At 43.3% G+C, this 115,343-nt stretch carries 105 protein-coding genes, 6 tRNA genes, 5 rRNA genes, 7 pseudogenes and 1 riboswitch (2 of these 124 cut by a window edge); of the genes and pseudogenes, 21 read left to right on the forward strand and 102 right to left on the reverse strand.

Translation table 11 applies throughout. The annotated features are described in order from the left end of the window. The 6 genes from L0B17_RS01130 to L0B17_RS01155 all read right to left on the reverse strand — a co-directional run. A 16S ribosomal RNA gene (locus tag L0B17_RS01130) occupies positions 1-347 on the reverse strand; it reaches 1,197 nt to the left of the window's first position. A 520-nt stretch (positions 348-867) separates the two neighbouring features. Continuing rightward, positions 868-1,044, reverse strand: coding sequence for a hypothetical protein (locus L0B17_RS01135; protein WP_235087011.1), 177 nt, complete (start codon positions 1,042-1,044; stop codon positions 868-870). A gap of 44 nt (positions 1,045-1,088) precedes the next feature. Then, complete coding sequence (locus L0B17_RS01140) at positions 1,089-1,397, reverse strand: TlpA disulfide reductase family protein (RefSeq protein WP_235087012.1); 309 nt, start codon at positions 1,395-1,397, stop codon at positions 1,089-1,091. Positions 1,398-1,482: 85 nt separating this feature from the next. After that, complete coding sequence (gene nrfF, locus L0B17_RS01145; RefSeq protein WP_443019914.1) at positions 1,483-1,956, reverse strand: heme lyase NrfEFG subunit NrfF; 474 nt, start codon at positions 1,954-1,956, stop codon at positions 1,483-1,485. After that, on the reverse strand, positions 1,956-2,504 hold the full coding sequence (locus L0B17_RS01150; RefSeq protein ID WP_235087014.1) for a DsbE family thiol:disulfide interchange protein: 549 nt from the start codon (positions 2,502-2,504) through the stop codon (positions 1,956-1,958). Before L0B17_RS01150 ends, nrfF begins: the two co-directional genes overlap by 1 nt. A 13-nt stretch (positions 2,505-2,517) precedes the next feature. Beyond that, positions 2,518-4,494, reverse strand: coding sequence for a heme lyase CcmF/NrfE family subunit (locus L0B17_RS01155; protein WP_235087016.1), 1,977 nt, complete (start codon positions 4,492-4,494; stop codon positions 2,518-2,520). A 416-nt stretch (positions 4,495-4,910) separates the two neighbouring features. Here L0B17_RS01155 and ccmI point away from each other — a divergent pair, with 416 nt between their 5' ends. After that, positions 4,911-6,182 (forward strand): c-type cytochrome biogenesis protein CcmI, encoded by a 1,272-nt coding sequence (ccmI, locus tag L0B17_RS01160; protein WP_235089469.1) that lies wholly within the window; start codon positions 4,911-4,913, stop codon positions 6,180-6,182. A gap of 117 nt (positions 6,183-6,299) precedes the next feature. Here the strand turns inward: ccmI and L0B17_RS01165 are convergent, their stop codons facing one another. Then, the gene (locus L0B17_RS01165; RefSeq protein WP_235087018.1) at positions 6,300-6,593 is read right to left on the reverse strand and encodes a c-type cytochrome; all 294 of its coding nucleotides are present in this window, start codon (positions 6,591-6,593) and stop codon (positions 6,300-6,302) included. Positions 6,594-6,918: 325 nt separating this feature from the next. On the opposite strand from L0B17_RS01165, the gene ccmA reads away from it, so the two are divergent. From ccmA to ccmE, 5 genes and pseudogenes are all read left to right on the forward strand, one after another. Beyond that, positions 6,919-7,569, forward strand: a complete 651-nt coding sequence (gene ccmA / locus L0B17_RS01170) for a cytochrome c biogenesis heme-transporting ATPase CcmA (protein ID WP_235087019.1) — start codon at positions 6,919-6,921, stop codon at positions 7,567-7,569. A 9-nt stretch (positions 7,570-7,578) separates the two neighbouring features. Then, positions 7,579-8,265, forward strand: a complete 687-nt coding sequence (gene ccmB, locus L0B17_RS01175; RefSeq protein WP_235089471.1) for a heme exporter protein CcmB — start codon at positions 7,579-7,581, stop codon at positions 8,263-8,265. A gap of 13 nt (positions 8,266-8,278) precedes the next feature. Further along, entirely contained in the window at positions 8,279-9,025 is a 747-nt protein-coding gene (locus tag L0B17_RS01180) for a heme ABC transporter permease (RefSeq protein ID WP_235087021.1), read from the forward strand. Then, positions 9,025-9,224: pseudogene (gene ccmD / locus L0B17_RS01185) on the forward strand (heme exporter protein CcmD). Before L0B17_RS01180 ends, ccmD begins: the two are co-directional and overlap by 1 nt. After that, positions 9,221-9,718, forward strand: a complete 498-nt coding sequence (gene ccmE, locus L0B17_RS01190) for a cytochrome c maturation protein CcmE (RefSeq protein WP_235087023.1) — start codon at positions 9,221-9,223, stop codon at positions 9,716-9,718. Before ccmD ends, ccmE begins: the two are co-directional and overlap by 4 nt. A 662-nt stretch (positions 9,719-10,380) precedes the next feature. Here ccmE and rplQ read toward each other — a convergent pair. The 44 genes from rplQ to L0B17_RS01410 all read right to left on the reverse strand — a co-directional run bounded on the left by rplQ (position 10,381) and on the right by L0B17_RS01410 (position 42,787). Continuing rightward, positions 10,381-10,776, reverse strand: a complete 396-nt coding sequence (gene rplQ / locus L0B17_RS01195) for a 50S ribosomal protein L17 (RefSeq protein WP_226411972.1) — start codon at positions 10,774-10,776, stop codon at positions 10,381-10,383. A gap of 39 nt (positions 10,777-10,815) precedes the next feature. Beyond that, entirely contained in the window at positions 10,816-11,805 is a 990-nt protein-coding gene (locus L0B17_RS01200) for a DNA-directed RNA polymerase subunit alpha (protein WP_188843792.1), read from the reverse strand. A gap of 24 nt (positions 11,806-11,829) precedes the next feature. Further along, a complete protein-coding gene (gene rpsD, locus L0B17_RS01205) occupies positions 11,830-12,450 on the reverse strand; it encodes a 30S ribosomal protein S4 (RefSeq protein WP_226411974.1) in 621 nt (206 codons plus the stop codon). A gap of 31 nt (positions 12,451-12,481) precedes the next feature. Beyond that, positions 12,482-12,874, reverse strand: coding sequence for a 30S ribosomal protein S11 (gene rpsK, locus L0B17_RS01210; protein WP_011635661.1), 393 nt, complete (start codon positions 12,872-12,874; stop codon positions 12,482-12,484). A 17-nt stretch (positions 12,875-12,891) separates the two neighbouring features. After that, entirely contained in the window at positions 12,892-13,248 is a 357-nt protein-coding gene (gene rpsM, locus L0B17_RS01215) for a 30S ribosomal protein S13 (protein WP_226411976.1), read from the reverse strand. A 118-nt stretch (positions 13,249-13,366) separates the two neighbouring features. Then, positions 13,367-13,480 carry a 50S ribosomal protein L36 gene (gene rpmJ / locus L0B17_RS01220; protein ID WP_006083579.1) on the reverse strand — a complete coding sequence of 38 codons (114 nt, stop codon included), beginning with the start codon at positions 13,478-13,480 and terminating at the stop codon, positions 13,367-13,369. Positions 13,481-13,503: 23 nt separating this feature from the next. Further along, positions 13,504-14,844 carry a preprotein translocase subunit SecY gene (gene secY / locus L0B17_RS01225; protein WP_235087025.1) on the reverse strand — a complete coding sequence of 447 codons (1,341 nt, stop codon included), beginning with the start codon at positions 14,842-14,844 and terminating at the stop codon, positions 13,504-13,506. 7 nt (positions 14,845-14,851) lie between these two features. After that, positions 14,852-15,286: a 50S ribosomal protein L15 gene (rplO, locus tag L0B17_RS01230; protein ID WP_226411978.1), complete on the reverse strand. Its 435-nt coding sequence runs from the start codon at positions 15,284-15,286 to the stop codon at positions 14,852-14,854. 4 nt (positions 15,287-15,290) lie between these two features. Continuing rightward, complete coding sequence (gene rpmD, locus L0B17_RS01235) at positions 15,291-15,473, reverse strand: 50S ribosomal protein L30 (RefSeq protein WP_235087027.1); 183 nt, start codon at positions 15,471-15,473, stop codon at positions 15,291-15,293. A gap of 6 nt (positions 15,474-15,479) precedes the next feature. After that, complete coding sequence (gene rpsE, locus L0B17_RS01240) at positions 15,480-15,983, reverse strand: 30S ribosomal protein S5 (RefSeq protein ID WP_076502247.1); 504 nt, start codon at positions 15,981-15,983, stop codon at positions 15,480-15,482. A 10-nt stretch (positions 15,984-15,993) separates the two neighbouring features. Then, positions 15,994-16,344 carry a 50S ribosomal protein L18 gene (rplR, locus tag L0B17_RS01245; RefSeq protein ID WP_188843805.1) on the reverse strand — a complete coding sequence of 117 codons (351 nt, stop codon included), beginning with the start codon at positions 16,342-16,344 and terminating at the stop codon, positions 15,994-15,996. A gap of 10 nt (positions 16,345-16,354) precedes the next feature. Beyond that, positions 16,355-16,888, reverse strand: a complete 534-nt coding sequence (gene rplF / locus L0B17_RS01250) for a 50S ribosomal protein L6 (RefSeq protein WP_235087029.1) — start codon at positions 16,886-16,888, stop codon at positions 16,355-16,357. A 10-nt stretch (positions 16,889-16,898) separates the two neighbouring features. Further along, a complete protein-coding gene (rpsH, locus tag L0B17_RS01255; RefSeq protein WP_188959299.1) occupies positions 16,899-17,291 on the reverse strand; it encodes a 30S ribosomal protein S8 in 393 nt (130 codons plus the stop codon). A 24-nt stretch (positions 17,292-17,315) separates the two neighbouring features. Next, entirely contained in the window at positions 17,316-17,621 is a 306-nt protein-coding gene (rpsN, locus tag L0B17_RS01260; RefSeq protein WP_235087030.1) for a 30S ribosomal protein S14, read from the reverse strand. A 10-nt stretch (positions 17,622-17,631) separates the two neighbouring features. Then, positions 17,632-18,171 carry a 50S ribosomal protein L5 gene (rplE, locus tag L0B17_RS01265; protein WP_226411982.1) on the reverse strand — a complete coding sequence of 180 codons (540 nt, stop codon included), beginning with the start codon at positions 18,169-18,171 and terminating at the stop codon, positions 17,632-17,634. Positions 18,172-18,184: 13 nt separating this feature from the next. Further along, a complete protein-coding gene (rplX, locus tag L0B17_RS01270) occupies positions 18,185-18,499 on the reverse strand; it encodes a 50S ribosomal protein L24 (RefSeq protein WP_226411983.1) in 315 nt (104 codons plus the stop codon). 12 nt (positions 18,500-18,511) lie between these two features. Further along, positions 18,512-18,880: a 50S ribosomal protein L14 gene (gene rplN, locus L0B17_RS01275; RefSeq protein ID WP_011494644.1), complete on the reverse strand. Its 369-nt coding sequence runs from the start codon at positions 18,878-18,880 to the stop codon at positions 18,512-18,514. 179 nt (positions 18,881-19,059) lie between these two features. Then, positions 19,060-19,308, reverse strand: a complete 249-nt coding sequence (gene rpsQ / locus L0B17_RS01280; RefSeq protein ID WP_188922997.1) for a 30S ribosomal protein S17 — start codon at positions 19,306-19,308, stop codon at positions 19,060-19,062. Next, positions 19,308-19,499 (reverse strand): 50S ribosomal protein L29, encoded by a 192-nt coding sequence (gene rpmC, locus L0B17_RS01285; RefSeq protein WP_006083592.1) that lies wholly within the window; start codon positions 19,497-19,499, stop codon positions 19,308-19,310. The genes rpsQ and rpmC overlap by 1 nt, the downstream gene beginning before the upstream one ends. After that, positions 19,499-19,909 carry a 50S ribosomal protein L16 gene (gene rplP / locus L0B17_RS01290; protein ID WP_235087032.1) on the reverse strand — a complete coding sequence of 137 codons (411 nt, stop codon included), beginning with the start codon at positions 19,907-19,909 and terminating at the stop codon, positions 19,499-19,501. The genes rpmC and rplP overlap by 1 nt, the downstream gene beginning before the upstream one ends. Positions 19,910-19,920: 11 nt before the next feature. Further along, a complete protein-coding gene (gene rpsC / locus L0B17_RS01295) occupies positions 19,921-20,610 on the reverse strand; it encodes a 30S ribosomal protein S3 (RefSeq protein ID WP_226411984.1) in 690 nt (229 codons plus the stop codon). A gap of 12 nt (positions 20,611-20,622) precedes the next feature. Further along, entirely contained in the window at positions 20,623-20,955 is a 333-nt protein-coding gene (rplV, locus tag L0B17_RS01300; protein WP_160056441.1) for a 50S ribosomal protein L22, read from the reverse strand. A gap of 15 nt (positions 20,956-20,970) precedes the next feature. Further along, positions 20,971-21,249 carry a 30S ribosomal protein S19 gene (gene rpsS, locus L0B17_RS01305; RefSeq protein ID WP_006083596.1) on the reverse strand — a complete coding sequence of 93 codons (279 nt, stop codon included), beginning with the start codon at positions 21,247-21,249 and terminating at the stop codon, positions 20,971-20,973. A gap of 14 nt (positions 21,250-21,263) precedes the next feature. Next, entirely contained in the window at positions 21,264-22,088 is an 825-nt protein-coding gene (gene rplB / locus L0B17_RS01310; protein ID WP_226411985.1) for a 50S ribosomal protein L2, read from the reverse strand. 16 nt (positions 22,089-22,104) lie between these two features. Next, positions 22,105-22,407: a 50S ribosomal protein L23 gene (gene rplW, locus L0B17_RS01315; RefSeq protein WP_226411987.1), complete on the reverse strand. Its 303-nt coding sequence runs from the start codon at positions 22,405-22,407 to the stop codon at positions 22,105-22,107. Next, on the reverse strand, positions 22,404-23,009 hold the full coding sequence (gene rplD, locus L0B17_RS01320) for a 50S ribosomal protein L4 (protein WP_235087034.1): 606 nt from the start codon (positions 23,007-23,009) through the stop codon (positions 22,404-22,406). Before rplD ends, rplW begins: the two co-directional genes overlap by 4 nt. A 17-nt stretch (positions 23,010-23,026) precedes the next feature. Beyond that, positions 23,027-23,665 (reverse strand): 50S ribosomal protein L3, encoded by a 639-nt coding sequence (rplC, locus tag L0B17_RS01325; RefSeq protein ID WP_226411991.1) that lies wholly within the window; start codon positions 23,663-23,665, stop codon positions 23,027-23,029. A 27-nt stretch (positions 23,666-23,692) separates the two neighbouring features. After that, positions 23,693-24,004: a 30S ribosomal protein S10 gene (gene rpsJ, locus L0B17_RS01330; RefSeq protein WP_011635639.1), complete on the reverse strand. Its 312-nt coding sequence runs from the start codon at positions 24,002-24,004 to the stop codon at positions 23,693-23,695. A gap of 346 nt (positions 24,005-24,350) precedes the next feature. Then, entirely contained in the window at positions 24,351-25,535 is a 1,185-nt protein-coding gene (tuf, locus tag L0B17_RS01335) for an elongation factor Tu (protein WP_235087035.1), read from the reverse strand. Positions 25,536-25,604: 69 nt separating this feature from the next. Continuing rightward, positions 25,605-27,701 carry an elongation factor G gene (gene fusA, locus L0B17_RS01340; protein ID WP_235087037.1) on the reverse strand — a complete coding sequence of 699 codons (2,097 nt, stop codon included), beginning with the start codon at positions 27,699-27,701 and terminating at the stop codon, positions 25,605-25,607. A gap of 81 nt (positions 27,702-27,782) precedes the next feature. Next, on the reverse strand, positions 27,783-28,253 hold the full coding sequence (rpsG, locus tag L0B17_RS01345; protein ID WP_226411997.1) for a 30S ribosomal protein S7: 471 nt from the start codon (positions 28,251-28,253) through the stop codon (positions 27,783-27,785). Positions 28,254-28,336: 83 nt separating this feature from the next. Beyond that, the gene (gene rpsL / locus L0B17_RS01350; RefSeq protein ID WP_101033703.1) at positions 28,337-28,711 is read right to left on the reverse strand and encodes a 30S ribosomal protein S12; all 375 of its coding nucleotides are present in this window, start codon (positions 28,709-28,711) and stop codon (positions 28,337-28,339) included. A 181-nt stretch (positions 28,712-28,892) separates the two neighbouring features. Continuing rightward, positions 28,893-33,113, reverse strand: a complete 4,221-nt coding sequence (gene rpoC, locus L0B17_RS01355) for a DNA-directed RNA polymerase subunit beta' (protein WP_235087038.1) — start codon at positions 33,111-33,113, stop codon at positions 28,893-28,895. Positions 33,114-33,195: 82 nt separating this feature from the next. Continuing rightward, positions 33,196-37,227 carry a DNA-directed RNA polymerase subunit beta gene (rpoB, locus tag L0B17_RS01360; RefSeq protein WP_235087040.1) on the reverse strand — a complete coding sequence of 1,344 codons (4,032 nt, stop codon included), beginning with the start codon at positions 37,225-37,227 and terminating at the stop codon, positions 33,196-33,198. Between the two features lie 242 nt (positions 37,228-37,469). Continuing rightward, entirely contained in the window at positions 37,470-37,835 is a 366-nt protein-coding gene (gene rplL / locus L0B17_RS01365; protein WP_235087041.1) for a 50S ribosomal protein L7/L12, read from the reverse strand. A 54-nt stretch (positions 37,836-37,889) separates the two neighbouring features. Further along, entirely contained in the window at positions 37,890-38,390 is a 501-nt protein-coding gene (gene rplJ, locus L0B17_RS01370; protein WP_235087043.1) for a 50S ribosomal protein L10, read from the reverse strand. A 284-nt stretch (positions 38,391-38,674) separates the two neighbouring features. Further along, positions 38,675-39,376, reverse strand: a complete 702-nt coding sequence (gene rplA / locus L0B17_RS01375) for a 50S ribosomal protein L1 (RefSeq protein WP_226412007.1) — start codon at positions 39,374-39,376, stop codon at positions 38,675-38,677. Positions 39,377-39,380: 4 nt separating this feature from the next. Then, on the reverse strand, positions 39,381-39,809 hold the full coding sequence (gene rplK, locus L0B17_RS01380) for a 50S ribosomal protein L11 (protein ID WP_235087044.1): 429 nt from the start codon (positions 39,807-39,809) through the stop codon (positions 39,381-39,383). Positions 39,810-39,938: 129 nt separating this feature from the next. Continuing rightward, positions 39,939-40,490 (reverse strand): transcription termination/antitermination protein NusG, encoded by a 552-nt coding sequence (gene nusG, locus L0B17_RS01385; RefSeq protein WP_235087046.1) that lies wholly within the window; start codon positions 40,488-40,490, stop codon positions 39,939-39,941. A gap of 10 nt (positions 40,491-40,500) precedes the next feature. Beyond that, a complete protein-coding gene (secE, locus tag L0B17_RS01390; RefSeq protein WP_226412011.1) occupies positions 40,501-40,872 on the reverse strand; it encodes a preprotein translocase subunit SecE in 372 nt (123 codons plus the stop codon). Positions 40,873-41,130: 258 nt separating this feature from the next. Then, complete coding sequence (gene tuf, locus L0B17_RS01395) at positions 41,131-42,315, reverse strand: elongation factor Tu (RefSeq protein ID WP_235087048.1); 1,185 nt, start codon at positions 42,313-42,315, stop codon at positions 41,131-41,133. Positions 42,316-42,511: 196 nt separating this feature from the next. After that, a tRNA-Gly gene (locus L0B17_RS01400) sits at positions 42,512-42,585 on the reverse strand. 34 nt (positions 42,586-42,619) lie between these two features. Next, positions 42,620-42,704 (reverse strand) — tRNA-Tyr (locus L0B17_RS01405). A 7-nt stretch (positions 42,705-42,711) separates the two neighbouring features. Beyond that, positions 42,712-42,787: transfer RNA gene (locus L0B17_RS01410), tRNA-Thr, on the reverse strand. Between the two features lie 226 nt (positions 42,788-43,013). Between L0B17_RS01410 and coaA the strand changes: the two are divergent. After that, positions 43,014-43,959: pseudogene (gene coaA / locus L0B17_RS01415) on the forward strand (type I pantothenate kinase). A 21-nt stretch (positions 43,960-43,980) separates the two neighbouring features. On the opposite strand, the gene birA reads toward coaA, so the two are convergent. The 9 genes from birA to L0B17_RS01460 form a co-directional block, all read right to left on the reverse strand. Next, a complete protein-coding gene (birA, locus tag L0B17_RS01420; protein ID WP_235087050.1) occupies positions 43,981-44,940 on the reverse strand; it encodes a bifunctional biotin--[acetyl-CoA-carboxylase] ligase/biotin operon repressor BirA in 960 nt (319 codons plus the stop codon). Next, a complete protein-coding gene (murB, locus tag L0B17_RS01425; RefSeq protein ID WP_443019930.1) occupies positions 44,937-45,959 on the reverse strand; it encodes a UDP-N-acetylmuramate dehydrogenase in 1,023 nt (340 codons plus the stop codon). Before murB ends, birA begins: the two co-directional genes overlap by 4 nt. Positions 45,960-46,864: 905 nt before the next feature. After that, positions 46,865-46,980 (reverse strand): 5S ribosomal RNA (gene rrf / locus L0B17_RS01430). A 34-nt stretch (positions 46,981-47,014) separates the two neighbouring features. Continuing rightward, positions 47,015-47,090: transfer RNA gene (locus L0B17_RS01435), tRNA-Thr, on the reverse strand. 51 nt (positions 47,091-47,141) lie between these two features. Next, positions 47,142-47,257 (reverse strand): 5S ribosomal RNA (rrf, locus tag L0B17_RS01440). 159 nt (positions 47,258-47,416) lie between these two features. Then, positions 47,417-50,318, reverse strand: a 23S ribosomal RNA gene (locus L0B17_RS01445). Between the two features lie 345 nt (positions 50,319-50,663). Continuing rightward, positions 50,664-50,739, reverse strand: a tRNA-Ala gene (locus tag L0B17_RS01450). Positions 50,740-50,881: 142 nt separating this feature from the next. Beyond that, positions 50,882-50,958 (reverse strand) — tRNA-Ile (locus tag L0B17_RS01455). A gap of 88 nt (positions 50,959-51,046) precedes the next feature. Further along, positions 51,047-52,590: ribosomal RNA gene (locus L0B17_RS01460) — 16S ribosomal RNA — on the reverse strand. The 16S, 23S and 5S rRNA genes sit together here with 3 tRNA genes alongside, the layout of an rRNA operon. A 704-nt stretch (positions 52,591-53,294) precedes the next feature. Between L0B17_RS01460 and L0B17_RS01465 the strand changes: the two genes are divergently transcribed. Further along, entirely contained in the window at positions 53,295-53,750 is a 456-nt protein-coding gene (locus L0B17_RS01465; protein ID WP_235087054.1) for an RNA recognition motif domain-containing protein, read from the forward strand. Positions 53,751-53,769: 19 nt separating this feature from the next. Here the strand turns inward: L0B17_RS01465 and murI are convergent, their stop codons facing one another. Next, the gene (murI, locus tag L0B17_RS01470; RefSeq protein ID WP_235087055.1) at positions 53,770-54,543 is read right to left on the reverse strand and encodes a glutamate racemase; all 774 of its coding nucleotides are present in this window, start codon (positions 54,541-54,543) and stop codon (positions 53,770-53,772) included. An 85-nt stretch (positions 54,544-54,628) separates the two neighbouring features. Between murI and trmA the strand changes: the two genes are divergently transcribed. Then, positions 54,629-55,726, forward strand: coding sequence for a tRNA (uridine(54)-C5)-methyltransferase TrmA (trmA, locus tag L0B17_RS01475; protein WP_235087057.1), 1,098 nt, complete (start codon positions 54,629-54,631; stop codon positions 55,724-55,726). Between the two features lie 74 nt (positions 55,727-55,800). Here trmA and fabR read toward each other — a convergent pair whose 3' ends face one another. Next, the gene (gene fabR, locus L0B17_RS01480; protein WP_235087059.1) at positions 55,801-56,418 is read right to left on the reverse strand and encodes an HTH-type transcriptional repressor FabR; all 618 of its coding nucleotides are present in this window, start codon (positions 56,416-56,418) and stop codon (positions 55,801-55,803) included. 166 nt (positions 56,419-56,584) lie between these two features. On the opposite strand from fabR, the gene L0B17_RS01485 reads away from it, so the two are divergent. Continuing rightward, the gene (locus L0B17_RS01485) at positions 56,585-57,694 is read left to right on the forward strand and encodes an acyl-CoA desaturase (protein ID WP_235087060.1); all 1,110 of its coding nucleotides are present in this window, start codon (positions 56,585-56,587) and stop codon (positions 57,692-57,694) included. A gap of 74 nt (positions 57,695-57,768) precedes the next feature. Here L0B17_RS01485 and L0B17_RS01490 read toward each other — a convergent pair whose 3' ends face one another. Then, positions 57,769-59,625 (reverse strand): MFS transporter, encoded by a 1,857-nt coding sequence (locus tag L0B17_RS01490; protein WP_235087062.1) that lies wholly within the window; start codon positions 59,623-59,625, stop codon positions 57,769-57,771. Between the two features lie 442 nt (positions 59,626-60,067). Beyond that, positions 60,068-60,364: a hypothetical protein gene (locus L0B17_RS01495; protein WP_235087064.1), complete on the reverse strand. Its 297-nt coding sequence runs from the start codon at positions 60,362-60,364 to the stop codon at positions 60,068-60,070. A gap of 415 nt (positions 60,365-60,779) precedes the next feature. On the opposite strand from L0B17_RS01495, the gene selD reads away from it, so the two are divergent. Both selD and mnmH read left to right on the forward strand, forming a co-directional pair. Continuing rightward, positions 60,780-61,841 (forward strand): selenide, water dikinase SelD, encoded by a 1,062-nt coding sequence (gene selD, locus L0B17_RS01500; protein ID WP_235087066.1) that lies wholly within the window; start codon positions 60,780-60,782, stop codon positions 61,839-61,841. Continuing rightward, entirely contained in the window at positions 61,834-62,934 is a 1,101-nt protein-coding gene (gene mnmH / locus L0B17_RS01505; RefSeq protein WP_235087067.1) for a tRNA 2-selenouridine(34) synthase MnmH, read from the forward strand. The genes selD and mnmH overlap by 8 nt, the downstream gene beginning before the upstream one ends. Positions 62,935-62,994: 60 nt before the next feature. Here the strand turns inward: mnmH and L0B17_RS01510 are convergent, their stop codons facing one another. The 7 genes and pseudogenes from L0B17_RS01510 to L0B17_RS01540 all read right to left on the reverse strand — a co-directional run bounded on the left by L0B17_RS01510 (position 62,995) and on the right by L0B17_RS01540 (position 76,520). Then, positions 62,995-64,302, reverse strand: coding sequence for a hypothetical protein (locus L0B17_RS01510; RefSeq protein WP_235087069.1), 1,308 nt, complete (start codon positions 64,300-64,302; stop codon positions 62,995-62,997). 109 nt (positions 64,303-64,411) lie between these two features. Next, a pseudogene (cysQ, locus tag L0B17_RS01515) lies at positions 64,412-65,226 on the reverse strand (3'(2'),5'-bisphosphate nucleotidase CysQ). Positions 65,227-65,383: 157 nt separating this feature from the next. Then, positions 65,384-65,931, reverse strand: a pseudogene (gene nudE / locus L0B17_RS01520) (ADP compounds hydrolase NudE). Between the two features lie 197 nt (positions 65,932-66,128). After that, positions 66,129-74,081 (reverse strand): Ig-like domain-containing protein, encoded by a 7,953-nt coding sequence (locus L0B17_RS01525; protein ID WP_235087071.1) that lies wholly within the window; start codon positions 74,079-74,081, stop codon positions 66,129-66,131. Continuing rightward, on the reverse strand, positions 74,030-74,908 hold the full coding sequence (locus L0B17_RS01530) for a hypothetical protein (RefSeq protein WP_235087072.1): 879 nt from the start codon (positions 74,906-74,908) through the stop codon (positions 74,030-74,032). Before L0B17_RS01530 ends, L0B17_RS01525 begins: the two co-directional genes overlap by 52 nt. A gap of 20 nt (positions 74,909-74,928) precedes the next feature. Continuing rightward, positions 74,929-75,570, reverse strand: coding sequence for a hypothetical protein (locus L0B17_RS01535; RefSeq protein ID WP_235087074.1), 642 nt, complete (start codon positions 75,568-75,570; stop codon positions 74,929-74,931). Between the two features lie 302 nt (positions 75,571-75,872). After that, a complete protein-coding gene (locus L0B17_RS01540) occupies positions 75,873-76,520 on the reverse strand; it encodes a phage tail protein (protein WP_235087076.1) in 648 nt (215 codons plus the stop codon). 554 nt (positions 76,521-77,074) lie between these two features. On the opposite strand from L0B17_RS01540, the gene yrfG reads away from it, so the two are divergent. Further along, entirely contained in the window at positions 77,075-77,749 is a 675-nt protein-coding gene (gene yrfG, locus L0B17_RS01545; protein ID WP_235087078.1) for a GMP/IMP nucleotidase, read from the forward strand. Positions 77,750-77,847: 98 nt separating this feature from the next. Here the strand turns inward: yrfG and L0B17_RS01550 are convergent. The 12 genes and pseudogenes from L0B17_RS01550 to gspC all read right to left on the reverse strand — a co-directional run bounded on the left by L0B17_RS01550 (position 77,848) and on the right by gspC (position 89,468). Beyond that, positions 77,848-78,665, reverse strand: a pseudogene (locus L0B17_RS01550) (type II secretion system protein N). A 3-nt stretch (positions 78,666-78,668) separates the two neighbouring features. Next, entirely contained in the window at positions 78,669-79,145 is a 477-nt protein-coding gene (locus L0B17_RS01555) for a type II secretion system protein M (RefSeq protein ID WP_235087080.1), read from the reverse strand. 1 nt (position 79,146) lies between these two features. Then, positions 79,147-80,364, reverse strand: coding sequence for a type II secretion system protein GspL (gspL, locus tag L0B17_RS01560; RefSeq protein WP_235087081.1), 1,218 nt, complete (start codon positions 80,362-80,364; stop codon positions 79,147-79,149). A gap of 48 nt (positions 80,365-80,412) precedes the next feature. Next, a complete protein-coding gene (gene gspK / locus L0B17_RS01565) occupies positions 80,413-81,402 on the reverse strand; it encodes a type II secretion system minor pseudopilin GspK (RefSeq protein WP_235087083.1) in 990 nt (329 codons plus the stop codon). Further along, positions 81,402-82,151 (reverse strand): type II secretion system minor pseudopilin GspJ, encoded by a 750-nt coding sequence (gspJ, locus tag L0B17_RS01570; RefSeq protein ID WP_235087085.1) that lies wholly within the window; start codon positions 82,149-82,151, stop codon positions 81,402-81,404. Before gspJ ends, gspK begins: the two co-directional genes overlap by 1 nt. Then, positions 82,132-82,500: a type II secretion system minor pseudopilin GspI gene (gspI, locus tag L0B17_RS01575; protein WP_235087087.1), complete on the reverse strand. Its 369-nt coding sequence runs from the start codon at positions 82,498-82,500 to the stop codon at positions 82,132-82,134. Before gspI ends, gspJ begins: the two co-directional genes overlap by 20 nt. After that, complete coding sequence (gene gspH / locus L0B17_RS01580; protein WP_235087089.1) at positions 82,493-83,065, reverse strand: type II secretion system minor pseudopilin GspH; 573 nt, start codon at positions 83,063-83,065, stop codon at positions 82,493-82,495. Before gspH ends, gspI begins: the two co-directional genes overlap by 8 nt. 3 nt (positions 83,066-83,068) lie before the next feature. After that, positions 83,069-83,503: a type II secretion system major pseudopilin GspG gene (gene gspG / locus L0B17_RS01585; protein WP_235087091.1), complete on the reverse strand. Its 435-nt coding sequence runs from the start codon at positions 83,501-83,503 to the stop codon at positions 83,069-83,071. Positions 83,504-83,558: 55 nt separating this feature from the next. Further along, on the reverse strand, positions 83,559-84,791 hold the full coding sequence (gspF, locus tag L0B17_RS01590; RefSeq protein ID WP_235087092.1) for a type II secretion system inner membrane protein GspF: 1,233 nt from the start codon (positions 84,789-84,791) through the stop codon (positions 83,559-83,561). Between the two features lie 3 nt (positions 84,792-84,794). After that, on the reverse strand, positions 84,795-86,348 hold the full coding sequence (gene gspE / locus L0B17_RS01595) for a type II secretion system ATPase GspE (protein WP_235089473.1): 1,554 nt from the start codon (positions 86,346-86,348) through the stop codon (positions 84,795-84,797). Further along, the gene (gene gspD, locus L0B17_RS01600) at positions 86,341-88,515 is read right to left on the reverse strand and encodes a type II secretion system secretin GspD (protein WP_235087095.1); all 2,175 of its coding nucleotides are present in this window, start codon (positions 88,513-88,515) and stop codon (positions 86,341-86,343) included. Before gspD ends, gspE begins: the two co-directional genes overlap by 8 nt. Before the next feature lie 26 nt (positions 88,516-88,541). Then, positions 88,542-89,468, reverse strand: coding sequence for a type II secretion system protein GspC (gene gspC / locus L0B17_RS01605; protein WP_235087096.1), 927 nt, complete (start codon positions 89,466-89,468; stop codon positions 88,542-88,544). Positions 89,469-89,722: 254 nt separating this feature from the next. Between gspC and hslR the strand changes: the two genes are divergently transcribed. From hslR to L0B17_RS01625, 4 genes are all read left to right on the forward strand, one after another. Continuing rightward, positions 89,723-90,121: a ribosome-associated heat shock protein Hsp15 gene (hslR, locus tag L0B17_RS01610; RefSeq protein WP_235087098.1), complete on the forward strand. Its 399-nt coding sequence runs from the start codon at positions 89,723-89,725 to the stop codon at positions 90,119-90,121. Between the two features lie 48 nt (positions 90,122-90,169). Then, entirely contained in the window at positions 90,170-91,030 is an 861-nt protein-coding gene (gene hslO, locus L0B17_RS01615) for an Hsp33 family molecular chaperone HslO (RefSeq protein ID WP_235087100.1), read from the forward strand. A gap of 255 nt (positions 91,031-91,285) precedes the next feature. Further along, positions 91,286-92,827: a phosphoenolpyruvate carboxykinase gene (locus L0B17_RS01620; RefSeq protein WP_235087102.1), complete on the forward strand. Its 1,542-nt coding sequence runs from the start codon at positions 91,286-91,288 to the stop codon at positions 92,825-92,827. Positions 92,828-93,129: 302 nt separating this feature from the next. Further along, positions 93,130-94,950, forward strand: a complete 1,821-nt coding sequence (locus tag L0B17_RS01625) for a M14 family metallopeptidase (protein WP_235087103.1) — start codon at positions 93,130-93,132, stop codon at positions 94,948-94,950. 150 nt (positions 94,951-95,100) lie between these two features. Here L0B17_RS01625 and L0B17_RS01630 read toward each other — a convergent pair whose 3' ends face one another. Further along, entirely contained in the window at positions 95,101-95,376 is a 276-nt protein-coding gene (locus L0B17_RS01630) for a GIY-YIG nuclease family protein (RefSeq protein ID WP_235087105.1), read from the reverse strand. Between the two features lie 117 nt (positions 95,377-95,493). Here L0B17_RS01630 and moeA point away from each other — a divergent pair, with 117 nt between their 5' ends. Further along, complete coding sequence (moeA, locus tag L0B17_RS01635) at positions 95,494-96,747, forward strand: molybdopterin molybdotransferase MoeA (protein WP_235087107.1); 1,254 nt, start codon at positions 95,494-95,496, stop codon at positions 96,745-96,747. Positions 96,748-96,755: 8 nt separating this feature from the next. After that, positions 96,756-97,568 carry a molybdopterin-synthase adenylyltransferase MoeB gene (gene moeB / locus L0B17_RS01640; protein WP_235087109.1) on the forward strand — a complete coding sequence of 271 codons (813 nt, stop codon included), beginning with the start codon at positions 96,756-96,758 and terminating at the stop codon, positions 97,566-97,568. Positions 97,569-97,572: 4 nt separating this feature from the next. Here the strand turns inward: moeB and L0B17_RS01645 are convergent, their stop codons facing one another. From L0B17_RS01645 to moaA, 13 genes are all read right to left on the reverse strand, one after another. Beyond that, complete coding sequence (locus L0B17_RS01645; RefSeq protein WP_235087111.1) at positions 97,573-97,764, reverse strand: DUF2986 domain-containing protein; 192 nt, start codon at positions 97,762-97,764, stop codon at positions 97,573-97,575. A 194-nt stretch (positions 97,765-97,958) separates the two neighbouring features. Then, positions 97,959-98,126: a YqaE/Pmp3 family membrane protein gene (locus L0B17_RS01650; protein ID WP_235087112.1), complete on the reverse strand. Its 168-nt coding sequence runs from the start codon at positions 98,124-98,126 to the stop codon at positions 97,959-97,961. A gap of 170 nt (positions 98,127-98,296) precedes the next feature. Next, positions 98,297-98,974 (reverse strand): TIGR01621 family pseudouridine synthase, encoded by a 678-nt coding sequence (locus L0B17_RS01655; RefSeq protein WP_235089474.1) that lies wholly within the window; start codon positions 98,972-98,974, stop codon positions 98,297-98,299. A gap of 21 nt (positions 98,975-98,995) precedes the next feature. Then, a complete protein-coding gene (locus tag L0B17_RS01660) occupies positions 98,996-100,237 on the reverse strand; it encodes a sensor histidine kinase (RefSeq protein ID WP_443019931.1) in 1,242 nt (413 codons plus the stop codon). 67 nt (positions 100,238-100,304) lie between these two features. Further along, the gene (locus L0B17_RS01665; RefSeq protein ID WP_235089478.1) at positions 100,305-100,982 is read right to left on the reverse strand and encodes a response regulator transcription factor; all 678 of its coding nucleotides are present in this window, start codon (positions 100,980-100,982) and stop codon (positions 100,305-100,307) included. A 14-nt stretch (positions 100,983-100,996) separates the two neighbouring features. Further along, the gene (locus tag L0B17_RS01670) at positions 100,997-101,518 is read right to left on the reverse strand and encodes a hypothetical protein (protein ID WP_235087113.1); all 522 of its coding nucleotides are present in this window, start codon (positions 101,516-101,518) and stop codon (positions 100,997-100,999) included. 168 nt (positions 101,519-101,686) lie between these two features. Then, the gene (locus L0B17_RS01675; protein ID WP_235087115.1) at positions 101,687-102,793 is read right to left on the reverse strand and encodes an ABC transporter ATP-binding protein; all 1,107 of its coding nucleotides are present in this window, start codon (positions 102,791-102,793) and stop codon (positions 101,687-101,689) included. Next, positions 102,774-103,454, reverse strand: coding sequence for a molybdate ABC transporter permease subunit (gene modB / locus L0B17_RS01680; RefSeq protein WP_235087117.1), 681 nt, complete (start codon positions 103,452-103,454; stop codon positions 102,774-102,776). Before modB ends, L0B17_RS01675 begins: the two co-directional genes overlap by 20 nt. Before the next feature lies 1 nt (position 103,455). Then, positions 103,456-104,238, reverse strand: coding sequence for a molybdate ABC transporter substrate-binding protein (gene modA / locus L0B17_RS01685; RefSeq protein WP_235089480.1), 783 nt, complete (start codon positions 104,236-104,238; stop codon positions 103,456-103,458). Between the two features lie 131 nt (positions 104,239-104,369). Continuing rightward, positions 104,370-104,840 carry a molybdopterin synthase catalytic subunit MoaE gene (gene moaE, locus L0B17_RS01690; protein ID WP_235087119.1) on the reverse strand — a complete coding sequence of 157 codons (471 nt, stop codon included), beginning with the start codon at positions 104,838-104,840 and terminating at the stop codon, positions 104,370-104,372. A gap of 1 nt (position 104,841) precedes the next feature. Beyond that, positions 104,842-105,090, reverse strand: a complete 249-nt coding sequence (gene moaD, locus L0B17_RS01695; RefSeq protein ID WP_235087121.1) for a molybdopterin synthase sulfur carrier subunit — start codon at positions 105,088-105,090, stop codon at positions 104,842-104,844. A 91-nt stretch (positions 105,091-105,181) separates the two neighbouring features. Further along, complete coding sequence (gene moaC, locus L0B17_RS01700) at positions 105,182-105,613, reverse strand: cyclic pyranopterin monophosphate synthase MoaC (protein WP_443019915.1); 432 nt, start codon at positions 105,611-105,613, stop codon at positions 105,182-105,184. Positions 105,614-105,692: 79 nt separating this feature from the next. Then, on the reverse strand, positions 105,693-106,673 hold the full coding sequence (gene moaA, locus L0B17_RS01705) for a GTP 3',8-cyclase MoaA (RefSeq protein WP_235087124.1): 981 nt from the start codon (positions 106,671-106,673) through the stop codon (positions 105,693-105,695). After that, positions 106,661-106,794: riboswitch (molybdenum cofactor riboswitch) on the reverse strand. Its footprint overlaps the gene before it by 13 nt. Before the next feature lie 242 nt (positions 106,795-107,036). On the opposite strand from moaA, the pseudogene L0B17_RS01710 reads away from it, so the two are divergent. Continuing rightward, positions 107,037-108,685, forward strand: a pseudogene (locus tag L0B17_RS01710) (electron transfer flavoprotein-ubiquinone oxidoreductase). 136 nt (positions 108,686-108,821) lie between these two features. Beyond that, a pseudogene (locus L0B17_RS01715) lies at positions 108,822-110,740 on the forward strand (methyl-accepting chemotaxis protein). 76 nt (positions 110,741-110,816) lie between these two features. Here L0B17_RS01715 and L0B17_RS01720 read toward each other — a convergent pair. The 5 genes from L0B17_RS01720 to L0B17_RS01740 all read right to left on the reverse strand — a co-directional run. Continuing rightward, entirely contained in the window at positions 110,817-111,200 is a 384-nt protein-coding gene (locus L0B17_RS01720; RefSeq protein WP_235087125.1) for a DUF4870 domain-containing protein, read from the reverse strand. Positions 111,201-111,218: 18 nt separating this feature from the next. Next, a complete protein-coding gene (locus tag L0B17_RS01725; RefSeq protein WP_235087127.1) occupies positions 111,219-111,911 on the reverse strand; it encodes an MOSC domain-containing protein in 693 nt (230 codons plus the stop codon). Between the two features lie 281 nt (positions 111,912-112,192). Next, the gene (locus L0B17_RS01730) at positions 112,193-113,017 is read right to left on the reverse strand and encodes a PfkB family carbohydrate kinase (protein WP_235087129.1); all 825 of its coding nucleotides are present in this window, start codon (positions 113,015-113,017) and stop codon (positions 112,193-112,195) included. Between the two features lie 84 nt (positions 113,018-113,101). After that, positions 113,102-114,439 carry a coproporphyrinogen III oxidase family protein gene (locus L0B17_RS01735; protein ID WP_235087130.1) on the reverse strand — a complete coding sequence of 446 codons (1,338 nt, stop codon included), beginning with the start codon at positions 114,437-114,439 and terminating at the stop codon, positions 113,102-113,104. Between the two features lie 325 nt (positions 114,440-114,764). Continuing rightward, the gene (locus L0B17_RS01740) for an IS3 family transposase (RefSeq protein ID WP_235087132.1) occupies positions 114,765-115,343 on the reverse strand (it continues 590 nt past the right edge of the window). Within the gene, positions 114,765-115,343 belong to an annotated coding region that runs on past the window's edge; the region does not span the whole gene.

Genomic DNA, 115,343 nt, shown 5'->3' on the forward strand with positions numbered 1-115,343 from the left:
GTAGGAGTCTGGGCCGTGTCTCAGTCCCAGTGTGGCTGATCATCCTCTCAGAACAGCTAGGGATCGTCGCCTTGGTGAGCCATTACCTCACCAACTAGCTAATCCCACCTAGGTTCATCCAATCGCGAAAGGCCCGAAGGTCCCCTCCTTTCCCCCGTAGGGCGTATGCGGTATTAGCAGTCGTTTCCAACTGTTATCCCCCTCGACTGGGCAGATCCCTAGGCATTACTCACCCGTCCGCCGCTCGCCGGCAAAGATAGCAAGCTACCTTCCCGCTGCCGCTCGACTTGCATGTGTTAGGCCTGCCGCCAGCGTTCAATCTGAGCCATGATCAAACTCTTCAATTAAAGTTTTTTTGAATCTTACGATTCGGCTCAATGAATTCTGATTGCTTTATCAACCGAAGTTAACAAAGTCTTTTTGTACATATTGCTATGAACATTCATCGTTGCATTGAGTTTAAATTTTTTGATTGCCAACATTCCGAAGAACAGAAGACAATTTCGAATAACTCAATACCTGTGAATGTCCACACAGATTTCTTGTTTAAGTTGTTAAAGAGCGTTGATGTTAATTTTTCAAACATCGCCGTTAGACGCTAGGTCGTTGGCTTGGGCTGCGTATTCTACAGACCCTGCTGTCAGCGTCAAGTGTTTTTTCAAACTTTCTTGTCGCACTTGATTTGATGATGAAACCGAAGTTTTTATCCTTTCAAATCAACCTAACTCGCCGCGTTGCTTTCGCGCTGTGCCGTGTCAGTGGATGCGCATTATAGGGAGATTCTAAAACCACGCAACCCCTTTTTTAATCTTTTTACATAAAAAAAGATCGCTTGGCGATCTTTTAATCTAATACGATCTAAATCGCTTATTTAGACATCAGAAAGGATGCTAATTGAGCACCTTTATCTGTTTCAGTATAAAATTGCTTTAAGAAGGTAATGGCATTCTCATCATCCCAATCAACATAACTTAGTACATAAGCCACCAGCTCACTCTGTGGATTAAGAATAAATGTCGCTGGTATGGTTTCTAATGGAAGCACTTCACGCTGATTTTACTTGGGATCAAAATAAGACTCGAATTTAGCTAATCCAATAGATTCAGAAAGAGTTGTACTGTCTCTTTGCCATCGGCATCAATTGATATAGGCAACTGCATATATTGGGTTTGCTCTATTCTGTTGGCAAGCCTATCTAATGCAGGAAGCTCTCTTACACAAGGTGGACACCATGTTGCCCGCATATTGACAACTACGACTTTGCCTTTGAATACTTCAAAGTCTATTTCGTTACCATTGAGCTTACTGAAGTTAACTTGAGCGATAGGAATAGACTGCGGCAGGATAATAATTTTATCTAAACCTGTTTGTGAAACGGGCTTTTGATTAGGTTGCATTCCTGGGTAGGCTACACCGCTTTCTATTACCAGCAGGCTAACGCTAATAATAGAAACGGCGAGTACCAGTTTTTTAGCTATATCATTATTTATTACGTTTTAGTAATTCATCAAGCTGCTGTTTATCTTCAGCTGACATCTCTACGTGGGCATATTTTACATTTCTTTGCCGGCGAATAAGTATCGCACCAACAATGAAGCCTATAAATAGCAGCGCAAAAGGACCAATCCAAAGTACATATGTTTTTGGATCGAGTCTTGGATTATAGAGGACAAAATCACCATAACGACTTGTCATGAACTCTACAATTTGTTCGTCGGACTTACCATCATCAACCATCTTATAAACTTCTAAGCGCAAATCTTGCGCAACGGGCGAATTAGAATCGACTAAGTTTTGGTTTTGGCATTGCGGACAACGCAATTCATGCGCGAGTGACATTGCACGCTTTTGGTTGCTAGGTGTTTTAAATTCATAGGTATCTACAGGTGTTGCTTGAACCATGACACTAAACAGTAAGCAGATAACAAGCGTGATTGATAGGTTAACTAATTTCATTACGCCGCTCCATCCGCTTCAGCTTGTAGCTGCTGGACCATTGGGAATAAGGTGTCTTTCCAAATATTTTGATCAATTGGGCCTGCATAACGAAATCGTATAATACCATTATGATCAATAATAAATGTTTCTGGCGCACCATATACCCCGAGATCCAAACCTAAGCGACCATCTTTATCATAAAAGTTGATCGTATATGGGTCGCCTTCACGTTGTAGCTCTTTTATCGCTAATGCCCGCTCATCACGATAATTAATACCATAAATAGGCAAAATATTACGACGAGACAGCATAGTTAAAAAAGGATGCTCGTATTTACATGCAGGACACCAAGTGGCCCACACGTTCAATAGTGAAACTTGACCCTTTAAATCAGCCTCAGTTAACATTTCGCCTGCAGTTTCAAGTCTCTCAAGTTGGAAAGCCGGTACTGGCTTTCCTTCTAATGCTGAATCCAACTTTTGCGGATTAAGAAATAAACCTTGATATAAGAATACTCCCATCACCAAAAATAAGGCTAGTGGTATAAACAGCACCAACTTTTTCATAAGTTCTCCATTGTTAAGCTGTAGCAAGTTTATCTTTTGTTTTTTCTTCTGTAACTGTAGCCGTACTTTTTACACGGTAACGCTTATCAGATGCGGCAAGGAAACCACCCACCATCATAAAGATTGATCCGAACCATAACCAGCGCACAAAAGGTTTGTAGTTTAGACGCACAGCAAACTCAGTGGCACTTATTGGGTCGCCCATAGTCACATATAAGTCACGGAATAAACCCCAATCAATACCCGCTTCTGTCATGTCCATTGTGCGGACATTGTATTGACGACGATCCGGTTTTAATAAGGTAATGTACTTATCATCTTGATAGATTTCAATTTGACCTTGCTGTGCAGTGTAGTTTGGCCCAACGACATTCTTAGTTTCAAGATACTTGAATGTGTAACCCGCTAACTCTTGACTGATACCAGGCCCCATTCGAACACTTTTCTCTATTGAATAGTTCGACACCATAGTTGCACCAACAATTGACACCGCGATACCAAAATGAGCAAGGATCATCCCAAGCTGGCTACGTCCAATACGAGTTAAACTGATGCTACCATCGGTTCCTTTAACCATATTGTAGCCCGCGCGGAATGTCGATAATGTCACCCATGTTGCTGCAGCAATACCTAGTGCAACCCATATATCGAACTCGCCGCCCATTAGAAAAGGCACAGCTAAACCGACGACTGCAGCACTAATTGCAGGTACAAGCAATTGACGCTTAATCTCGCCTTGTTTTGATTTTTTCCAGCGAATAATTGGACCAATACCCATAAAGCCAAATAATACCAACACGATTGGAACAAATACCGCGTTAAAGTATGGCGGCCCAACAGAAATTTTACCCATACCCAGTGCGTCTATAAGCAATGGATATAAGGTTCCGAGTAAAACGGTACCTGCGGCTACAGTTAATAGCACGTTACAAACCAACAACATGGTTTCTTTCGACTTCAGTTCAAATCGTGCAGGACTGCTCATTTCACTGGCGCGGAAAGCAAATAGAGTTAAAGATCCCCCAACAGCGATAGCAAGCAGTAGCAAAATAAACATACCGCGACTTGGATCCGCTGCAAATGAATGCACCGATGTAAGTACACCTGAACGTACAATAAAGGTACCCAGCAAACTTAATGAGAAAGCAAAGATTGACAGTAAAACAGTCCAGTTACGAAATGCGCCACGCTTCTCCGTTACAACTAAAGAGTGAACTAATGCAGTACCAATTAGCCAAGGCATAAATGAAGCATTTTCAACTGGATCCCAGAACCACCAGCCACCCCAGCCTAATTCATAGTATGCCCACCAAGAACCTAGTGAAATACCACCGGTTAAAAATACCCAAGCTGCTAGCGTCCAAGGACGAGACCAACGAGCCCAAGCTGAATCTAAACTGCCACTCATTAGTGCCGCAATAGCAAAGGCAAAACTAACAGAGAAACCAACATAACCAAGATATAACATTGGCGGATGGAAGATTAACCCCACATCTTGCAACATTGGATTTAAGTCACGCCCTTCCATTGGTATTGGAAATAACCGTTCAAATGGACTGGAGGTTAGAACCATAAACAAGGTAAAGCCGACAATAACCATGGCGAGTACTGATAATACCCTCGCAGTAAAGACTTCTTCCAAGCCTTTACTGAACATGGCTACTGCTGTCGCCCAAACTGATAATGAGAATACCCAGAACAATAATGAACCTTCATGACCGCCCCATACTGCAGCAATTTTAAAGAATATGGGTAATTGTGAATTTGAATGATGTGCAACGTAGGCGACAGAGAAGTCATCAACCGCGAAACTGTAGCCCAATATGACCACTGAAACCAAAATGAAGAAAAACATACCGTATGCAAGAGGCCAAGCATATCTTACTAAATATGCATCTTTCTTGGCCGCACCGATTAATGGAACACTGGCTAATAGCATGGCAAATGCCAAACCTATTATCAGGGAAAAATGTCCAATTTCTGGAATCATGGGTATTCCTTAGTTAAATAAACATTGATTTGATATCAACAAATCACGTTAATGCAGGTAATGAGCATATGTCATTATACTCACATTAGCTTAAACGAATTTTAAATCATTTTAGTGCTTGCAACAGCACATGTCTGCCATTTTCGTGCAAAACTGGGTTACTTGTCTCATTATCGGTATCCAGTTGGATCAAAACGTCGGTTCACAATAGCAAAGCGATAGGACTAACAAAATAATCGAAAGTTTCTCATCATTTAATGCGATCAATATAAATTGTGAACCAGTACTCAACTCTCAAGATTGAGCTTTATATCTTCCTTATATTACTATTCAATTAATAATCTTTACGTATAATCGTGCAATCAAGCTCAGCGGAAACTCCGCTTTCCTATAAACTAAAAGTGAATATTGAAACGATGACCACATTTTGGATTCTTATCGCGCTTGTCCTCATTATCGGTTTAATGATGATTTGGGTACCTCATTTTCGTCAGACAAAGCTACTTCAAGCTGAAGAGTCTGGCGTCCGTAAACAAACAAACCTTGAACTGTTTAATGAACGTTTAGGCATTCTTGAGAAAGAATTAAAAAACGAGTTACATGATCAGAATGAATTTGATGCATTAAAGCAGGAATTAGAAATTAGTTTACTGCAGGATATGAAGCATAAAGGTGATGACTCACTTACTGCAGCAAAGCCTAAAGGCGTTTTATGGCCTTCGATGATGACTATAGTAGTATTGGGGCTAACCGGTTATTTCTATCAACAGCTTGGTGCATATAATGAACTGGCAAATCCTCCACAAGCAAATAACCCGCATGAAGGCATGAGTAATGAACAAATCATGGCTCAGCGTGTGCAAATAATGGAAGCACAAGTTCAACAAGCACCTGAAAACAGCCAAGCCTGGTTTAGTCTAGGCCATGCTTATATATCTGCAAACCAATATGGTAAAGCTATTGCTGCATTCGATAAAGTCATGGAATTAGTCGGAACCCATGCAGAATTACTTGGCCCTAAGGCTACGGCGATGTATTACCAGGCAGGTCAAAAGCTCACGCCTGAAATTCAAACTATTATTAAGCAGTCATTGGCTTTAGACGCACAAGACCCATCGACATTATTACTGGTAGGAATGGACGCATTTTTTAATGCTCAATATCAAGATGCAATTAATGCATGGCAAGCTATTTTAGATAGTGACCGTAGTGATGTTGACCGAACGGCATTAATGAATGCTATTCAATCAGCTAAAATGAGCATGCAATCCGATATGGGAGCTATGCCAAATGATGATGCTCACAATCCGATTAAAAATGCCACGACTACAACGGCCACAACAGTAGCGAAAACCGTTAGCGTTTTGGTTGAAGTTGCACCAGAACTGGCGTCTAAAGTAGGACCTAACGATCAAGTATTTATTTTTGCTCGCGCAACTCAAGGACCCAAAGTACCGTTAGCAGCAACTAAAATCAATGCGAGCGATTTACCATTCACCATTACCTTAGATGATAGTACTTCTATGGGCGGCGATATAAAACTAAGTGGTGCTAGCGAAGTGGAGATTATTGCAGTGCTGTCTAAACATGGCAGCGTAAAACCACAGGCGGGTGACATGAAAGGCAGTGTAGCTGCTGTTAAGGTCGGTGGTAAAACCACACTGGTACTGGATAAAATAGTTCAATAACTTAACTTGTAAGAAGGACTTATTATAGTTTTCCTTAATACAACATTTTATAACTCGCTATCATACACCCATAAAAAAACCGGCTATTAGGCCGGTTTTTATATTCTTAAAGAAGAATTACTTAGACATGAACTCAATAGCGTTCTTGTAATCTTCATCAGAACAGTCGGTACACATACCGCCAGGTGGCATTGCGTTTAAACCTGACTTAACAGAGCCAACTAAAGCATCAACACCTTTAGCTAAACGAGGTTCCCAAGCGGCAACATCATGAGATTTAGGCGCACCCGCAACTCCCATGCTGTGACATACTTGACATGCCTTGTTATATACAGCTTCACCTTCTTGAGCAAATACATTCGCAGACAAAGTTAATGCAGCTACTGCAGTCATTGCTAACAATTTTTTCATGTTCAACGTTCCTAATTGCAAATAAATACAAAGCTTAACGCTGCCTGTTATTTTTAGAAGGCAGACTATTTTTAGCTCTACTAGGTTACTACAAACTGCAAAAAATCTCACCTTTTTGTGATAACAATCTCACCTTGACGTTCAAATAACCCAATATTAACCAGTTCAAGTAATATATTAGCAAATGTTGAAAAAAATCCCATTTTATTAATTTTATTGGAACTACATCAAATTGCGAGCACTTAATCATACCTAAAGGTAACTGCATAATACTGTTTATGTTAATATCTTTTAGTGTTTCATAGTAGGCTAAATAGAGGGTTCAGTGACAAAAATAACACCATCCACTCCCTTGATCAGTGCAAACAAGCTGACATGTATTCGCGAAGAGCGTTTATTATTTGATGAGCTTAGCTTTGATATAATGGCTGGAGATATCGTTCAAATTGAAGGTCCCAATGGTTCCGGAAAAACAAGCTTACTGCGTATTTTAGCAGGTTTATCTCGCCCCTACTCTGGGGATGTATTGTATTTACAGCATAACATTATCCGTTCGCGAGATGAATTTAATGAAAACTTGCTTTATCTTGGCCACTTAGCAGGCGTTAAAAGTGAATTGACAACAGAAGAAAATCTTAATTTCAATTTAAGAATCAGTGGTTATGATGACCATAAAACGTCTGATATTTTAGCCAAAGTAAATTTAAGCGGGTTTGAAGAAGCATTAGCTGGCCACTTGTCTGCAGGCCAACAGCGCAGGACAGCGTTAGCAAGGTTATGGCATACCAATTGTAAAATATGGATATTGGATGAACCTTTTACCGCTATCGATAAAAAGGGTGTTGAAGAGCTTGAACAACTCTTTTTAGCGCATGCTAATAACGGTGGATGCGTAATTATTACAACTCATCAAGATATGAGTTTAATTAATGAAGCTAATCTTCGAAAAATCACTCTCGATTATCGTTTCATATAAGGCTAAATGATGAACAGAGGTATTAGCTACACCAGTGCGTTTATAACCTTACTAAAACGTGATTTGAAAATTGCAATTAGACATCGCGGAGACATATTTAATCCGCTGTTGTTTTTCATTATGGTTGTAACCCTCTTTCCGCTAGGGATTGGGCCAGAGCCCCAAGTATTAACGCGGGTGGCACCAGGAATAATATGGGTAGCCGCTCTTTTAGCCTCAATGCTATCACTAGAAAGGCTCTTTAAAGCCGATTACAGTGACGGTAGCTTAGAGCAAATGTTACTTAGCCCACAACCGCTAGCAATTATGGTATTGGCTAAAGTCTTAGCTCATTGGATTTTAACCGGTGTACCACTGATTCTCGTATCACCATTATTGGCTGTATTACTGCATTTAGAAAGCAATAGCTACATGGCATTAATGGCCACGTTAGCGCTTGGAACACCAGTACTGTCATTATTAGGGGCTATTGGTGTGGCTCTTACCGTAGGACTAAGTAAAGGAGGGGTATTACTCACCTTATTAATATTGCCTCTATATATACCTGTGTTGATTTTTGCTACTAGTGCAATCGATGCTGCTGGAATGAATTTACCCTATGATGGTCAGCTAGCTATTATTGGCGCTATGCTGGTTGGTTCGTTAATCATGGCACCATTTGCTATTGGTGCCTCCTTACGTGTGAGTACAAATTAATATGTGGAATAAGATGTGGAAATGGCTTAATTCATATGCAGATCCAGAGCGGTCTTACACTCTTGCTGGAAAAATGTTGCCTTGGTTTACATGTTTAGCAATTGTCATGATTGGCATTGGCACTACATGGGGCTTGTTATATGCTCCAATGGATTATCAGCAAGGTGATAGTTTCAGAATTATATATATACATGTTCCGGCCGCATCGATGTCAATGGCTGCCTACATGGGAATGGCGACAGCATCATTTATTGGCATAGTCTGGCAGATTAAAGCTGCCGATTGGGCTGCAGCGTCTATTGCCCCTATTGGTGCAGTCATTACCTTCATAGCATTGTTTACTGGCGCTGCATGGGGGAAACCTATGTGGGGAACATGGTGGGTTTGGGATGCACGATTAACGTCAGAGCTAGTGTTATTGTTCCTTTACCTTGGTGTTATCGCACTTTACGCCTCTTTTGAAGATAAGGTCTTGGCTGGACGAGCCGCTGGCATACTGGCCATTGTTGGAGTAATCAATATTCCAATTATTAAGTATTCAGTTGAATGGTGGAGCAGCTTACACCAACCAGCAACCATCAAAATTACTGAAAAATCTACAATGACTGGAGACATGCTCTATCCGCTGCTTATCAATATTGTCGGATTTGGCATGATGATTGGAGCATTAACCATAGTAAGATATAGAGCAGAAGTATTAGCACGTAACGGAATGCGTCCTTGGGTTCGTGATTTAGCTAACGCGGAGAGGGTAAAATAATGCAGTTCGATACAATCGCAGAATTTATAGATATGGGCGGCTATGCGTTTTTTGTATGGTTGGCTTACGGTGTAACATTTGGCAGTTTAGCTATGTTGATTATCCATAGCCTTCGCCAAAAGAAAAAGTCCTTATTGAGATCTCTAAAAAGATTATCAGAGAAGAACGATTAAAAGAATCAAGAGGTAAGAAATCGTGAACCCAAGACGTAAAAAAAGACTCACCCTAGCAGTAGCATTAATCTTAGGTGTAGCAGGCATAGCTTCTCTTTTATTATATGCGCTAAATACCAATTTAAACTTGTTTTATACCCCATACGAAATTGTACATGGTAAAAAAGACACTGGGGTTAAACCAGAGGTTGGACAGCGTATTCGCGTAGGAGGCATGGTTACTGTCGGCTCAATGATCCGTGACCCTGAAAGCTTGCATGTAGAATTTGCAGTGCATGACTCCGCAGGTGGGGAAGTGATTGTGACATTTGATGATCTTCTTCCCGATTTATTCCGCGAAGGCCAAGGAATCGTCGCTCAAGGGGTATTAGTTGGATCTGGTAAGCTAGAAGCTACTGAAGTACTTGCAAAGCATGATGAAAACTACATGCCGCCAGAAGTTGCTGAAGCAATGGGACAAACTCATCAAAAGCTTGATTATCCTGAAGGCGCTGAGCCTAAGGGTTATAAATACCAATAATCTATATGGTTAACCTGTAAATGCCAATTGTATTAAGTTAATGTCATCTAAATAAATACTAGTCCTTATACCTAGGCAAATATATGGCCTTAATAAAAAAGACTGAACGTGAAAACGTTCGGTCTTTTTTATCTTGGTAATTCAGCTGGCTTATATCCATTCTTATTAGAATGTAATTTATTTTAGGCTGCGTCACGCACCGGAACAGTGAATATAACTTTAGGTGTAGTCATTATATTAAAGGCATTTAAAACTGTAATAGGTTTGATGACACAGCCCTGAAAGTGAATTGTAAAGCGAATTACGACTACTAGACAAGTTTATAAACTACTGATTGAAAAGCGGACTAGTGAAAAACAGCGAGCGTTAATATGACAGGGAAATTAAAAGCCGTTTTTTACATACAAAGCATAATACCAATTCCATTAATTATCAGGTCATTGGGCGGGAACAACTCAGGCGTTTCATTTCTTTGTCACATTGTTCTACCTGGGAACAACCATTGTTTTAATAATGCGCCTCAAACTGAAAAACTGAGTAGCTCTGTTTGGTCACATAATTAATGAAATTGGTATAATCTTGAAATAAGAATATCTGTTCTAAAAATTAGCTATAAAAAAACCGAGCCTAAGCTCGGTTTTTAATAAGTAATTAAAAATTAATTACTCTGCAGCTTCAACTTCAACAGCTTCAGCAGCTTCAGGACGACCTACTAACTCGATGTAAGCCATTGGGGCTTTATCACCGGTACGAAGACCGCACTTAAGAATACGAGTGTAACCACCAGGACGTTCCTGGAAGCGTGGACCCAATTCAGTAAATAACTTACCTACAACTTCAGCGTCGCGGGTACGAGCGAAAGCTAAACGGCGATTTGCAACGCTGTCTACTTTAGCTAATGTTATTAGAGGTTCAACTACGCGACGCAATTCTTTCGCTTTTGCTACAGTTGTCTTGATTATCTCATGACGAACTAGTGAGCATGCCATGTTACGGAACATAGCTTGGCGATGACTGCTGTTACGATTTAGTTGACGACCACTCTTACGATGGCGCATGACTAATCCTTATAACCTTAATCTGTACTAACCTGAGACTTATAGGTCGTCTGCTAAACTGGCTGGAGGCCAATTTTCAAGACGCATACCTAACGACAGTCCGCGAGATGCTAAAACGTCCTTAATTTCAGTAAGAGATTTCTTACCTAAGTTAGGGGTTTTCAACAACTCAACTTCAGTGCGTTGTACCAGATCACCGATGTAATGAATCGCTTCGGCTTTCAAACAGTTAGCCGAACGTACAGTTAGCTCTAAATCGTCGACAGGACGCAACAATATCGGATCGAATTCCGGTTTATCATCTTCCTCAGGCTTAGCTGCAGGCTCACGTAAATCAACAAACGCATCTAGCTGTTCGGCTAAAATAGTTGCTGAGCGACGAATTGCCTCCTCAGGATCGATAGTACCGTTAGTGGTCATATCGATTACAAGCTTATCTAAGTCTGTGCGCTGTTCAACACGAGCTGCTTCTACATTGTATGCAATGCGAGCAACAGGTGAGAATGACGCATCAACCAACAGGCGACCAATTGGACGATCATCGTCTTCGGTTTGTGCACGAGCCGAAGCAGGTACATAACCACGACCACGTTCAACACGGATACGCATGCTGATGTCATTATTACCAGTCAAATGACAGATAATATGATCAGGATTCATGATGGTAACATCGCCATCATGCGTGATATCTGCTGCTGTAACAGGGCCTGTGCCGGACTTACTTAACGTAAGCATAGCCTCGTCTTTACCCTCGATAGTTACCGCTAAACCTTTAAGATTTAACAATATCTCAAGGATATCTTCTTGTACGCCTTCCTTACTGCTATATTCATGCAGTACGCCATCAATCTCGACTTCTGTAACAGCACAGCCAGGCATAGATGACAATAGGATGCGACGCAACGCGTTACCTAAGGTATGGCCAAAACCACGTTCTAGCGGTTCTAGTGTAACTTTGGCGCGAGTTGAATTAACCTGCTCAATTTCAACGAGACGCGGTTTAAGAAATTCTGTAACAGAACCCTGCATTGTGTCCTCTCTTGTTTGTTAGCTTTACTTAGAGTAAAGCTCGACGATCAGCTGTTCGTTAATATCCGCAGACAAATCGCTACGTTCTGGTAGACGCTTGAAAGCACCTTCCATTTTCGCATTGTCGACTTCTACCCATGTAGGCTTTTCGCGTTGACCAGCCACTTCTAAAGCCGCTTTAATACGAGCTTGAGTGCGTGATTTTTCACGGATGCTTACAACATCATTCGCAGACACTTTGAATGACGGAATGTTAACAACACGACCGTTAACCATAATTGATTTATGGCTTACTAGCTGACGTGATTCTGCACGAGTAGAACCGAAACCCATACGATAAACTACGTTATCTAGGCGGACTTCTAAAAGTTGTAACAAGTTCTCACCTGTGTTGCCTTTTAAACGTGCAGCTTCTTTGTAGTAGTTACGGAATTGTTTTTCTAACACACCGTAAATACGACGAACTTTTTGTTTCTCGCGTAACTGAGTACCATACTCAGACAAACGTGGCTTACGAGCGCCATGTTGTCCTGGTGCAGTTTCCAGCTTACACTTCGATTCGATTGCTCTCACACCGCTTTTTAAGAAAAGGTCTGTACCTTCTCGGCGGCTGAGCTTGAGCTTAGGACCCAAGTATCTTGCCATGATCTTTCTCCAACTATCCTATAACGTAGTGTTATACACGACGTTTTTTAGGTGGACGACAACCATTGTGAGGGATAGGTGTCACATCAGTAATATTGGTTATTTTGTAACCAACTGCGTTCAGTGCGCGAATCGCTGATTCACGCCCTGGACCTGGACCCTTCACAAAAACTTCAAGGTTTTTAACACCATAATCTTGCGCAGCAATACCTGCACGCTCCGCAGCAACCTGTGCAGCAAACGGGGTCGATTTACGTGAACCACGAAAACCAGAACCACCTGAGGTAGCCCAAGATAAAGCATTACCTTGACGATCGGTAATGGTTACGATTGTGTTGTTGAAAGACGCATGGATATGAGCCATGCCATCTGCAACCTGTTTACGTACGCGCTTACGCGGAGAACGTGACGGAACTTTAGCCATTTTGGTTTACCTTCCCGTTACTTTCTGATTGGTTTACGTGGACCTTTACGCGTACGCGCATTGGTCTTAGTACGTTGCCCACGAAGTGGCAGGCTACGACGATGGCGGAGACCACGATAACAACCAAGATCCATAAGACGCTTGATGTTCATTGAAATCTCACGACGTAAATCACCTTCTACAGCATATTTGGCGACTTCTTCGCGTAGGATATCTATTTGAGCTTCGCTCAATTCCTTGATCTTAGCATCTTCAGCAATTGAAGTAGCAGCACAGATTGCTCTTGCGCTTGTACGTCCAATACCAAAAATAGCAGTCAATGCGATGACTGTATGCTTTTGATCAGGAATGTTAATGCCAGCGATACGGGCCACTATGCACTCCTTAAATGTTAAAGGCTATCTGCGAAAAGCCCGAAAGGATACTCGACAGACAACAAATTTGCAAACAATATTTTTGGTCAGCCCATTATTGGGCTGACCAACTTCTTACTTAGCCTTGACGCTGTTTGTGTTTTGGTTCAACACATATCACGCGAACAACACCACTACGCTTGACGATCTTGCAATTACGGCAGATCTTCTTCACGGAAGCTCGAACTTTCATTTCATCACTCCGTAAAAGCTAACTTATTTTCCAAAGCGATCTAAATTCGCTTTGTTGACTAGATTAGCTTTCTTCATCACAGACTCATACTGATGAGACATCATATGGGTCTGAACCTGAGCCATGAAGTCCATGATCACGACTACTATAATTAGTAGCGAAGTACCGCCAAAATAGAACTGTACTTTCCACGCAATTAACATGAACTCCGGAATTAAGCAGATAAAGGTAATATACAACGCACCCGCTAAGGTTAAACGTGTCATTACTTTATCAATGTAACGCGAAGTCTGTTCACCGGGACGAATCCCAGGAATGAATGCACCACTCTTTTTCAAATTATCTGCTGTTTCGCGTGGATTAAAAACCAACGCAGTATAGAAGAAACAGAAAAAGATAATTGCTGTCGCGTACAATAATGAATACAGCGGTTGCCCTGGTGACACAGCTAAAGCGAAATCGCTTAACCATGACATAGACTCATTTTGTCCAAACCACTGAGCCAGTGTGCCTGGAAACAAAATAATGCTGGAAGCAAAAATTGGTGGAATTACACCTGCCATGTTCACTTTAAGTGGTAAATGAGTGCTTTGTGCAGCGAAGACCTTACGGCCTTGTTGGCGCTTAGCATAGTTAACAACGATACGACGTTGTCCACGTTCCACAAACACTACAAAGTAAGTTACAGCAAATACAATAACCGCGAGCAACAGTAGTACCAATACATTCAAGTCACCTTGACGCGCCTGCTCGGCTGTTGAGCCGATAGCCGATGGTAGTCCTGCAACAATACCTGCGAAAATTAATATCGAGATACCATTACCAATACCACGTTCGGTAATCTGTTCACCTAGCCACATTAGGAACATAGTTCCAGTGACTAGACTCACAACAGCAACAAAGTAAAATCCAAATCCAACATTTGCCACAAGGCCAGGGACTAAATTTGGTAAACCTGTCGCGATACCGATAGACTGCAATGTACCCAGTACAAGTGTGCCATATCTAGTATATTGACTAATCTTTTTACGCCCTGACTCGCCTTCTTTTTTCAATTCAGCAAGTGCAGGATGCACAACAGTCAATAACTGCATGATAATCGATGCCGAAATGTACGGCATGATACCTAATGCAAAGATAGAGGCACGCTCTAAAGCACCACCCGAGAACATGTTAAACATGCCAAGGATGGTATCTTTTTGCTGAGCAAAAAGCTCTGCTAATACAGCTGCGTCAATACCAGGAATTGGCACAAACGAACCGGCTCTAAAGACGATAATCGCACCAATCACGAACAGAAGACGAGTTTTCAGTTCAGATAAACCGCCTTTCGCGCTTTTTAAATCAAGTCCTGGTTTTGCCATCGACGTATTATTCCTCGATCTTGCCACCGGCAGCTTCAATAGCTGCACGTGCACCTTTGGTTACCTTTAGACCTTTAACAGTCACAGGGCGCTCAATGGTACCTGAAAGAACGATTTTCGCAAACTGGATATTGCGAGTAATAACGTTCGCAGCTTTCAGAGTGTTCAAATCGATGACATCACCGTTAACTTTTGCTAGTTCGAGTAAACGAACTTCAGCTGAAACCAAAGCTTTGCGAGAGGTAAAGCCGAACTTAGGTAAACGGATTTTAAGAGGCATTTGACCGCCTTCAAAACCTACACGCACACCGCCGCCAGAACGAGACTTTTGTCCCTTATGACCACGACCTGCGGTTTTACCTAAACCAGAACCAATACCACGGCCCACACGCTTAGGAGCAGATTTAGAACCTGCTGCTGGAGATAGAGTATTTAGACGCATTATCTTATTCCTCCACCGAAACCATGTAGTAAACCTTGTTGATCATACCGCGAACTGAAGGAGTATCTTCAAGCTCAACTGTATGACCAATACGGCGCAGACCTAAACCTGTTAGGGTAGCACGGTGTTTTGGTAAACGACCGATGCTGCTTTTAGTCTGTGTTACTTTAACTGTTTTAGTAGCCATGGTGCATTATCCCCGAATTTCGTCAACATTCAGGCCACGTTTAGCAGCGATTTGAGCAGGTGACTTCATGTGCACCAACGCATCGACTGTTGCGCGAACGATGTTGATCGGGTTAGTAGAACCGTATGCTTTTGACAGAACGTTATGAACGCCTGCTACTTCCAATACGGCACGCATTGCGCCACCGGCAATAATACCGGTACCTTGTGATGCAGGTTGCATGTACACAAGTGAGCCTGTATGGCGACCTTTAACTGGGTGATGCAGAGTACCTGCATTCAACTCAACGGTCACAATGTTACGACGCGCTTTTTCCATTGCTTTTTGAATTGCAGCTGGAACTTCACGCGCTTTACCATAGCCATAGCCAATCTTACCATTACCGTCACCCACTACTGTTAGTGCTGTGAAGCTAAAGATACGACCGCCCTTAACTACTTTAGAAACACGATTAACTGCAATCAATTTTTCTTGCAAATCGTCTTTTTGCTGAGCTTCTAATTTAGCCATTTATAACCCCTTAGAACTTCAGGCCAGCTTCACGAGCAGCGTCTGCTAATGCAGCCACACGTCCGTGATACTTGAAACCAGAACGGTCGAACGCAACTGTAGCTACGCCCTTCTCGATCGCACGCTCAGCAACTAGTTTACCAATTGCTTTAGCCGCATCTACGTTTCCGGTACTCTTTAGTTGCTCTTTAACTGTTTTTTCAACAGTTGAAGCGGCAGCTAACACCTGAGCTTCAGGACTAATAACCTGAGCATAAATGTGACGCGGTGTACGATGTACAACCAGACGATTCACGCCTAGCTCTTGGATCTTCTTACGTGCACGAGTAGCGCGACGTAAGCGAGATGTTTTCTTATCCATATCGCGTTACCTACTTCTTCTTAGCCTCTTTACGGCGTACAACTTCGTCGTCATAGCGAACACCTTTACCTTTATAAGGCTCTGGTGGACGGTAACCACGAATGTTTGCAGCAACCTGACCAACCAACTGTTTATCAACGCCTGTTAAGACGATCTCAGTTTGGCTAGGACATTCTACTGTCACGCCTGCGGGTAGCTTGTGTACTAATGGATGTGAGAAACCTAATGTTAAATCTAAGTCACTACCAGCGATTTTCGCACGGTAACCTACACCAACAAGTTTAAGTTTTTTCACAAAACCTTGAGATACACCAACAACCATATTGTTTACGAGTGCACGTGCCGTACCTGCCTGTGCCCAAGCTTTTTCAAAGCCTTCGACAGGTAGAAACTTAACTTGTGCATCTTCGATAACAACATTTACCGCATTGTTGATTACTCGAGTCAGACTACCTTTACCGCCTTTGACGGTAAGAGTCTGTTCGTTTAAAGTCACCTCTACGCCAGCAGGGATAGTGACTGGTGCTTTTGCAACACGAGACATTACTAACTCCTTACGCTACGTAGCAGATAACCTCGCCACCCGAGCCAAATTGGCGGGCGGCACGATCAGTCATCAAGCCTTTAGAAGTGGACACAATTGCGATACCCAGACCGCCCATAACCTTTGGTAGTTCGTCTTTACCTTTGTAAATACGAAGACCAGGACGGCTTACGCGCTGGATAGTCTCAACGACTGGTTTGCCTTGAAAGTACTTTAATGTAATTTCTAATTCAGGCTTAGCTTCATCTGCTACGGCGTAGTCAGTAATGAAACCTTCATCTTTAAGTAATTTCGCAATTGCTACTTTTAACTTAGCTGAAGGCATCTTTACAGATACGTGGTTAGCAGCTTGGCCGTTACGAATACGGGTTAACATATCCGCAATAGGATCTTGCATGCTCATATTAGCTTACTCCGTGACAAGTGCTTACCAGCTGGCCTTACGTAGGCCAGGAACTTCACCACGCATGGTTGCTTCACGTAATTTAATACGGCTTAAGCCGAATTTACGTAAGAAGCCATGTGGGCGACCAGTTTGATTACAGCGATTGCGTTGACGCGATGCGCTTGAATCACGTGGTAGTGCTTGCAACTTAAGTACCGCATCCCAACGATCTTCTTCAGAAGTCTCTGGGCTGCTGATAGCAGCTTTAAGTGCTAGACGCTTTTCAGCATACTTAGCTACGAGCTGTGCACGTTTTGCTTCACGTGCTTTCATAGATGTTTTAGCCATTATGCTACCCTTATTTCTTAAATGGGAAGTTAAAAGCGGTCAACAAAGCACGACCTTCTTCATCATTCTTCGCAGTAGTAGTGATAACAATATCCATACCACGAATTTTATCGATTTTATCGTAATCGATCTCAGGGAAGATGATCTGTTCTTTCACACCCATTGCGTAGTTACCACGGCCGTCAAACGCTTTAGCGCTTAAGCCACGGAAGTCACGAATACGTGGAATTGCAATGTCAACTAGACGCTCTAAAAATTCCCACATACGCTCACCGCGTAGGGTAACTTTACAGCCTATAGGGTAGCCTTCACGGATTTTAAAGCCAGCAACTGATTTACGAGCAACAGTTACAATTGGCTTTTGACCAGCGATTGCAGTCATGTCACGAAGCGCATGCTCCATAACTTTCTTATCTGCAACAGCTTCGCCAACACCCATATTAAGGGTGATTTTATCAATCCGAGGGACTTGCATGACACTGCTATAACCGAACTTTTTAGCTAGTTCAGCGATTACAGTCTCTTGATATTTATCATGCAGTTTCGCCATCGTTTACTCCAAATTACTTAACGAGTTCGCTGTTCGATTTATAAAAACGGACTTTTTTGTCGTTTTCAAATCGGAAACCAACACGATCCGCCTTGCCTGTGGCTTGGTTAAAGATCGCTACGTTTGATGTTTGCATCGGTGCTTCTTTCTCGATAACGCCGCCAGCTACGCCCAATTGTGGGTTTGGCTTTTGGTGTTTCTTAACGAGATTGATGCCTTCAACAATTAATTTACCAGTAGGTAGAACTTGAGAAACCTTACCGCGTTTACCCTTGTCTTTACCTGCTAATACAATCACTTCGTCTTCACGACGGATTTTTGCTGCCATTTTGAAAGCTCCTTACAGTACTTCAGGTGCCAGAGAGACAATCTTCATAAATTGCTCAGTACGCAATTCACGTGTCACTGGTCCAAAGATACGAGTACCAATCGGTGCAAGGTTTGCATTAAGCAATACCGCTGCATTCCGATCGAAGCGAATGACAGAACCGTCTGGACGACGTACGCCTTTCTTAGTACGGACTACCACCGCGTTATATACATCACCTTTCTTCGCTTTAGCGCGAGGAATCGCTTCTTTAACAGAAACTTTGATAATGTCGCCGATACCGGCATAACGACGATGAGAGCCACCCAAGACCTTAATACACTGAACTCTACGTGCGCCACTATTACATGCGACGTCTAGAGTCGATTGCATTTGGATCATTTTAAGTGCTCCGCTATCGTTACTACACAAATCCCAATATTGGGACAATATTTAGCCAAAATATGAGGATAGTTTTACTCAATTTTGGCGCGCAAGTATAACACCACAATATCGGATTGCATAGTAAAAAAACAAACGGCTCCAAAATAAGGAGCCGTTTAGATTAACCTAATACAAAATTAGGCTTTGGTTACTACTTCAGCTAGGGTCCAAGACTTAGTCTTAGATAGAGGACGACACTGACTAATAGTCACGATGTCACCTTCATTACACTGATTAGTTTCGTCATGTGCATGGATCTTAGTAGTACGCTTAATGTACTTCCCATAAATAGGATGTTTCACTTGGCGCTCAATAGCAACAGTAATAGATTTTTCCATTTTGTTACTAATTACTTTACCTTGCAAAGTACGGATTTTATCAGACATTACGCACCTGCCTTAGAAGTAATAATGGTCTTAACACGTGCAATGTTACGACGCACTAGTTTCAATTGATTCGTTTGAGTCAATTGACCAGTAGCGTGTTGCATACGCAGGTTAAACTGCTCACGCAGCAGACCAAGTAATTCAGCGTTAAGTTCTTCAACGCTCTTTTCTCTTAGTTCGCTCGCTTTCATTACATCACCGTCTTAGTTACGAAGGTAGTCTTTAGAGGTAGTTTTGCCGCTGCTAAAGCGAAGGCTTCACGAGCCAACGATTCAGGAACACCACCCATCTCATAAAGAACCTTACCAGGTTGAATCTGACATACCCAGTATTCAACGTTACCTTTACCTTTACCCATACGCACTTCAAGAGGCTTAGAGGTAATTGGCTTGTCAGGGAAAACTCGAATCCAAATTTGTCCTTGACGTTTAACATGACGTGTCATGGCACGACGTGCAGATTCAATTTGACGTGCAGTTAAACGGCCACGGCCGACTGCTTTCAAACCGAAAGTACCAAAGTTAACTTCAGTACCGTTCGCTAGACCACGGTTGCGGCCTTTGAACATCTTGCGAAACTTCATACGTTTAGGTTGCAGCATTAAAGTTTCTCCTATTTACCACGAGGCTTACGCTTAGGTTGCTGCTTTGGCTCTTCAATAGCAGGCATCATACCGTCTAGAACTTCGCCTTTGAAGATCCAAACTTTAATACCAATCACACCATATTGCGTGTGACTTTCAGCTGTTGAATAGTCGATATCAGCACGTAAAGTATGCAAAGGTACACGACCTTCACGATACCATTCTGCACGTGCGATTTCAGCACCACCTAAACGGCCGCTTACTTGAACCTTGATACCTTGGGCACCAATACGCATTGCGTTTTGAACTGCGCGCTTCATAGCACGACGGAACATAACACGGCGCTCTAACTGCTGAGCAATACTGTCAGCAACAAGCTTAGCGTCTAATTCAGGCTTACGGATTTCAGCGATGTTGATTTGAGCAGTAGTGCCTGTGATTTTAGACACATATGCACGTAGTACTTCAACGTCTTCACCTTTCTTACCAATCACAACACCTGGACGGGCAGTGTGAATAGTAACGCGGATGCTTTTCGCTGGGCGTTCAATGACAATCTTAGATACTGATGCGGCCTTTAACTTTTCAGTTAAATATTGACGCACTTCCCAGTCGCTGTTCAGATTATTTGCATAGTCTGATCCATCTGCGTACCAGGTAGAGATCCAAGGCTTAGTGATACCCAAACGGATACCATTAGGATGTACTTTCTGTCCCATTGCTCTCTTCTCCTAGCGATCTGATACAACCACAGTAATGTGGCTGGTACGCTTCATGATACGATCAGCGCGACCTTTGGCACGTGGCATGATACGCTTCATAGTTGGGCCTTCATCTACGAAGACGGCTCCAACTTTAAGCTCATCAATATCCGCACCTTCGTTGTGTTCGGCGTTTGCTATAGCTGAGTCAAGTACTTTTTTAACTAGTACGGCGGCTTTCTTGGGGCTGAATGTCAAAATCTCGAGTGCCTTAGAAACAGGCAATCCGCGAATTTGATCAGCAACTAGACGGGCCTTCTGCGCAGACGTACGAGCAAAACGATGTTTAGCTAAAACTTCCATCTTATTCCTCCCGTATTAACGCTTCTTCGCTTTCTTATCTGCAGCATGGCCGCGATAAGTGCGAGTTGGTGAAAATTCACCAAGCTTGTGGCCGATCATTTCGTCAGTTACGAACACAGGTACGTGCTGACGACCATTATGGACAGCGATGGTCAACCCAATCATATTAGGGATGATCATTGAGCGGCGAGACCAAGTTTTAATTGGCTTTTTATCTCCCGCTTCCATCGCTTTCTCTACCTTCTTCAGCAAGTGCAGGTCAATGAAGGGACCTTTCTTGAGAGAACGTGGCATGGCGAATCCTCTTACTATTTATTACGACGACGTACGATGTACTTGTCAGTGCGCTTATTACTACGAGTTTTATAACCCTTAGTTGGCACACCCCATGGACTCACTGGATGACGTCCACCAGAAGTACGGCCTTCACCACCACCATGTGGATGGTCTACTGGGTTCATTGCAACACCACGCACTGTTGGGCGTACGCCTCTCCAGCGCTTAGCACCTGCTTTACCTAACTGGCGTAGCATGTGTTCGGCATTTCCAACTTCACCAAATGTCGCGCGGCAATCAACTGGAACTTTACGCATTTCGCCAGAGCGAAGACGTAGAGTTGCATATGCGCCATCACGAGCAACAACTTGTACATAGGCACCAGCTGAACGAGCGATTTGAGCACCTTTACCAGGCTTCATTTCTACTGCGTGAACAACTGAACCAACAGGAATGTTGCGTAACGGTTTAGCGTTACCAGTTTTGATTTCAGCATCATTACCAGATTGGATTGGATCGCCAGACTTCATGCCTTTAGCAGCAAGAATATAACGACGCTCACCATCTGCGTATAATACTAAAGCAATGTGCGCAGTACGGTTTGGATCGTACTCAATGCGCTCAACTTTTCCTGGAATCCCATCTTTATCGCGTTTGAAGTCGATTAGACGGTAATGTTGCTTGTGACCACCACCAATGTGACGGACAGTGATACGGCCAGTATTGTTACGGCCACCACTTTTAGTTTTTCTCGCCAACAGGCCAGCAAAAGGTTTACCCTTATGCAGATCCGTATTCACCACTTTAACTACGTGGCGACGACCTGGAGAGGTTGGCTTACACTTAATAACTGCCATGATAATTCTCCTTTGCTTACTCAGCGCCGCCGACGAAATCGATGTCAGCACCAGCAGCTAAAGTAACATAAGCTTTTTTCCAATCGCTACGACGGCCTGTACGGGCGCCAGTACGTTTGGTTTTACCTTTGTTAACTAAAGTGCGAACTGTATCTACTTCAACTTCAAATAGCTTCGCTACTGCAGCTTTGATCTCTGCTTTAGTCGCATCGATTGCTACGCGGAAAACTACAGTGTTGTTTTTCTCTGCAACAACAGTACTCTTTTCAGAGATGTGCGGAGCAAGAATAACTTTTAGCAAACGTTCTTCGGTGATCATGCTAGCATCTCCTCAATTTGCTTCACTGCATCAGCAGTAACAAGAACAGTGTTAAACGCAATTAGACTTACTGGGTCTAGACCCGCAACGTCACGTACGTCAACTTTGTATAAGTTGCGAGCTGCTAAGAATAAATTCTCATCAACTTCTGCAGTAACAATTAGAACATCTTGTAAGTTCATTGCTGCTAATTTAGCTTTTAGCTCTTTAGTTTTAGGAGCTTCAACACTAAATGATTCAACAACAACTAGACGCTCTTGACGTACCAATTCCGAAAATATGCTTCTTAAAGCACCACGGTACATCTTTTTGTTAACTTTTTGGCTGTGATCTTGAGTTTTAGCAGCGAATGTTACGCCACCGCCACGCCAGATTGGGCCTTTAACACTACCGGCACGAGCACGGCCAGTGCCTTTTTGGCGCCAAGGCTTTTTGCCTGAGCCAATAACTTCCGCGCGCGTCTTTTGGCCACGAGTGCCTTGACGTGCGTTTGCAGCGTAAGCTACAACTACCTGATGAACCAATGCCTCGTTAAAGTCACGGCCGAAGGTAGTTTCGGAAACTTCAAGAGCGCTCTGCGCGTCTTTCAATACCAATTCCATTACTATCTCCTCAGACCTTAAGCTTTAACTGCTGGCTTGATAATCAAGTCACCATTTGTAGCGCCTGGAACAGCGCCGCGTACTAATATCAAGTTACGCTCTGCATCAACACGTACAACGTGTAGATTTTGAGTAGTTACTTGTTCAGCACCCATATGGCCTGACATCTTCTTGCCTTTGAATACACGACCGGGCGTTTGGTTCTGACCGATAGAACCATTCGAGCGGTGAGCCAAAGAGTTACCGTGAGTCATATCTTGGGTACGGAAGTTCCAACGCTTAACGCCGCCTTGGAAACCTTTACCTTTTGATTGACCGGTAACGTCTACTTTCGCCACTTCTGCGAAAATATCAACATTAAGCTCAGCACCAACTTCAATGCCTTCGCCTTCACCATCTGCTAGACGCACTTCCCATAAACCACGACCGGCAACTACGCCGCCCTTGGCAAAATGACCTGCTTCTGCTTTAGTGATGCGATTGGCTTTTTTGGTACCTGTAGTTAACTGTAGTGCACGGTAACCGTCAGTTTCTAAAGTTTTCACTTGAGTTACGCGGTTGCCAGCTACTTCAATCACTGTTACTGGGATTGACGTACCATCTTCAGTGAAGATGCGAGTCATACCCACTTTACGACCAATAAGACCGATAGCCATCTCTCAAACCTCTTCTAAGGATCTCAATTAACCTAAGCTAATCTGAACGTCGACACCAGCCGCAAGATCTAAACGCATTAACGCGTCTACTGTCTTTTCTGTTGGCTCTACGATGTCAACTAAGCGCTTGTGCGTACGAATTTCATACTGATCACGAGCATCTTTGTTAACGTGCGGAGAGATCAAAACGGTATAACGCTCTTTGCGTGTAGGTAGTGGAATAGGACCACGGACCTGCGCGCCTGTACGCTTAGCAGTTTCAACGATTTCCGCTGTAGACTGATCAATTAAACGATGATCAAAGCCTTTCAAGCGGATACGGATTCTTTGGTTCTGCATTGACCAGAGCTCCTAAAATGGACACATAAAAAATCACCCTCTTGCTACTTCCTGATCGGAAATGCAGAGCGAGATGATTTAACCGTTCGACTCCCAATCGGAGTCGCTATGAATATGAAAAGCCAAATCGACTTTTCTTTCGCTCACTACACTAATGCAGCTGCAGCGAGTGGGCAATTATACAGATCTAATTTATAAGATCAAGGCCCTTTGTGCGATATATCTAAATAAGTCTACACAATTCGTTGCGCAGCATTTTACACAATTATTATCAAAATACTAGTAAATTTTTTGCAATAAAAAAGGAAGCCTAGGCTTCCTTTTTCAATGTTAACTAAATTCGCAATTAAGCAATAATTTTAGCTACAACACCAGCACCAACTGTACGGCCACCTTCACGGATAGCGAAACGTAAACCGTCGTCCATCGCGATTGGGTAAATCAAAGTAACTACCATCTTGATGTTATCACCAGGCATTACCATTTCTACGCCTTCTGGTAATTCGATAGTTCCAGTTACGTCCGTTGTACGGAAGTAAAACTGTGGACGGTATCCTTTGAAGAATGGAGTGTGACGTCCGCCTTCTTCTTTTGATAACACGTATACTTCTGATTCGAAAGTAGTGTGTGGGTTGATTGAACCTGGCTTAGCTAGTACTTGACCACGTTCTACGTCATCACGCTTAGTACCACGTAATAACACACCACAGTTCTCGCCAGCACGACCTTCGTCAAGTAGCTTACGGAACATTTCTACGCCAGTACAAGTTGTTTTAGTTGTGTCTTTAACACCAACAATTTCAACTTCGTCTGATACGCGTACAATACCACGCTCAACACGACCAGTTACCACTGTACCACGACCAGAAATCGAGAATACGTCTTCGATTGGTAGTAGGAATGGCTTATCGATGTCACGCTCTGGCTCTGGAATATAAGTATCTAGTGCTTCTGCAAGCTCAAGAATTTTAGCTTCCCACTCTGGTTGGCCTTCTAGTGCCTTAAGAGCTGAACCTTGAATTACTGGTAAATCATCACCTGGGAAGTCGTATTCTGACAGAAGTTCACGTACTTCCATCTCTACTAATTCTAGTAATTCTTCGTCATCTACCATGTCACATTTGTTCATGAATACGATGATGAAAGGTACACCTACTTGACGAGAAAGTAGGATGTGCTCACGTGTTTGTGGCATTGGGCCGTCTGTAGCAGCAACTACTAAGATTGCGCCATCCATCTGTGCAGCACCAGTGATCATGTTTTTAACATAATCCGCGTGACCTGGACAGTCGACGTGTGCATAGTGACGAATTGGTGTGTCATATTCGATGTGAGAAGTATTAATTGTAATACCGCGCTCACGCTCTTCAGGAGCGTTATCGATTTGAGCGAAGTTACGCACTTCACCACCATAAGTCTTAGATAACACAGCAGAAATAGCTGCAGTTAAAGTTGTTTTACCATGGTCAACGTGACCGATGGTGCCTACGTTTACGTGAGGCTTCTTACGTTCAAATTTAGCTTTTGCCACGATATATTCCTTTCTTTTCAGAAGTGCTCGTTTAATTCGAGCAATATAACATTTATGCCGTAACCAATATTAGTTACGAGATTCTATAATCGCTTTTGCAATGTTTTGCGGTGCATCTGCGTACTTCAAGAATTCCATAGAGTATGAAGCACGACCCTGAGATGCTGAACGCAAATCAGTTGCATAACCAAACATTTCAGATAGAGGGACTACGGCTTGGATAAGTTTAACACCAGCGATGCCATCTTCCATACCTTCAATTATGCCACGACGGCGGTTTAAGTCACCTACTACGTCGCCCATATAATTTTCAGGTGTAGTCACTTCTACTTTCATACAAGGTTCGAGCAACACAGGGGTAGCTTCTAGCGCACCCTTTTTGAAGCCCATAGAACCCGCAATCTTAAACGCCATTTCATTTGAATCCACATCATGATATGAACCATCGAATAAAGTGACCTTTACGTCAAGTACAGGGTAGCCAGCTAACACGCCGTTCTTCATCTGTTCTTGAATACCTTTGTCAACAGCAGGAATAAATTCACGAGGAACTGTACCACCTACAATTTCATTGACAAATTCATAGCCTTCACCTTCTTCACGCGGGTCAATTCTTAGCCATACATGACCAAATTGACCTCGTCCACCGGATTGGCGTATAAACTTACCTTCTACTTCAACACTTGAACGAATAGTTTCACGATAGGCAACCTGTGGTTTACCTACGTTACACTCAACACCAAATTCGCGACGCATACGGTCAACGATAATGTCTAAGTGTAGCTCACCCATTCCAGATATCAGTATTTGAGCTGAATCTTCATCAGTTTCGACTTTGAATGATGGGTCTTCCGCTGCTAATTTTTGCAACGCAATCGCCATTTTATCTTGGTCGGCCTGTGAACGAGGCTCAACAGCAATGGTAATTACTGGTTCTGGGAACTCCATGCGTTCTAGAATCACTTTGTGATCTATATCGCAAAGAGTATCACCCGTTGTTACATCTTTTAAACCAATGGCCGCAGCGATATCACCCGCGCGCACTTCTTTTAATTCAGAGCGATCATTTGCGTGCATTTGCACCATACGACCAATTCGTTCACGTTTCTGTTTAACAGAATTGTAAACGGCAGCACCTGATTGAAGTACACCGGAATATACGCGGATAAAAGTAAGTGTTCCAACAAATGGATCAGTCGCTATCTTAAATGCTAATGCCGCAAAAGGGGCATTATCATCAGATGGACGTTCTACTTCTTGCTCGTCTTCATCAATACCTTTAATTGCAGGTACATCAACTGGCGCAGGTAAGAAGTCGACCACCGCATCTAACACTGCCTGAACACCTTTGTTCTTAAATGCTGAACCACAGGTTGCTAAGACAATTTCATTATTGATAGTGCGCTGACGCAATGCATGCTTAATCTCAATTTCTGACAGTTCACCTGTTTCCAAGTATTTATCCATCAGTTCATCAGAGGCTTCAGCAGCAGCTTCCACTAGGTACTCACGCATATCTGCTGCTTTGGCAGCAAGATGTGCTGGAATTTCTTCATAAGTGAATGACATCCCTTGATCTTCTTCAGACCAATTGATGGCTTTCATCTTAATCAAATCAATAACCCCTTTGAAATCCTCTTCTGTACCTATATTCAATTGAATAGGCACACAAGTGGCTCCAAGACGATTACGAATTTGGCTGATAACACGGTCAAAGTCAGCACCTGTACGGTCCATCTTATTAACAAATACCAAACGCGGAACGTGGTACTTGTCAGCTTGACGCCAAACGGTTTCTGATTGAGGTTCAACGCCTGATGAGCCGCAGAAAACAACCACTGCACCATCTAACACGCGTAATGATCGCTCAACTTCAATAGTGAAATCAACGTGACCTGGAGTATCGATGATATTAATACGGTGTTCAGTGAACTGAGCATCCATACCACGCCAGAAAGTGGTAACAGCAGCCGAGGTAATAGTAATACCCCGCTCTTGCTCTTGTACCATCCAGTCCGTAGTAGCAGCGCCGTCATGCACCTCACCAATTTTATGAGACAGACCGGTATAGAACAAAACACGTTCAGTTGTGGTAGTTTTACCTGCATCCACATGAGCTACAATACCGATATTACGATAACGCTCAATTGGGGTTGTACGAGCCACGATTATACCCTCTCAACTAAAGCAAATTTTGCTTTAGACAATATCAACAATATGGAGCGGGCTAATGCCCGCTCCATTATATTACCAACGGTAATGAGCAAACGCTTTGTTAGCTTCTGCCATGCGGTGAACGTCTTCACGTTTCTTAACCGCAGTACCTTTGTTTTCAGACGCATCTAGCATTTCACCTGCTAGACGTAAAGCCATAGATTTTTCACCACGTTTGCGAGCAGCTTCAACTAACCAGCGCATCGCTAGTGCATTACGACGCACTGGACGAACTTCACATGGTACTTGATACGTAGAACCACCAACGCGGCGAGATTTAACTTCGACTGATGGGCGTACGTTATCAAGAGCTGCTTCAAGGATTGATAAATGATCTTCGCTTTTCTTTTCAGCGACGACATCTAATGCCTTGTAGATAATTTTTTCAGCAGTCGACTTTTTGCCGTCCTGCATAATGACGTTGATGAACTTAGCCAACAACTCACTGTGAAACTTTGGATCTGGTAGGATTTTACGTTGTCCTACAACGCGACGTCTTGGCATATTAATTCTCCGTATGCTTCAGGTATTTCCAAAACTGGAATGTCAAATAAATACTAGCTTGGCCTTACTTTTAACGGGATACGTTAAGACTTAGGACGCTTAGCACCGTACTTAGAACGGCCTTGGCGACGTGAAGTCACGCCTGCACAATCTAATGCGCCACGAACAGTGTGGTAACGCACACCTGGTAAGTCTTTAACACGACCACCACGGATTAAGATTACACTATGCTCTTGCAAGTTATGGCCTTCACCACCGATATACGAAGTTACTTCGAAACCGTTAGTTAGACGCACACGGGCTACTTTACGTAGTGCAGAGTTAGGTTTTTTTGGTGTTGTAGTGTACACACGAGTACAAACACCACGTTTTTGTGGGCACGCATTCAACGCAGGCACATTAGTCTTTTCGACTTTTGGCGCACGTGGCTTACGTACCAACTGGTTTACAGTTGCCATGTATAGCTCCGACAGTTGAATAACTCAACAATTAGGTGTGAAAAATCTATATCCCACAATGGTGGGACGCGGAATTTTAGAAAGGTAATGCCAATCTGTCAAGAAATAGCCAACTTTTGATCGAAATTCGAATAAAAAAGGCGCCTAAGGCGCCTTTTTTTAACATTACCGCAACTTAATCTTAGCTTCCTGCCAAATTAAGTAAGTCTGCTAAGTTCTGTTCAGCTTCGCTTGCCGTCACTTTTGATGCTTCAACCTTGCCACCAGAAGCGGCTGCTTTAGCACGTTCTTCGTTACGAGTCTTGTGATAAGCATAACCCGTACCCGCTGGGATCAAACGGCCCACAATTACGTTTTCTTTCAGACCACGTAATGGATCGCTCTTACCACCAACAGCTGCTTCAGTTAGTACACGAGTCGTTTCTTGGAACGATGCTGCTGAGATGAATGATTCGGTAGCCAAAGAAGCTTTGGTAATACCTAATAAATCACGTTCAAACAGTGCAGGCATCTTGCCTTGTGCTTCAAGTTCGCGGTTAGCGATCTTAACGCGAGCCACTTCAGCTTGCTCACCTTCTAAGAAGTCTGTGTCGCCTGATGAAGTAATAATACACTTACGTAGCATCTGACGAATGATCACTTCGATATGCTTATCGTTGATCTTAACACCCTGGAGGCGGTAAACGTCCTGTACTTCGTTAACTATGTAGTTTGCTACATGATGTATACCACGAAGACGTAAGATGTCGTGTGCCGCTTCAGGGCCGTCTGCAATAACTTCACCACGTTCGACTTTTTCACCTTCGAACACGTTTAAGTTACGCCACTTAGGGATCATCTCTTCATAATGATCGCCGCCATCTGCAGGAGTAATAACTAGACGACGCTTACCTTTAGTTTCTTTACCGAACGAGATAGTACCAGAGATTTCTGCAAGAATTGCAGGCTCTTTTGGCTTACGCGCTTCGAATAAGTCTGCAACACGTGGAAGACCACCGGTGATGTCGCGTGTTTTAGACGATTCCTGAGGAATACGTGCTAATGCGTCACCAACGTTAATTTTCGCGTTATCATCTTTTGCTACAATCGCATTACCAGGTAAGAAGTATTGAGCTGGTACTTCAGTACCAGGGATCATTAAGTCATTACCATCAGCATCCACTAAGCGGATTGCTGGGCGCATTTCTTTACCCGCTGAAGTACGTGCACCTACGTCAAGTACAACAACAGAAGAAAGACCTGTTAACTCGTCTGTTTGACGTGTCATGGTGACGCCGTCGATCATATCAACAAACTTAACTGTACCGGCAACTTCAGAAATAATTGGATGCGTATGTGGATCCCAGTTAGCGATAATATCGCCTGCTGCAACTTCACTGTCTTCCAGTTTTTCTAATACGGTACCGTAAGGCACTTTATAACGCTCTTTCTCACGACCTAGTTCATCAATGATGGCTATTTCAGAAGAACGAGACACAATTACCAGCTTACCGTCGATATTAGAAACATGCTTAGCATTATGTAACTTCAAAGAACCCGCGTTCTTAACTTGAACGTTGTTTTCTGCAGAAGCTCGAGATGCCGCACCACCAATATGGAACGTACGCATGGTTAACTGTGTACCTGGCTCACCAATTGATTGTGCTGCAACAACACCAATGGCTTCACCGTGGTTAATGATATGACCACGCGCTAAGTCACGGCCATAACATGCCGCACAAACACCAAAGTCTGTATCACAAGTAATTACCGAGCGAACGATAACTTCATCGATGCTGTGCTCTTCTAATGTGTCACACCATGCTTCGTCTAATAATGTATTACGTGGCGCTAATACTTCTTCAGTACCAGGCTTCAATACATCAATAGCAACCACACGACCCAATACGCGTTCACGTAATGGCTCAACAACATCACCACCTTCAATAAGCGGCTTCATTGTTAGACCGTGTTCAACACCACAATCATCTTCAATAACCACTAAATCTTGTGCAACGTCAACAAGACGACGAGTTAGATAACCCGAGTTAGCTGTTTTAAGCGCTGTATCAGCAAGACCTTTACGCGCACCGTGAGTAGAAATAAAGTACTGAAGTACGTTTAGGCCTTCACGGAAGTTAGCAGTAATTGGCGTTTCGATGATTGAGCCATCAGGCTTAGCCATCAAACCACGCATACCCGCTAGCTGACGGATCTGTGCAGCACTACCACGAGCACCGGAGTCAGCCATCATATAGATGCTGTTAAACGAAGCTTGTTGCTCTGGCACGCCATCACGGTTAATCACTGTCTCAATTGACAGGTTTTCCATCATCGCTTTCGATACTTTTTCGTTGGCAGATGCCCAAATATCGATAACTTTGTTGTAACGTTCACCCGCAGTAACAAGACCCGACTGGAACTGCTCTTGAATTTCAAGCACTTCAGCTTCAGCGTCTGCAACTAAGGTATATTTCTCGTCAGGAATAACCATGTCATCGATACCTACAGAGGCACCTGAAATGGTTGCAAAACGGAAACCGGTATACATCAATTGGTCAGCAAAGATAACAGTATCTTTAAGACCTAGTTGACGGTAACAGGTGTTCAACAATTTAGAAATCTGCTTCTTACCCATGTTTTGGTTAACCAAATCATATGATAAGCCTTCTGGCAGAATTAACGATAAAAGTGCACGACCCACTGTAGTGTCTACGATACGAGTCGCTTTAGTTCTTTCGCCATCTTCAGCAATTGTCGTTTCAGTAACACGAACTTTAACGCGTGCATGTATCTCAACAGCGCCAGTAGCGTAAGCTTTTTCAACTTCTGAAACGTCAGAGAATGCCATACCTTCACCGCGGCCATTAATACATTCGCGGCTAGTGTAGTACAAACCTAATACAACGTCTTGAGACGGAGTAATTACAGGTTCGCCGTTAGCAGGTGACAAAATGTTGTTAGTCGACATCATTAGCGCACGAGCTTCTAATTGAGCTTCAAGCGTTAATGGTACGTGTACCGCCATTTGGTCACCGTCGAAGTCGGCGTTGTATGCCGCACAAACTAACGGATGCAATTGAATTGCTTTACCTTCAATTAGAACAGGTTCAAATGCTTGAATACCTAGTCTGTGAAGTGTTGGTGCACGGTTAAGCATCACTGGATGTTCACGAATGACTTCGTCTAGTACATCCCATACTTCTGCCTGTTCACGCTCAACCATTTTCTTAGCAGCTTTAATAGTCGTTGCTAAGCCACGAGCTTCTAACTTACCGTAAATGAATGGTTTGAATAGCTCAAGCGCCATCTTCTTAGGAAGACCACACTGGTGCAAACGTAAAGTAGGACCTACGGTAATTACCGAACGGCCTGAATAGTCAACACGCTTACCAAGTAAGTTTTGACGGAAACGACCTTGCTTACCCTTGATCATATCAGCCAAAGATTTTAAAGGACGTTTGTTAGAACCGGTAATAGCACGACCGCGACGACCGTTATCTAATAGCGCATCAACTGACTCTTGTAACATACGTTTTTCGTTACGTACGATAATGTCAGGCGCAGCTAAATCTAACAGACGCTTCAAACGGTTGTTACGGTTAATCACACGACGGTATAGATCGTTAAGATCAGATGTCGCGAAACGACCACCATCTAACGGCACTAATGGGCGTAGATCAGGTGGAAGAACCGGTAACACTTTTAAGATCATCCACTCTGGCTTGTTGCCAGATGTGAAGAATGCTTCCATCAATTTCAAACGCTTGGTCACTTTCTTGCGACGAGTTTCTGAATTGATTGATGGTAGTTCTTCGCGCATTTGCTCGATTTGTTGCTCAAGATCGATAGCACGTAGCAATTCTAAAACTGCCTCTGCACCCATCTTAGCTTCGAACTCATCGCCATACTCTTCTAACGCATCTAAATACGTTTCTTCGGTCAGCATTTGGCCGCGCTCAAGCGTGGTCATGCCAGGCTCGATCACAACAAATGATTCAAAGTACAGTACGCGTTCAATATCACGTAACGTCATATCTAGCATTAAGCCGATACGAGACGGTAATGATTTTAAGAACCAAATATGGGCAACTGGGCTAGCCAGTTCAATGTGACCCATGCGCTCACGACGCACTTTAGTCTGGGTAACTTCTACGCCACACTTTTCACAAATTACACCACGGTGCTTAAGACGTTTGTATTTACCACACAAACATTCGTAATCTTTAACTGGACCAAAGATACGCGCACAGAACAAACCTTCACGTTCAGGTTTGAATGTACGGTAGTTAATGGTTTCTGGCTTTTTAACTTCACCAAATGACCAAGAGCGGATTAGATCAGGCGAAGCCAATCCAATTTTAATTCCGCTAAATTCTTCAGTCTTACTTTGCTGCTTAAGAAACTTTAATAAGTCTTTCACGTTTCTCTCCTGAAGGAGTTAAACCAGGTGCTTTGCTGATGCAAAGCACCCTTGGTTACCAAACATTGCTTAAGTGCGATGCTTACTCTTGATCCAGCTCGATATTAATACCAAGTGAACGAATTTCCTTCAACAATACGTTGAAAGATTCAGGCATGCCTGGTTGCATCTGATGGTTACCGTCGACGATGTTTTTATACATCTGAGTACGACCGTTAACGTCATCTGACTTAACTGTTAGCATTTCCTGTAGAGTATAAGCAGCACCGTATGCTTCAAGTGCCCACACTTCCATCTCACCGAAACGCTGACCACCGAATTGAGCTTTACCGCCCAATGGTTGTTGAGTCACTAAGCTGTACGAACCGGTTGAACGGGCGTGCATCTTGTCATCAACTAAATGGTTCAGTTTAAGCATATACATGTAACCAACGGTTACTTTACGCTCAAATTCGTTACCGGTACGGCCGTCACATAATGTCAACTGACCAGACTCAGGTAAGCCTGCAAGAGCAAGCATTTGCTTGATCTCTTTCTCTTTAGCACCATCGAATGCTGGTGTAGCGATTGGAATACCACCTTTAAGGTGAGTCGCCAAACGTACAACTTCATCATCAGTGAATGAATCGATATCAACGCGTTGTAACACGTCATCACCTAACTCATAAACTTGCTTGATGTAATCACGAAGTACGGCAATTTCACGTTGCTCTTCAAGCATAGCGGTAATCTTATTACCAATGCCTTTCGCAGCAGCGCCCATGTGGACTTCTAGTACCTGACCGATGTTCATACGCGATGGTACGCCCAATGGGTTAAGTACGATGTCTACTGGATTACCTTCTTCATCATATGGCATATCTTCGACTGGACAAATCTTCGAGATAACACCTTTGTTACCATGACGACCGGCCATTTTATCACCAGGCTGGATAGTACGTTTAACGGCTAAGTAAACCTTAACAATTTTCAGTACGCCAGGTGCTAAATCATCACCTTGGGTGATCTTACGACGTTTAGTTTCAAACTTCTTATCAAAGTCAGCGCGCAGCTCTTCGTGCTGTTCAGCTAACTGTTCAAGTTCAGTTTGTTTTGCTTCATCGTCAATCACTTGGATTAGCAAGTCTTTGCGTGGTAACTCAGCTAATTTAGCTTCAGAGAAACCTGCAGCCAATAATAAGTTACGCGCACGGCCTAATACGCCGTCTTCAAGGATCTTGAACTCTTCGCCTAAGTCTTTACGAGCTTGACGAACATGCATGTCTTCAATTTCAAGCGCACGCTTGTCTTTTTCAACGCCGTCACGGGTAAATACCTGAACGTCGATGATGGTGCCTTTCACTGAGTTAGGTACACGTAATGAGCTGTCCTTAACGTCAGACGCTTTCTCACCAAAAATAGCTCGGAGTAGTTTCTCTTCTGGAGTTAACTGTGTTTCACCCTTAGGTGTCACTTTACCCACAAGAATATCGCCGCCCTTCACTTCTGCACCAATATAAACGATACCTGATTCATCTAATTTAGATAAAGCAGACTCACCTACGTTTGGAATATCAGCGGTAATTTCTTCACTACCCAATTTAGTATCACGAGCAATACAAGAAAGCTCTTGGATATGGATAGTAGTGAAACGATCTTCTTGCGCTACGCGCTCAGAAATTAAGATCGAATCTTCGAAGTTATAACCGTTCCAAGGCATGAACGCGATACGCATGTTCTGGCCAAGAGCCAATTCGCCAAGATCCGTTGAAGGACCATCAGCTAACACATCACCACGAACTACTGGATCACCAGCAAAACAACAAGGACGTTGGTTAATACAAGTATTTTGGTTTGAACGGGTATATTTTGTTAGGTTATAAATGTCGATACCGGCTTCGCCTGGGCGTAGCTCATCTTCATTTACTTTAACAACGATACGGCTAGCGTCAACATAGCTAACTGCACCACCACGTTTAGCGACAACCACAACACCAGAGTCAACAGCAAGCGTACGTTCAATACCTGTACCCACTAACGGCTTATCAGCACGCAGTGTAGGAACGGCTTGACGTTGCATGTTTGCACCCATCAATGCACGGTTAGCATCATCGTGTTCTAGGAACGGAATTAATGACGCTGCTACAGAAATAATCTGTTGTGGCGAAACGTCCATGTACTGAACGTCAGCCGCACGCATAAAGGTAGATTCACCTTTATGACGACAAGCAATTTGGTCTTCAACCATACGACCAGCCGCATCAACTTCGATGTTAGCCTGTGCAATAACGTAACGACCTTCTTCAATTGCTGATAAGTATTCAACTTCATCAGTAATCACACCATCGACCACTTTACGGTATGGTGTTTCTAGGAAGCCGTACGAGTTTGTACGAGCAAAACTGGCTAGCGAGTTAATTAGACCAATGTTTGGACCCTCAGGGGTCTCAATTGGACATAAACGACCATAGTGAGTTGGATGTACGTCACGAACTTCGAAACCAGCACGCTCACGAGTCAAACCACCAGGGCCAAGCGCAGAAATACGACGTTTATGCGTTACTTCTGATAGCGGGTTGTTTTGGTCCATAAACTGTGACAACTGTGAAGAACCAAAGAATTCTTTCACTGCCGCAGAAATTGGCTTAGCGTTAATTAAGTCTTGTGGCATTAATTCGTTTAAGTCGCCTAAAGATAGACGTTCACGAACAGCACGCTCAACACGGACTAAACCAACACGGAATTGGTTTTCAGCCATCTCACCTACGCTACGAATACGACGGTTACCTAAGTGGTCAATATCGTCGACTTCATCGTAACCATTACGGATTTCGATGATTTTCTTCATAACACAAACGATGTCTTCTTTAGACAGAACGCCTGAACCTTCATCTTCAGCAATCTCAAGACGACGGTTAAACTTCATGCGACCTACTTTTGATAAGTCGTAACGTTCTTCACTAAAGAATAGGTTTTGGAATAAACCTTCAGCAGCATCTTTGGTTGGTGGCTCGCCAGGACGCATCATACGATAGATTTCAACTAAGGCTTCTAAGCGGTTAGTTGTTGAATCTATACGTAATGTATCAGCGATATAAGCACCGTGATCAAGATCATTGATAAATAGTGTATCAATTTCTTTAATGCCGGCTAATGACAAATTAGCTAAATCTTCTAAAGAGATTTCGCTGTTTGCTGTCACTAATACTTCACCAGTATCTTCATCGATATAATCTTGTGCAGCATACTTACCAACAATGTAATCTACTGGCACTTCAAGCTCAGTAGTGTTGGTTTTTTCTAACTGCTTAATATGACGAGCTGTAATACGACGACCGGCTTCTACTAGCAGACTGCCTTCAGCATCTTTAATGTCATAGCTAGCTGTCTCACCGCGTAAACGATCAGGTACTAATGCCATCACTAAAGAGTCTTTCTTAATCTTGAACTGAATACGCTCAAAGAATAAGTCTAAGATGTCTTGTGTAGAGAAGTCTAACGCACGTAGCATGATAGTCGCAGGTAACTTACGACGACGGTCTATACGGACGAATAATGCGTCTTTAGGATCGAATTCAAAGTCAAGCCATGAACCACGGTAAGGAATAATACGTGCGTTATAAAGCACTTTACCGGAAGAGTGGGTTTTACCACGGTCATGATCAAAGAATACGCCAGGACTACGGTGTAACTGAGACACGATAACACGCTCAGTACCGTTAATAACGAATGTACCGTTATCAGTCATCAATGGGATATCACCCATATAGACTTCTTGTTCTTTAATATCTTTTACTGTGCCAGCTGCAGCTTCACGATCAAACAACACCATGCGTAATTTAACGCGTAGTGGAGCTGAATAAGTGACACCACGGATCTGACATTCTTTCACATCAAAAACTGGCTCGCCTAGTTTATAGCTGACATATTGCAGCTCAGAATAACCAGAAAAGCTCTTGATAGGAAAAACGCTACGAAATGCCGCTTCAAAACCGCGTTCACCCGTAGGATCTTGATCGGTGAATTTCTTAAAAGAGTCTAACTGGATAGACAATAGATAAGGGATGTCCAAAACCTTTGGACGCTTACCAAAATCTTTGCGAATACGCTTCTTTTCAGAATAGGAGTAAACCATGGGTTTCCTCTACTTACTAGTGTGACCAAGACTGAAATACATTAATTTTTTAATATAAATCAGCGCGTTTGCCCGTCACCGTTGTCGCAAGAACCTAACCAGTAATCTCTGCTAGGAACTGCTAAAACTGGCGATAAACGGTGAATAAAAAATCGCCTGCGCATAAAGCGCAAAAAAGGCCGACGGTTAAAAAACCGCCAGCCTTCACCCAATTACTTGGGTGAGAGTAAGTTAATTAAAACTTACTTGATTTCAACTTCTGCACCAGCTGCTACTAACTCAGCTTTAAGCGCTTCAGCTTCTTCTTTAGAAACTGCTTCTTTAACAGCAATCGGTGAAGATTCTGACATAGTTTTAGCTTCTTTCAGGCCAAGACCTGTAGCGCCACGAAGTGCTTTAATTACAGCAACTTTGTTAGCACCGTGAGAAGTAAGAATTACGTCGAATTCTGTTTGCTCTTCAGCAACTGCACCAGCATCGCCAGCAGCTACAGTAGCAGCAGCAGCAGAAACGCCGAATTTTTCTTCCATTGCTTCGATTAGTTCAACAACTTCCATTACAGACATTGCTGCGAAAGCTTCTAAGATTTGGTCTTTAGTGATAGACATTAGAAATATTTCCTATTGTTCTGAATTCAATTTTATTAAGCAGCCAACTTATAATTAAGCGGCTTCTTGTTTTTGATCGCGAAGGGCGGCCAATGTACGTACGAACTTGCCAGCAGATGCTTCTTTCATAGTCATCATTAACTGAGCTAGTGCTTCGTCGTATGTTGGTAGTTTCGCTAAACGATCAATATCAACTGCAGGGATAAATATCCCTTCGAAAGCTGCACCTTTAACTTCAAACTTTGCTTGCTCTTTAGCGAAATCTTTTAAAAGACGCGCTGCAGCACCTGGGTGCTCTAGAGAGAAGGCGATTAAAGTTGGGCCAGTGAACGTTTCTGCAAGGCACTCAAAAGCTGTACCTTCAACAGCACGCTTAGCTAAAGTGTTACGTACTACACGTACATAAACACCATTAGCGCGAGCGGCTTTACGCAGACCGGTCATGGCACTTACAGTTACACCGCGTGAATCGGCAACAACTGCAGAAAGTGCACCTTTGGCAGCTTCGTTGACTTCAGCAACAATTGCCTTTTTGTCTTCGAGTCTTAATGCCATTAGGCTTTACTCCTGGATTCTACCTAGGGAAACCCCTAGTATTTACCAAACCAAATACAATATGTAGATGGCTACTTACGGTGCAGATTTTCCAGTAAAAAAATTTAGCTGGGGCCTGACACCGTCTACGCAGGAAATTAAGTTAACCTTACGATAAACACCTGCGGTCTTGGACGGAAACTCAATTTAATCAAATATACCTAAATACTTAAGTGATATTAAATAAAATGAGCTTCAACCCACAATTTGCGCGCATTATAGACTAATATACGCAAATTGTAAAATTACTTGATGTCTTCCAAGCTAGCTTGGTCAACTGCAACACCTGCACCCATAGTGGTAGAGATGCTGACTTTTTTCACGTAAATGCCTTTAGCAACTGCAGGCTTAGCCTTTTTCAGTGCTGACACTAACGCTTCTAAGTTTTCTTTTAACTGTTCAGTAGTGAAATCCACTTTACCAATAGTAGTGTGGATAATACCATTCTTGTCGTTGCGGTAACGAACTTGACCAGCTTTAGCATTCTTAACTGCTTCTGCAACGTTAGGCGTTACTGTACCCGTTTTAGGGTTAGGCATTAAACCGCGTGGGCCTAATATTTGACCTAACATACCCACAACGCGCATAGCGTCTGGTGATGCGATAACAACATCAAAGTTCATTTCGCCAGCTTTAATTTGAGCAGCTAGGTCATCCATACCCACAAGTTCCGCACCCGCAGCTTTAGCAGCTTCAGCGTTTGCACCTTGAGTGAATACAGCAACACGAACGTCACGACCAGTACCGTGTGGAAGTACAGTAGCACCACGCACGTTTTGATCTGATTTACGAGGATCGATACCAAGGTTAACAGCTACGTCAACACTTTCTACGAATTTAGCTGTGGCTAATTCTTTTAAAAGTGCTACTGCTTCATTGATGTCATACTGCTTAGTACCATCAACTTTTTCGCGAATTACGCGAGCGCGTTTACTTAGCTTTGCCATTATATTAGTCCTCTACTACCAAACCCATTGAACGTGCAGTACCTTCAATTGAACGAGTCATCGCTTCAATATCAGCACCAGTCATATCAGCCGCTTTAGATTCAGCAATTTCCTGAACAGCGCTACGCTTGATAGTTCCTACTTTTTCTGTATTAGGACGGCCTGAACCTGATTTTAAACCAGCTGCTTTAAGCAGTAGGAAAGATGCAGGTGGAGTCTTAGTTTCAAAAGTGAAAGAACGGTCACTGTATACAGTGATAACAACAGGAATCGGCATACCTTTTTCGAACTTTTCAGTACGAGCATTGAATGCTTTACAGAATTCCATGATGTTCACACCTTTTTGACCTAAAGCAGGACCAACTGGTGGAGACGGGTTTGCAGCACCGGCTGCTACTTGTAGCTTAATATAAGCTTCAATTTTCTTTGCCATGTCGACATTTCCTCTATTTGGGTTCAAACGCACCTTGGCGACATGCCAATTTGCTCCCCCTGAAACAACGGGTGCGAATTATACAAAAATCCTCACCCGCAAACAATCAATATTTTGTGGTTATTTTAATCAGCTTTTTTCAACTTGATGAAAATCAAGTTCAACAGGTGTTGAGCGACCAAAAATCATCACAGAAACTTTAACGCGATTCTTCTCATAATCGACTTCTTCGATTGTACCGTTAAAGTCTGCAAATGGTCCGTCACACACTCGAACCACTTCACCTGGCTCATAAATAACACGGTGTGTAGGCGAAGTAACAGTGTCTTGTAAACGCTGTAATATGCTATTTGCTTCTTTTTCAGAAATCGGTGCTGGACGATCTGATGTGCCACCAATAAAGCCCATTACACGTGGAATGCTCTTTACTAAATGCCAGCTATCATCATTCATTTCCATTTGAACTAACACATAGCCTGGAAAGAATTTACGCTCGCTTTTACGACGTTGACCTGCACGCATTTCAACGACTTCTTCAGTTGGAACTAAAATCTCACCGAAGTAATCTTCCATACTGTGCATCTTGATATGTTCAAGCAGTGTTTTTAGTACACGACCTTCGTAGCCTGAAAAGGCTTGAATGACATACCATTTTTTCTTCGCTTCTGTAGCTTCAGTCATGTTTAAATGCCTATACGCCTGTAATTAAATTTACAACTCGCAATAAGATTGCGTCTAATCCCCAAAGGATTAATGCAACAACACCTGTTGCAGCAAGAACAATAAACGTTGTGGTAAGTGCTTCTTGGCGAGTTGGCCAAATCACTTTACGCACCTCGATATGTGCTTCACGAGCAAATGAAAGTGCTTGCTTACCTTTTACGGTTTGGAATGCAATGAAGCCAGCAATTGCAAAAGTAACAATTACGCCAGCAACACGAGCCACCACACTGGCTTCTGCAAAAAATTGGTTAGCAATAACTGCAGCTAAAACTAGCAATACAGCCACGCTCCACTTAACGATATCCAGAGAATTACCCTGGCTTTCAGTACTTGTTGTCATCAGTTAATTCCGTTACTCATTACGACCTGAGCTTAGCAACAGTGATCTGCCACTACATTCCCGAGTTACCCCAGAAACCATCACAGCACAGGGTCAAAAATCGGCCATAGATTGTATTCTGATTCAGCTTTATTCGCAACATGGCAGGCAGTCTTATCCGAATAAATCAGTAAAAAACTTGTGTTTTATCTTATCGCAAGCCGTAAAAACAAAAAAGGAAGCCTAGGCTTCCTTTTTCAGTGTTAACTAAATTCGCAATTAAGCAATAATTTTAGCTACAACACCAGCACCAACTGTACGGCCACCTTCACGGATAGCGAAACGTAAACCGTCGTCCATCGCGATTGGGTAAATCAAAGTAACTACCATCTTGATGTTATCACCAGGCATTACCATTTCTACGCCTTCTGGTAATTCGATAGTTCCAGTTACGTCCGTTGTACGGAAGTAGAACTGTGGACGGTATCCTTTGAAGAATGGAGTGTGACGTCCGCCTTCTTCTTTTGATAACACGTATACTTCTGATTCGAAAGTAGTGTGTGGGTTGATTGAACCTGGCTTAGCTAGTACTTGACCACGTTCTACGTCATCACGCTTAGTACCACGTAATAACACACCACAGTTCTCGCCAGCACGACCTTCGTCAAGTAGCTTACGGAACATTTCTACGCCAGTACAAGTTGTTTTAGTTGTGTCTTTAACACCAACAATTTCAACTTCGTCTGATACGCGTACAATACCACGCTCAACACGACCAGTTACCACTGTACCACGACCAGAAATCGAGAATACGTCTTCGATTGGCAGTAGGAATGGCTTATCGATGTCACGCTCTGGCTCTGGAATATAAGTATCTAGTGCTTCTGCAAGCTCAAGAATTTTAGCTTCCCACTCTGGTTGGCCTTCTAGTGCCTTAAGAGCTGAACCTTGAATTACTGGTAAATCATCACCTGGGAAGTCGTATTCTGACAGAAGTTCACGCACTTCCATCTCTACTAATTCTAGTAATTCTTCGTCATCTACCATGTCACATTTGTTCATGAATACGATGATGAAAGGTACACCTACTTGACGAGAAAGTAGGATGTGCTCACGTGTTTGTGGCATTGGGCCGTCTGTAGCAGCAACTACTAAGATTGCGCCATCCATCTGTGCAGCACCAGTGATCATGTTTTTAACATAATCCGCGTGACCTGGACAGTCGACGTGTGCATAGTGACGAATTGGTGTGTCATATTCGATGTGAGAAGTATTAATTGTAATACCGCGCTCACGCTCTTCTGGAGCGTTATCGATTTGAGCGAAGTTACGCACTTCACCACCATAAGTCTTAGCTAACACAGCAGAAATAGCTGCAGTTAAAGTTGTTTTACCATGGTCAACGTGACCGATGGTGCCTACGTTTACGTGGGGCTTCTTACGTTCAAATTTAGCTTTTGCCATGGTATAGCCTCAATCCAATAGTTTGGTGATGAAAACACACACATAATAAAAATCCGATGCATAGATATGACATCGAATCAATTTTTAGTCAGGCGATTATTTATTGTAGGATTGTGCTGATAAGCATGGTAGAAATACCGACTTAACCTTGACCTAAGGCTTGCTCAATTACTTGAGCTGTATCAGCAAACAAACTTGGAGCGGATGGCGGGAATCGAACCCGCGTTATCAGCTTGGAAGGCTGGAGTAATACCATTATACGACATCCGCGCAACCTACATAGGCTACCTAACTACCTAAAAAATGGTGGAGGGAGAAGGATTCGAACCTTCGAAGGCTGAGCCGTCAGATTTACAGTCTGATCCCTTTGGCCACTCGGGAACCCCTCCAGAAAAATGGTGCCGGCACCAAGAGTCGAACTCGGGACCTACTGATTACAAGTCAGTTGCTCTACCAACTGAGCTATGCCGGCGCATCATTTCGGGAACGGATATTAGGTAAATGTGACGCTAAGTGCAATAGAAAAATTATAAAAAAGCTAAATAAAGTCTTAATCGTTGTTTTTTTATTCGTGAATCGGTAAATATAGCCAAAATTTAACCATTATTCTTATTCGGTCAGATAATTGAATCTTAAAGTATTGTTCCAGTAATACGGATCGTGTAATGTGCCAGACCCAGTATAAAATTGGTTTATTAATGAAAAATAGCATTCAGCAAGCGCTATACCTCTCCTTCGAACGTCATAAATGGGCGGAGCTGCGCAATTCTGTTCCTTTAACTTTAAGCCAAGAAGAGCTTGAAAGCCTAAGAGGCATGAATGAGAAGTTATCATTAGATGAGGTAACTGATATTTACCTGCCACTAAGCCGATTACTGAACCTTATTGTAGGAGCAAAACAACAACGGGGAATGATTGTAGATAAGTTCTTAGAACAGAGCGCTTCGCGATCGCCGTACATTATCAGCATAGCAGGTAGTGTTGCTGTTGGAAAAAGCACTACTGCACGTATCCTGCAAACTTTACTACAACGTTGGCCTGAACACCCAAAAGTTGATCTAGTGACGACCGATGGTTTTTTATACCCTCTAGCTGATTTAAAGCGCAAGGGACTACTCCAGCGTAAAGGCTTTCCAGAAAGTTATGACATGAAAATGTTAGTCGACTTCATCTCTGCGGTGAAAACTGGTGAGACGCGTGTTTTGGCACCTTTATATTCACACGTCACCTATGATCGATGTCATGACCAGCACCAAGTGATAGAGCAACCTGACATTCTTATCCTTGAAGGGTTAAATGTTTTACAAACAGGTTTAGATTCTCCTATTGATATAAGACGCCCCTTTGTGTCTGACTTTGTCGACTTTTCAATATATGTCGATGCAGAAGAACATTTATTAAAAGAATGGTATCAGCAGCGTTTCTTACAGTTTAGAAAAGGTGCATTTAGCGACCCATTATCATTTTTTTCATCATTACGCTGCATTATCGGATAATGAAGCAAATGACATTTCAGCTACTATTTGGGACACGATTAATGGTCCTAATTTGAACCTTAACATTCAGCCAACCAGAGAACGTGCAAATCTTATTCTCAAAAAAGGTGAAAACCATTTAATGGATAATGTGTTACTGAGAAAGTAAGCTTTAGTTAAGGCGCGCTAACTAGGCGCGTCGTAAACTTATTTCACCACCAATAAACGTTCTCAGGCCTTCATTAGTCTCTATTACAATCCCTCCTTGCTGATCTATTCCCTTGTAAATACCCTCAACTTCGTTGGGCGCCATTAGCAACTTAATAGGCTTATTCGTAAATAAGTCATACTTCTGCCAAAAATTAGCAAATGGAGCCAAGCCCTGCTTATCAAAAAGTTGAATGTCACTTTTCAAATGTTGATGTAGTTTTACCAATAACAGGGTTTTATCAGGTAATTCCTTTTGGCTAGTTAAATCGCTCCATGGCTGATCAATAAGCTCGCCCTGTACAGCCGACATACTCATATTGATACCAAAACCAATCACTAATTCTGTTTGCTGTGTATTGGTTTGCGCAACTTCAATTAAAATACCAGCCAGCTTTTTACCCTCTAAATAAATGTCATTAGGCCATTTAAGCCCAAGACCATTGACTCCCATATCAGTTAATGCTTTAACGATTGAGCAGGCGATAACCAAGCTTAGCCCCATAGTTTTGGTCGCATCACTATCAAAACGCCAGAATAAAGATGCGTATAAATGATTACCGTAGGGAGATTGCCACTGTCTTCCGCGTCTTCCTCGCCCGACTGATTGATATTCAGCAACACAGATATCACCAGACTTCAAATCTTCATGATGAGTTAACAGAAAGCTATTAGTGCTATTTATTTCATCAAAATAAAAGCATCTGTTATCTATTTGGTTAATCAACCTATTCTCATCAACTAATGCTATTTGATTTGCTAGCTTATACCCTTTGCCTTTGACGCTAAAAACCTCAACACCATATTCAGACAATGAGTCAATATGCTGATTGACAGCCATTCTGGTTAAGCCAATTTGACTTGCTATTTTCTCGCCAGATGTAAAATGTTCTGCGCTCAGCAACGACAGTATTGAACGTTTACGCGACCAATGTTCATTCATGATAAAACGACCTCTCCAAATTGCGCCATAATTCTAGGTTCCGTTTCTAGGGATACTTCAAATCGCTGTTCAATAACATCAATAACATGTAATGCGAGTTGACAGATATCATTGCCGGTTGCATTAGCAGAGTTAACTAACACTAGCGCCTGCAATTGATGTACCGATGCGCCACCAACACTAAAACCTTTAAGTCCTGCATTATCGATTAACCAACCTGCGGCTAGTTTCACTAGGCTATCTTCTAAGCTGTAGCCGATTAACTCTGGAAATTTCTCTTTTAAAGCTTTAAATTTATCGGCGTTAACAATAGGGTTTTTAAAAAAGCTGCCAACATTTCCTAATACAGCAGGGTCAGGTAATTTCGACTGTCTTATCTGGCAAACCAAGTCAAAAACCTGTTTGGCACTTACTGTCGTAGCATCGAGTGTGTTTAACGGCGCGTAATCAAGTTGTGGTTCCCACACTTGAGTTAACTTAATTTTGACCGCTGTAATAACAGCTTTATGTTTAAGTTGTTGCTTAAAAATTGACTCTCTATAATCAAATTGACAATCTTCAGCGCTAATTTCAAACAGTTGTGATGAATCAAGATCGAGAAACTCAACAGAATGGCAAACCTGACTAAACTCTGCACCGTAAGCACCGATATTTTGAATCGGCGCAGCACCAACCGTACCTGGTATTAAGGCTAAATTTTCTATACCGTAAAAATTATTTTCAACACAATACGTCACCAGCTCGTGCCAACTCTCACCAGCCTCAACAATAAGCAGTACCTCATTCCCTTCTTGTTCTACAGTAATCCCTTTAGTCGCAATTTTAACTACGGCACCGGCAAAATCTTCAGTGAAGACCACATTGCTGCCACTACCTAGTATCATTAAGGCTTTATCTGAGTGATATAAAGATAGGCATGTCTCGATAAGCGATTCTTTTGAATCTACAACAAATAGTTCATCACAGGACTGTTCTAGTCCAAGAGTATTGTGTTTAAGCAGAGATACTGACATATAGATAACATGGTAAATAGAAGATTATTTATTGTAACAGGTATCGAGCTAATCAAAAAAACCAAAATATGAAAACCAGATAGAACAAGCATATTATTTATAATACCAATCCGATTAAATATACGATCTTTCTTCGAGAGTGCAACGTGCTGCAGGCAAGACTGATAAATGAAGCGAATAGTTACCCTCGGCAACTAACTCCTGTGCAGCACTATCTTATGCATCCATGCTGTCGTATTTTGAAAGCAAGCTAACTAAACAACAAGTTCTTTGAAAACCACCAAAATGTTGTTTTTCAGGTGTTTAATGGGACTAGTATGATTCATCCATGGGCATATGGCCATACTCTCTATGTCATATATTCTAACAATATTTCTAGCAAAAACGCAGAAAGGTCATACTACTTTTATGCTCAAATGTTATCCTCAAATCGCAGACGTAAAAAAGCCCGTTACATTAGCAACGGGTTTATCACTCTCTTTTCAAAGAAATTTGGCGCCTGGAAATGACCTACTCTCACATGGGCATGTCGGCCACACTACTTTTATGCTCAAATGTTATCCTCAAATCGCAGACGTAAAAAAGCCCGTTACATTAGCAACGGGTTTATCACTCTCTTTTCAAAGAAATTTGGCGCCTGGAAATGACCTACCCTCACATGGGCATATCGGCCACACTACTTTTATGCTCAAATGTTATCCTCAAATCGCGGATGTAAAAAAGCCCATTACATTAGTAACGGGTTTATCACTCTCTTTTCAGAGAAATTTAGCGCCTGGAAATGACCTACTCTCACATGGGCATGTCGGCCACACTACTTTTATGCTCAAATGTTATCCTCAAATCGCAGACGTAAAAAAGCCCGTTGCGTTAGCAACGGGCTTATCACTACTCTTTCGAGTTAATTTGGCGCCTGGAAATGACCTACTCTCACATGGGGAGACCCCACACTACCATCGGCGATACTGTGTTTCACTTCTGAGTTCGGAATGGGATCAGGTGGTACCACAGCTCTATGGTTTCCAGACAAATTCTACTAGGACAATACACTAGAATATTCGTGGTGCTGATACCCAGAATCGAACTGGGGACCTCATCCTTACCAAGGATGCGCTCTACCGGCTGAGCCATATCAGCAAAACTTGCTTTTACTTAACTACTAGTTTGTTACTAATAATTTAATTTGGCGCCTGGAAATGACCTACTCTCACATGGGGAGACCCCACACTACCATCGGCGATACTGTGTTTCACTTCTGAGTTCGGAATGGGATCAGGTGGTGCCACAGCTCTATGGTTTCCAGACAAATTTGGTTTATCTAACACACTCATTGTGCATTAAATAATAATTCGGAAAGCTGATTTGCTTACGCCCTTATCAGAGCTTCGCTTATTTGAGTTTTCGCACTGCTTAAGTGTCACATTCTAATACTAAGTCGTATCAGTAAAACCCATCTGGGTTGTATGGTTAAGCCTCACGGGTCATTAGTACAAGTTAGCTCAACGCCTCACAACGCTTACACACCTTGCCTATCAACGTAGTAGTCTCCTACGGCCCTTTAGAGAGCTTAAAGCTCTAGGGATGACTCATCTTGGGGCTCGCTTCCCGCTTAGATGCTTTCAGCGGTTATCGATTCCGAACGTAGCTACTGGGCAATGCCATTGGCATGACAACCCAAACACCAGCGGTTCGTCCACTCCGGTCCTCTCGTACTAGGAGCAGCTCCCCTCAATCATCCAACGCCCACGGCAGATAGGGACCGAACTGTCTCACGACGTTCTGAACCCAGCTCGCGTACCACTTTAAATGGCGAACAGCCATACCCTTGGGACCGACTTCAGCCCCAGGATGTGATGAGCCGACATCGAGGTGCCAAACACCGCCGTCGATATGAACTCTTGGGCGGTATCAGCCTGTTATCCCCGGAGTACCTTTTATCCGTTGAGCGATGGCCCTTCCATTCAGAACCACCGGATCACTATGACCTACTTTCGTACCTGCTCGACGTGTATGTCTCGCAGTTAAGCTGGCTTATGCCATTGCACTAACCGTACGATGTCCGACCGTACTTAGCCAACCTTCGTGCTCCTCCGTTACTCTTTGGGAGGAGACCGCCCCAGTCAAACTACCCACCAGGCACTGTCCTCAACCCCGATAAGGGGCCAGAGTTAGAACATCAAAACTACAAGGGTGGTATTTCAAGATTGACTCCACTCCATCTAGCGACGAAGCTTCAAAGTCTCCCACCTATCCTACACATGTAGGTTCAATGTTCAGTGCCAAGCTATAGTAAAGGTTCACGGGGTCTTTCCGTCTAGCCGCGGGTATACGGCATCTTCACCGCAATTTCAACTTCACTGAGTCTCGGCTGGAGACAGCGTGGCCATCATTACGCCATTCGTGCAGGTCGGAACTTACCCGACAAGGAATTTCGCTACCTTAGGACCGTTATAGTTACGGCCGCCGTTTACTTGGGCTTCGATCATGAGCTTCTCTTGCGATAACCCAATCAATTAACCTTCAAGCACCGGGCAGGCGTCACACCGTATACGTCATCTTGCGATTTTGCACAGTGCTGTGTTTTTGATAAACAGTTGCAGCCACCTGGTATCTGCGACTGCCGTCAGCTTAGGGAGCAAGTCCCATCACCAACAGCAGCGTACCTTCTCCCGAAGTTACGGTACCATTTTGCCTAGTTCCTTCAGCCGAGTTCTCTCAAGCGCCTTGGTATTCTCTACCCGACCACCTGTGTCGGTTTGGGGTACGATCCCTACTAACCTGAAGCTTAGAAGATTTTCCTGGAAGCATGGCATCAACTACTTCATCACCTTAGTGACTCGTCATCAGCTCTCAACGTGTACATTTAAGTACGTGTTCCCGGATTTGCCTAAGAACACCGCCTACTACCTTAAACGCGGACTACCAACGCCGCGCTAGCCTAGCCTTCTCCGTCTCTCCATCGCAGTTAGCAGAGGTACAGAAATATTAATCTGTTTTCCATCGATTACGCCTTTCGGCCTCACCTTAGGGGTCGACTCACCCTGCCCCGATTAACGTTGGACAGGAACCCTTGGTCTTTCGGCGAGGGAGTTTTTCACTCCCTTTATCGTTACTCATGTCAGCATTCGCACTTCTGATACGTCCAGTGTGGGTTACCCCTTCACCTTCAACCGCTTACAGAACGCTCCTCTACCGCTTGCAGTAAACTGCAAACCCGTAGCTTCGGTGGTATGTTTAGCCCCGTTAAATCTTCCGCGCAGGCCGACTCGACTAGTGAGCTATTACGCTTTCTTTAAATGATGGCTGCTTCTAAGCCAACATCCTAGCTGTCTAAGCCTTCCCACATCGTTTCCCACTTAACATACACTTTGGGACCTTAGCTGACGGTCTGGGTTGTTTCCCTTTTGACAACGGACGTTAGCACCCGCTGTCTGTCTCCCGAGTAGTACTCATTGGTATTCGGAGTTTGCAAAGGGTTGGTAAGTCGGGATGACCCCCTAGCCTTAACAGTGCTCTACCCCCAATGGTATTCGCTCGAGGCGCTACCTAAATAGCTTTCGAGGAGAACCAGATATCTCCGAGTTTGATTGGCCTTTCACCCCCAGCCACAAGTCATCCGCTCATTTTTCAACATAAGTCGGTTCGGTCCTCCAGTTGATGTTACTCAACCTTCAACCTGCCCATGGCTAGATCACTCGGTTTCGGGTCTACGCCTTGCAACTAAACGCGCAGTTAACACTCGGTTTCCCTACGGCTCCGCTATTCGCTTAACCTCGCTACAAAACGTAAGTCGCTGACCCATTATACAAAAGGTACGCAGTCACGGTCTCAAGAACCGCTCCCACTGCTTGTACGTATACGGTTTCAGGTTCTATTTCACTCCCCTCACAGGGGTTCTTTTCGCCTTTCCCTCACGGTACTGGTTCACTATCGGTCAGTCAGGAGTATTTAGCCTTGGAGGATGGTCCCCCCATATTCAAACAGGATGTCACGTGTCCCGCCTTACTCGTTTTCATCTATGGTTAGTTTTCATGTACGGGGCTATCACCCTGTGCCGCTGTGCTTTCCAACACATTCCACTAACACCCCATAGACTTAAGGGCTAATCCCCGTTCGCTCGCCGCTACTAGGGGAATCTCGGTTGATTTCTTTTCCTCTGGGTACTTAGATGTTTCAGTTCCCCAGGTTCGCCTCATGCAACTATGTATTCACTGCATGATGACCACTTATGTGGCGGGTTTCCCCATTCGGATATCGTTAGCTCAAATGCTTATTACTAGCTCGCCAACGCTTTTCGCAAGTTATTACGTCCTTCATCGCCTCTGACTGCCAAGGCATCCACCGTATACGCTTAGTCACTTAACCATACAACCCAAATGAGTTTCACTTGCGTGAACTAATTAGACTGTATCGCAACTAGCTGGTTTTTACTTGTCTCACTCCCGACCAGGAAGTGTGACTCGCCTTAGTTTTTAGAATATTCAAGACACTTAAACAGTGTTTTGAGAACTCAAGTGTTAATACTTTCGTATTAACGTTTTTCGCACTAACATAATCACACAAACAACAACGAATCATCATCTATGCGCCTTTAGTTAGTACTATCAGCTTTCCAAATTGTTAAAGAGCGGGCTTAAAAAAGCCAAAGATAAATTTTTCACTTATCTTTGGCATCTCTGACCAATGTGTATGTATTTCATCTAAGATGAATGGTGGAGCTATGCGGGATCGAACCGCAGACCTCCTGCGTGCAAGGCAGGCGCTCTCCCAGCTGAGCTATAACCCCTTTACATACAGCGAGAATTTATGTTCACCTTCTAAGAAGGTCAGCCAATTTATTTGGCTTGCCAATCATTTCTAATCAAGGCGGATGATGACGACGTTTAGTTCACTAAACGAGTTATCTTCCAACGCAGAGTAGGAAAAATTGGTGGGTCAGAGTGGACTTGAACCACCGACCTCACCCTTATCAGGGGTGCGCTCTAACCAGCTGAGCTACAGACCCAACATAATTTCTCTTTCTTTCTATCAAGTAATCTGTGTGAACACTCACATGCATTGCTGCACTTTAGGTATTGAGTTAGTCGTATAGGTAAGGAGGTGATCCAGCCCCAGGTTCCCCTAGGGCTACCTTGTTACGACTTCACCCCAGTCATGAACCACAAAGTGGTGAGCGTTCTCCCGAAGGTTAAACTACCCACTTCTTTTGCAGCCCACTCCCATGGTGTGACGGGCGGTGTGTACAAGGCCAGGAACGTATTCACCGTGACATTCTGATTCACGATTACTAGCGATTCCGACTTCATGGAGTCGAGTTGCAGACTCCAATCCGGACTACGACGTACTTTGTGAGATTAGCTCCACCTCGCGGCTTTGCAACCCTCTGTATACGCCATTGTAGCACGTGTGTAGCCCTACTCGTAAGGGCCATGATGACTTGACGTCGTCCCCACCTTCCTCCGGTTTATCACCGGCAGTCTCCCTAAAGTTCCCGACATAACTCGCTGGCAAATAAGGATAGGGGTTGCGCTCGTTGCGGGACTTAACCCAACATTTCACAACACGAGCTGACGACAGCCATGCAGCACCTGTCTCACAGTTCCCGAAGGCACAATCGCATCTCTGCAATCTTCTGTGGATGTCAAGAGTAGGTAAGGTTCTTCGCGTTGCATCGAATTAAACCACATGCTCCACCGCTTGTGCGGGCCCCCGTCAATTCATTTGAGTTTTAACCTTGCGGCCGTACTCCCCAGGCGGTCTACTTAATGCGTTAGCTTGGGAGCCCAGTGACTAAGTCACCAAACTCCGAGTAGACATCGTTTACGGCGTGGACTACCAGGGTATCTAATCCTGTTTGCTCCCCACGCTTTCGTGCATGAGCGTCAGTCTTTGTCCAGGAGGCCGCCTTCGCCACCGGTATTCCTTCAGATATCTACGCATTTCACCGCTACACCTGAAATTCTACCTCCCTCTACAAGACTCTAGTTCCCCAGTTCCAAATGCTATTCCTAGGTTGAGCCCAGGGCTTTCACATCTGGCTTAAAAAACCGCCTGCGCACGCTTTACGCCCAGTAATTCCGATTAACGCTCGGACCCTCCGTATTACCGCGGCTGCTGGCACGGAGTTAGCCGGTCCTTCTTCTGTAGGTAACGTCACAGTAACCGTTTATTAAACGTCTACCTTTCCTCCCTACTGAAAGTGCTTTACAACCCGAAGGCCTTCTTCACACACGCGGCATGGCTGCATCAGGCTTTCGCCCATTGTGCAATATTCCCCACTGCTGCCTCCCGTAGGAGTCTGGGCCGTGTCTCAGTCCCAGTGTGGCTGATCATCCTCTCAGAACAGCTAGGGATCGTCGCCTTGGTGAGCCATTACCTCACCAACTAGCTAATCCCACCTAGGTTCATCCAATCGCGAAAGGCCCGAAGGTCCCCTCCTTTCCCCCGTAGGGCGTATGCGGTATTAGCAGTCGTTTCCAACTGTTATCCCCCTCGACTGGGCAGATCCCTAGGCATTACTCACCCGTCCGCCGCTCGCCGGCAAAGATAGCAAGCTATCTTCCCGCTGCCGCTCGACTTGCATGTGTTAGGCCTGCCGCCAGCGTTCAATCTGAGCCATGATCAAACTCTTCAATTAAAGTTTTTTTGAATCTTGCGATTCGGCTCAATGAATTCTGATTGCTTTATCAACCGAAGTTAACAAAGTCTTTTTGTACATATTGCTATGAACATTCATCGTTGCATTGAGTTTAAATTTTTTGATTGCCAACATTCCGAAGAACAGAAGACAATTTCGAATAACTCAATACCTGTGAATGTCCACACAGATTACTTGATAAATTGTTAAAGAGCGTTGATGTTAATTTTTCAAACATCGCCGTTAGACGCTAGGTCGTTGGCTTGGGCTGCGTATTCTACAGACCCTGTTGTCAGCGTCAAGTGTTTTTTCAAACTTTCTTTTCGCTGTTGATTTGATGATGAAACCGAAGTTTTTATCCTTTCAAATCAACCTGAACTTCCTCAGTGATTAACCTTGGATGCCACTTTGCTTTCGCGCTGTGCCGTGTCAGTGGTTGCGCATTATAGGGAGATTCTGAAGCGACGCAAGGGGGGATCGCGATCTTTTTTACTGACCGATGATCTTTTACTCAGATCGTTGTTATTTTCACTTTTACGCTCACAAAACAGACAACTTTTAACGCGAAAGCTGTATTTATGATCTTTAAGTTAATTTTAAGCTCATTTTTTCTACAATGGACTGGTTAATCTTCGGATTATTCATTAATATATAGCGGTTTTTTAACAGTTATTTTTCATTTCATTATTATTAGAGATTATTTTATGCAGAAATCATTCGTGATTGTTCTTATTGCAGCACTTGTTGGTGCTTTTGTTTTTTTTCAAGTTCAAGGCAGTGTAGCTTCCTCTGTAGCATTTATTGCAGGGATAGTAACAGCAACACTTATCTTTACCTTTGTTCCATCTAACCAAGCTCGCGCATCTGATGAACCTTATGTAGGTCCAACAATGACGTTATATGTTGGTAACTTACCTTACCGTGTTCATGAAGGTGAAGTTAAAGAGTTATTTGGTGAGTATGGGCCGGTTAATTCAGTCCGCTTAGTGCGTGATCGCAAAACAGGTCGTCGTAAGGGCTTTGGCTTTGTTGAAATGTCGGAAGCGGGGGCTCAAAAAGCTATGGGTAAGTTGAACGACTATACTTTCCAGGAACGTACTTTAAAGGTAAGGGAAGCTAAGTCTCAAGAATCTGATTCTTCCGATTCTTCTGATGCTTAATCTAACTTAGTTAGATAGTTTAGTCGGTTATTTGCTTCACACTGGTGAACCCATAACCGACTAATGCTTTATGGAGTCCTGTTGAAATTTGTTTTGTATAACTGACCGTTAATTCACTTCCCTGCTTATTACTTGTCGCCACCAATGTTTTTACTCTATTTGCTATTGCCAATCCAGAATCTAATAATTTGACGTGATTACCCAGTATCTGGTTAATTTCAGCTGCAATAATAGGGAAGTGTGTACAGCCTAATACCAACACATCAATATCAGCATCTTTAATCGGTTGTAAAATTGACTCCAGCTTTATTCGATCAATCATTTCGCCTGCTACATATTTCTCTGCCATCATTACCAATTCCGATGAACCAAATAACTCTACTTTGCAGTCGTCAGCAAATTCATTGATCAACTCTTGGGTATAGTCACGCTTTACTGTGCCTGGTGTAGCGAGTAGCCCAATATGCTTCTTAGTAGATAATGCAGCGGCAGGTTTAATCGCTGGTACAACACCAACAACAGGGATAGATAAGCTCGCTCTTAACCTAGGTAATACAAGCGTACTAGCGGTATTGCACGCAACAACCACAATAGTGGCATTAATTTGCTTTACCTGTTGCAGAATTAACTTAACACAGCCTTCAATTAAGTCAGCTTCAGTTAAGTTGCCATAAGGCAAACGAGCATTATCAAATAAGTAGTGATAATCTCTATTTGGCAATAGCTTACGGATTTCAGATAGTACTGATAAACCACCTATTCCGGAGTCGAATACTAAAATTGGCTCTGACAACGTGGTCTCCTGTTTTATATACATTGGATATCGACGCTATTTGTTATAAAATTTGCGCCCTTTTTTATTGCCTTTGGTGGAGAAAATGAATTTAGCAGCCATGGACCCAAATAACTATGCTACGCAACTGGAACAGAAGCGTATCAAGCTTGAGCAAGCCTTCGCTGATTTTACCCCACCTGCATTAGAAGTATTCGCTTCTGAACCTGCACATTATCGGATGCGTGCCGAATTTAGAATGTGGCACGAAGGCGAAGACTTATATTACTACATGTTCGACAAAGCGCTGAATGCTAAAGTGCGCTGCGATCAATATTTACCTGCTGGTAGGTTGATTAATCAAGTGATGGCGGCCTTAATTGAAGAACTAAAACCAAGTCCTTCTTTGCGGTATCGTTTATTTCAGGTCGACTTTTTGTCTACTCTAAGCGGTGAGATTTTAGTGTCTTTGCTATATCACCGTCAATTAGATGATCAATGGCTTGAAGATGCCAAGGCGCTGAAGGCCAAACTAGCTGCACAATTTAATATTAATTTGATTGGTCGAGCCAGAAAACAGAAAATAGATCTAGATAAAGACTTCGTGACTGAAGAACTGACGATTAACGGTCAAACATTACTGTACAAACAGATTGAAAATAGTTTCACTCAACCTAATGCGAAAGTATCAGTAAAAATGCTCGAGTGGGCTATTGATGCCACCAAGCAAAGCCAAGGTGATTTATTAGAGCTGTATTGCGGCAATGGTAATTTTACTATTGCATTAGCACAAAATTTTAACCGTGTGCTGGCTACTGAGCTGGCTAAACCGTCAGTTGATGCTGCGCAATACAATATTGAAATTAATAAAGTCGATAATGTGCAGATTATACGTATGTCTGCAGAGGATTTTAGCGATGCGATGGCCAAGAAACGTAATTTTAGACGTTTAGAAGGTATCGATTTAGATAGCTATGATTGCAATACCATATTTGTTGACCCACCAAGAGCCGGTATTGATGACGAAACATTAAAGTTAGTTCAAGGCTATGAGCGTATTTTATATATCTCGTGTAACCCTACTACGTTAAAAGATAACTTAACGGTATTAGGCGCTACCCATAAAATTACTCGTTTTGCGTTATTTGATCAATTCCCATACACCGACCATATGGAATCTGGCGTATTGCTTGAACGTAAATAACGCCGGATTATCGCTTTCAGTAAAAAGGGCAGATTCACTATCTGCTCTTTTTATTCCAAAATACGAAGCAATGATCAATTACGGTTGTCCATTTTCAGCTGTAACGCTTCAGCCCCCATAGCCACCATTCGCAAATGTAATACCAATTGATCAGCTAATAGCTTACGATCACTTCGTTTTAAATCTAACGCACTCGCCCCTGCATTAAAAACTAAAGTCACTAAAGCCTCAGCTTGTGCTCGGGCAAGTGTGGGGTGCCTATTAGCATGCGCTTCGGTGTAATGGGCTAACTCTGAAATAAAATGTTCCACCTCACGCTCAACTGCCGCACGAAAAGCTGCTGATGTACCTGAACGTTCATGTAATAAAATACGGAACACATTGGGATTTGACTCCATCACTTCCATAAAGGTATCAACAGATATCCGAATAACACTTCCACCCGCTTCGGCACGTTGACGTCCTTTGCGCATCATTTGTCTGAGCGTTAAGCCGCCTTCATCAACCATAGTCAGACCAAGCTCATTCATATCTTTAAAATGACGATAAAATGATGTTGGTGCAATACCAGCTTCTCGAGCAACTTCACGTAAGCTTAAACTAGAAAAGCTGCGTTCAGCACTTAATTGATTAAACGCTGCATCCACTAATGCACGACGAGTTTTCTCTTTTTGTTGTGCTCTTACACCCATTTCACAAATCGCTCAGTCAAGATTAATTAACGGATAATACCCCTTTTATCATATAAACACAGCCCTATTGAGCTTGACCCAAAACGGATCACAGGATAAATTAGCTTACATATGTACGCTCAATTAGTTTAGACTCACATTTCAAAGTTAGCAGGAAAACGATTAGATGAAAAAACCTCCTATTATTTGGCTTAACACTTTGTTGTTTGCTATTACCTTTATTGGTGCTGTGGTGTTAGTGCCTTGGCGCGGTATAGCACACGGTTTTGATGGTGTTGAATGGCTTGCCTTCATTGTTTTAGCCTATGCCAGTGGCTTGTCGATCACCGCTGGTTACCATCGTCTTTGGTCCCATAAGGCCTATAAAGCACATCCAGTTATGCGAGTATTATTTGCATTAGGCGGCGCATTAGCATTACAAAATAGTGCGATACATTGGTGTAGTGATCATCGTGTACATCATAAACATGTCGATAATAATGACAAAGATCCCTATTCAGCGAAAATGGGCTTTTGGTACAGCCATATCGGTTGGATGCTACGTGAATATCAAGCAAGTCGTTATAGTGATTACAATAATGTCCGTGATTTACAAAATGACCCAATCCTGGTCTGGCAGCACAAACATTATTTAGCCTTAGTTATTTTAATGAATATTGGTTTACCCGCCTTTCTAGGTTGGTTAAATGGTGACGTAATATCAATGGTATTAATGGCTGGCTTATTGCGTTTAGTGGTAGTACATCACTGTACCTTCTTCATTAACTCACTAGCTCACATTTGGGGTAAACAGCCCTACACAGATAAAAACTCAGCCCGTGACAACGCCTTTTTAGCCTTATTGACTTATGGTGAGGGTTATCACAACTTCCATCATATATTTGAAAATGACTATCGTAACGGCATTAAGTGGTGGGATTACGATCCAACTAAATGGCTGATCAGGTTAATGAGTTGGGTTGGTTTAGCCAGTGACTTGCGCAAAGTACCACAAGAGAAAATTGAAAGCGCACGCTTACAAATGCAGCTTTTAAAAGCGCAAAACCAAGTGGCTCACTTACCTAATTGCGATGAGATTATTGAGAAGTTTCAAGCCGAATATGACTTGATGAAACAACACTTACTTGAATACTACCAAGCAAAGAAGATTTTGATTGAAGCTAAACGAAAGCAATTGGTTGACCATAACCTCAAACAGCAGGTACAACAGCTACGTAGTCAATTCCTCGAAAGACAACGTCACTGGAAAAGCCTCACAGCTGCTTATACGTCATAAGTTTAAACAAATATAGAAAAGGTCACGTACGCACGTGACCTTTTTTGTTTTGAGCAACTCCACTACATCGTGTGTTAATTAAATTGCTGTGTCACCTGTTGCTGCAATGCTTTGCAATTTGTCGTAGCACCGTCAACTGCAGGCGCAATAGTCACCGATACTTTAGACCAGAAACGTTTAGGCAAAGTGGTCAGTGCATGTCCTCCTTTATGGCTAAAGTAAGATCCCCACAATCCTGTTAACGCTAACGGTATTACTGTTACAGGATCCCGTTGTAAAATTTTATCAATACCAGGCCTAAACTCACCAATTTCACCGTCTGGGGTTAACTTCCCTTCCGGAAAAATACACACTAACTCATCGTTCGCTAATGCTTGATGTATCTGTTCGAATGCATTTAGATACGTCGACTCACACTTCTTCGGTGAACATATTGGGATAACGCCAGCGTGCCGAAACAAATACTTTAATAATGGAATTTCGCTAATCGACTTATCCATTACAAACCGAATAGGTCGAGTCGATGCGCCCATAATGACTAACGCATCAACGTAACTCACATGATTACTGACAATAATTCCTGCCCCTTGTGTCGGAATATGTTCTCTACCACGTACATTCACCCGATACATAACATGGCTCAGCAAATAACTGATAAAGCGTTGGGTAAACTCTGGCACTTGCGAGTAAACATATAACAGCACAACCAAATTAAGCACGCCGACAAGCATAAATAATTCAGGGATACTCCACTGAAATACCCCAAGCAACACTATCGATAATACTGCAGAGCCCACCATAAAGAAGGCATTAATGATGTTATTTGCCGCAATAGCTTGAGCACATTCTTGTTTTTCTGCACGAGTTTGAATAAACGCATACAGTGGCACAATGAATATCCCACCACTTAGGCCGACAAGAAACAAATCGATCATCACACGATAATGCTGCGCGTTAGCGATAAATGACTCGAAACTATACACAAAACCTGGATCAACAACCTCTAGCGGAATAGCCGCTATCATGTCAAAACTAAATACGCTTAAGCCCAAGACCCCAAATGGTAATAAGCCTAACTCAACATGTCCAAATGAAAAACGCTCACACACATACGACCCAACCGCAATACCGACAGAAAATAACGCCAGTAACAATGACACTACCGTAGCATCGGCATGTAAATGTAATTTGGCAAAATTTGGAAATTGAGTTAAATAGGTGGCCCCTAAGAACCAAAACCAGCTAATGGCAAGAATGGCCATCCAAATAGTCTTGGTTTGTCGCGCTTTATTAATACAACGCCAAGTACCAGAAAATAACGAAAACTGGCTAGGGTTTAAATCACCTTGGGCAGGCAATGAAGGAATCGCACGGCTGGCAAGATAACCACAAATAGCCAACACACAGACAATGATTGCAGCCCACGTTAAACCATTTTCATTAGACACCACCAAACCGGCGCTTAGGGTACCGACAAGAATCGACAAAAAAGTGCCCATTTCAACCAGAGCATTCCCTTTCACTAACTCAGCTTCGCTTAGGGCTTGAGGTAATAGTGAGTATTTTACTGGACCAAAGTATGCAGACTGACTACCGGTTAAAAATAGCAGCAGCAACATCACCAAATAACTCTGACTGATAATCGCGATAGCCGCTGTCGACATGATAATCAATTCTAACAACTTTAGTCGTCTAATCAATTTTGCCTTATTCATATTGTCTGCCACGATACCTGCATGAGCAGAAAACAAGAAAAAAGGTAAAATGAATACGCCAGCAGCTAAATTAACAAACAAGTTAACGTCAATCGGTAATGCATTTAATTGGCTGTACGTCACTAACAAGAGCAACACGTTTTTATAAAAGTTGTCATTAAGCGCCCCTAGGCATAAGGTCGCAAAATAGGGAAAAAATCGTTTAGTTAATAGCATTTGAATTCCTTTTTATGCTCATTCCATCAATATAACTGCTTACATGACTCGTCAACATGTCTTGTAAACAGGATTGTGTCTCAAATAGTTTCCATCCAATGACAAACAGGTTAATACATGTATCCCGCCCCAAATACGCGGCTCATCATTTTAACCTCTTGCTCGCATGCAAGTGGAAAGTATTGACTTAGTTGAGACTCAACATCAGAAAACAATGACTTAATCAGGTTCAGATGTGTGCTGGGTAAAGATTAATTGTCAGCCATTGTTAATTCAAATACCAATCTAAAACTACGGCAATGAGCTAAGGCAAACTGACTATAGGTTAACGCCATGTGTACAAAGCAGAGACAATGAAAACACCTGACGGCTGCCTACGCGTAGTTAAACGAAATAAAAATAGGTGCCTTAGGCACCTATTTTTATTTCGACTGAATAGAGATTATTCGCTTTGTGGTGGAGGCGCACCATTCACCACATCTGCAACCATTTTTTGTGCATCTTGCTGACGAGTTTCTCTTTGTTGTTGAGTCTCACAAACTTTTGTCGGTATGCGCGTACCAGTTAGTTTTACTTTCTTACACTTATATCCAGACTCTGCAAGCACAGCTTCATTTTTCTCTTTTAATGCTTGCTGCTCATCAGTTAATGGCTCTTTAGTCGCAGAGCAAGCTATAAGAAAGGTACACATGGCTACTGAGAGGATAATTTTGATTTTACTATGACGTTTCTTCTGCATCTTGATTCCCTTAGTACAATAAAATTCATTCCATGAACGAATAAAGTCATTTCTATAATAACGAACATGTTTAACAACGTTAAGGTTACATAATTGCAACACAATATCAATGCTGGTCAGTTGATTTAATTATAATAATATAAAAATGGCTTGCATAATAAGCTCTCTATTATACCGCATAAAATACTTATTAATGCCGATATGATACACGTAGTAATGTTACTTTTAATCACTCAATCCCCTTCCCCAAAAAACTAAGCTGCTAACATAAGCTGGATTTAAATCAAAAATACACACAAAGCTGAATAAAGTTGCACTAACAATCCTCATCATTTAATACTTTCCAAGCATCAAATTATCTTACACAATGACCTCATGCTGACATTATTATCTATACAAGATTAAGTTATTCATTATGAAGCCAAATTATCACCACATACGCCTAACAGAATACAGCCATGGAGCTGGATGTGGTTGCAAAATATCACCCCAAGTACTCAGTACTATACTGTCGTCACAATTACCACTATTCACTGACCCCAATATATTAGTCGGCAATGACACCCGTGATGACGCTGCGGTATATAAACTGAATGATGAGACTGGGATTATTAGCACCACCGACTTCTTTATGCCCATAGTGGATGACCCTTTTACCTTTGGCCGCATTGCCGCAACCAATGCAATAAGTGATATTTACGCCATGGGTGGTACCCCCATGATGGCGATAGCGATTTTAGGCTGGCCAGTGAATAAATTGCCTGCTGAAGTGGCTCAACAAGTGGTTGATGGTGGACGACAAGCCTGCAAAGATGCCGGGATAATGCTAGCGGGAGGCCACAGTATTGATGCGCCGGAACCTATTTTTGGGTTAGCCGTGACAGGCCAGGTGCAGCTGAATAATTTAAAGCAAAACAGCACAGCTAAATCGGGTGACAAGCTGTATCTGACCAAGCCTATCGGTATTGGTGTACTAACAACAGCACAGAAACAGAAAAAACTAAAACCTGAGCATAATCACATTGCAATTGATGCAATGTGTCAGCTGAATAAAGTTGGCCAAGACATAGCTAAAATTAACGGCGTCAACGCCTTAACAGATGTGACAGGGTTTGGTTTGGCAGGTCACTTAATCGAACTTTGCCAAGGGGCTAATCTCACGGCGACGCTTAACTTTGCTGCGATTCCTAGATTACCTGAAGTCGATAACTATATTGCCCAAGGCTGTATTCCGGGAGGGACTAATCGTAACTATCAAAGTTATGCACTGTATTTACCTCAATTGACCGATTACCAGCAGGCCATATTATGCGATCCTCAAACCAGTGGTGGCTTATTGGTCGCGGTAAATGAATCTGCTGAGGCAGAGTTGCAAGCAGTATTAGCTGAGCATCAAATTGTACTTAATTGTATTGGAACATTAAGTCACAATGGCTTGAACACCACTGAACAGTTAGTGGCTTTACTCAATGAGTAATACCATTGCCGCTAGCGAGTATGGCCGTCTGTTATTAGCAGAGCGACCTCTGATTGACGTTCGTGCACCCATTGAATTCAATAAAGGCGCCTTTCCCAAGTCGGTTAATTTCCCCTTGATGAATGACAGAGAGCGTCAACTAGTGGGTACCTGTTATAAGCAGGATGGCCAACAAGCCGCCATTACCTTAGGCCATCAATTAGTCAGCGGTAATGTTAAGCAAAGCCGTATTGATGCCTGGTGCGAACAGCTAAATCAGCATAATGATAGCTATTTATATTGTTTTCGGGGCGGTCTTCGCTCTCAACTTAGTCAGCAATGGCTTAAACACGCAGGTATTGATGTTCCCTATATATATGGAGGATATAAGGCGCTGCGCAGCTTTTTGATTAAAACGATTGACCAAGCTGAATTAAATCACCATTTGCTGATCTTAAGCGGCAGTACAGGTAGTGGCAAAACTGAGTTTATTCGTCAACGTAAAGAAACTATCAACTTAGAAGGATTAGCGAATCATCGCGGTTCCAGTTTTGGCAAACAAATTACCTCACAACCTAGCCAAATCAACTTTGAAAATAACCTCGGTGTCGCGTTACTAAAATATCAACAGATAAAATCCTCGTCCATGCTGTTATTAGAGGATGAGAGTTTCTTAATTGGTCGCACTGCTATTCCGCAGTCATTCTTTAAACTCATGCAGCAAGCACCAATAGTGTTACTTGAAGAAACCTTTAATGCCCGAGTCGATAGGCTTCATGCTGAATATGTCACTAATATGCACCGGCAATATTGCACGCTATTCGGAGAAGTTGAGGGGTTTAACGCATTTTCATTATATTTGGTCGACAGCATTAACAAAATCCGTAAACGCCTAGGTGGTAAACAGCATGACGAGTTACAAGGACTTATTCAGCAAGCATTAAAGCAGCAGCAAAGTCACTATAACCTTGATGGTCATTTCGCTTGGATAAGTCAATTACTCAGCAAATACTATGATCCCATGTACCAATATCAACTTGATAAAAAACTCGCCAAGGTGATTTTTAAAGGTAATGCCACTGAAATACACCAATGGCTTGATGAGCAAGAATAACAGCAAATAAAAATGCCTGATTATTCAGGCATTTTTATTTGTGAACAATAGACGACTAAATCAATTAAGATTAAGATTTATATCAATTAATTGATAAGTATACTTATCAAAAAAGCTTGAACGAACAGCCGAGTTCTCACGAATTTTCCCCGCCCGCTGTTGACGAAACTCTTGATACTGATTTGACGCATGATTTTGATAACCATAAATAGATACCGTCATTCTCGGCTGCGTCAGTTGTTCAAAGCGTGACTCGATATTCGCTGGTAAACTCAGTTCTGGCATCATGCCACTTAATGGCGCTTCTATATACCAACGAGCCGCACCATATTCAAACAGATCAACCGCCAAAAGAATATTGCCTGACCCTATATTGGTAAAGTTATAGCTAGCACCACCACCGTTTAGCATCCCATCTAAAATAGCTTGAGTTTCAGCTAACATTTGATACTGATCCTGCGGTAAATTGAGATCTTGTTGCACATTCGCATTGATCACTTTTTTACGAATACCTGATTGATAATGCAAATCACCAAACTCATTGCCTCCCAATGACTCGCTTGCACTCACTGAGATAAAGTTATTATCTAAAAGCGCCGGAAAAACCTGCGGCCCCTTTGTCCAAGTAAGCCAATTAACCCTACCTGATTCAGTTTCTGAAAACGTAGTGTATCGAGTAACGTTTGGTTCATAAGGGTTAACAATAACGCTGAGAAGGGTTCCTTCATTCTTAGCACTGTCAAACTGGCTACTTAACACAGTAAAAGGTTGGCTTGAATCATGTCCATTGATATCTAAAATAGCAGAGTACGCAATAACACCTGGCTGTTGTGGCATTAAGGTCACGTGAACAGGCGCAAATTTGCCATCATTCTTACATAATAATCTAGATGTGTTTTCGCTTCTTTCAAACAATGCGGTATAACCTGAGTACACTGTATTTACATCACTAAGATCAAAATTGAATGTCTCACATTCACACTGTGAATCTAAGCTACTTTGCCAGAAAGTGTTAATGCCTAAATCCCCTCCGGTCATTTCAGTATGAGTATTAACCTGCATTTCGCCATCTATATCAACCGCAATACTAATGTGCTTAGCATCCGCTGGCCATAGGATATCGACTTTACCGTTGGAAGGACTTTTTGACTGACTTAAGATACTACCATCTTGACGATGAACAATAATATCGGCACCTGCTAAGGGTTGTGTGAAGTTACACTGGGTTGCTTCTGACATTAAATCAACAGTTAATCGCTTCCCTATCGATGCACCTGTATCACCACCATCACTGTTACCACCACAGGCTGAAAGCATCACAATCGCTGATACCGAAAGCACACTCGTTAATATTGCATACTGTGTCATTTAATTTGCTAACTCCCTGAGTAATTATTCACAATAAAATTGCGACTGCATTATTCAGGAATACATAAAAAAACAACATAAATTTAACAAATAACAGTGACTAGCACTGTTATTCACCATTAAGATGCATGACATGCCACGGAAGATTTTCTGTGCCAACAACAATAAAATTGGGATTTTCTAACGTATCCCGCTCATTGTAAGTCATTGGGTGTAAGTTGATATCAACCAAGGCGCCACCGGCCTCTTCAACAATAATTTGTGCGGCGCCGGTGTCCCACTCACCGGTTGGTCCTAAGCGGACATAACAATCAGCTTGTCCTTCGGCAACCAAACAACTTTTCAGTGCAGCCCCCCTAGCACCACTAACTCGCAATCTTTGGGGTGGTTAAATAAACTAAGGACTTTTTGGGGGTCTTGCCGGCGGCTCACTGCAATTCGTAAACTATTTTGTTCTGTAAGGGCTAATTGAGTACTAGTAATACGCACTTCTCCTTCAGCGCTACGTTTATAAGCACCTAGCCCAGCGATAGCGTAATAACAGACTTCGGTCATTGGTGCATAAACAATTCCCATTACTGGCCGATTATGTTCAACAAGGGCGATAATCACAGAAAAATCACCACTACCTGCAATAAACTCACCTGTACCATCAAGCGGATCCACTAACCAATATGTTGACCAGTTTTGTCTCACTGACAATGGAATATCTGCATCCTCTTCACTGAGAATAGGAATGTTCGGGGTTAGCTTAGCGAGGCGTGAGCAGATAATGTCATGGGCGGCCAAATCGGCAGACGTTACAGGGGTATTATCAGACTTGATTTCTCGTTTAAAATTACCTGACTGGTAAATTTCACGAATAGCATTCCCTGCTTCGATAGCAATTTCAATTACTTGTTCGATTATGGCTTCAGGCTTCATTACAACTCCAGTTGCTGGAAATAAGCATGTATTACTGATTTAAACTAACTTTAGCTAACTCTAGCCAAAGTGCGAAAATAATACTTTATTGGGTAAGTGAATGACACTTACCTCTATATGCCTCATACGTCGAGACTAGCAATGACTTAGTTAAAGATTATTTAGCTAAAAACTGTTTGGCTAAAAACAGTGCACTCACACTTCGAGATTCAGAAAAGTCGGGGTTATCTAGCAAGGCTTGCCAATCATCCAGCGCCCAAGGCACCACAATAATAGGTTCAGGCTCATCACCTTCAAGTTCACTGACATATAACTGTTCCGCGACAAAAATATGCATCTTACTAGAGAAGTATCCGGTGCAAGTGATAGTGTTTTTAGATGCGTTAATTTCTTACTGGCGAAACCGATTTCTTCTTGTAATTCTCGATTAGCAGCCTCTATCGCCTCTTCACCAGGATCAATAAGCCCCTTAGGAAAGCCTAATTCATAATTATCAGTTCCAGCTGCATACTCTTTGGCGAGCAGCAACTGGCCTTGATGAACAGGCACAACCATAACAGCGCCCTGGCTTCCGCCCTTCATTCGCTCATATTGGCGCTCAACACCATTTGAAAACTTAAGATGAACTTGCTCAATTTGAAATAGCCGACTTTTGGCTACAACTTCTATGTGCAAGATTTCCGGCTTAATATGCCGCTGTGTCATTGCAACCTCATGTGACGAATAGAATAGGACAAGCGACAATCTTACTACCCTAAACATAATCTACAACCGGAATTTACCATCTGCTTAAAACAAGTTTTTATGCCTTAAGCATTAGAGCGGCTCCATATCGCGATTATTGGTCTTTATACTCAATAAAAAAAGGAGCTCATTAGCTCCTTTTTCACTTCATTTATCGATTAAAAACGATAACGCAAACTAAACTGACCCGTTATAATATCATTTGGGTCCAAATCTATATATTGATACCCGATACCTAAAGACCAAGATTTTGTCATTTGATAACTAAATTGCATCCCTGCATACCAATCTGTACCGCTCATGCCTGTTGTTAGGCGACTATTATTCATGTCACTGACAATATCGGCATCCCATCGAAATAGCCCCACCGGCACTTCAATACGCCAATCTTCACGTTCCATTAGTGTGATACGCATCCCTAAGGTTATACCGTCAGCTAATATCGGGGTAACCGATTTCAACTCTTGATGATATGCCTCAGGGGTTAAGGTGCTTCCTTTAAGTTGCGCACTGCCGTTGCCAAAGTCTGAATAACCTAACTCAACAGCAAGATACGTGTTCCATTGATAACCCGCACTCACACCAAATGCAGTATCACTATCATCAACATCTATGACGGCTACATCGTTTGGAGATTGCCAATGGTGTATCTTGCTATCAGCATAGGCCTGACCTACAAATCCATCGACATACCATGTATTGGCTTCTGCTGCATTGGCTTGTGTTATCACGCTGGCCAATAACACGCTGCTTACCGTTAACCATTTCGCTCGACGGAGTAAACCACCAAACACAAGCAGGACTAATCCATATAAAGATAAGCTACCACCACCGGATTGGTTATCAATAACAACATCTTGATAGGCTTTAATTGTCACTAAGACTTGCCCTGTGGCTTCGCCACCGGCGCCATCATTAATCACATAACTCACACTATCCACTCCATCAAAGCCAGGCTTTGGCGTGTAACGCAGTTGGTTAGACTCAACCGATACCGCTCCTTGTAAGGCTGTGCCACTGACTAAAGTTAAATTATCACCGTCTATATCTGTGTCGTTAGCCAATACATTTAACAATATGCTGGTTCTATCATCCGTGTTAGCAATATCATCCACAGCAACTGGAGCACGATTGGCCACCACTGTTACCGTAAGTTCACTGCTGGCGGTACCACCTTTGCCATCACTGATACTGTACACCAACACATCGGTGCCGATAAAATCAACCGCAGGGGTATAGCTTATGTGCTGACTACCCAGTATCGTCGTATCGCCAAACTGACTACTGACTTGGCTTACCGTTAGTTCATCACCATCAGCATCACTGTCGTTCGCCAGTACATCGATATCGATACTCTGGTTCACAGACACAGTAGCCGTATCGATAACAGCCAGAGGGAGTGTATTGCCGCTTAGCGCAACCGCCACTCCGCCTGGGTCAACAATGCTGCCGTTGGCTATGCCATCGTCATCATTAGGACCGCCGTCTTGAATAGTTAACTGCACACACCAATGGCCCTCGTTTAAACCAGACTGCCATAACGTGCTGCCTGGTGGTGGACATAAACCTAGCTCGCCAGCACTCGATGCAATGCTGTTTTTGTCATCAAGAACAAAGGCTTTCCAACCGTTTGCCTTATCGAACTTGCGGTACACTGCGTTAGCCGGTACAGGCAAGGCTTGTGGCAAGCTAAAGCGATAGCTGTCACCCACTTTAGATAAGTTAATGGCTTCAAAGTCATAAATACCACCAATGTTGGCCGCCATGGTATCTAAAGTTAATATGGAGGTGGGCACCTTTATACCCTCACTACCATTACGTTGCGCTGTGGTACCTAAGCGTAAACACACGCCTGATTGACTCTCTGCAAGGAAGCGTGACTGCTCATTACCTTGCTGTTGCAGCACGTTACACTCACTAATGGCATCCAGGTAATCGGCAATACCATCACCATCGGTGTCGACAAAACCTTCTTGGTTATCTGGGATTAAATCGCCATCAGAATCGCTCCCCGTCAGTGTGGGTAAGCTTGCTTTAACTAACAAGGTTAACTGCACCTGAGTTGATAAGTTAGGCGTACCATCGTCTGTCACCGTTAGGCTGATAGGGTAGCTGCCTGCATCCACTAAGCTTGGGTCAAAGTACATGCCCTGTGCATCTGTGTTTAACACTAAGTCACCGGTTGACCAGACTTCAGTCAGGCTATCTTGTACATTCACATCTTGGCTTTTGGCCTTGATGTAGACCTTACCTTCAGCCTTGCTCACTTGGGTGCGCAGCTCATTAGATTGAGTCACCTTAATGCTCGCCTGAGGCGCAATATTGGCCTCACTGATAAGCAGTTGACTCACGCGCTGGGCACTGAGGTTCACACTTGGGTCTAAGGTGATAATTAATGTTTCATCTGCCTCAGTTTCACCATCATCAAATACCTCGATGTTAACGCTCGCACTTAAGCCTGAGGTAATGTCAACAACGCCATCAACTAAGTCGTGGTCATTACCATCGCTGCTACCAGAGACAGTGTAAGGCACACGCACTGGGTACTGAGGTGAAGGGCCGTTTAAGAACACAGTCACTTTCGCTTGATTGCCTTCAGCCACCACTTGGTCACGGCTAATGGAGATTAATGGCTTCACGGTCACTTTTTGTGACTTAATCGCGCTGCGACCTAGGCTGTCGGTGGCTTGCCAGTAAGCTAAGTGCTCGCCCGGTGCAAACAACTGCTTAGTGTTCACCAAGGACACCGCAAGCTTATTGCCATCCTTATCAACCGCTGTTGCTACGCCAAGCTTAAGCTTAGTGAATAAGCCCGTCGCGTTAGCTGTGATGTCGGCTGGCACACTAATCACAGGTGCATCCGCTGAACTGTCGCCACTAATCATCAAGGACACCTTGGCATTACTGCGACCTTTTTGACCATCAGAGAGGGTGTAGCGCAAGGTTACTGGGCCAACAAAGCCCGTTGGTGCTTGATACTGAAGTTGTGAATTGACAATTTGCACGCTACCCACGTCTGCTGCAGCGCCATCGATAACTAAGATGTCTCCATCGACGTCGGTGTCGTTGTCCAATACCGCTAAGGTATAGCTGTCATTAGCAGCAAGGCTGAGGCTGTAACTGTCATCAACAGCTACAGGCTCATCATTTACCGCAGTCACTGTAATACTCACCACAGCAGGCTCTGAACTTAACGCCGCATCTTTGGCAATAAAGCGCACACTGTCATTACCATTAAAGTCGGCATTGGGGGTGTATAACCACACGCTGCCATTTTTCTCTAATGTGCCCGATGTCGGCTGAGTAACCACTTCAAAAGTGAGCGTATCATTTTCAGCATCCGTGCCGCTGAAGGTAATTCCCTTGGAACTGTCTTCATCTAAGGTGACACTGGCACTGTTAGCTACTGGTGCGCTGTTGACCTCATTCACCACTAAGGTAAAGGATTGCGTCTCAAACAGACCTGCAGCGTCGGTGACAGTTAAGCTGATGGCGTGATCACCAACATTATCTCGACTTGCGACACCCGTTAACGTGCCGGTTGCAGTATTAAAACTTAACCAAACGGGTAACGTTGGTGCACTGAAGGTGAGTACATCGCCAACACTGTCCGTTGCTGTGAGTGTGTAACTGTAGTTCACCCCTTCATCTACGCTCAGCAGTGGAGTTGAAGTGATAACTGGCGCGCCATTAGGTGTCACGCTGTTAGAAGCGGCCGATGCAGAGCTTGTACCTGCTGCACTTGTGGCCGTTACAGTAAAGGTGTACGCGGTGCCGTTAGTTAGGCCAGTCACCACTATGGGTGAGCCTGCACCGCTGACAGTCAAACCACCAGGACTTGAGGTCACGGTATAACCAGTAATCGCCGATCCGCCATTATTGGCAGAAGCCGCGAAGCTGATTGTAGCCTCTGTATCACCCGCCGTTGCCGGGCCTATCATAGGCGCATCAGCTGCGACCGCATTAACAGCAAACGTCTGACTCACTTGCGTAGCTGGTGAGAATGCCGCGTTACCTGCTTGGTCTACGTTAATGGTACAAGTACCTGTGCTGGCAAAGGTCAGTGCGCCGCCCGTAGTCACTGTACACACTGCCGTGGTGGCAGCGGTAAAGCTTGGCACTAGGCCAGAGCTTGCTGTTGCCGTTAAGGTCGGCGAGGCACCAAAGCTTTGCGCACCAGGGTTAGTAAAGGTAATAGTTTGCGGTGCAATAGGTGTCACACTATTGGAAGCACTCGATGCACCACTTGTGCCCGCGGCAGATATCGCCGTAACACTGAACGTGTAGGCAGTGCCGTTTGTTAGGCCAGTCACCACTATGGGTGAGCCTGCACCGCTGACAGTCAAACCACCAGGACTTGAGGTCACGGTATAACCAGTAATCGCCGCGCCGCCATTGCTTACTGGCGCGCTGAAGCTTACCGTCGCCTGCGTGTCACCTGCCGTAGCCGTGCCTATCATAGGCGCATCAGCTGCGACCGCATTAACAGCAAACGTCTGACTCACTTGCGCTGCTGGTGAGAATGCCGCATTACCCGCTTGGTTAGCGTTAATGGTACAGCTACCCGTTGTCACAAAGGTTAAGGCGCCGCCCGTTGTGATAGTACACACAGCTGTGGTGGATGAGATAAAGCTTGGCACTAGGCCAGAGCTTGCTGTTGCCGTTAAGGTCGGCGAGGCACCAAAGCTTTGCGTACCAGGGTTAGTAAAGGTAATAGTTTGCGGTGCAATAGGTGTCACACTATTGGAAGCACTCGATGCACCACTTGTGCCCGCGGCAGATATCGCCGTAACACTGAACGTGTAGGCAGTGCCGTTTGTTAAGCCTGTTACCACTATGGGTGAGCCTGCACCGCTGGCAGTCAAACCACCAGGACTTGATGTCACTGTATAACCGGTAATCGCCGCGCCGCCATTGCTGGCTGGCGCACTAAAGCTCACGCTTGCCTGAGTGTCTCCCGCGGTTGCCGTACCAATGCTTGGTGCATCTGCAACCACAACATTAACAGAGAAGCTCCTACTCACCTGAGGCGCAGGCAAATAACTGCCATTGCCTGCCTGATCGGCATTAATGGTACAAGTACCTGTGCTGACAAACGTTAAGGCGCCGCCCGATGTGATAGTACACACAGCCGTGGTGGATGAGGTAAAGCTTGGCGTTAAGCCTGAATCTGATGTCGCACTTAAGGTCGGACTGGTGCCAAAGCTTTGTGCGCCAGGATTGGCAAAAGTAATGATCTGGGCTGCTTTAGGTGTAATTGAATTTGAAGCGCTAGAAGCCGCCCCCGTACCTACCGAGTTAGTGGCAGTCACGCTAAAGCTATAAGCAACGCCATTTGTCAGCCCAGTCACTGTGATGGGTGAACCTGCCCCCGTACCCGTTAACCCACCAGGGCTTGCCGTGACTGTATAGCCAGTTATCGCCGAACCGCCATTACTTGCTGGCGCGCTAAAGCTCACGCTTGCCTGAACATCGCCCGCCGTTGCCGTGCCAATGCTTGGTGCATCTGCAACCACGGCATTGACAGAGAAGCTCCGACTCACCTGAGACGCTGGCAAATAACTGCCATTACCCGCCTGATCGGCATTAATGGTACAAGTACCTGTGCTAGCGAACGTCAGCGCGCCGCCCGATGTGATAGTACACACAGCCGTGGTGGATGAGGTAAATGCCACTATCAGCGCGGAATCAGCCGTTGCCGAAAGGGTCGGCGTGGTGCCAAAGTTTTGCGCACCAGGATTGCTAAACGTAATGCTTTGAGCGGCTTTAGGCGTAATTGAATTTGAAGCGCTAGAAGCCGACCCCGTACCTACCGAGTTAGTGGCAGTCACGCTAAAGCTATAAGCAACGCCATTTGTCAGCCCAGTCACTGTGATGGGTGAACCTGCACCCGTACCCGTTAACCCACCAGGGCTTGCCGTGACTGTATAGCCGGTAATCGCCGCACCGCCATTGCTGGCTGGCGCACTAAAACTCACGCTTGCCTGAGTGTCTCCCGCCGTTGCCGTACCAATGCTTGGTGCATCTGCAACCACGGCATTGACAGAGAAGCTCCGACTCACCTGAGGCGCAGGCAAATAACTGCCATTACCCGCCTGATCGGCATTAATGGTACAGGTTCCTGTGCTAGCGAACGTCAGCGCGCCGCCCGTTGTGATAGTACACACAGCCGTGGTGGATGAGGTAAAAGTGGGTGACAGGCCAGAGTCTGAGGAGGCTGTTAGCGTTGGACTAGTACCAAAGTTTTGCGCACCGGGATTCGCAAAAGTAATGATTTGGGCTGTTCTTCCATCCACCAGTACAGAAACCGTTGAACCCACTGAGTTCAAGGTCAAGTTTGCATTATTACCGGCACCGTCTCTCAGCGTAGCCCCATTGCTGGCTAAGCTGCCGACAGCAATACCGTCACTGTCTGCATCACCGCTCTGTATTGTGTAGCGAAATAGCAGACTCGAGGAACCTGAGCCACTCTGATAGGTAGCTTGACGAGTCGTCGCCCCTATGGTTAACGCCAGCTGCGGCGTACCACCAGCAGTGTTGACTGTGATGTTTTCATCAAGATTAATACTGAAATCCAGGTTCTGCCCGCTTACATAAGTCGCATTGGCAGGTACGCTAACTGAAGATACTGTCGGCGGAGTGATGTCGGCGGGCGCAACTAGCATAAACTCGTTACCGCCACTGTAACTACCGCCATCCGTCGCCGCATAATAAGCGGTAAGCACTGTGCTATTGCCAGCTGCTGTCACAGTTCCGCCCTGAGGCAGGCCAGAGAAGTTCCCCGTTATACTATCCACGCCATCGTTAACCAGTAGGCGGTAGCTATCACCTAATCCCGCTGTATAACTGTGATTAACATTCAAGGTGGCGGATGACACATCCACAGTGCCGTTTACTGCCACAGAGTCATAACCTGAGCCTAACGCTGTCCCTGTAATTTGTGCCGTCAAAGCACCACCTGAGGCGATGGTCAGGTTGCCATTAATCGTGATACTGCCAGGGCCTGAGATCCCAGGAGACAACGTACCGCCACTTTGCACAGTCAAGGTATTGGTTGAACTTGTGCCAAAGATACTGCCCGTGCCTTCTAAGATGCCTCCTGAGCCAATCGTAGCGCCAGTTGTACCATTCAAGGCGCCAGTTAGGCTCAGGCTACCATTGCTGATAATGGTAACGCCTGTGTAAGTGTTAGTACCCGAAAGGGTCAACTTACTCGAACCAGACTTAGTTAAATTACTGCCACTACCTGTGATATTTCCGGAAAAACTGCTATCGCTGGTTTGATTCACCGTTAAACTAGCACTATTCATGGCCAGGGTTCCTGCTCCAGCAAGAGGCCCTATGGTTTCACTGGCATCCAGTCGCAACGTTGCCCCAGACGCTATATTTACCTCAGAGCCGTTAGCTATGGCGGCACCATTGTCCAACACTAGGGTGCCTTCAGAGACAGATGTGCTAGCTGTAAAAGTATTACCCCCCGCTAAGGTTACGCTACCCATATCGGTTTTAGTCAAGGTCGCAGTGCCACTGACCACACCGCTTAAAATCAAATTACTGCCACTGACGGCGCTAATATTGGTGCCAGTAGATAACACTATATTGCCGGAAACTATGCTGGTACCTAAGCTGTAGGCATCTGCCCCTAGTGCACCGTATTCTGTAGCGTCAATATTCCTGCCTGTGCCATTGAGAAACAGTGACTCAGGACTAACCACACCGGCGCCAATTCGCAGCGCCGAACCCGCATTAACTGTAGTGCTGCCAGATGTTGAACCTAAACCATTATTGTGGTTTAACAGCACCCCACCATTAGTGATTAAGGTCTGACCCGAATAACTATTATTGCCGCTGAGCATTAACACTGAAGCGCCAATTTTAGTCAGTGTGCCGCTACCGGAAATCACTCCAGACATTTGAATAATATTGCGACCACCACCGCCCGTTGGATTGAATAACCCGCCAGCGGCGCCAAGGGTGATCGGATTATTAATCGTTTTAATATTAGGATTGCCAGTTGAGCCGCCAGTCACCGACATGGCCAAGGTGCCGCCATCTAAAATCAAGGCGCCAGTATTGGCACCATCCAGGTTATTATCATCGGCAATATCCAATACCCCCCCAGCACAGAGGTGCTACCGCTACGGCTACTGTTGGTCCCGGTCAAGCGCAAGGAACCCGCCCCTGCTTTAGACAAGTTACCGGCACCATTAATATTACTTGAAATCTGCAATTCATTAGCGTGGGTTAAAGACAGGGTAAAACCTGAACCTAAGGTTATGGTGCTACCGGCAATAACAAAACTTGAGCCTGCAGCATTAGCATCAATCGCTAAATTTTCTGCGATAGTTAAATTTCCAGCCAATGTCATGCTACTAGTGAACGCGTTGGATAAAATCAGCGTCTGGCTACCACTAGTGTCTGCTAATGCAATCGCCACCGCCTCGCTGAAACTCACGCCATTGTTGATATTGATCGTAGCGGTATCGGTGGTGTTGGTGACATAGACGTTGTCGCTGGTGACGGTAACATCTGCCGTTGTGCTGGCAGTACCGTCACTAAGACTAAAGCGCAAGGCCGCATCGGCGGCGGGCGTATCGTTGCGGTACTGAATGCGCTGCAGCACATCTTGCACCAACAACTTGGTGGCTGTGGTTGCGCTACTGTTAAAGCTGATGTTCAGCACGCCGCTAGCATTAGTAAAGCTCGCGAAGGTTAAACCGCCACTCTGCAGATTAGCACCGCTGACGCTGAACTGTGCGCCGCTGGTATCGAAACCGAAAACATCAGCTGTAACAGCAGAGCCTACTCGTTGCACGGTTAAGCTCGCGCCCGCATAGTTGCCGTTGCCACCGTTAAGTGCATCGAGCTCAGCATCGCTAACATTGGCATTGCTGCCAGAATCCAAATTAACCGTATTTCCCACCCCAGCCCAGGCCACTGAGTCACCATTGAGATTTGTCAGTGCCAGGGGGTGTTAGATACAGCAGCAGTAGCGACAATATCATCAATTTCCATACCCGCTATATTATTAGCAGTCATACGAATTTCATCAACATTGTCGTAAGCCGATTGGAAGGTAATTACGCCATAACTCCCCCCTGCCGTTGTGGCGGTAAAGCTATAGTGCACATTACCGCTAATGTCTGATATCGTTAAATTTACAGTTTCACTGGAAACCACTGAAACGCCATCTCTGAAACCCTCAAATGCGACGCTGGTTGCTGAGCTTACTTGCGTGAGACCAAATGTCATGGAGGCAATATCAAACTCTGAACCATCGGTTGACGCCATGGCAAACACACGTATTGAGGGATTTGAGTTGTTGAGGAGTAAAGAACGATCACCACCGCCACCATCGTTATTCAGGTTCTGACTTTGGTCGGCAGCACTGGGTGTGGCGATTAAATCAGCAGCATCCATGCTAAAGGTCCAATCACCAATGGCTTGGGAGGTTACCAGGTTGGAATTGATTAACCCCACACCATCAAAGTTTTGATTGGAGATAGCTGCATGGCTCGCAGCAGTTATGCACGAGAGCGAAATAAAAAGGCTGATCCGCCCAAAGAAACTCGAACAGAAAGGGGTTATAAATTGGAGCATGAGGTGATCATCCTAAAGTTATTATGGCGATTTTGTTAATGATTGAGGCAGCCTCGAATGTCTTCCCTAGATCCAAGCGAGCGACTTACATCAGTGTGTTACAATCCCTTAACACTTAATTATTCAACTCGTTGCTATTGAATGAGCCACCTTCTTCGCGGGTTTACATTAAGCAACAACATGCTTTTTCCTTCAAAAGTACACGGAATTTTACTTTTTTTTCAATTCCATGACTTATATTAAGTCTTTTATATTTAGTAACCTAAAATAAAAAGGCAACCTAAAGATCGCCTTTCCATATTCTAAGGTCTACTGGGGTAAATACCAATGGTTGCTATGATAAAATTTATTCCTAAATAAGGGTTCCTAATCGGTACAGCTTGACTGCCACCAGCATTTGACACAGTAATACTACCCGCAGCTGTAGTTTCACCACTTACCCCGCCTAAGCTTGCTTTATCTGAGTTAGGCGCAGTGTCGTTAAATAAACCATTGAAGGTCACTGCAGAAAGGCCAGCTTTAGCCGTCGTCGCCGAAAGATACGTGGTTGCGCCCGATGTCGGCGGCACCATAGTATCATCGCTTGTTGTGGCAACATCGGCACGCACGTTCACAGCTGATGCCGTACCATTAAATACCGCTTGGTGGGTGTGAATTGGCAGCTGGCTGGTGTTAAGGTTAACTACTTCATAGCCATTTTTTTGTCCCAGAGGAATTGGCGATAAACCAGGGCCAGTATTCCCGTCTATCCCCACACCCACAGGTGCCCTACCGCGTAAATCTGGCAGACCAAAGGTATCTCTGCCATTACCACCATAGATGGTACCTAAAAGTGAAAACAGGGCTGCGTTTGATGCTACGGGTAACAGTTGCCCATCACAAAAAGCCCAACCTTGGGGAGCAAAATTCCCCGCGAACATACGGATTTCACCGAGTATTGCGTCTGACATAGTTTCTCTCCTTAGATAGTTTATAATTAAACCTAGCCCAGTTTGCGTTAAATACTATGACGCGCTAGATAGTATGACTTTTGGCACAAGCCTAACTGCGTTTCCTAGGTTTATTAATAATAAATCCTTTACTGTGTACTTCCGACCAACGAAAATAATTAACATAGTCAAACAAAATTAAGTCTAAAAAAATATCGTATCTGTTATGAAAAAAATCAACATGCTTAGCATAAAATAGACCGACCTTAAAAACCTTCTTTTAAACTTCTATATTTAAATTTTAACGGTATATCAATCACATAAATAAATTTCATACTTTCACAAATATCTGACACGCCAACCAGAATAAAACGCTTACTGAAGATAGAGTATTTTTGCTTCTCGATTGCCTAGCTTGATAGACAGGTCAGTAGTGACCTATAAACCTTAGTGTCATACTTAAGCACTTCTAGAGCGACTGACACATAAATGTGGCAAACAACTCATTAAGGCTAGTATATAAATATATAACCACAAGTCGCGATTGGCATTTAGCAGCAACAAAGGAGTAATTAATGTTTGACTGGAACACCATAGACACAGTGCTATTAGATATGGATGGCACGCTGTTAGATTTACACTTTGACAATCACTTTTGGCTGACTTTAGTGCCACAACAACTCAGTGACCAAAGACAAATTAGTCTTGATGCGGCAAAGGAGTTGGTCGAAGCGGCCTACCATGACGTGGTAGGGACATTGGATTGGTATTGTTTAGATTATTGGCAGCAGCAACTTGATCTAGATATTCTGACCTTACATTACTCGATGGTGGCACGTATTCAAATGCGCCAGGACAGCATGCCGTTTCTAAAAGCTTTAGGTGTGATGAAGAAACAACGCATCTTATTTACCAATGCCCACCCTAAAAGCTTAGCGTTAAAGCTTGAGCATACTGAATTGGCCAATGGCTTAGATGCTATGTTGTCGAGCCATGAAACAGGTTATCCTAAAGAGCATCCGCAGTTTTGGCTAACGGCGATTGAAAAATATCAGTTAAATCCCGCAAGATGTTTATTTATTGATGACAGTGAAGCTATATTAGCTGCATCGAAACAAGCTGGTATAGGCTTTCAACTAGGGATAAAAAATCCTGATAGCCAAAAACAACATAACCAATTTAATGATTTTCCGGCAATTGATGACTACCATTATTTATTAGAAGAACTGCTGACAAGCAAATGCCTATAATCTAGCAATGAAATAATATCCATCCACTGCCAAATAGCCTGATTGCTAATAATCCGCTTATTACTCATAAAAAAGGGCGCAAGTGCGCCCTAAAATAATCAACCATTGTTAATCGTCATACAGTAAACATGCACATTCAAGGCTCGACGCTTATAATCCGGAATAATACCTTGATAGTTAATTGGATAATATCCTTGGCTATCTTGCCTGCCCAAAAATGATAATGCTTCGGTTAAATCTTTTGGCTGCGCTGCAGTAGGTTTTATTTTAGCACTGACTTTAACCAAATTATTTTCCGCCAAAGTAATCGTGCCCACCAAACCTAATTGATTCTGTTGCTCGTCGGTTGCTAATTGCACTTGCCCATCAAGACAATTCAGACCTAAGGCTATATTACCCAAAGGATATTCGCCAAATTGATTGGTGAGATGAGTACTGTTTAAAAACAACTTACCGGCAAGTTGCTCGCACCAAGGTAAGCCTCGTTCAAGTTTTTCTACCAGCAAACTGACATCACCACTTAATTGCGCTCTAAACGGTAGTCTAGCTCCTGCGACAATAAAACTATTGGGCGCATCAAAGCGAAAGTTTTCAACCTTTAGGCCTGAAAAAGAGTAACTAATACTGCCCTTGCTGCTAACAGCCGTTGCCCAGTGCCAATGTTAAAATCAATATCCGCCCGACCAATAAACAATGCCCACGGGCTTAACTCCCAACTGACATGCTCAAGTTGACGTTGATCAATGCGCACTAGGTCGGCTTTGCCGCGCCATAACGTACCATCTACACCCGCAAACTGAACATGATTCGGTAATGGTGCTAGGCTCACCAGTAAACTGGCAGGTAAATAGACAATCAAAAAAATCAAATACACCACTACAGCAATGCCAATTTTGACAAATAATTTCACAAACATTCCTTACTGAGACAACTGAATACGTCTGACATTAACAAAGCCGGCCGTATCTGAATCTGATAAATCGACGCTATCTAACGTTAAGCCTTTTTGATCAACCAAATGATGTAAATAGTCTAACAGCGAATCAAATGGCACTTCGTCCATCCACAGTTGAATTTTATTATCCTGTGGCTGCATTCGCGTTATTTCTAAATTATATTGGCTGGCTGTTTGGTTTACAATCGAGCTCAGGCTGCCACTCGCTTGAGCTTTCGCTCCGGCTTTTTCAAGACCCGCTATTTTATTGGCCGTTTGCTTCACATAATTTAAGTTTTGCAGCTCAAGACTATAATTACGCTCAGCGGCTTGTTGTGCATTTGAAATGGGTGACCATACTCCCCAGTACAAGATACCAATAACCACAAACACACTACAGAAACCGACTAATTGCTGCTCTCTTAGTGCCAAGCTTTGCCACCATATACGCAAATTATCCATCTTATTTGCTCCTCAAGGTTAGCGTGCTGCTGACGCTGTCTTCATTACTGTTCATCGCCCCGCCATCAAGCTGAAAGTCTTTGCTGACAATGTCTTTAAATTTCTCTAATTGTGCATAATTTTCAGCAACAACCTGCATTCTTAATTCATTACGGTTTGCGTCAAAACGCAAGGTGATAGGCTTCAGCTGAGGCACGCTAGAAAATGCTGGTTTTAGCTCATCTAGCATTTCAAAAAATGCCGCGCCGCCACCTTGACCTTGCATACTGCGTAATTGACTATTGATTTGAGATCGAATATCCACAATACGATTAACGCTTGGCGCTACCGATTTAAATATCGCCTCACTTTGGGCTTTCATTTCTGCTGTCTGATGATTTAATTGAGAAATAGCTAAGCCTTTATTGACTAGCGCCAACACCAACACAGCGACCATCATAATAGCCGCATTACGCCATAACATAAGATGTTTGCTATATTCGCGCTTTGGCTTATACGCGCCTGACAATAAATTAACCGGCGCATTCAAAATACCTTTGGCTAATACCATCATAGGGAGATCAAGTGGTTTTGGAGACAGCGTGATATGGTTAGCGTTAAAGGCTATCCCTTCACTGTAACAAGCAACATCAATGGTCTGCTCGACAGCGGCACTTTTTTGCGCATCCGCGACTAACTTTGGAAGCGCCAGCTCTGTCCATGTCTTAGGCAAACTGACACCCGAACCTTCACCGGTACGCAATAAATACTCATCACCACAGCTCATAATAGCCCAGCGACATTGCTCAAGCGGTAGGGCTAAACAATCAGGTACTATACGTTTTGCCTTTAACCCTGCATCCATTAACCATGTTAACCATAACTGCATTTGTTGATGCTCAACTGCAACCACATTGACACTGTCACCATGGCGAGTGCCCACCACAAAATGCATATCGTCAACGTCACTGGCAATAGACTCTTCTAACATAAACGGCAATGCTTTAAGCGCTTGGCGTTGTCCTTTTTCAGGTACCGCGATTTTAGTTAATGTCATGCTTGCAGCAGGTACCAACACATCAACAGGTCGATTACCGACACGTTCCGTTAAACTGTTAAGACTGAGCGCGTCAGGTAATTCACCTGAAGCAATAATCTCTTGCTCCTGCTCAGACCATACTAACCATGAACATGGGTGTTCTGCTGTTTTACCTAATCGGATAAATAGCCTTTCAGACACTGTTATTCTCCAGCAATCTCTTACCGCATAATGCGATTGAGTTTATTATTATTGTTGGCCACCGTACTGGCGAGTGATGACATCGATATTATTACCACTGCGTTTTAGTACGCTGTCCATTCTGAATATTGCATTATCTACTTTGGCACCTGAGCGCAGTAAAAAGTAGTCACTCGTAATCACAAAGCTTGAACGCAGAGTCGCTTCAGTTTTTATGCCTCTTACTGAGGAGTTCTCCCAAAAATCTTCTATTTTTTCAAAACCACCAGCGGGTCGCTGATTAATAATACTTTCGGCATCTGAAATAGATATCTGATTGTCTAGCATACCTACCATCAAGGCTGCTTGTTCCACTTCAATGGTATTTACATTTAATAGTTGGCGATCATCACCGGGTATTGCACAGATATAGGGTAATAATTTTACATATATATCTTGAGTAAAACCCAATACCGCCCGTAACTCACTGCGATGCTGCATTAACGTATTTGCCGCACGATAGGGTATTTTTCGTGACTCATATTCCGCATCTTCTGCTCCAAATGGGCCGGATAAGGTATCTACATCAATATAATCTTTTAGGGTATGTGTTAAACGCTCAGCCCCAAACTCATCCATACCTAGGGCAATTAACACCCCTTGAAACTGCTTAGCCGCTAAAGTGAGTTTGGGTTGCCCATTCTCAACCTCTTTTGACTCTAACCCTACAGCATTCAAATTAAAACAGGCACGCATGTCTTGTATTTTTCCGGCAATTTGACCGTCTTCGACAGGAAAAATCACATCGGCTAAAGCCCAATATTGCTGACGATGAACTATTTTACCGTCAGCATCTTCAAAGTCTTGTTTAAGGACTTTCATCGCCAACTCTTCACCTGATAGTGCATACCAATAAGCCTGGTCATATTGCGCTAAATTAAGGGTGCGGCGCATAGATAACTGGTTACGACTGGTAATATTAGTGGCAATTGTCACCACGACGGCCACAATTAAAATAACCACTATCATGGCTACGCCCTGTTGCTTATGACGTCCCATCAACCTCGTTCATCCTCACCGATATTACGGCCATTATCATCAGTATCTGTGCCATCATCGACCTTATCTTTATCAGACTCGTTACTGTTGTCCGAACCATTTTCAGGGTCGCTTTTATCGCTGGGATTTGGTATAGGCGCACCTTTGGGCAGTAAAAACAGCCGTTGTATTTCCCCTAACCCCTCAATGTCTAGCTTAATCGCAATCCCTTTTGGCATGGTGGTGCCATCGGTTTTTCGCTGCCATTTATCATTGATATAAAATGAGTATTCTATTGATAATACATTTTCAATAATAAGCGTTTTTAGTGGTTCTGCACCACTTTCAGGTTCTGGGTAAGGGTAATACCAGCGCTCTAGGCGGCCACCTTGCACAACATAGGCAACCGATTGAATGCTACCTCGAGGTAAAATACCATCAGGGTTTAACCAACCTAAGCGATAAAACACCAATGCCTCAGTCTCTGAATCAAGCATGTTGTCACCAGCTTGAAAATAACTCTTGCTACGCTCACCATCTAAACCACGAAATGTACGCGCCACAATCTGGCCCAAATCTCGTTCAATTGCACCAAAACCTTGCTGTAACGCTTTTAAACGAACGGAGAAAGTTTTGGTGACTTCATCGTTTTTCATCACGGTGGATAACACCGAGTTTGCTGCAAGACCAATCATCGCAAAAATAGCGATGGCAATAATCATCTCAAGTAGCGTAAACCCTCTTTGGTTTTTAACCGCGGTTGTGAACATAACTACTCACTTGTGCCACTATGCGTTTATAGCGCTCGTCTTTGCTCACACTCACGCGGATCATTCTAAAATTTTCATCGGTGGTTTTTACCACTTCCTGTCGCCAATACCATTCTTCTCCGGCTAGTTCTACCTGGCCATCTTTAGAGCCAATATCGGGGAATTTATCTGGTAAACGGGCTTCAACCATTTGGTTGCTGGCAACCCACTGCCCTAAAGTCCGCTCTTCTAATATCGGCATGTTGGCCATTTGCTCGCCTAGACTTTTAGTCACCGACACTGCTGCGATAGAAAATACCGCTAAAGCAACAATCACTTCTAGTAAGGTCATACCTTTAGCATTATTCATCAAAACGCCCTATCGACAGGCGACCTAGCGCATCGCCGACAACTAATACATCGATAGCTTGTCTGTTTTCATTGTAAGTCGTAAAGTTCAGTTCAAATGGTGTCATCTCACCACTTGGAAACAATAAAATTTGCGGTTCAGGATTTTTCTTTTTCTCTTCAGCGCTTGGCTCATCAATAAAGGGTTCATCAAACCAAGAGTCTTGTTGCTCATCTTCTTGGTCCAGTGGCATACCATCTAATACTAGATTAAGCGTCATACCTGGCGCTAACTCATGTTCAGATAACAGCTTATCTTGCTCTATGGATTGCCATTTACTGTCTTTATAATTCACAAATTGATATGCGCCATCGTCAACCACTATGCCAATGAATTGACCACTTAATACGGTTTCATCTAACACTAGCTCCACGGCTGTCATAAAGCGTTGAGCTTGCTTTTTTAGCGCTTGCTCAGGCCCAGCAGTGCTCATTGACAGGGTAACAGCCGAAGCGGCTAGCCCCATCAATAGTGCCACAAGCAAAACCTCTAGTAGCGTGAAACCCGATTGACGATATTTTTGCATGGTTTATTGGAAATCTTGTAAGTTCCAGTTACCGATATCATCTTCAGTACCTGGTTGGCCATCTGGGCCTGCGCTAAAAATATCTAATTTGCTATTCTCACCAGGGCTTAATAGTAAATAATCGTTGCGCCATGGATCTTGCGGTAACCGTTTAACATAACCACCTTCACGATAATTACGCGGTTCTGGTGATGATGTCGGCTTTTGCACTAAAGCATCTAAACCTTGATCAGTGGTTGGGTAGGTACTGTTTTCTAATTTATACATGTCTAATGCATTTTCTAGAGCAACAATATCTGACACGGCTTTTTGTTGATCAGCCTTGTCTTTGTTGCCCATCAAGTTAGGGACGACCATAGACGCTAAAATGCCTAAAATAACGATAACAACCATGACCTCAAGTAAGGTAAAACCACGTTGTTTGCTGTGCTTTTGCATTGAATATTTCCTCTAAAACAGTGTTGTTAATATTATGAGGATTAATGTCTTAGCATTAACCGCTGATTAAATTATTGAGTTCTAAAATAGGTTGTAAGATTGCCATTACAATAAATAACACCACACCCGCCATGCTAACAACAAGCAAGGGTTCAAATACTCCGATAGCAATATTGACGTTTGATTCAAATTCACGGTCTTGGTTATCTGCCGCACGTTCTAACATATTTTCTAGCTGACCACTTTTTTCACCTGAAGCTATCATATACAGCATCATAGCGGGAAACAGTTTAGTGTTGGTTAGTGCGGCTCCTAAACTGGTACCTTCTCGCACTCTCGCACTGGCATCATCAACAGCGGCACGCACTTTAACATTTTGCAGTACCTCACTGGCAATACGCATACCGTCTAATAATGGCACCGCGCTGGCAGATAAAATACTCAGTGTCCGAGCAAATCGCGCGGTATTGATACTCTTACTGACCTTACCAATCACCGGAAGTTTCAATAACAAAGAATCAAACTTCATCCGCATTGCGGGCTGAGTTAATAATCGTTTAAACCCAGCAAACAAAATAATGATCAAACCCACAAGAATAAAACCGTAGTTTTGCACAAAATCTGAAGCAAGAATTAAAAACTGGGTTGTTCCGGGTAACTCTTGCCCCATATGTTCAAATTGCCCTACCACTTTAGGCACAACGGCGGCCAATAACACCGCAATAACGCCTACGGCAACCGTAGTCAGTACCGCAGGATAGATCATTGCCTGAGTTAATTTTGATTTTAATTGCTGACGGCGTTCGGTGTAGTCGGCTAAACGATTTAATACCACTTCTAAATGGCCAGATTTTTCACCCGACGCTACCATGGCACGATATAAATCATCAAATACATGGGGGAACTCCGCCATTGAGTCAGCAAGGCTATAACCTTCAACAACTCGTGAGCGAACTGCCATGATCATATTACCTAAACGGGCTTTTTCAGATTGTTGCCCTACCGCTTTTAAGGCTTCTTCAATTGGTAAGCCTGCGGCAACTAAGGTGGCGATTTGTCGGGTAATTAGCGCTAATTCTGCAACCGAAATACGTTTTTTGAATAAGTTACCAAAACTAAAGCCGCCACTTTGTGAACGCGCTTCTTTATCTGCCACTTGCTGTATTTCTACCGGCATTAGGCGTTGTTCACGCAATTGACTACGGGCATGACGCGCCGAGTCGGCTTCTATCACCCCTTTTTGTTGCTTGCCTTTTTTATCAAGGGCTTTGTATTCAAACGCTGCCATTGATTATTCCTCGCGAGTAACGCGCAGTACTTCTTCTAATGTAGTCACGCCTGCTAGTACTTTACTCATACCATCATGACGAATACTTGGAATGTTTTTACGAACATACTTTTCAATAGCTAATTCACCACGACCACCGTGAATAAGCTCACGCACGTTATCATCAACCACTAGCAGTTCATGAATACCGGTACGCCCTCGATAGCCATTTTCGCCACAGGCTTTACAGCCTTTAGCACGGAAAATAACCCGTGTGTCATTGGCGGTTATACCTAACAACTCACGTTCACGCTCATCTGGCACATGCGACTCTTTACATTTAGGGCACAAGGTACGAATTAATCGCTGCGCCAATACGCCAAGTAAACTGGATGACACTAGAAAAGGCTCTACGCCCATATCTTGCAGACGCGTAATGGCGCCTGAGGCGGTATTAGTATGCAAAGTAGAGATGACTAAGTGACCAGTAAGTGACGCTTGCACCGCAATTTGAGCGGTTTCTAAATCACGAATTTCACCAATCATTACTACATCAGGATCTTGGCGTAATATGGCGCGTAAACCGCGGGCAAATGTCATGTCGACTTTGTTGTTAACCTGCGTTTGACCTATACCCTCTAGCTCATATTCGATAGGATCTTCAACGGTTAAGATATTGGTGTCTTTGGAGTTAATTTCGGTTAAGCCAGCATACAAGGTGGTACTTTTACCAGACCCTGTTGGACCGGTCACCAAAATTATGCCGTGGGGTTTACGAATAAGTTGATCAAATTGCTCGCGGATACCTGAAGTCATGCCTAATTGTTGTAAATCAAGGTTACCGGTATTTTTATCCAGTAGACGCATTACTACCCGTTCACCATGACTTGATGGCATGGTCGAAACACGCACATCAACCGCACGACCAGCTATTCGCAATGAAATACGCCCGTCCTGTGGAACACGTTTTTCGGCTATGTCTAATCGCGCCATCACCTTAATACGTGACACTAACAAAGAGGATAATTTGCGGTTTGGCTTTAAAACTTCTTTGAGTACACCATCAATACGGAAGCGAACAATAAGTTGCTTTTCATAGGTTTCAATGTGGATATCTGATGCTTCTTCTTTGATGGCTTCGGATAATAAGGCATTGATCAATTTAATGATTGGTGCGTCATCATCACCTTCAAGCAAATCTTCTGTTTGCGGCAGTTCTTCAGCTAAGGTAAACAAGTCCATCTCATTGCCAATATCTTCCATTAGCTGTTGTGCTTCTGACGAATTGGCTTGATAGGCTTGGGTTAATTTTGCCTCAAAAGTGTTTTTTTCCAATTTGAATAAGGGTAAATCTTTTCCGGTATAACGACGTACCTCAAGCATGGCTTCAATAGGTGTCGCTTCGGTGTAAAACAGCGACAACAGCTCATCTTGTTTTGCCAGCACCAATTGAAAACGATGGGCAAAAGTAAACGGTAGTCGCTCTTTGCTATTGGAGCGGAAGACTTCATCGCCTTCCACCTCTAGCGCTAACTCTTGAGATGCCTGCGCCAACGGATCCGCTGCGATATCAGTCATCATTCTGCTCACTATCGTTATAGTTGTTGCCGCTTTCGTTTAACTCATCTTGGTCAACTTTTTGTTTGTTTTCGTTAATGCTTCTTAATGCTGGGTCAGTTTCACGCATTTGGGTTTCTAACCCTTTACCATTTTTATAACGTTCAAGGACTTGGTTAACGTCATCTGGAACATACGTGTCTTGATCCCATTCATCTAATATTGGCACATTAGAGTTAGGCATTAAGTTAATGCCACCGCTTTGCTGCTCAAGCTGCAATGCGCGGAAATAGTTATATTTACGGCCTGCTATGCCTTCCATGGTAATACCGTCACGGATAATGGTTGGCTTAATAAACACCATTAGATTTTTCTTTTTCTTACCGCTTGATGACGATTTAAATAAATGGCCAATAATAGGTAAATCGCCTAAAAATGGGACTTTTTGTACGCTTTCTTGTACTTCTTCGCTGATTAAGCCGCCCAGTACCACAATTTGACCAGAATCCGCCATCACGGTAGTGGTTAAGCGGCGAGTTGCAAACGTCACATCGACACCGGTTTTACCATTAATACCTGACACTTCTTGTTCAATGGTGAGTTTAACTGACGTGCCTTCGTTAATTTGTGGTACTACTTTTAACTTAACACCGACTTCTTTACGCTCAACGGTTTGGAAAGGGTTACTGTTACCATTACTTGAATTTTGGCTACCGGTTAAAATAGGCACTTCATCACCGACAATAAATGAGGCTTCTTGGTTATCAAGGGTGGTAATAGACGGCGTTGCCAATACGTTTGAATTAGTGTCACTTGATACCGCTTGAATAAGCGCTCCAAAGTCACCCATTGCCACGCCCCAAGCCATACCGTTTACTTTGCCTAATGCTTGCGCAAGTAAAGTAATATCGCCAGGGGTATCAGGATTGTCAGTACACGTTTGGTTATCTCCCGCACCACTACAAGTTTGTGACGCCTTTTGATCTCGAGCACTCCATATACCCGCACCAATCTCGCCAATTGTCGGGCCTAGGTTATTAAACTGAGTGCCACCACCCGCTTCAGCAACCCATTGAATACCAAAACCAACATCATCGCCTTCGGCGACTTCAACAATAATCGCTTCGACCAATACCTGTGCACGACGAATGTCGAGTTGATTAATGACACTTTCAATCGTGCGCATTTGATCGGGCTCAGCACTGATCACTAATGCGTTAGTATCTGGGTGAGCCATAATGTTAATTTCATTACGGCGTTTACTGCTGCCACCGGCTTGGGTAGCACCGCCGTCTTTATCACTTTGTAAATTCTGTGCAAAACCGGTTAACACTTCAACTAAATCTTCAGCCTTGGCATAACGTAAGTAACGCACCTTAGTGTTGCCGGTAGTGGCTTGCTCTGCGTCTAAACGCTTAATTAATTCAACCACGCGTTGACGGCTTTTCTCATCACCACTAACAATTACAGCGTTCATACGCTCGTCGGCAACCACTTTAGGGGCTTGACCCGGTAATTGTGCTTGATTAGCACTTGAGCGATAAAGCGTATCAATAATACGAACTATTTCACCTGCAGACGCGAACTCTAATGACACGACCTGAACAGCGGTATCACCCTGCTTATCCACGCGGCGCACAATATCCACCAGCTTATTAACAACCGCGGCTCGACCTGAGATCATTAACACGTTGGATGGATCATAGTTAACAACGTTACCGCCACCTGCATTATCATTTAATTGACGCAGTAGCGGCGCAAGTTGCTTGGCTTCGGTATTGTATAACGCCACAATACGCGTCACCATTTCATCACCTAGGCCTGGGGTAGAGTCATCTGCCACACGAATAGCAGCAGTTTTAGCGTCTTTATCTTTAATGACCTTAATGACATGGTTTTCCATTTCAACCACGGCATAACCATAGACTTGCAGCACATTGAGGAAAAATTGGTAATACTGATCGTCATTTAACAGATCATAACTGCGCACATTAATTTTACCGCGCACGGTAGGATCGACAATAATGGTTTTATTCAGGTTTTTACCGACAATGTTAATAAACTCTTGTATGTCAGTACCTTTGAAATTGGCAGCATATTGTTCCGACCAAGCGCCATGGGAAGCGAGCATCGCAGCACCGGCTATCATGCCTGCAATAATCTTGTGTCGAAGTCCTTTGTTATTCATTATTCTTATTCCCCTAATGCCACTAATTAATGTTGTGGCAAACTAAACATGATTTCGACCAATTGTCCTTCGCGTTCGACCATTACTGACATTTCCGTCAATTCAGACAACTGCGTCATCACTTCTAATGCCTGACTCATTTCGGTCAGATCAAATCCGTTAATTGATTTAGCTAAATCACTCGGTTGGAACCCTGCTTGCTTAAACAGTTCCACATCTTTACCTGGATTTAAACGATACCCTGCTATCTCACCGTCTTTTTGAACGGGCGAAATGGCAATGTAATCGGTAATTTTACTTGGGTCAGACAGTAATTCCTGACGTGAATGAGCCAATTCAGCAGAAAGTGTGCTATTGCGCATATCTACTTTTCTAACATCACGAGTATCACGCTGGTCAGTTTTAGCCTGCTGAAGCTGTTGATTTATATTGCTTTGCGTGGTGTATGTTAAGCCATCTAACATCAAGGTCTCATAACGCCCTGAATTAGTAATGATAATGCGATCGGCGTAGACCTCTTTTAGTGAAGCAGAAGTCCCTTTAATTTTATCGCCAAGACTGTAGGTTTCTTGGTTGCCGCTAGATTCAATCACGGCCAAACCATGCTGCTCAGATGTTGATGCGACCACACCCGTCAAAAGAATGGATAAATTGGTTTTAGGCGCGTCAGTGATTTGCTCAACGACCTCAGCCTTAGGGCGGTTATTATTACTATCAATTTGACCAAATAATAATAAATTGCGCACAGCACTAAGCTCGACACGCTTAGCAGAAGACGTCGATATAGGAGAGGGTTGCCAGTTTGCCTGATTGTCAGACATGGGCATTAACTTCCATGTAATTTGTGCTGCAAGCAGCAACACAATTATAAGACCTAGCCCAAAGACAATATTACTCACTTGTTTATGAGGGATAACAGCCGCTTTGGTGATCAGTTTATCTAATAAATCCATAGGTTTTGGACCCTCTATACTTTTACAGTACAGGCCTCTGTTTTAATGTTAGTAATTAAGCAATAGCCACTTATGCTAACTCACACTGCAATACGCAACAAGCCCGCAACAGATCAATTGGCGAAATACGCCCAAATATGCTAACTTTACGCGCCTAAAATGGCTGTGAGGCCTGTCGCTTTTTACGATGATACTTTATCGATATGACGGTAAAATGAATCAGCTTGTGAATTCAGTCCTGTTTAGGAGGCGCTTTGAAAGACAATAAGTCCGATAAATCCACTATTAGGCTCGACAAATGGCTTTGGGCTGCTCGTTTTTACAAAACCCGCGCATTAGCCAAAGACATGATTAACGGCGGTAAAGTACATTACAATGGACAACGTACTAAATCCAGTAAGAATGCTGAATTAGGCTCTACAATACGGATCCGCCAAGGTCATGATGATAGAGAAGTCATTATTGTAAAGCTATCTGAACATCGCCAAGGTGCTGAAATTGCAAAAAGCCTCTATCAAGAAACTGAACAAAGTGTGGTTAAACGTGAGTTTAACGCCGAAGCAAGACGATTAAACATGCTAAATAACCCGGTTCCTGATCATAAACCGGATAAAAAACAGCGCAGACAGCTTATGCGCTTCAAAGAATTATAGAATTAGCCGATTAATCAATTAATCAGCTTATTACAGAAGAGATACGTGATGACTAACGATATATTACACCGCTACCTGTTTGATAACGCTGATGTCCGTGGTGAAATTGTTCAATTACAAGACTGTTACCAACAAGTGCTATCAGCCCATGATTACCCTGTCGCGGTACAGATTTTATTAGGCCAATTGATGGCTGCAACGTCTTTACTTACCGCCACAATAAAGTTCTCAGGCGACATTAGTGTCCAACTACAAGGTGACGGCCCAGTTTCTTTAGCAGTCATTAATGGCAATAACAAACAAGTATTACGCGGTGTGTCACGCTGGAAAGGCGATATTGCCGCAGATGCTAGCCTGCAAGATATGATGGGTAAAGGCTACATGGTAATCACTCTAACCCTGGACGAAGGTGAGCGTTATCAAGGTATTGTTTCGCTAGACCACCCTAATATGGCGGCATGTTTAGAAGAATACTTTAACCAGTCAGAACAGTTACCAACCCAAATCCAGCTCTTTGCCAACGGCCAACAAGCTGCAGGTATGCTATTGCAGGTGTTACCTTCTAAATCAGCAGAAAATGAAGACTATGAGCACTTATCAGCCATTACCGCCACGATTAAAGCTGATGAGCTATTCACCCTTGACGCGGAGCAAGTATTACACCGCTTATATCATCAAGAAGAAGTGCGTTTATTTGACCCTGTTGATGTAACATTTAAATGCAGTTGCTCACGCGAGCGCAGCGCAGCGGCTATTCGTACCATTCCACAAACAGAAGCAGAGCAGATTTTAGCTGAGGAAGGTAAAATTGATATGGGCTGCGAATACTGTTCGGTAATGTACACCTTTGATAGTATCGACATCGCATCTATTTATGCCATCAGCCCAACTAGCGACACAGCACAGTAACCACGCTACGTCCAAAAAGCTGAAAGAGTTTCACAAAAAAGGCGCTAAAGGCGTCTTTTTTAGTCTTTGTTCTCAGTAAAAAATAGACAAACCTGAAAAACTTTCAAAAAAATTACCAAACTGTTCGTTACCCCGCTTCCAACATACGTTACAATCACGCTACTGAACGGCATAAACATATAATAATAGCCTTTCAGAACACCTATTTCTTATGCTTTAGAGCGAAAACGACCTATAAAATTGGAGATTTACACTATGGCGGATGTATCAAACCGCGTTCACCTTAATCCGACAACTGCGCAACTTGTAGAAATAGCGCTTCTTCGTGGCGAAGGTCAACTTACCGCAAACGGTGCATTAGTGGCAAAAACGGGAGAAAGAACAGGACGTTCACCTAACGATCGTTTTATTGTTAAAGAATCAGGTTCAGAAAGCGAAATCGAATGGGGCAAAGTCAACCGTCCATTCGATGCTGGAAAATTTGATGCGTTGTGGGGTCGTGTAGAAGCTTATCTAGCAGACAAAGAATTATTTATGTCTGAACTTGAAGTCGGCGCAGATGATGATCATTATCTACCGATAAAAGTGACTACCGAATATGCATGGCATCAGATATTTGCACGTAATTTATTTATCGCCCCCGAAACCTTTAACCGTGGCAACAAAGATGTATGGCAAATAATCAACGCGCCTGGTTTTGTCTGTGTGCCTGAGCGTGATGGTACAAACTCTGAAGCAACGGTTATCCTTAACTTTGCTGAGCGTAAAGTCTTATTAGCCGGTCTTAAATACGCGGGCGAAATGAAGAAGTCGATGTTCTCGGTACAAAACTTCTTACTACCAGCCAAAGGCGTGTTACCAATGCATTGCTCGGCAAACGTCGGTCATGATGGCGATACCACCCTATTTTTTGGTTTATCAGGCACAGGTAAAACCACCTTGTCAGCCGATCCAAAACGCTTCCTTATTGGTGACGATGAACATGGTTGGGCACCGGGTGGCGTGTTTAACATTGAAGGCGGTTGTTACGCCAAATGTATCGATTTAAGCCAAAAGAATGAACCTGTCATTTGGGATGCGATTCGTTTTGGTACTGTGCTTGAAAACGTCGTGTTAGATGCTGATCGCGTACCGGATTATTCAGATACCAGCTTAACCGAAAACAGCCGCGCAGCTTATCCTCTTGAACATATTGCCCAACGTAAAGAAGAAAACTGTGGCGCAGAGCCAAACTCAGTGGTGTTTTTAACTTGTGATGTGTCTGGTGTATTACCGCCAGTTTCAATCCTGACCAAAGAGCAAGCTGCTTATCACTTCCTGTCTGGTTACACTGCTAAAGTGGGCTCTACAGAAATGGGTTCTACCGCCGCCATCCAATCAACATTTTCAACCTGTTTTGGTGCGCCTTTCTTCCCTCGCCCAGCGGGTGTTTACGCCGAGTTATTAATGAAGCGTATCGAATCATTCGGTAGCCGAGTTTACCTAGTCAATACAGGTTGGACAGGTGGCCCACATGGTGTTGGTAAGCGTTTTGACATACCAACAACTCGCGCCATTGTTGATGCTATTGTTAGCGGTGAGCTGAAAGACGTTGAAACCGTGCATATTGAGAAGTTGAATTTATCTGTACCTGTAGCGATTACCGGTGTTGATAGCAAATTGCTTAACCCAGTGAACACTTGGGCTGATAAGGCTGAATACGATAAGTATGCCCAGCAAATTGCCCAAGAGTTTGCGGCAAACTTCGTTAAATATGATGTGTCAGATGCGATTAAAAATGCTGGACCTAAGGCTTAACTCCCCTTGCTTTAGGTAACCATTTTAACCGCCAATAAGCCCTAACCTTGTTAGGGCTTATTTTTTGCCCTTTCACCATCTGCTTAAACTAGGTGCACGAATAGTCTCTTCTCGATTAACAACATTTCAGTTACCGTACTAAACCTGCGATTTAGATTCATCCACTCCAGCCGCTATATGCATAACAGATTAGCTATGTAACTAACTTTGTAACAAGCTTTAACATCTAGGTTATTTCGCCTAAAACGTTGCTATGATAAGTAATATTTCAAACTCATAAAAATAATTTTAAGCGAGCCAATATGCACCGATTAGCCCTATCAACCAGTATTGCTACCCTATTACTGTCATCATCATGTTTTGCCGATACACATGCTAAGACGCAATTTATTAATGATTCGATTTTACCGCCCATTCATACTTGGCAAGGCAAAAGTGAATCACTGTTGGTGGCAAGTGATAATCCGTGGGTGACGCCATTTGAGCTGCAAAATTATCTTAATAGCCCCAGTTATGCCGACACGGTAAGCTGGTTTGATAAACTTGTGCAAAGTAGCCCAATGCTTAAAAAAGTCAGCATAGGCAAAAGCCCACAGGGGCGTGATATTTGGATGATTGTCGCCTCTAAAGCCGGCGCTGCTACACCTGTTCAATTAAGCCAAAACAATCAGCCTACCGTATTAGTTCAAGCCGGTATTCATTCGGGCGAAATAGACGGTAAAGATGCGGGCATGATGTTGCTGCGCGACATAGCCCATGGCAATAAAGCAGCCTTATTAGATAATGCAAACCTACTTTTTATTCCTATTCTGTCGGTTGATGCTCACGAGCGAAGCAGTCAATACAGTCGCGTTAATCAACGCGGCCCCATCAATATGGGCTGGCGTACAACAGCCACCAATCTAAATTTAAACCGAGATTACGCCAAAGCAGATGCGCCTGAAATGCAACATCTGTTAAGCGCCATCAACCAATGGCAACCTGATTTGTACATAGATGTGCATGTTACCGACGGCATTGACTATCAATATGACGTCACTTTTGGCTATAACGTTAAGCAAGGCGCTAGCCCAAAGATATTTGCATGGTTAGACAACACTTACAGGCCAGAAATTGAATCTGCCTTATCAGCCAATGGTCATATTCCAGGTAAACTTATTTTTGCCAATGACAATACCGATATGCACAAAGGCGTATCTTACTGGAACCCAAGCCCACGTTTTTCAAATGGCTATGGTGATGCACGACATTTACCAACAATCTTAATTGAAAATCATAGCTTAAAACCTTTTAAACAACGGGTTTTAGGCACCTATGTAATGTTAGAGCAAACCTTAAAAACCGTCGGAGAGCACAGTAAAACCTTATCAGCGGCAATCAATCAGGATCAACAACGGCTGGCCAGCAATATTGTTTTAACCTGGAAAGATGAGCCCCAGGCAACATGGGACTTTAAAGGGATTGATTACACGCTTGAAAAAAGTGCCATCAGCGGCGCAAATGTGGTGCGCTGGACCGGAGAGCCCAAGCTTTATAAAGACTTGCCAGTTATCGGCAACACTAAAGCTGACATTCAAGTGACTCGACCCAACGCCTATTATATTCCGTCACAATGGACTGCCGTGATTGAAAAGTTAGCATTACACGGTATAGAGATGACCAGCTTAGCTAAGCCGATAACCATCACCGCCGAACAATATCGCTTTGAGCATCCCAAATTTGGCCAGCAGGATTATGAAAGTCGCCAAACAGTACAGGCCGACACGATAAGTGACACAATCAAAGTCACACTCGATGCTGGTACAATTAAAATTGATACCGCACAACCTCTCGGTAACTTAGCTATTTTGTTACTTGAGCCTCAGGCGGAAGATTCATTGTTTTTCTGGGGTTTTTTCAACACTATCTTTACTCGTACAGAATACATTGAAGATTATGCTGTTGAGCCATTAGCGGTAAAAATGCTCGCACAAAACCCACAATTGAAGGCTGAGTTTGACCAGGCATTGAAAGATAAAACCTTTGCCAGTGACAGTGATGCTAGATTACGTTGGTTTTATGAGCGTAGCCCGTATTACGACCAGCAATATCAAGTTTATCCCGTCTTAAGAGAAGTCCGATAAGCACAAATTAACCTTCGGAACTTGTCATGGCTAGAGACTCATCAAAGTCAGTTATTATTCACCACTATGATGAGTCAATCCTACCAAGATTACATGGCTCAGGTCCGTTGTATTGAGCGAACTATTTTGCTGGTTTGAACGTATATATAATTAGGTGCCGCTGTTAATTAAGGCTAATTTTTTATGTCTTGGCAGTTTTTTTATCGCAATTTCACGCATTGTCGCACTACTGCGGCAATGCAACGACTCTTGATAGACTAAGGTTAACGGGCCTTTACCTTTAAGATACTTTGCCGCCAAAGGGCCTGATGATTGATGTTCAGAAAATCGTCGAGGAACATCAGTGGTTATCCCGGTATATAAATGTCCGTTGGCACATTCAATTATGTATAAAAACCAATTTTTTGCCGATTTTTTTTGCTGCATATTTTATAAAAACCTTACGTTGGATCATAAAACACTACGATTATCATGGCATACTAACCGACAATTTTATCTTCTCACCACTTGGTGATGACAACCCTGCTTTTAAAGGAATATCTGATGATAGCAACTCAAGACCCGTGTGCTCAACCTACGTTATTACACCCTGATGACGCTATGGTACAACTGCTTGAACAAGTTGAAGCCACTGACGACTCTGAAGTAGTTGAGTTATCACACTCTATCGGGCGTGTATTAGCAGAAGATCTTACGTCAGGCTTAGATTTACCTCCTTTTAATAATTCTGCGATGGACGGTTACGCAATGCGATTTGCGGACTTAACACCGAATCAGTCAGAAACCACATTAACTTTAGTGGGCAGCTCATTTGCTGGTCATCCTTATACCGGTAAAGTCACCGCAAATACCTGTATTCGTATCATGACTGGCGCACCAGTGCCGCAGGGTTACGACACTGTGCAAATGCAAGAAAAAGCACTAACAAATGGTGAAGCCATTACGATTACCCACCCGAGCAAGCTAGGGGCAAATGTGCGATATCGCGGTGAAGAGCTGCTTGCAGGTACTAAAGTATTATTTAGCGGTACCCAAATTAGAGCTGCCGAAATGGGGGTACTGGCAACTATAGGCATCAGTAAAGTTAGAGTAAAACGCGTCATAAAAGTCGCCTTCTTCTCTACCGGTGATGAACTTCGTCCAGTAGGTACAGAGCTAGCACCAGGACAAATTTATGATTCAAACCGCTATTCTATTCAGGGACTTATGGCCAAAGCCAATGTCGAATGGATAGACTTAGGCGTGATTGAGGATGATAAAGAAGCGATTCGCGCCGCATTTAGAGATGCTGCTGAATGCGCTGACATGGTCATAACCTCCGGTGGCGTGTCGGTGGGTGATGCAGATTACACCAAACAAGTGTTAGCTGAAGAAGGTCAAATAACTTTCTGGAAGTTGGCGATAAAACCCGGAAAGCCCTTTGCTTTTGGTAAGTTAGGTAAGGCCGTGTTTTGTGGCTTACCCGGTAATCCAGTTTCATCTATGGTCACTTTTTATAAATTGGTGTGGCCTATTTTAAATAAAATGCAGGGTTTACCTAATAAAATACCGCTTACTTATCAGGCAAAATTACTCACTTCCATTCGTAAACAACCAGGACGTGTTGAATATCAACGGGGGGTATTAACCCAAAACATTCAAGGCGAGCTAGAAGTGACGACTACCGGAGGGCAAGGCTCGGGGATGTTAACGTCAATGAGTATGGCTAATTGCTTTATTAACTTAGCCCAATTCCAGGGTGATATTGAAGCAGGATCTATGGTCACTGTGGAACCCTTTAGCCATGTATTAACCTAGGAGTTGATATGAGCCAGTTCAAGGATAGCCATAACAGCGATAATCAGGTAAACGACGAGATACTGTCAGATAACGAAATGCTGCGTTACAGTCGCCAAATATCGATTAAAGCAATGGATATAGAAGGCCAAGAAAAGCTTAAACTTGCGAAGGTGTTGATAATTGGTGCAGGCGGGCTGGGTTGTGCAGCAAGCCAGTACCTTGCCGTAGCAGGTATTGGCGAAATAACCCTGGTCGACTTTGACACGGTTGAACTGTCTAACTTACAACGCCAAGTTTTGCACCAGGATGCCAATATAGGTCAAGCAAAAGTCCATTCAGCTCAACAAACGTTAACCCAACTCAACCCACTGATTACCGTTAATGCCATTAACGCTTTACTCGATGATCAGCAACTCAATCAGCTGGTTTCTACCCAAAGCTTAGTATTAGATTGCACCGATAATGTGATGATACGAGAGCAACTTAATCGAAGTTGCTTACAGCACCAAATACCGCTGATTTCTGCTGCGGCAATCAGAATGGAAGGCACGGTAACGGTATTTGATTATCAACCCAATACTCCTTGCTATCATTGTTATAGCCAACTCTTTGGCGAGCAACATTTAAGCTGCGTAGAGTCAGGTATTCTGGCGCCCGTTGTCGGTTTGGTGGGCTGTATTCAAGCAACCGAAGCGATTAAAGTGATTACCGCAATGGGACAACACTTAACAGGTAGAATCTTGATGATCGATGCGATGACGATGGAGTTTCGCCAAATGAAACTGACTCAACAGCCCCATTGTAATGTATGCGGTTCACCAACCAATAAACTTAAATAATCATTTAAACGGCAATATCACAGTCGGCTGTAGATAGCGCCGCATCCGGATTGGTCACGGTTGCATTAGACTGTTGCTCTAACAATGCTCGCTCAGCTTTTGACACATACTGGGGTTTATTCGCGGTATGCAGCTTTTGATTGGCTTTTTTTGCTTTAGCTTTTAGTGTTTGGTTGATTTTCTTTTTTCGGTTCATGGTGGTTTAACTTATTAAATAATTTAAAACAATAACTTGAAACCAACTCAAGTCAGAATGATACTTGTTGAATATACCGGTAACGAGTGTTAACCATGAAAGCCGCAACATCTTAAATCAAGTTAACTTAACAGCTTAAGTCTGCTCAAAAATACGGCTAGGCAATATATGGCTAGGCTATGATAGAACAGCCATTAATCTTGTAATACAACCCATAAAGCATGGATTAAGCCTGGTACAAAGAAGAAAATACACAGGATGATATTGATCAATAAATCCTTACCCGCACCTTTTTTCAAAAAAACGCCAACTGGCGGCAACAATATCGCAATTATCACCAGCAATAGTTTATTGGTATCCATAGGGGTTATATCCTTATTTTAATAAATTAATTTACGGTATTAGCTTACACATGTGGCAACGGGTTTACTATATCAAAAACAGCAACTCAGGGTACACTTTACTCAGTAGACAGGTACTCACTAGACAATGCACTCAGTTAGACACTTCACTAACCAGGCAAAGCTCAAGCCTAGGGCTTTTGCGGCCAGTCAAGCTTCGCAGGCAATAACCACTCATTTAGTAAACAAGTTTGCATCGTAGGAGCAAGGAAATGCAGACCTTGCTGTGGGGGTTGAGTAAACTGAAACTCTTGCCCTAAATAACAAAAATTTAATTGGTAAGCATGTAAATAACAACGGTCATCTATCGCCTCACCATAAAGACTGTCACCCAATATTGGTACACCAATGCTGGCTAATGCCACCCTAAGTTGATGGGTTTTACCACTGTGAGGCTTAAGCAAATAAGCCCTTATACCCGCACCAAGTGATGTTGAATAAAACTGAGTAATTGCCGGATTATCTTTACTGCGTAACAGTTTATACATACTGCGGCGTGCTTTAGCCATATCACCAATCACCCAACCTTGTTTCTTTTTAGGTTTACCATTGGCGATCGCTAAATAGTATTTCTGTATTTGATGTGCGGTAAACATTTGCGTAAAGCAATTGGCTGCTACAGGGTTTTTAGCTAAGATGAGCAGCCCTGATGTTGGGGTATCTAAACGGTGTACAGCAAACAGTTTTATACCAAGATCAATCTCAGCTTGGGCAACCACACCGGCTGAGCCATCTTGACTGTGAAAATGGACATTAGGCGCTTTATTAATAATAATAAAGTCATCTTGTTGGCTAATAATTTGGTACATACTCATAAAGCGACAATTCACTTATTTAAAATGGATACTCACCAATAATCCAGGATGATTATCTAACATTTCAATGCTGGCTTGATGGCGCGATAAAATGGCTTTAACCATAGATAAGCCTAAACCAGTGCCTTTGAAGTGACGGCTAGGGTCAAGTCTGACGAGTCTTTCAAAGACACGCTCTTTATCTTCATCAGCGATACCAGGGCCATTGTCGGCAATTGTAATCCACTTACCATGCTGTTCTATATGTATTTTAGCACCTTCTGGTGAGTATTTTATTGCATTATCAACCAAATTAAATAAAGCCTGAAATAGCAAATATTTATCACCTTGTATCACCACGTCTTGACGTAAATCAATGGTAAACTCTTGCTCTTTGGCTTCAGCTAATACATCGGCCATTTCATATAGATCCTGGCAAATTTCTTGTAAATACACCGGTTGTAAGTCAAGCAACTGCTGACCTTCTTCAATCCGCGTTAATGACAACATGGCATCAAAAGTGGCTAAACAATCATCTAACTCTTCTAGCAATTCTGCACGGGCATCTGCAAGCTCAGATTGTGGTTTGTCAGAAAGCTGCTCAATACCTATACGTAAATGAGACAGCGGCGTACGCAGGTCATGGGCAATATTGTCGGTGACACCTCGCACGGCGCGTAAATTTTGCTCTAAGGTATCTAACACGCGATTAAACTGTTGTGCCAACATATCAAACTCGTCTTGCTGGCGTGAAACGGGTAATCGCGTGTCATAGTGCCCTGCTTCAATTTGTTCACTAAGCTGATTGTATTGCACTAATCGACGCAAAATGGCCTTAGAAAAAATATACCCTAATGCCAAAGTTAAGCCCAAGGTAAAAGCGACCGCCCAAAATGCGGCATTGACAAACTTTTCAATTAATATTGCTAATTGATCCGTTCGAGTTGCAATTAATACTGGGCCATAGTTGGTCATAACCAAGCCACCGGTTAAAATGTGCAGCTTATCTGGTCCACCGGTAAAAATGGGGAACTGTCGCGTTTCGGGTAACAAAGGCATGTTATCAGGTAAAAAAGTTAATGCGCCGACCATATCGACGCTATTTTTCCATGCTATTAAGGCAGTTTTGGGATCAGATGCTTGAATTTGAGCTGCAAAGCTACGCCGATTAACGGTCAGGGCTAATTGCTTATATCGCTGCATTTCAGCAGCAAGGTGGTTATCTACTTGATTCTCTTGCTCGATAATCAGTTGTCTATATAAGCTAGAAATTAGCATCACAATCAAAATTGTCACTAAGGTAGAGAAAATTAATGTGATGCGCCAAGCGCTACTTTGGTAAGGCTTAATGCCCTTTGCAAAGACGATATCCTGCACCTCTTATGGTTTCAATTAACTCACCGTGGCCCAGTTCTTCAAACTTACGGCGCAGCTTAGCAATATGCACATCAATCACATTGGTGCGAGGATCAAAATGATAATCCCATACTGCTTCAAACAGCAAAGTACGGCTAATGACCTGGTTAGGGTGTTCCATCAGATATTTAAGTAATTGAAATTCTTTAGGCTGTAGCATTAACTCTTTACCGTCTAAGGTAACATTACGAGTCAACAACTCCATTTTAAGGCCGCCCACTTCGAGATCTGTAGTTGTAGGTGCAACGACATTTCGCTGCGCCAGTTTTTCGGCACGAACCAATAGCTCTGCAAATGCAAAGGGTTTGGTCATGTAATCATCACCACCCGCTCGCAAGCCTTTAATTCTCTCATCAACATGGCTTAAGGCCGATAAAATTAATACCGGTGTTTTATTACCGCTAGTTCGCAGTGCAGACAATAAAGTCAGACCATCAAGTTTAGGTAACATTCGGTCTAGCACAATTAAATCATATTGATTATGTTTAGCCAGTGTTAGCCCTTCTTGGCCATCGGTTGCACTGTCAACACTGTACTGTTGCGCGGTAAACCCTTCTGCCACATATTTCAATGTTGTGGCATCATCTTCAACGATCAAAATACGCATAGTCATGGTCGCAATTAATCCCATTTAAGTAGTGGTAATGGACGGAGATTCTCAATATCGAAAGCGATGATTTTTTTGGCTTCGTTATTAAGCATTTGTAATTCAAGATAACTAATGGATAGATCGTGGTCTAAATCAGCCTGCAATAAAAAACCGCTTTGATTAAGCGTGGCTAGACTGACCAAAGAAGAGAAAGAGATGTTTTTTTCATGCATTAATCTAACGGCATGTAAAAGAGCAACTTTTCGCCCTTCATATGATTCACTGACTTCTTCAAGCAGTGCACCATTTTGAGCGCTAAATTCATATTTATAAAGAAGTTTCGATTCAGTGTTAATTGCAGAAAGTAGATAAACGAGTTGATCGTCTTCAATATTGAGGCCAAAACCACACAAGGTTCCCTTGTCCTGTTGCTCCCAATGTTCCATCACAGAAATTGGCGTTAACAAGCCTTCTTGGGAAAGTAATGATTGTATTGATGGTGTGGCCATCGACACAAAAGGGAACAAGTACAGTGCGAAGAGCAGCCGAACCATTTTAAGCCTCGAATATAAAAGAATGCGTACCGTGATACTTTACCTAAGTCCTACTAAAGACCCAAGAAATGTAAGATTAATAATTGATCATGCAGCAAGTGATACTTTGCCTTTGAAGCGATTTTGGATGCCTTAACAATACTAAATGTCCAACAATATATTCTATGTTCACGCGGGTAAAATATGGATTTGATCCGACTTCAATGCCACTGTGGTTTTCTGCCCTTGAGTTAAAGCAAGCTTATTGCACAAGTGCATCGGTATGTCGGCATTAATCACCTGTTTAACCCCCGCAATGCGGGCAATGACTCGAACAGATTCGCCCATCACCAGTAAAGACTCTATTTCAACATCCAATTTATTAATACTTTTACATAAGCGCCCGCTCGTAATGGCATTAAATCGAATTCCCTGATTGGGGATTACCCAGCGAACTTGCTGCCCAATGGTCATTTGAGGTGCATTTTCAATCGCGATTTGATGTTCGCCAAAGGCCAACCAGGTCATGTTACGCCCAGACTCTTGGGCAATCACTTTCGCATCAAAAATATTGCGCAGCCCCATTTGTCTGGCAACGGCCTCATTACGCGGATGCGATAATACCTCAAAAGGCTTGCCTTGCTGAAGCATTTGTCCCTGGCTAATCAAAATCATTCGGTCAGCTAATAATTGTGCTTCATGGATATCATGGGTCACCATGATTACTGGAATGGCTAGTTGGGATTTTAATCGGGCCAGTTCGATGTACAGTCTCTCACGGGTTTCTCTATCGACTGCTGAAAAAGGCTCGTCCAATAGTAATACCGCAGGCTCGCGAGCTAATGCTCTGGCTAAGGCGACGCGCTGGCGTTGGCCTCCTGACAAATTCGCTGGTAATCGGTCGGGCAGCCCTTCAAGGTTAACTCGCTCCAACCAATCTAACGCCCGCTGCTTACGATCTGCTTTAGGAACATGATCCAATCCTGCCATCACATTTTGGATTGCGCTAAGGTGCGGAAATAAGCCAAAGTGCTGGGGAACATAACCAATATGCCGCTGCTGTGGGGTTTTACAAACCTTTTGCTGGCTGTCAAACCACACTTGCTCGCCATAAGTTATTTTGCCCGACTCGGGCTTGCTCAATCCAGCAATCATGCGTAACAAGGTTGTTTTACCTCCGCCTGAAGGGCCAACTACGGCTAAGACCTCTCCTGCTTTACAGCAAAAGTGGGCTTCTAAGGGGATGGGTAACTGTTGTGATAAATCACAATGTAAATCAGCGACCGGAGCTGCCAAGATGACCCCCTAATCGTCGTGATAAACTGGTGGTTAATGCTAGGGCACTAATCGCAAATAATAACAGCACCAAAGACATGGTACCCGCACCATCAAAATCAAAAGCTTGTACACTGTCATATATGGCAATAGAGATGGTTTTTGTTTCACCGGCGATATTGCCACCTAACATCAACACCACCCCAAACTCACCTAATACGTGGGAGAAACATAACACCAAAGCTGTCAGTACACCTGGCCACACCATAGGTAGCTCAACTTTAAAAAATAACGTGAGTCGGCTCATACCGCAACAGTCTGCTGCATCACGAACATCAATAGGAATGGTTTCAAATGCACGTTGGATGGGTTGTACTGCGAAGGGAATATTGACCAGTATAGAAGCAATCACCAAACCTGAAAAATGGAACACCAATTGCTGGCCAAACAGCTGCTCAATCCATTGGCCAATCACACTTTGACTCCCCATACCCACCAGCAAATAATATCCCACTACAGTAGGCGGTAATACTAAGGGCACCATAATCAACGCTTCTACCCATGACTTGCCGCGAAACTGGCGATAAGCCAAAGCCCGCCCAACAAGCAACGCCAATGGAACAAGCAATAACACCGTAATACTGCTGAGCTTGACCGACAACCACAGCGCTTGCCAATCCATATTAATCAAGCTCCAACATATTTGATGGTGAGATTATACTGGTTTGTGAGGATGATGCGTCAGGTACTTTAAAACCATATTGTAATAAAATCTGCTGTGCAGAGTCGGATAACATATAGGTATAAAATTGCTGCGCTGTGCTTGAGGCGGTTTTCATCAATACCATACGTTGATTAATTGGCTGATAAAGCTCATCTGCAATGGCCACATATTGGCCTATACGTTGAAAATTAGGTGTTAATACTAATGACAAAGGCACTATACCGCCCTGAGTTGAGCCGCTAACGGCAAACTGTGCAGCTTGAGAAGCGTTTTCACCTAAAATGACATGCGGTTGAATGATTTGCCATAAGCCTTTTTTAGTTAGCACTTGTTGAGCGCTTTCGCCATAAGGCGCATGTGCTGGGTTAGCAATTGCAAAGCGTTGTAATTGGCCTGACTCAATTAAGGCTGATAATCCCAGTAATTGTTCATCAAGCTCTAATGGGGAGTTTTTAGATGCTGCTAAGGCTAAACGCCCCATAGCATAGATGTGGCCAGCATCTTGAGTGATACCTGCTTCGACTAACTTATTAGGATAAAGCTCATCGGCACTGAGCAGCAACTCAAAGGGAGCACCATGAAGAATTTGCGATACAAAATTACCCGACGAGCCATAACTTAATCTAACCGAACGCCCGGTATCTTGAGTAAACTGCTTGGCAATATCATCCATCGCAAATTTAACGTTGGCAGCAACTGCTATGGCTGGGCTATCTGCGGCATAAACTGGCGATACCGTCATATTATAGAACGTAAGCAGTAACGCCAAATACAGCAAGTATTTACTGTCTAGCCAAGACGATACTCTAGCCAAGATAAATCGGCTAAAGATACTTTTTTTGTTGGTATCGCCCATAGTGATCACTTTATCCGCTAGTCTTTTTGCCACATTTTGGCGGCTTGCTCATCACTGTCACGGGCATCTACCCAGTTGCTGCCATTGCTACCCGCTTCAAGCTTCCAAAAAGGCGCTTTAGTTTTTAAAAAATCAATTAAAAACTCACACGTAGCAAAGGCTGCTTTGCGATGGGCGCTGGTCACACCGATAAACACAATCTGCTCACCTAATGACATAGTGCCGACACGGTGAATGATGGTGACATAATTAAGCGGCCAACGCTCTTTTGCTTGCTGCGCAATTTGCATTAGCACGGCTTCGGTCATACCAGGGTAATGCTCTAACGTGAGATCGGTCACAGGATTACCATCATTAAAATCACGTACTTTACCCACAAATGTCACTACCGCACCATCACCATCGTCACTGGCCAGTAAGTTATATTCTTCTGCTACATTAAAGTCTGTTGTTTGCACTTTCACTTTCACTTTAGCTGGCTGGGTCATATTAGCCCCCAGTAACAGGCGGAAAGAAGGCAACCTCATCACCGTCAGCCACTATGGTATTCCAATGACTTATGGTTTGATTAACTGCCACCAATAATTTATCTGACGCCATCACTTTAGCCCACTTGTCATCTTGTGCCGCCAAAGCAGATCTTAAACACTCAGCAGTGGTAATACCGTCTGCTGGGAAAGTTAACTTGGCGGTACCTAATAATTCACGTACCTGAGCAAAAAATAATACTTGGATCATAATCTTATATTCACTTATCACTATCAATTAACGTTGCATACTTGCTTTAGTAAAAAGCTGGGATCAACACACCATTCAAGGTGAACAAGGTTCACGCTTTAAAGTGACCAGATTTACCACCACGCTTTTCCAATAATTTAATCTGTGAAATGATCATATCTTTCTGCACCGCTTTACACATATCGTAGATGGTTAATGCCGCCACAGATGCCGCGGTTAACGCTTCCATTTCAACGCCTGTTTTACCTGATAACTTACATAAACTATTAATACGCACCCGATTAAATTCAGGTTCAGCGACTAAATCAACTTCCACTTTGGTGAGCATTAACGGGTGGCATAAAGGAATTAAATCAGCGGTCTTTTTCGCCGCTTGAATGCCGGCAATGCGTGCGGTAGCAAAAACATCACCTTTGTGATGGCTGCCGCTCATGATCATTTCAAGGGTTGCGGGAGCCATCTCGATAAATGCTTCAGCGCGGGCTTCACGCTCAGTGACCACTTTGTCGGTCACATCAACCATGTGGGCATTGCCGTCAGCATTAATATGGGTAAATGCGTTGCTCATTAGTTAAAGCCTTTAATTTGAGAGAGAAATAAAACTAGCCACCAATTGAGGCTAAGTGCTGGGTAACACCCGTGATCCCTTGGTGTAAATAGTGGGTTTGTTCTTTTTGGGCAAGTTGACTATGAAGACGCTGGATTAACTCGGGACGCTGATCGGCATGTTGTAATAAATCACGTAAATCAAGGCCGCTTTCGGTGAATAAACATAAATGCAGTTTACCTTTAGCCGATACTCGTAAGCGATTACAACTGGCACAAAAATCTTTCGCATAAGGCATGATCAAACCAATTCGGCCTTGATAATCTGGGCGACTAAAGTTTTGCGCGGGGCCATCATCCACAGCTGAGCGATCATGTAACCAGCCTTCTGCCATCAAGCGCGCCTTAATATCATTACCCGCTAAATGATGCGCTTTAAAATAGTCATGGCCTAGCCCGGTTTCCATTAACTCAATAAAGCGTAAATCAATCGGAGTATGTTTAATCCAGTGTAAAAAGCGCGGTAAATCTTTGCTGTTGAGATCTTTCAGTAACACAGCGTTGACTTTGACTCGTTCAAATCCGGCTTCCAGCGCAGCATCAATACCGCGCATCACTTCATCAAACTTATTCTCACCGGTTATTTGATGAAACATACGCGGATCTAAGCTGTCTACTGACACATTGATACGTCTTAAGCCTGCGTCGTACCATTGCTTGGCATTTTTTTCTAAGCGATAGCCATTGGTGGTCATAGCAACTGTGTGGATATTGGGGTTATCAGCAACAATCCGCACAATATCAGTAAAGTCTTTACGCAGAGTAGGCTCACCACCAGTGATTCGAATTTTTTGAGTACCAACCTCGCCAAAAGCAGCGACCAAGTTTTCAATTTCTGACAGGGTCAAAAAGCTTTGTCTACCGTCGGGACGGTAGCCATCTGGTAAACAGTAGGTACATTTGAAATTACAAACGTCAGTAATCGACATTCGTAAATAATGGAATTTTCGACCAAATTTGTCTTGTAGTTGGGACATGTTAACCTTTCCAAGTGTGGGAGGTGAGTGCATTTCTTTACCCACCCTGGTGGCATTATTACCACGGCTAAGTATCCATATCTATTGACGTAGGATAAAAAGCTCGGAGAACCGTCAACATTGATTATAGGCCTAAAAGGCTGTTCACAAATACCCCTTTCGCTGTATTTGTCGATAATAATGACGCTGGTATTAACGATTTGTGACCTGGCTCACTATGATCAAATAGATTGAAATACTGGGCTACACGATAAAATTACGGTAAGGTAAGCAATAGGATAAAACGATCGTTTAGTTATCGTATTCGTAAATATAAAAATAACAATAAACCCAATATAAAACTGGCAATTTAAAGGTGAGAAGATGGAACGCGAATCAATGGAATTCGACGTAGTAATCGTCGGAGCAGGCCCAGCAGGTTTAGCAACCGCATGTCGTCTAATGCAAATATCTAAAGATGCTGAAAAAGAAATCACCGTTTGTGTAGTCGAAAAAGGCTCAGAAGTCGGTGCTCACATTTTATCTGGCGCAGTTTTTCAACCCGATGTGTTAGACGAATTGTTTAAAGATTGGCGTGATACAGACTCTCCGATGAAAACGAAAGTCACTGATGACGATATTTATCTATTAAATTCAGATACACAATCTCGTCTGATCCCAAATAGTTTAGTGCCAAAAACCATGCACAATACCGGCAACTATATTATTAGTGTTGGTAATTTAACCCGCTGGTTAGCTGAGCGCGCTGAAGCGATGGGCGTCGAAATTTTCCCTGGCTTCGCCGCAAGCGAGTTACTGTTTAATGAAGATAACAGCGTTAAAGGTATTTTAATTGGTGATATGGGCGTTGGCGAAAATGGTCAACCAAAAGACAGTTTCATGCCTGGGATGGAGTTACATGGCAAGTACACTGTGTTTTCAGAAGGTTGCCGTGGTCACTTAGGTAAACAACTGATCGAAAAATTCCATTTAGATAATGGTAAACCCCCACAACATTATGGTTTAGGATTTAAAGAAATTTGGAAAATCCTGGCTGAACAACATCAGCAGGGGAAAGTGGTTCATACTGGTGGCTGGCCACTAAACAATGGTTCGTCTGGTGGCGGCTTCTTGTATCATATGGAAGATAACCAAGTCGCTGTCGGTTTAATTGTTGATCTAAACTATAAAAACCCTCATCTCAGTCCATTTGATGAATTTCAGCGTTATAAAACACACCCTGGTTATCTCGCAATATTTAACCGGCGGCGAACGACTCACCTATGGCGCCCGAGCCATTGCAAAAGGCGGATTAAATTCGTTACCGAAAATGAGCTTTCCAGGCGGGCTGATCATTGGTTGTAATGCTGGTACATTGAACTTTGCCAAAATTAAAGGCACCCATACTGCTATTAAGAGTGGTATTTTGGCGGCAGAAACCTTAGGCGAAGGCTTACTTGCAGGGCTAACGGGGGGAAAGATTTAGACTGCTTCCAAACCCGCTTTGAAAAAAGTTGGCTGTACGAGGAGTTACATCAATCACGTAACTTTGGTCCTGCCCTGCATAAGTTTGGCACCCTTATTGGCGGCGCATTTAACTTTATCGACCAGAATTGGTTTGGCGGTAAGTTCCGGTGACATTCAGAGATACCACACCTGATTACGCCACTATGGGGCTCGCAAGCGATTACAATAAAATCGATTATCCAAAACATGATGGCAAATTAAGTTTTGATAAACTATCGTCGGTTTATTTATCCAATACTCATCATGAAGAGAATCAACCCTGCCACTTACGCCTAAAAGATCAAAGCATCCCTATTTCGGTAAACTTAGCAAAGTTTGATGAACCAGCGCAGCGTTACTGTCCCGCCGGTGTATATGAAGTTGTAGAGGACGCGGGTGACAACAAATTTGTGATTAATAGCCAAAACTGTATTCATTGTAAAACCTGTGACATAAAAGACCCAAGCCAAAACATTACTTGGGTAACACCAGAGGGCGGCGGCGGTCCAAACTATCCAAATATGTGATTAATGTTTACTTATTACAGCTAATTTTAATAAACGCACTATTATTGGTGCGTTTTTTATATCTATTAAGCTAAGCTTATTCAAGTTTTCCCGCTTAAGTCCGATATAAAGTGACAACTGCTACAAGGCGTATGACATGAATTTTTTTAGCCAATTAACTATCAAACAAAAAATATTACTGACCGTAACACTTGCGGTACTGCTTTCAACCATTCTCGTGGGCGTAATGAGCCAGCGCAGTGCCAAAAATGTGGTTGAAGAGCGTATGCTTAGTTCAGAAATGCCCAGCATACTAATGCAAATGCGTAACAAGGTTGAGATGGATGTCAGCATTTTGATGAATGCAGCCGAACAACTCGCCAGCAGCAAAATGTTACTAAACTGGTTAGAGCAAGGTCGCCCTGCCAGTGAAGAAGATGATGTGGTGGCACAGTTAAAAGGCCTTACTCAGCAATATGATCTTGCACAAGCCTCCTTTGCCGACAGACAAACTGCGGCTTATTATACTCAAGACGGCTTTTTACGTATATTGACCCCTCAACAAGACGATTGGTTTTTTAACTATAAAAATAGTGGCCAAGAGCGGATGCTGAATGTTTTTACCGAAGACAACGGTGATGTAAAACTGTTTATCAACTACCAACAACCCAATGGCCGTGGTTTAGTGGGGTTAGGAAAATCACTGGATGATATGGTCAATCTATTAGCGTCGTTCAAAATTGAAGAATCGGGCTTTGTGTACCTGGTTGATGCTGAGGGCCAAGTCAAGCTGTACAAAGATAAAAACCAAAGAGGTAAACAATCCTTAAATCAGTTATACCCCAATGCTGATGTCCAAAAGCTGCTCAACAAGAACGATTTTAACCTTGTTAAAGCCGATGTTGATAACCAGCATATGCTTATCGCCAGCAGTTATATTCCTTCTATGGGCTGGTATTTAGTTGCTCAAGTACCTGAAGCTGAAGTTTTTGCGTTAATCAACGAGTCGTCATATCAAATTTTAATTTCGACCATTATTATTGCGGCAATATTTATTGTTATCGCTATTGTTGTAGCAGGCTCGGTAAGTCGCCCAATTACCCAAGTGGCTGAACTATTTAGAAACATTGGTGAAGGCGAAGGTGATTTACGTCAGCGTCTACCCGTTAATGGTGAAGATGAAATAGCCCAGCTCGCTCGCGGCTTTAATAGTTTTATCAGTAAAATTCAAGACTCGGTCATTGAGGTTGCTCAAACCAGTGAGCTGCTGGGTAAATCTGCTATTGATGTATCAAATCAAGCACATCAAACATTAGAAGACAGCCAGCTTCAAAAAGATCGCACCATTATGGTTGTAACAGCGATTAATGAAATGGGCGCCACAGTTAATGAAATAGCCAGCAACGCAGCCCAAGCTGCTGTTACTGCTAGAGAGGCTGATTCCGAATCAATTGAAGGACAACAAGTTGTTACCGGGCCCGTAATACCATTAACCAACTGTCTAAAGATGTAGGTCAAGTCGGTGAAGTGATTGAATCACTTGCCACGCACACTAAATCGATTGGCGGTATTTTGGATGTTATTCGCGCCATTTCAGAACAAACTAACTTATTGGCGTTAAATGCGGCGATTGAAGCTGCCCGCGCTGGTGAAGCAGGCCGAGGTTTTGCGGTGGTTGCCGATGAGGTTAGAAACCTTGCGTCACGCACAGCTGCATCGACCAATGAAGTACAAACTATGATAGATAAGTTACAGTCTGAAGCAAGTAGAGCCGTTAGTGCGATGGAGCAATCACGTAATCGCTCACGCGAAGGAGTGCAAGCGGTTGATGATGCCAGCAACTCACTCAGCGGTATTAGCCAGCAAATTGCCTCAATTAGCGACATGAATATTCAAGTTGCTGCAGCTACCGAAGAGCAATCAACTGTGGTTGAAGACATTAACCGCAATGTGACCGAAATTAACGATATTACTCAACGCACAGCACAAACGGCACAAGCTGCTGCGCAGGCAAGTAAATCACTGAATCAACTTGCCACCCGCTTAGATACTTTAGTGGCACGTTTTAAAGTATAAAACGTTAACTGTAGTAATAAAAATGCCGCGATAACTCTGCTGAGTTCGCGGCATTTTTTTATTAAGCTTAGTCAGCCTATTTTAAAAACTTAATGGTTAACGGATATTGGTACGCCACACCTTCTGTCGCTTTCATGATAGCGATAATAGTGCAAATGATATCTAATAATGCTAACGCCCCCAGCAAAAGAAATCCTATGCCGACAAACATTAGCACCACTGAAATACAGACATAAATAAACAAACTGATCTTAAAGTTTAAGCAATTTTTGCCACACTGATTGGCAAACTCAAACTCATCCCGCTTCATCAACCACACAATTAATGGCCCTAAAATACTGCCCATGGGTATGATGTAACCGGCAAAACTTGACGCATGTACCAACACGCCCATGTCCCGAGCTTGCTTATCATTATTAGGTTGGTGACTGGATTGGTGATTGGGTTGTAAATCTTCCATGATACTTCCTTAAATTAATTATTCAGCCTTACCATACAAGCGCATCTGCCAATCTTCAATCGATTGATGACTGATACGACGAGTTAGCGAGTCGACCCAAGATTGCGCCAATCCCGGACATTGTAAAAGTTGTTGATATTGTTTAGCGTCAAACTCTGGTAAAAAGTAAATTTTCATCGCATCAGCAATACTGATATCAGATAAGCGGTCAACAAGATAAATAGCATCATTACTGGCAATATCACCTTCTGATAACACCCTATAAAACCAGCCACACATTTTACTTTTTTGCATCGCAAGGGCAAACTCAGAATGACCAAATTGAAGATTAAGCTTAAAACAGGGCGAGCGCGGTTGAGTAACCTGCAAAGTGACATCACCAATTTGCATAATGTCGCCGATATTTACCTGGGATTCATTCAAGCCGACGGTACTGATATTTTCTCCCATTGCGGGCGCATCTTTAAATGATGACATCATGTCCCAGCGACGATATTGACCATAATGTTCGCGGGGGAAATGATGTAAAACGCGATCTAAACCGCCATGATGCTTAGGGTCTGCTTCACCATTACCCAGCACCCTATCAAACTGAACCGTCAGTTTATTAACAGCATACTTTTGGTTAATACTACTGGCGACACCGTTGTGCATTTGTACTTCATCACCTAAATAAAGCGCCGAGATTTGATTAACTATGCGATTTTTCACTCAGTACATCCTTGAACAAGACCTGTTTTGAAACATCAACATACCTAAAAAAAATGCAAAAAAAAGCCTCGCCAGTAAAACTGGTAAGGCTGAATATATCAAATGGGGAATTCAGGCTCTATGAGATAGAGTCAGAAAAAAACGCTTAAGACATTAAAGAGTAAACTCGCTCTCCAACATGAATGACTTTACCCTGCTTTGATGACAAACAAATGACAAGTATTAACTCTGCATTTAACTCTGCATTTAACTCTGCAGAGTTTAACTTAACAGATAGTTTTTTAGCTTATCCCCGGTACAGAGCTCGGCGTAGCAACCGCAAATGCTGCCCACCTGGCGCCTTCGGCCATTGCAGTAGTTATACTATACCCATGACATAAACCATGAATAACACCGGCGGCATAGTTATCACCCGCTCCCGTTGTATCGACTACACTAGAGGATACCGCTGGAACATGTTGCTGACCGGTTGGGGTATATACCGTCGCGCCATTTTCGCCATCGGTAACAATAAAAGATTGTAAATGCTCGCCACTGATAGATTGAGCAAACGCCCACAAATCCTGCCCGCAACGACCTTGCATATCAGTTATTGACGCAATCAATATATGGCAAGGCCTTGGGCGCTGATCTTTTGCTAGCTGCGCAACCACAAGTGTTTGAGGTTGCGCCATGGCGGCTAATGCCCATACATCGGCACCGAGTGCTGAGGTATTAATATAAAACGCATCCCACTTAGCCCAATTAGGCTGTTTAGCTAATTCAAAGGTGGGTCGCTGCGGCCTGATAATAGTACGCTCGCCATCGGGTGTCATCACCAATAGCATTTCACAGGTATTGCCCGCAAATCGTTGCACCATTCGACAATCTAACCCTTGGGTACTGGCTTGAGCCACAATCCAATCACCAATATCATCAGTGCCTACCTGACTGACTAAAGACACATTGTGCTGTGCCCACACTAAGCCTAATCCGGTATTAGCACCACCACCGCCAAGCCTCAAACCACCATCTTGATAATGAAAACGACCACCTGTTTGTAGCGGTTTATCAAGTCGTAAAATACGGTCACAGTTGATATTTGCCAACAGAAGTATATTCGCCATAAGTCCGTCTTAGCTGATAACAATAGTCTTTAGTATAACAAAAAGGCAGTGAACGTCACTGCCTTTTGATTCAACCTAATATGCTTACATATCAATATCTGTTAATGGCTTGCGCAGTTGTGCTCTGACATTATCCATACCTGAATAAAACTCTTTCATCATCAGCAAGCCCATCATTTTACCGTTGTCGGTCACTATCAGTTTATCAGGATTTGTTGGGTCATTCTTAATCGCGCCCATCGCTTTCATTGCAGTCATTTCTTTAAATAATGCAGTGTCTAAGTTGACCCCAAACTCATCGCGAAAATACTTACGTGATAAGCGGCCTGAAAACATACCCAATAAAAAACGATATTGCATCACTTCTTTCTTTTGATAACGTTTTTGCTGCTCAACTGCCATGCGCCCCTGGGAAATACGTTGTTGATATTTTTTCAATGAGAAAGTATTCACATACAAGGTGTTATTCAAAAAACTAAATGAACCTGAACCTAACCCTAAGTATTCATCATGGTCAATCACATACTCATCAAACCCTTCATTATTGGTTTTACCAAATGCCCAAGCTGATAATTGGGTATATTGCCCAGTGAGTTTGTTTAGAATTTGCCGATATTGATTAATCATTTCACCGTGGGGCGCAGCCAGCGTTCCCTTAACGCTTTTACGTGTTTGATGGGTGATCATTAATGGATAAGTGGTAATTTGTCTTGGGTCTAGCTTTGAGGCCATTTCCAAATCTGACTGAATAATGTCATCTGTTTGACCACGAAAACCAAAAATCAAATCGACATTAATGATCGGAAATAATTCTTTTGCCGCCATAATACGGTCAAAGGTTTGCTGGCCTGAACCAAACTTATCTAAACGGTCAGTCATCTTTAAAATACCGTCATCAAAGCTTTGTACGCCAATCGACATTCTGTCCACCAAGCCTTTCAGCTGCCTAAACTCAGGGTTAGCTAAATGCTGTGGGTCTGACTCACAAGACACTTCTTTAATATCAGGAAACAAGGTTTTAGCATGTTCAATGGTTCGCGCTAACTCATCCTCTAATACCGTTGTCGTACCGCCACCAATGTACATGGAACTAAATTGGTAGCCTAAATCTTTGGCCATCTGCATTTCTTTGCGCAGCGCGACAAAGTATTCCCGCGCCTTGTCTTCACGGAATAAAAAACGATGAAAAGTACAAAATGAACACAGGGTGTGACAAAACGGGATATGGGCGTACAACATGTACTTGCGCCCCTCAACCGGCTTAGGCATACGATCGGTTGAAATGGTATCTAGGCGCAAATTTTTATCGACATAAAACTGCATCACCTTTTCCATCGAACTAACCATCCAATTTGGCACGGTAATGTTGGACTGATAAGGTCGAATCACCCCATTGGACGCTGGTTGAATAATTGAAGACATAGATAATCCTAAATGAGCGCAATTTTTGCGAGCAAAATCATTGATAACAAAGCGATAAAAATACACATCTTGTAAGTGGACGATAAAAGTATCACTTTAGATATAGATAAAATGTGAAGTAGACGATGCTATGTAAACTAAAAGGTAAACTAACCGTCTTTTCAATGATGATTTGTTAAGCAGGTCATGTTTTAGGTTTGATTAATGTATTGGGCAATAAAAGCAACATCGCAAGGTTCCATCCTGCACAGGTCAAAAGGGGATCAACAGTAATCCCCTCTTTACTGACCTGGTCAACTGAATTCGGTCACCCTAGTTAAGTTCGTTACGCCACTTCTGTTAACGGCTTATCCGTACGCTCAAATTCATTGGGACTTTGGTAATTAAGGTATGAATGCATCCGTTGGCTGTTGTACCACATAGTGATGTAATTCAAGACATCTTGTTGAGCTGCATAGCGTGTTCGATAATTGCGCCAATGAACTCGTTCCTGCTTCAAGCTTCCGAAAAAGCTTTCAGCTACTGCATTATCCCAACAACATCCTTTTTTACTCATACTGCCGACAAACTTATGCAGCCTCAGTATTCGTCTATATTGATGGCTCGCATATTGAACACCTTGATCTGAGTGTATTATCAATCCAGCTTTAGGTTTTCGTTGCCATATAGCCATTGTGAGCGCATCACAAACGAGTTGTGCCTTCATTCTGCTGCCCATACTCCAACCAATAACTTTACGGGAATAGAGATCGATTACGACGGCTAAATACAGCCATCCTTCAGCAGTCCATATGTACGTAATATCTTGAACCCACGCTTGATTGGCGCATTGAACATCAAAATCCTGTTCAAGCTCATTTTCATATATAGGCTTCTTGTGGTCGCTGTTGGTTGTTGCTTTGTA

Source organism: Shewanella sp. OMA3-2, assembly GCF_021513195.1.
Lineage (GTDB): Bacteria > Pseudomonadota > Gammaproteobacteria > Enterobacterales > Shewanellaceae > Shewanella.

What these genes read in the sequence shown, in the direction of transcription:
- L0B17_RS01140 (WP_235087012.1), bottom strand. Translation starts at nt 1,397, where the DNA reads ATGCAACCTAATCAAAAGCCCGTTTCACAAACAGGTTTAGATAAAATT.
- nrfF (WP_443019914.1), bottom strand. Translation starts at nt 1,956, where the DNA reads ATGAAATTAGTTAACCTATCAATCACGCTTGTTATCTGCTTACTGTTT.
- L0B17_RS01150 (WP_235087014.1), bottom strand. Translation starts at nt 2,504, where the DNA reads ATGAAAAAGTTGGTGCTGTTTATACCACTAGCCTTATTTTTGGTGATG.
- L0B17_RS01155 (WP_235087016.1), bottom strand. Translation starts at nt 4,494, where the DNA reads ATGATTCCAGAAATTGGACATTTTTCCCTGATAATAGGTTTGGCATTT.
- ccmI (WP_235089469.1), top strand. Translation starts at nt 4,911, where the DNA reads ATGACCACATTTTGGATTCTTATCGCGCTTGTCCTCATTATCGGTTTA.
- L0B17_RS01165 (WP_235087018.1), bottom strand. Translation starts at nt 6,593, where the DNA reads ATGAAAAAATTGTTAGCAATGACTGCAGTAGCTGCATTAACTTTGTCT.
- ccmB (WP_235089471.1), top strand. Translation starts at nt 7,579, where the DNA reads ATGAACAGAGGTATTAGCTACACCAGTGCGTTTATAACCTTACTAAAA.
- L0B17_RS01180 (WP_235087021.1), top strand. Translation starts at nt 8,279, where the DNA reads ATGTGGAAATGGCTTAATTCATATGCAGATCCAGAGCGGTCTTACACT.
- rplQ (WP_226411972.1), bottom strand. Translation starts at nt 10,776, where the DNA reads ATGCGCCATCGTAAGAGTGGTCGTCAACTAAATCGTAACAGCAGTCAT.
- L0B17_RS01200 (WP_188843792.1), bottom strand. Translation starts at nt 11,805, where the DNA reads ATGCAGGGTTCTGTTACAGAATTTCTTAAACCGCGTCTCGTTGAAATT.
- rpsD (WP_226411974.1), bottom strand. Translation starts at nt 12,450, where the DNA reads ATGGCAAGATACTTGGGTCCTAAGCTCAAGCTCAGCCGCCGAGAAGGT.
- rpsK (WP_011635661.1), bottom strand. Translation starts at nt 12,874, where the DNA reads ATGGCTAAAGTTCCGTCACGTTCTCCGCGTAAGCGCGTACGTAAACAG.
- rpmJ (WP_006083579.1), bottom strand. Translation starts at nt 13,480, where the DNA reads ATGAAAGTTCGAGCTTCCGTGAAGAAGATCTGCCGTAATTGCAAGATC.
- secY (WP_235087025.1), bottom strand. Translation starts at nt 14,844, where the DNA reads ATGGCAAAACCAGGACTTGATTTAAAAAGCGCGAAAGGCGGTTTATCT.
- rplO (WP_226411978.1), bottom strand. Translation starts at nt 15,286, where the DNA reads ATGCGTCTAAATACTCTATCTCCAGCAGCAGGTTCTAAATCTGCTCCT.
- rpmD (WP_235087027.1), bottom strand. Translation starts at nt 15,473, where the DNA reads ATGGCTACTAAAACAGTTAAAGTAACACAGACTAAAAGCAGCATCGGT.
- rpsE (WP_076502247.1), bottom strand. Translation starts at nt 15,983, where the DNA reads ATGGCTAAATTAGAAGCTCAGCAAAAAGACGATTTGCAAGAAAAATTG.
- rplR (WP_188843805.1), bottom strand. Translation starts at nt 16,344, where the DNA reads ATGGATAAGAAAACATCTCGCTTACGTCGCGCTACTCGTGCACGTAAG.
- rplF (WP_235087029.1), bottom strand. Translation starts at nt 16,888, where the DNA reads ATGTCTCGTGTTGCAAAAGCACCAGTCACTATCCCTGCTGGCGTAGAG.
- rpsH (WP_188959299.1), bottom strand. Translation starts at nt 17,291, where the DNA reads ATGAGCATGCAAGATCCTATTGCGGATATGTTAACCCGTATTCGTAAC.
- rpsN (WP_235087030.1), bottom strand. Translation starts at nt 17,621, where the DNA reads ATGGCTAAAACATCTATGAAAGCACGTGAAGCAAAACGTGCACAGCTC.
- rplE (WP_226411982.1), bottom strand. Translation starts at nt 18,171, where the DNA reads ATGGCGAAACTGCATGATAAATATCAAGAGACTGTAATCGCTGAACTA.
- rplX (WP_226411983.1), bottom strand. Translation starts at nt 18,499, where the DNA reads ATGGCAGCAAAAATCCGTCGTGAAGACGAAGTGATTGTATTAGCAGGT.
- rplN (WP_011494644.1), bottom strand. Translation starts at nt 18,880, where the DNA reads ATGATCCAAATGCAATCGACTCTAGACGTCGCATGTAATAGTGGCGCA.
- rpsQ (WP_188922997.1), bottom strand. Translation starts at nt 19,308, where the DNA reads ATGTCTGATAAAATCCGTACTTTGCAAGGTAAAGTAATTAGTAACAAA.
- rpmC (WP_006083592.1), bottom strand. Translation starts at nt 19,499, where the DNA reads ATGAAAGCGAGCGAACTAAGAGAAAAGAGCGTTGAAGAACTTAACGCT.
- rplP (WP_235087032.1), bottom strand. Translation starts at nt 19,909, where the DNA reads ATGCTGCAACCTAAACGTATGAAGTTTCGCAAGATGTTCAAAGGCCGC.
- rpsC (WP_226411984.1), bottom strand. Translation starts at nt 20,610, where the DNA reads ATGGGACAGAAAGTACATCCTAATGGTATCCGTTTGGGTATCACTAAG.
- rplV (WP_160056441.1), bottom strand. Translation starts at nt 20,955, where the DNA reads ATGGAAGTTTTAGCTAAACATCGTTTTGCTCGTACGTCTGCGCAGAAG.
- rpsS (WP_006083596.1), bottom strand. Translation starts at nt 21,249, where the DNA reads ATGCCACGTTCTCTCAAGAAAGGTCCCTTCATTGACCTGCACTTGCTG.
- rplB (WP_226411985.1), bottom strand. Translation starts at nt 22,088, where the DNA reads ATGGCAGTTATTAAGTGTAAGCCAACCTCTCCAGGTCGTCGCCACGTA.
- rplW (WP_226411987.1), bottom strand. Translation starts at nt 22,407, where the DNA reads ATGATCACCGAAGAACGTTTGCTAAAAGTTATTCTTGCTCCGCACATC.
- rplD (WP_235087034.1), bottom strand. Translation starts at nt 23,009, where the DNA reads ATGGAATTGGTATTGAAAGACGCGCAGAGCGCTCTTGAAGTTTCCGAA.
- rplC (WP_226411991.1), bottom strand. Translation starts at nt 23,665, where the DNA reads ATGGCTATCGGTCTTATTGGTCGTAAAGTGGGTATGACTCGCATCTTC.
- rpsJ (WP_011635639.1), bottom strand. Translation starts at nt 24,004, where the DNA reads ATGCAGAACCAAAGAATCCGTATCCGCTTGAAAGGCTTTGATCATCGT.
- rpsG (WP_226411997.1), bottom strand. Translation starts at nt 28,253, where the DNA reads ATGCCAAGACGTCGCGTTGTAGGACAACGTAAAATCCTACCAGATCCA.
- rpsL (WP_101033703.1), bottom strand. Translation starts at nt 28,711, where the DNA reads ATGGCAACTGTAAACCAGTTGGTACGTAAGCCACGTGCGCCAAAAGTC.
- rpoB (WP_235087040.1), bottom strand. Translation starts at nt 37,227, where the DNA reads ATGGTTTACTCCTATTCTGAAAAGAAGCGTATTCGCAAAGATTTTGGT.
- rplL (WP_235087041.1), bottom strand. Translation starts at nt 37,835, where the DNA reads ATGTCTATCACTAAAGACCAAATCTTAGAAGCTTTCGCAGCAATGTCT.
- rplJ (WP_235087043.1), bottom strand. Translation starts at nt 38,390, where the DNA reads ATGGCATTAAGACTCGAAGACAAAAAGGCAATTGTTGCTGAAGTCAAC.
- rplA (WP_226412007.1), bottom strand. Translation starts at nt 39,376, where the DNA reads ATGGCAAAGCTAAGTAAACGCGCTCGCGTAATTCGCGAAAAAGTTGAT.
- rplK (WP_235087044.1), bottom strand. Translation starts at nt 39,809, where the DNA reads ATGGCAAAGAAAATTGAAGCTTATATTAAGCTACAAGTAGCAGCCGGT.
- nusG (WP_235087046.1), bottom strand. Translation starts at nt 40,490, where the DNA reads ATGACTGAAGCTACAGAAGCGAAGAAAAAATGGTATGTCATTCAAGCC.
- secE (WP_226412011.1), bottom strand. Translation starts at nt 40,872, where the DNA reads ATGACAACAAGTACTGAAAGCCAGGGTAATTCTCTGGATATCGTTAAG.
- tuf (WP_235087048.1), bottom strand. Translation starts at nt 42,315, where the DNA reads ATGGCAAAAGCTAAATTTGAACGTAAGAAGCCCCACGTAAACGTAGGC.
- birA (WP_235087050.1), bottom strand. Translation starts at nt 44,940, where the DNA reads ATGAATGAACATTGGTCGCGTAAACGTTCAATACTGTCGTTGCTGAGC.
- L0B17_RS01465 (WP_235087054.1), top strand. Translation starts at nt 53,295, where the DNA reads ATGCAGAAATCATTCGTGATTGTTCTTATTGCAGCACTTGTTGGTGCT.
- trmA (WP_235087057.1), top strand. Translation starts at nt 54,629, where the DNA reads ATGAATTTAGCAGCCATGGACCCAAATAACTATGCTACGCAACTGGAA.
- fabR (WP_235087059.1), bottom strand. Translation starts at nt 56,418, where the DNA reads ATGGGTGTAAGAGCACAACAAAAAGAGAAAACTCGTCGTGCATTAGTG.
- L0B17_RS01485 (WP_235087060.1), top strand. Translation starts at nt 56,585, where the DNA reads ATGAAAAAACCTCCTATTATTTGGCTTAACACTTTGTTGTTTGCTATT.
- L0B17_RS01490 (WP_235087062.1), bottom strand. Translation starts at nt 59,625, where the DNA reads ATGCTATTAACTAAACGATTTTTTCCCTATTTTGCGACCTTATGCCTA.
- L0B17_RS01495 (WP_235087064.1), bottom strand. Translation starts at nt 60,364, where the DNA reads ATGCAGAAGAAACGTCATAGTAAAATCAAAATTATCCTCTCAGTAGCC.
- selD (WP_235087066.1), top strand. Translation starts at nt 60,780, where the DNA reads ATGAAGCCAAATTATCACCACATACGCCTAACAGAATACAGCCATGGA.
- mnmH (WP_235087067.1), top strand. Translation starts at nt 61,834, where the DNA reads ATGAGTAATACCATTGCCGCTAGCGAGTATGGCCGTCTGTTATTAGCA.
- L0B17_RS01510 (WP_235087069.1), bottom strand. Translation starts at nt 64,302, where the DNA reads ATGACACAGTATGCAATATTAACGAGTGTGCTTTCGGTATCAGCGATT.
- L0B17_RS01535 (WP_235087074.1), bottom strand. Translation starts at nt 75,570, where the DNA reads ATGCTCCAATTTATAACCCCTTTCTGTTCGAGTTTCTTTGGGCGGATC.
- L0B17_RS01540 (WP_235087076.1), bottom strand. Translation starts at nt 76,520, where the DNA reads ATGTCAGACGCAATACTCGGTGAAATCCGTATGTTCGCGGGGAATTTT.
- yrfG (WP_235087078.1), top strand. Translation starts at nt 77,075, where the DNA reads ATGTTTGACTGGAACACCATAGACACAGTGCTATTAGATATGGATGGC.
- L0B17_RS01555 (WP_235087080.1), bottom strand. Translation starts at nt 79,145, where the DNA reads ATGGATAATTTGCGTATATGGTGGCAAAGCTTGGCACTAAGAGAGCAG.
- gspK (WP_235087083.1), bottom strand. Translation starts at nt 81,402, where the DNA reads ATGGGACGTCATAAGCAACAGGGCGTAGCCATGATAGTGGTTATTTTA.
- gspJ (WP_235087085.1), bottom strand. Translation starts at nt 82,151, where the DNA reads ATGTTCACAACCGCGGTTAAAAACCAAAGAGGGTTTACGCTACTTGAG.
- gspI (WP_235087087.1), bottom strand. Translation starts at nt 82,500, where the DNA reads ATGAATAATGCTAAAGGTATGACCTTACTAGAAGTGATTGTTGCTTTA.
- gspH (WP_235087089.1), bottom strand. Translation starts at nt 83,065, where the DNA reads ATGCAAAAATATCGTCAATCGGGTTTCACGCTACTAGAGGTTTTGCTT.
- gspG (WP_235087091.1), bottom strand. Translation starts at nt 83,503, where the DNA reads ATGCAAAAGCACAGCAAACAACGTGGTTTTACCTTACTTGAGGTCATG.
- gspF (WP_235087092.1), bottom strand. Translation starts at nt 84,791, where the DNA reads ATGGCAGCGTTTGAATACAAAGCCCTTGATAAAAAAGGCAAGCAACAA.
- gspE (WP_235089473.1), bottom strand. Translation starts at nt 86,348, where the DNA reads ATGACTGATATCGCAGCGGATCCGTTGGCGCAGGCATCTCAAGAGTTA.
- gspD (WP_235087095.1), bottom strand. Translation starts at nt 88,515, where the DNA reads ATGAATAACAAAGGACTTCGACACAAGATTATTGCAGGCATGATAGCC.
- gspC (WP_235087096.1), bottom strand. Translation starts at nt 89,468, where the DNA reads ATGGATTTATTAGATAAACTGATCACCAAAGCGGCTGTTATCCCTCAT.
- hslO (WP_235087100.1), top strand. Translation starts at nt 90,170, where the DNA reads ATGACTAACGATATATTACACCGCTACCTGTTTGATAACGCTGATGTC.
- L0B17_RS01620 (WP_235087102.1), top strand. Translation starts at nt 91,286, where the DNA reads ATGGCGGATGTATCAAACCGCGTTCACCTTAATCCGACAACTGCGCAA.
- L0B17_RS01625 (WP_235087103.1), top strand. Translation starts at nt 93,130, where the DNA reads ATGCACCGATTAGCCCTATCAACCAGTATTGCTACCCTATTACTGTCA.
- L0B17_RS01630 (WP_235087105.1), bottom strand. Translation starts at nt 95,376, where the DNA reads ATGCAGCAAAAAAAATCGGCAAAAAATTGGTTTTTATACATAATTGAA.
- moeA (WP_235087107.1), top strand. Translation starts at nt 95,494, where the DNA reads ATGATAGCAACTCAAGACCCGTGTGCTCAACCTACGTTATTACACCCT.
- moeB (WP_235087109.1), top strand. Translation starts at nt 96,756, where the DNA reads ATGAGCCAGTTCAAGGATAGCCATAACAGCGATAATCAGGTAAACGAC.
- L0B17_RS01645 (WP_235087111.1), bottom strand. Translation starts at nt 97,764, where the DNA reads ATGAACCGAAAAAAGAAAATCAACCAAACACTAAAAGCTAAAGCAAAA.
- L0B17_RS01650 (WP_235087112.1), bottom strand. Translation starts at nt 98,126, where the DNA reads ATGGATACCAATAAACTATTGCTGGTGATAATTGCGATATTGTTGCCG.
- L0B17_RS01655 (WP_235089474.1), bottom strand. Translation starts at nt 98,974, where the DNA reads ATGTACCAAATTATTAGCCAACAAGATGACTTTATTATTATTAATAAA.
- L0B17_RS01660 (WP_443019931.1), bottom strand. Translation starts at nt 100,237, where the DNA reads ATGCTAATTTCTAGCTTATATAGACAACTGATTATCGAGCAAGAGAAT.
- L0B17_RS01665 (WP_235089478.1), bottom strand. Translation starts at nt 100,982, where the DNA reads ATGCGTATTTTGATCGTTGAAGATGATGCCACAACATTGAAATATGTG.
- L0B17_RS01670 (WP_235087113.1), bottom strand. Translation starts at nt 101,518, where the DNA reads ATGGTTCGGCTGCTCTTCGCACTGTACTTGTTCCCTTTTGTGTCGATG.
- modB (WP_235087117.1), bottom strand. Translation starts at nt 103,454, where the DNA reads ATGGATTGGCAAGCGCTGTGGTTGTCGGTCAAGCTCAGCAGTATTACG.
- modA (WP_235089480.1), bottom strand. Translation starts at nt 104,238, where the DNA reads ATGACGGTATCGCCAGTTTATGCCGCAGATAGCCCAGCCATAGCAGTT.
- moaE (WP_235087119.1), bottom strand. Translation starts at nt 104,840, where the DNA reads ATGACCCAGCCAGCTAAAGTGAAAGTGAAAGTGCAAACAACAGACTTT.
- moaD (WP_235087121.1), bottom strand. Translation starts at nt 105,090, where the DNA reads ATGATCCAAGTATTATTTTTTGCTCAGGTACGTGAATTATTAGGTACC.
- moaC (WP_443019915.1), bottom strand. Translation starts at nt 105,613, where the DNA reads ATGGTTGATGTGACCGACAAAGTGGTCACTGAGCGTGAAGCCCGCGCT.
- moaA (WP_235087124.1), bottom strand. Translation starts at nt 106,673, where the DNA reads ATGTCCCAACTACAAGACAAATTTGGTCGAAAATTCCATTATTTACGA.
- L0B17_RS01720 (WP_235087125.1), bottom strand. Translation starts at nt 111,200, where the DNA reads ATGGAAGATTTACAACCCAATCACCAATCCAGTCACCAACCTAATAAT.
- L0B17_RS01730 (WP_235087129.1), bottom strand. Translation starts at nt 113,017, where the DNA reads ATGGCGAATATACTTCTGTTGGCAAATATCAACTGTGACCGTATTTTA.
- L0B17_RS01735 (WP_235087130.1), bottom strand. Translation starts at nt 114,439, where the DNA reads ATGTCTTCAATTATTCAACCAGCGTCCAATGGGGTGATTCGACCTTAT.